The sequence below is a fragment of the Enterobacter sp. MGH 24 genome (genome assembly GCF_000493015.1).
Classification (GTDB): Bacteria; Pseudomonadota; Gammaproteobacteria; order Enterobacterales; family Enterobacteriaceae; genus Enterobacter.
The window spans coordinates 374,541-489,883 of record NZ_KI535657.1 but is presented as its reverse complement, the minus strand read 5'-3'; the positions used below and the strand labels follow the sequence as shown (position 1 = coordinate 489,883).

Sequence of the window (115,343 nt, the reverse complement as noted above, 5' to 3'; positions counted from 1 at the left end):
CGGGGCTTCAGGCCGGCAGTTACATGAGAAAACGCAGGTGAAACGTGAAAAAGAGTGTCATCCTCCCGCTTTACCAGGCACCGCACTTTGCGGAGCAGGTCACCGACTGGCTCTGGCAGGCCTTTGGCGAAGGGCTCCCTCGGGAATTTTTCCACAGCATCGTTGAGCACAGCCAGACGCCGGGAGCATTACCGCTGACCTTTATCGCCGTTGAGGACGAACAGCTTCTGGGTACGGTAGGGCTCTGGCGCTGCGATTTGATAACCCGTCAGGACCTCTTTCCGTGGCTGGCGGCGCTCTACGTCGACGACGCGGCGCGAGGTAAGGGGCTGGCAGGACGGTTACAGCAGCATGTTATTACCTGGGCGGCACAGGCGGGGTATGAAGAACTGCACCTCTGGTCTGCCTGCCGCGACTTTTACGAGCGTTACGGCTGGCAGTATATTGGTGATGGGCTGGAATACCCCAACACGCGGGTTCACCTCTACCGCTATTCGCTCTGCGCTTCCGCAAGTGAGGCAACGGAGTGACGGCGAACCAGCGTCGGGCTAAACAGATGCGTAATATCCGGCGGCTGGCGCTGTTCCGCCAGCGCTAACGCCAGCTCGGCAGCCTGCGTGGCCATGGTGATAATCGGGTAGCGCACGGTGGTCAGACGCGGGCGCACATAGCGAGAGACCAGCACGTCATCGAAGCCAATCAGCGAAATTTCTGCCGGTACCTCAATCCCGTTGTCGTTCAACACACCCATTGCCCCTGCGGCCATTGAGTCGTTATAGCTGGCAACCGCCGTGAAATTCCGTCCGCGACCCAGCAGCTCGGTCATGGCCTGCTCACCCCCGCTCTCATCCGGTTCACCGTAGGCCACCAGACGATCGTTACACGGCAGTCCGTTTTCGCGCAGGGCATCGTAGTAGCCCTGCAGGCGGTCTTCTGCATCAGAAATCGGATGATTTGAACAGAGATAGCCAATCCGGGTGTGGCCCTGCTGAATCAGATGACGGGTCGCAAGCCACGCGCCGTAGCGGTCGTCGAGCGCCACGCAGCGTTTTTCAAACCCGGGAATAATGCGGTTGATGATGACCATCCCGGGGATCTGCTTCATCAGATGGATCAGTTCGACATCCGGGATCATTTTGGCGTGAACCACCAGCGCCGCGCAGCGGTGGCGGATCAGCTGCTCGATGGCCTGGCGTTCTTTTTGTTCATTATGATAGCCATTGCCGATCAGCAAAAAATTGCCTGTCTGATAAGAAACCTGTTCAACGGCTTTCACCATCGCGCCGAAAAAGGGATCGGAGACATCGCCCACCACCAGACCAATGGTTTCTGTGGACTGCTGGGCGAGCGCGCGGGCATTGGCATTGGGATGATAGTTCAGGGATTCCATGGCGTTTTGTACCGCCTGGCGTGATGCGTCACTGGCTTTCGGTGAGTCGTTAATCACGCGGGAGACGGTTGCTACCGACACACCTGCCAGACGGGCCACATCCTTTATTGTCGCCATTCATTACCTTCTTATTGGGGGTAAGCGTTTACACACCAAATAGTGTTGCGGAAAAGCAGCGCGCATTCAAGGGGAGCGGATTTTCGCTCTCCACAAACGTGACGCAGCACAACCCTGGTAGTGTAATCGTTACACGCGCAGTCATGTCTGAAGAATGTCAATCTGAACCTTTGGTTACACTTTGCCTCAGGCTGTTGCGATTGTCCGATAGTAAGGGCGTTAAAGAGGTTGATACAGTTGTGATCCCAGAGGTATTGATTGGTGAGAATTCTTAGTACGGTTTCGTACTCATCTCTTGCACCAACCTGCGCGGATGCGCAGGTTTTTTTTCGCCTCTATTTTTGCTTGTCGCTCCCGTATCACTTCTCGTGTAATCTGCCACCATTTACTATCAACCCTTCATACTGGCTGGCAAAGGGAGTTGAGATGCTATTTGGGTTCTTCCGTACACTGTTCCGTATTCTCTTTCGCATCCGCGTGACTGGCGATGCCCAGGCGCTTCGCGGTGAACGCGTTTTAATCACTCCAAATCATGTTTCCTTTATCGACGGCATCCTGCTGGCGCTGTTTTTACCCGTGCGCCCGGTGTTTGCGGTCTATACCTCCATCAGCCAGCAGTGGTACATGCGCTGGCTCACGCCGCTGATTGATTTTGTGCCGCTCGACCCGACCAAGCCGATGATGATTAAGCATCTGGTACGTCTGGTTGAGCAGGGGCGTCCGGTGGTGATTTTCCCGGAAGGGCGTATTTCAGTGACCGGTTCGCTGATGAAAATCTACGACGGCGCGGGGTTTGTCGCGGCGAAGTCAAAAGCGACCGTGGTGCCGCTGCGCATTGAAGGCGCAGAGCTGACCCATTTCAGCCGCCTGAAGGGGCGGGTGAAGCAGCGTCTGTTCCCAAAAATCACGCTGCATATTCTGCCGCCAACGTCGCTACCGATGCCCGACGCACCGCGTGCCCGCGATCGCCGTAAAATCGCCGGGGAAATGCTGCACCAGATTATGATGGAAGCGCGCATGGCCGTGCGTCCGCGCGAAACGCTGTACGAATCCCTGCTTTCCGCGCAGCACCGCTATGGCGCGAAGAAAAACTGCATCGAAGACATCAACTTTACCCCGGATACCTATCGCAAACTGCTGACCAAGACCCTGTTTGTGGGCCGCATCCTTGAGAAGTACAGCAAGAAGGGCGAAAAGATTGGCCTGATGCTGCCTAACGCGGGCATCAGCGCCGCGGTGATTTTTGGTGCAGTTTCCCGGGGTCGTATTCCGGCAATGATGAACTACACGGCTGGAGTGAAAGGGCTGACCAGCGCCATCACCGCTGCCCAGATTAATACCGTCTTTACTTCTCGTCAGTTCCTGGACAAAGGCAAGCTCTGGCATCTTCCCGAGCAGCTCACCCAGGTGCGCTGGGTCTTCCTGGAGGACCTGAAAGCGGACGTGACCACCGGCGACAAGCTGTGGATTTTTGCTCACCTGGTGATGCCGCGTCTGGCGCAGGTTAAACAGCAGCCGGAAGATGACGCGATTATCCTCTTCACGTCGGGGTCAGAGGGCAACCCGAAAGGCGTTGTCCACAGCCACAAAAGCATTCTGGCGAACGTTGAGCAGATCAAAAGCATTGCTGACTTCACCGCGGATGACCGTTTTATGTCGGCGCTGCCGCTGTTCCACTCCTTTGGCCTGACGGTGGGGCTGTTTACGCCGCTGCTGACCGGCGCAGAAGTGTTCCTCTACCCAAGCCCGCTGCATTACCGCATCGTGCCTGAGCTGGTGTATGACCGTAACTGCACCGTTCTGTTCGGGACCTCAACCTTCCTGGGTAACTATGCGCGTTTTGCCAATCCGTATGACTTCTATCGCGTGCGCTACGTGGTGGCCGGTGCGGAAAAACTGCAGGAGAGCACGCGTCAGATCTGGCAGGACAAGTTTGGCCTGCGCATCCTCGAAGGCTATGGCGTTACCGAGTGTGCTCCCGTGGTCTCGATTAACGTTCCGATGGCGGCGAAACCGGGAACGGTGGGCCGAATTCTGCCGGGAATGGACGCGCGTCTGCTGGCCGTGCCGGGCATTGAGGATGGCGGCCGTCTGCAGCTGAAGGGGCCAAACGTGATGAACGGCTATCTGCGCGTGGAAAACCCGGGTGTGCTGGAAGCGCCGACGGCGGAAAACGTCAACGGTGAGGTTGAAACCGGCTGGTACGACACCGGTGATATTGTCCGTTTTGATGAACAAGGCTTTGTACAGATTCAGGGACGCGCGAAACGCTTCGCCAAAATCGCCGGTGAAATGGTCTCTCTGGAAATGGTCGAGCAGCTGGCGACGGCCGTCTCCGCGGATAAAATGCATGCGACGGTGGTGAAGAGTGATGCCAGCAAAGGCGAGGCGCTGGTGCTGTTCACGACCGACGCCGAGCTTAAGCGCGACAGGCTGCTGAGTCACGCGCGTGAACACGGTATTCCTGAACTGGCCGTGCCGCGCGATATTCGCTATCTGAAGCAGCTCCCGGTGCTGGGTAGCGGTAAGCCCGATTTCGTGACCCTGAAAGGCATGGTAGAAGAGGCGGAACAGCAAAATGCGTGAGTCAGTACACACTAACACATCGCTCAGGTCGAAAGGCATGATGGCCGTCATCGCCGCGCAGTTTCTCTCTGCGTTCGGTGATAACGCGCTGCTGTTTGCCACTCTGGCGCTGTTGAAAGCCGAGTTTTACCCCGACTGGAGCCAGCCGATCCTGCAGATGGTGTTTGTGGGCGCTTATATTATCTTTGCTCCGTTCGTCGGGCAGGTGGCGGACAGTTTCCCGAAAGGCCGGGTGATGATGTTTGCCAACGGTCTCAAGCTGCTGGGGGCCGCCAGTATTTGCTTTGGTTTCAATCCGTTTATTGGCTACACGCTGGTGGGCATTGGCGCCGCCGCCTACTCCCCGGCGAAGTATGGCATCCTCGGAGAGCTGACCACGGGCGATAAGCTGGTGAAAGCCAACGGTCTGATGGAGTCGTCAACCATTGCCGCTATCCTGCTCGGATCCGTCGCGGGCGGTGTGCTGGCCGACTGGCATGTCCTGGCGGCACTGGGCGTATGCGCGGTGGTGTATGGCGGGGCAGTTGTGGCGAACCTGTTTATTCCTAAGCTGCCTGTGGCTCGTCCGGGCCAGTCCTGGCGCTTTAAACCGATGACCGGCAGTTTCTTTACCGCCTGTCGCGTGCTGTGGCGTAACGGAGAAACGCGTTTCTCCCTGATGGGAACCAGTATGTTCTGGGGCGCGGGCGTCACGCTGCGCTTCCTGTTGGTGCTGTGGGTGCCGGTGGCGCTGGGCATTACGGACAACGCGACGCCGACCTATCTGAATGCGATGGTGGCCATCGGCATTGTGGTGGGGGCAGGCGCGGCGGCGAAGCTGGTGACGCTCGAGACGGTAGCACGCTGCATGCCCGCAGGCATCCTGATTGGCGTCGTGGTGCTGATTTTCTCGCTGCAACATGCGTTATTGCCTGCGTATGCTCTGCTCATCCTGATTGGTATTCTGGGCGGTTTCTTCGTAGTGCCGCTGAACGCGTTGCTGCAGGAACGTGGCAAGCAGACCGTCGGGGCGGGGAATGCTATCGCGGTACAAAACCTGGGTGAAAACCTGGCGATGCTGTTGATGCTGGGGCTCTACTCGCTGGCGGTAAAAGTGGGTGTGCCGGTAGTGGGGATTGGCGTCGGGTTTGGTGGGCTATTTGCGCTGGCGATTGCGGGTTTGTGGATCTGGCAGCGTCGGCGCTGATGTATATAGCCGGGTGGCGGCTTCGCCTTACCCGGCCTACGTTTGCGCACCTGTAGGCCCGGTAAGCGTAGCGCCACCGGGCAAAAGCATCAGGCTACGGCGCAGGATATGTATAAACCTGATGCACCGCTTCAATCTCCGCTAACACCTCTTCGCTCAGGTTGAGGTGGAAACTCTCAATATTGGTTTTCAACTGTTCCATGGTGGTCGCGCCCAGCAGGGTGCTGGCAACAAACGGCTGACGGCGCACGAAGGCCAGCGCCATCTGCGCAGGGTCAAGACCGTGACGCTTTGCAATATCCACGTAGGCTGCAACGGCTTTCTGCGTCTGCTCGCCGCTGTAGCGGGTAAAGCGGCTAAAGAGGGTGTTACGCGCTCCGGCCGGCTTCGCGCCGTTCAGGTATTTCCCCGTCAGCGTGCCAAAGCCGAGACAGGAATAGGCGAGCAGCTCCACTTCTTCATACTGTGTTACTTCTGCCAGGCCTACCTCATAGCTACGGTTAAGCAGGCTGTACGGATTCTGGATGGTGACGATACGCGGCAGATCGTGTTTATCTGCAAGGTGCAGATAACGCATTACGCCAAAGGCCGTTTCGTTGGAAACGCCAATGTAGCGGATTTTTCCCGCGCGCTGGCACTCAGTCAGCGCCTCCAGCGTTTCCAGCAGCGTTACGGCGGGGGCGCTCTCATTCCAGCTATAGCCGAGCTTACCAAAGCAGTTGGTTGGGCGCTGCGGCCAGTGCACCTGATACAGATCGAGATAGTCGGTTTGCAGGCGCTTCAGGCTGGCGTCCAGCGCGGCGCGGATATTCTTGCGATTGAGGATCTGATTTGGGCGGATCCCGGTATCGTTGTTGCGCGCAGGGCCACTGACTTTTGAGGCAATCACCAGCTTTTCACGGTTACCGCGTTTTGCCAGCCAGTTACCGACGTAGGTTTCGGTAAGTCCCTGCGTTTCCGGACGTGGCGGAACAGGGTACATCTCTGCGACATCAATCAGGTTAATGCCCTGGCTGACGGCGTAATCGAGTTGTGCATGGGCATCGGCTTCGCTGTTTTGTTCACCAAATGTCATCGTGCCCAACCCCAGTTGGCTTATTTCCAGAGCGCTGTGGGGGATACGGTGATAATGCATAGCCGGCTTCCTCAGTAGACTTATAGACCGCGTCAGGGCGTGCCCGACAAAGGAATATAAACATGGCAGAGGGGAAGCAAAAGGGGAAGAAAAAAATCAAAAAGGCCAGCAAGCGACTGACCTCTCTCTAATTATCGCTCGATAATTTGCGATACTTCGTCGCGATTGATCTGCATTTTATTGCCTTCCTGGTCGCGGTAGCTGACCAGACCGGTATCATCGTCGACTTCGGGTTTGCCGTCGGTCAGGATCATTCGACCATCTTTTGTCGCCATAACGTAATCGCTGCTACAGCCCGATACGGCAAACGCTAAACCGACTGCTGAAACTAACACTGCCCATTTTTTCATCGTTATCGTCCTCATCTGGCGCGTATCAAATCATAATCTAGTATTAACCCGATATGGCGGCTTGAGGAAGCGGTAAAATCTTAAAAAGCAGTCGATTATGTTTGAGAGCTCTCAAAATAAGTAAAAAACTATGTTTTTAACAGGAAATGACGTGCCAGAAGTGCGCCGGTGAAATTCTTTTTGAGATAAAAACCGCGCGGCAACGTCAGGATCGGCTCACCCTGCGCGCCGATTGCCTCGGTAAGCGCTTTGCTGTTGGCTGCTTTCGGGCGCAGCTGTAATACTTCTCCGTGTCGGGCGGTGATGCGCTCTACCTGCCCAAGCACAATCATGTCCATCAGTTCCTCCCAGTCCAGCCGCAGCTGATGCTCTTCGTCGTCGTTCGGGCTCCAGAGCAGCGGCGCGCCAACGCGACGCTCAGCCAGAGGGATCTGACGCTCACCTTCAACCGGTACCCACAGCACGCGCTTCAGCTTGTGGCGAACGTGGCTGGATTCCCACGTCACGCCGGTGTTACCAGTTAATGGCGCAACGCAGACGAAGGTGGTCTCCAGGGGCTTGCCCTGGCTGTCTATTGGGATGGTTTTTAATTCCACGCCAAGTGCTGCAAAATCCTGCTCGGGTTTGCTCCCTGCGCTGGCACCCAGCCAGAGTTCAAGCAGCATGCCGATCCAGCCTTTATCCCGCTTCAGATCCTTCGGGATCTGAAGCCCTGCCATTGCCGCCAGCTCGCCAAGCGAAAAGCCAGCCAGTCGCTGTGCCTGCTGTAGCAGCTGGCCCTCGCTGGACGGTGGTGAGAGCAAGGGTGTAAGCGGATGCATGAAGGTAACCTTTTGATTAAAAAACAAGCTAAGAAATTGTCCCCTGTGGATAGAGTTTAACTATTTCTGTACCAATATTCCATGTCTATGATTTATAGGTTTTTTTATTGGCTTGAAATCGTTTCACCTGAGGCATAAAACCGGTTGTTCAAATCTGGTCACTGACAATGAACAGGATCTTACACCATGTTATCCACAGAAAAATGGGATAACTGGGCATAACCCTGACTACTGTTTCAATTTACAGCCTTGACGTGCGATGAAAATCGAATTTTCAAACAAATTGTGACTAACTTATTGGCACAATCTGTGGATAAAACCGACGCTGTTCGATCTTTCATCAGCACGACGATCCCTGATGTGACGATCGTCACGCTATTCTGTTTTGTGTACATGAAAATGCATTTAACTATATGAAAATAAATATATTATTGAGTTAAGGTAAAAGTGAGAGCACGGCGGTGTTTTAGGTTGTTCATCGGTAATCAGACACTTCTTCACAACTATATCCACAGAAAAGGTGAATAAAATTCCCTTTGCTGACTCTCATCTGTTTATAACTCAGCACTTATTTGTGAGTTATTCAAATGTTATTAGGCTGTAGCCCTGTAAGAGAGTGGTTTACCGCCTCCCTGTAGTGTGAAACAATCATTCATATATAAGGTTTAGTTTGGGGTAGTCCGGTGATTGATGACGATGGCTACCGCCCGAACGTAGGAATAGTAATTTGTAATCGTCAGGGCCAGGTAATGTGGGCCCGGCGATATGGTCAGCACTCCTGGCAGTTCCCGCAAGGCGGGATCAATCCGGGAGAGTCCCCAGAACAAGCGATGTACCGGGAGCTTTTTGAAGAGGTCGGTTTAAGCCGGAAAGATGTTCGCATCCTGGCTTCGACCCGCAACTGGTTGCGTTACAAGTTACCGAAACGTTTGGTGCGTTGGGACACAAAGCCGGTTTGTATCGGCCAGAAACAGAAGTGGTTTCTGTTGCAGTTGGTGGGCAACGATTCAGACATCAATATGCAAACCAGCAGTACGCCGGAGTTCGATGGCTGGCGCTGGGTGAGCTATTGGTATCCTGTTCGTCAGGTCGTGTCATTTAAACGCGATGTTTACCGTAGGGTGATGAAAGAGTTTGCAAGTGTGGTAATGCAGCTTCAGGAGATCCCGCCTAAGCCGCAGAGCGCACCTGCCTGGCGACGAAAAAGAGGTTAAGCTACGCAAATCATGCTCACCCGCTTGCGAGAAATAGTCGAGAAGGTGGCCAGTGCTCCGCGTCTGAACGAGGCGCTGAATATTCTGGTCACTGACATCTGTCTTGCGATGGAGACCGAGGTCTGTTCGGTGTATCTGGCCGACCACGATCGGCGCTGCTATTACCTGATGGCGACCCGTGGTTTGAAAAAACCACGTGGACGCACCGTAACGCTGGCATTTGATGAAGGTATCGTCGGTCTGGTTGGCCGGCTGGCTGAACCTATCAACCTTGCTGATGCACAAAAACACCCCAGCTTTAAATACATCCCTTCCGTAAAAGAAGAGCGCTTCCGCGCTTTCCTTGGCGTGCCGATTATCCAGCGTCGCCAGCTGCTTGGCGTGCTGGTCGTCCAGCAGCGCGAGCTACGTCAGTACGATGAAAGCGAAGAGTCTTTCCTCGTCACGCTGGCCACGCAGATGGCGGCGATCCTCTCCCAGTCCCAGCTTGCCGCGCTCTTTGGTCAGTATCGCCATACGCGCATTCGTGCCCTTCCGGCCTCGCCAGGCGTGGCGATAGCGGAAGGCTGGATGGATGCCACCCTGCCGCTAATGGAGCAGGTTTACGAAGCCTCAACGCTTGATGAAGCGCTTGAGCGCGAGCGTCTTACCGCCGCGCTGGAAGAGGCGGCGAATGAATTTCGGCGTTACAGCAAGCGCTTTGCCGCAGGCGCGCAAAAAGAGACGGCAGCGATCTTTGACCTCTATTCGCACCTGCTCTCCGATGCGCGTCTGCGTCGCGAGCTTTTTGCGGAGGTGGATAAAGGCTCGGTCGCGGAGTGGGCGGTTAAGAAGGTCATCGAAAAATTTGCCGACCAATTTGCGGCACTAACCGACGGTTACCTGAAAGAGCGGGCTGGCGATCTCCGCGCCCTGGGTCAACGTCTGCTGTTCCATCTCGACGACACCATTCAGGGGCCGAATGCCTGGCCAAAACGGTTTGTTCTGGTCGCCGATGAACTCTCGGCAACGACGCTGGCTGAACTGCCCCAGGACAGGCTAGCCGGTGTGGTGGTGCGCGATGGTGCCGCCAACTCGCATGCCGCCATTATGGTGCGCGCGCTGGGTATCCCAACCGTTATGGGGGCCGATATCCAGCCCTCGGTGCTGCACCGCCGTACGCTGGTAGTTGACGGCTATCGCGGTGAGCTGCTGGTCGATCCTGAGCCGGTTCTGCTCCAGGAATACCAGCGTCTTATCAGCGAAGAGAATGAATTAAGCAAGCTGGCGGAAGATGACGTTAACCTGCCCGCACAGCTAAAGAGCGGAGAGCGGATCAAAGTCATGCTCAACGCCGGTTTAAGCCCTGAGCATGAAGAAAAGCTCGGCAGCCGCATCGACGGTATTGGTTTATACCGTACTGAAATCCCGTTCATGCTACAGAGCGGTTTCCCCTCCGAAGAGGAGCAGGTGGCGCAGTATCAGGGGATGCTGCAGATGTTTAACGACAAACCTGTCACCCTGCGAACCCTGGATGTCGGCGCGGATAAACAGCTGCCCTATATGCCGATCAGTGAAGAAAACCCGTGCCTGGGCTGGCGTGGGATCCGCATTACGCTCGATCAGCCGGAGATCTTCCTGATCCAGGTGCGTGCGATGCTGCGCGCCAACGCGGCGACGGGCAATCTCAGCATCTTACTGCCGATGGTCACCAGCATTGATGAGATCGACGAGTCCCGGAGACTGATCGAACGTGCAGGCCGTGAAGTAGAAGAGATGATCGGCTATGCGATCCCGAAACCGCGGATTGGGGTGATGCTTGAAGTGCCGTCTATGGTCTTTATGCTGCCGCAGCTGGCAAACCGTGTTGATTTTATCTCTGTCGGCACAAACGACCTGACGCAATACATCCTGGCCGTTGACCGTAACAACACCCGCGTGGCCAGTATCTACGATAGCCTGCACCCGGCAATCATTCGTGCGTTAGCGATGATCGCCCGCGAGGCTGAACAGTACGGCATTGATCTACGCCTGTGCGGTGAAATGGCCGGAGATTCAATGTGTGTTGCTATCCTGATTGGCCTTGGATACCGCCATCTGTCGATGAACGGTCGCGCGGTTGCCCGCGTGAAGTACCTGCTGCGACATATCGACATCAATGATGCCCGCGAGCTGGCTGAACGAAGCCTTGACGCGCAGCTTGCGGCTGAGGTTCGTCATCAGGTCGCGGCGTTTATGGAACGGCGCGGTATGGGTGGCCTGATCCGCGGCGGCCGCTAGTTCTCTCTGCCCTCTCCCTGTGGGTGAGGGCATCAGCGCACTCAAAACCCTATACACATCTTTTACATCTCTGGCGCATCCTCCGCGCCCGCCTTGTGCTATGATTCGCAACTTTGGAGCCTCTGCTTACGGCAGAATCGCATTTCTACCGCTGTCCACTTTCAGCGGAATAACAACATCTTGTGGTGACAGATGAACAGTGGTTATCTGCATTTTCCGGAATTTGATCCGGTCATTTTCTCAGTAGGGCCTGTTTCGCTTCACTGGTACGGTCTGATGTACCTGGTGGGCTTCATTTTTGCCATGTGGCTCGCTGGCCGTCGCGCCAGCCGTCCGGGCAGCGGCTGGACGAAAAACGAAGTTGAAAACCTGCTTTATGCGGGCTTCCTCGGCGTGTTCCTCGGTGGCCGTATTGGTTATGTGCTGTTCTATAACTTCCCGGTATTCCTGAACGATCCGCTCTATCTGTTCCGCGTCTGGGACGGCGGCATGTCCTTCCACGGCGGCCTGATTGGGGTGATCCTGGTAATGGTAATTTTTGCCAAACGGACTAAACGCAACTTCTTCCAGGTATCAGATTTCATCGCACCACTGATCCCGTTTGGTCTCGGCGCTGGCCGTCTGGGCAACTTTATCAACGGTGAGCTGTGGGGCCGCGTCGACCCGAGCGTGCCGTATACGATGCTCTTCCCGGGCTCCCGCGCAGAAGATATCGCGCTGCTGCCATCACATCCGGAGTGGCAGTCCATTTTCGATACCTACGGCGTGCTGCCGCGCCATATGTCTCAGCTGTACGAGCTGGCGCTGGAAGGCGTGGTGCTGTTTATCATCCTCAACCTGTTTATCCGCAAACCGCGTCCGATGGGCGCTGTCTCCGGCCTGTTCCTGATCGGCTACGGTGCATTCCGTATTATCGTCGAGTTCTTCCGTCAGCCAGACGCACAGTTTACCGGTGAGTGGGTACAGTACATCAGCATGGGGCAGATCCTCTCCATTCCGATGATTGTCGCGGGTGCCATTATGATGATTTGGGCGTATCGTCGTCGTCCACAGCAACAAATTTCCTGAGGAACCATGAAACAGTATCTTGAATTGATGAAAAAAGTGCTCGATGAGGGCACGCCGAAAAACGACCGCACCGGTACCGGTACGCTCTCCATTTTTGGCCACCAGATGCGCTTCAATCTGCAAGAAGGCTTCCCGCTGGTGACGACAAAGCGCTGCCACCTGCGCTCGATCATTCATGAACTGCTCTGGTTCCTGCAAGGCGATACCAACGTTGCGTATCTGCACGAAAATAACGTCTCAATCTGGGACGAGTGGGCAGATGAAAACGGCAACCTGGGTCCGGTTTACGGCAAGCAGTGGCGCGCCTGGCCAACGCCTGATGGTCACCATATTGACCAGATCACTACCGTGATGAACCAGCTGAAAAACGATCCGGACTCGCGCCGAATCATCGTTTCCGCCTGGAACGTCGGCGAGCTGGATAAAATGGCGCTGGCACCGTGCCACGCGTTCTTCCAGTTCTATGTGGCGGATGGCAAGCTTTCCTGTCAGCTCTACCAGCGCTCCTGTGACGTGTTCCTCGGTCTGCCGTTTAACATTGCCAGCTATGCGCTGTTAGTCCACATGATGGCGCAACAGTGTGACCTGGAAGTGGGTGATTTTGTCTGGACCGGTGGGGATACCCATCTTTACAGCAACCACATGGAACAGACGCATCTCCAGCTGACCCGCGAACCGCGTGCGCTGCCGAAGCTGATTATTAAACGCAAACCGGCATCAATCTTCGATTACCGCTTTGATGATTTCGAAATTGAGGGTTACGACCCGCATCCTGGCATCAAAGCGCCCGTCGCTATCTGATGCGATAAAGCGTGACACAACCGGTGCTCTTTAGCGCCGGTTTTTTTTGCCTTTATCCTGTTTCCCGAAGCGCTATCCAGAAAGTGTGCAACGCGCTGCAACTCTCCCAATTCTGCGGATAACGCCTCGTAAAATGAGGATCCGTCGCTCGTCATGTTCACGGCGCTTCGCCACACTCCCGGTATGAAAAAAGAGAACGGTTTTACGCTTATCGAAACGCTGATCGCGATTTCGCTTGTCGTTATCCTCAGCGCCTCAGGGCTGTACGGCTGGGACAGCTGGCAGCGACAGCAGCGGCTGTGGCAAACCGCCGGTCAGGTGCGCGATTACCTGCTGTTTCTGCGCAACCATGCCAACCGCTACAACCGCGACCATCAAATTACCCTTCTGCGGGTGGGAGGCCGGGACTGTCTGGTGAGCTCTGCCGTGCAGGGCTGTGAAAAGGGCAGTCCCTTTGTGATGATTCCGCTCTGGCCTGAGGTCGAGGTCAGTGAGGTCACGCCGTCGCTGACGTTCTTTGGATTAAGGGATACGGCATGGTCGGGGCGGATACGCGTTCAAAGCCGTGCAGGAGCATGGCTGATTATTGTCTCAAATGGAGGACGCATCAGGATGTGTAAAGTCTCGGAGGGAGGTTCATGTTGATGAGGCAGCGCGGTTTCTCACTGACTGAAGTTCTGATTGCCACGGCAATTAGCAGCCTTTTGCTGATAAGCGCATCGCGTTTTTTACCCGGCTTGCAGCGGGCCGTCTTACTGCAATCCGGCCAGAGGGAGCTGGAGGAAGAGGTCTGGCAACATCTGTTTTCCCTGGGCAAACAGCTTCAGCGCGCGGGGTACTGCGCGGGAAACTGTCAGGGACAGGCGCTGGTGATTGCCAGGCTTGGAGGCTGCGTCATTGTGCGGTGGGATGCCAACAGCAACGGCAGCTGGGATAGCAGCGCCTCGGAAAATGACAGCACCGGTTTTCGTCTGGAATCGGGCGCACTGGAAATCCAGCGTGGGGCGACGTCGTGTGAAGGAAAAGGATGGGAAAAGCTCACCGACCCGGACAGGCTTACGATCGCGCATTTTGTGGTGAAGAAAGTGGAACATGCCGGTTTTGCGCCAGAGGTGAATATTGAACTATCCGCGATGCGTAAAGGCGGACAGGGGGAGCCCTGGCAGGCGTTGTATACGGTCACGGGGTACAACCTGTGAACCGTCAACGCGGAATGTCTTCACTGGCGCTGGTTCTGCTTTTACTGGTGCTCGGTACCCTAATCCTCACGGGGCTCAATCAGCAGCTGACAACGTTTAGCGCGCTCGTTGGTGGCGAGAGCCGCTCGCTTCAGCAGCAGGCGACGGTACAGTCTGCGCTTGAGTGGGGACGGGTTCAGAGCTGGTCGTCAGAGCCACAGATACAGTGCAAAAAGGCATCGGCGTGGCGAGTGTGTTTGCGCCAGCTGAATGAGGCGCGTGTGCTGCTGATCGCCGGAGACAGCGGTCTGCTGCTCTGGCGCGCGGGAGAGATAGTCGACGGGAAAATTCGCTTTTCACCGCACGGCTGGAGTGATTTTTGCCCCCTTAAGGAGAGCGCGTTATGTCAGTTGCCGTGAGCAGAGAAAAAGGGTTTAGCATGGTGGAGGTCCTGCTGGCGATGATGCTGCTGGCGCTCGTCGTGACGGCCCTGTCGGGTTATCACCGGGCGCTGGCGGCACGGTTTACTCTCTTTAACCAGTATCGCCAGCTTTGGCACTATGCCTGGAATCAGTCTCAGCTCTCAACAAATGTTCTCCCCGAAGGCTGGCAGGCCAGTCGGGGGCAGACAACGCACGCAGGATGTGTCAGCATCACGGTTACACTTATTTCTCCTCTGGGGCGACGCGGTGAGATAACGCGTCTGCATTGCCCGGTTAGCCAGTAGTCGGGAGCGTCTATGTTAAGGGTCTACCACTCAAATCGTCTGGATGTGCTGGAAGCACTGATGGAATTTATCGTTGAGCGCGAGCGGCTTGACGATCCTTTTGAGCCCGAAATGGTGCTGGTGCAGAGCACCGGTATGGCACAGTGGCTGCAAATGTCGCTTTCCCGTAAATTTGGCATAGCCGCGAACATTGATTTCCCGCTGCCCGCGAGCTTTATCTGGGACATGTTCGTTCGCGTGTTGCCGGACATCCCGGAGCAGAGCGCTTTCAACAAGCAGAGCATGAGCTGGAAGCTGATGGCGCTTCTGCCGGACATGCTGCAGCGCGATGAATTCGCCATGCTGCGCCACTACCTCAATGACGATACCGATAAGCGCAAGCTGTTCCAACTGGCGTCGCGCACCGCCGATCTCTACGATCAATACCTTGTTTACCGTTCTGACTGGTTAATTCGTTGGGAAGCGGGCGAGTTGATTGAAGGGCTGCCTGAAGCGCAAATTTGGCAGGCACCGCTGTGGAAAGCGCTGGTAGAGCACACGGAGAAACTTGGCCAGCCTAAGTGGCACCGAGCCAATCTTTACGATCGGTTTATCTCAATACTTGAAAATGCGTCGGAGCGCCCGGCCCGACTGCCGTCACGCGTTTTTATCTGCGGGATATCCGCATTACCCCCCGTCTATCTGAAGGCGTTGCATGCGTTGGGTAAGCATATTGATATCCATATTTTGTTTACCAACCCCTGCCGACAGTATTGGGGGGATATCCTCGACGAACGTTGGCTAGCCCGGCTGGTTACCCGCCAAAGAAAGCGCCTTTTTGAAGAACGTGCCGTCCCGCTGTTTAAAGACGGCTCGACCGCCGGGCAGCTTTTTGATGAAGACGGTATCCAGAACCTGCCCAATCCGCTGCTTGCCTCATGGGGGAAGCTGGGGCGTGACTACATTCACATGCTTTCAGACATCACTTCATCAGGCGAAGGCGACGTGGATGCGTTTGTCGAGATTACCCCGGATAGCCTGCTTCACCATATTCAGCTGGATATTCTGGATCTGGAAAACCGCGCCGTGATGGGCGTGACGGCGAACGAGTTCGAACGCAGCGACAGCAAGCGGAAGCTGGACGCTGACGATCGCAGCATCACGATCCATGTTTGCCATAGCCCGCAGCGTGAGGTCGAAGTGCTTCACGACCAGCTGCTGGCGATGCTGCAGGACGATCCCGAACTGACGCCACGCGATATCGTGGTGATGGTGGCGGATATCGACAGCTACAGTCCCTTTATTCAGGCCGTCTTTGGCAGTGCGACGGGCGAGCGATACCTGCCTTACGCTATCTCTGACCGTCGTGCCCGCCAGTCGCATCCGGCACTGCAGGCCTTTATCACTCTGCTTTCACTGCCGGATAGCCGCTTTATCTCCGAAGATGTCCTGGCATTACTGGATGTTCCCGTACTGGCTGCACGCTTCAACATCAATGAAGAGGGGCTGCGCTACCTTCGCCAGTGGGTGAATGAGTCTGGCGTTCGGTGGGGGATCGATGACGATAACGTTCAGGAGTTTGAGCTTCCCCCAACCGGCCAGCACACGTGGCGATTTGGCCTGACGCGTATGCTGCTGGGCTACGCCATGGAGAGCAGCCAGGGCGAGTGGAACGAGGTGCTGCCTTACGATGAGTCCAGCGGGTTAATTGCTGAACTGGTGGGGCATTTAGCGTCACTTCTTATGCAGCTTAACCGCTGGCGACACGAGCTGCTGCAGCCGCGTCCGCTTGACGCATGGCTTCCGGTTTGCAGGGCGTTGCTTAATGATTTCTTCCTGCCAGACAGTGACACCGAAGCGGCGATGGCGCTGATTGAAACACAGTGGCAGGCTATCATCGACGAAGGCGTGAATTCCCACTATCAGGAGGCTATCCCGCTGTCGCTGCTGAGGGATGAGCTAACGCAGCGGCTCGATCAGGAGCGAATCAGCCAGCGTTTCCTGGCGGGCCCCATCAATATCTGCACCCTGATGCCAATGCGTTCTATCCCGTTTAAAGTGGTCTGTCTGCTTGGTATGAACGACGGCGTTTATCCGCGCGCGCTGGCGCCGCTGGGGTTCGATTTGATGAGCGCCAATACAAAGCGGGGCGATCGTAGCCGCCGTGATGACGACCGCTACCTCTTCCTTGAGGCGCTCATTTCTGCCCAGAATAAGCTTTATATCAGCTATATCGGCCGTTCCATTCAGGACAACAGCGAGCGTTTCCCTTCCGTTCTGGTGCAGGAGCTGGTGGACTATATCGGCCAGAGCCACTATCTGCCGGGGGATGAAGAGCGCAACTGCGATGAAACCGAGCAGAGGGTGAAAGCCCATATCACCTGTTTCCACAGCCGCATGCCGTTTGACCCGGTGAACTACACGGCCAGCGAGCGCCAGAGCTATGCTCAGGAGTGGCTACCGGCGGCGAAAAGGGAGGGGAATGCGCACACGGATTTCATTCAGACGCTTGACCCGCTGCCCATTAAAACCCTGACTTTTGAACAGCTTCAGCGGTTTTGGGCGCATCCGGTGCGGGCCTTCTTCCAGCAACGATTGCAGGTCAACTTCCGTTCTGAAGAGAGCGAAATTCCGGATGCAGAGCCTTTTACGCTGGAAGGGCTGGAGCGCTACCAGCTCAACCTCCAGCTGCTGAATGCGCTGGTTGACGAGGAAGATGCTGACAAACTTTACCGCCGCTACCGTGCTGCAGGGCAGTTGCCCTACGGGGCGTTCGGAGAAATTGTCTGGGAGGCGCAGTGTCAGGAGATGACCGCCCTCGCAGAGCGTGTGAGAGCGTGCCGGCAGCCGGGCAAAAGTATTGAAATCGATCTCAACTGCAATGGCGTAGAGCTCACGGGCTGGTTAACCCAGGTTCAGCCGGATGGATTGCTGCGCTGGCGGCCCTCTATGCTGAGCGTTTCACAGGGATTGCAACTCTGGCTGGAACATCTTGTCTACAGTGCGGGTGGTCATAAAGGTGAAAGCCGGATTTTCGTGCGCAAAGAGGGCGAATGGCGCTTCCCGCCGATGGAGTCTGAGCAGGCGTTACGGTATCTGTCTTTGTACATTGAGGGCTATCTTCAGGGAATGAATAAACCCCTTTTACTGCTGCCTGAAAGCGGTGGTGCGTGGATAAAAGCCTGTTATGACGCGCAAAATGATGCGATGTTAACGGATGAGGCTTCGCTGCAGAAAGCTCGCAGTAAATTTATGCAGGCCTACGAAGGTAACATGATGGTGCGTGGTGAAGGTGAAGATGTCTGGTATCAGCGCTTATGGCGAACCCTTGAGCCAGAGCACTTCGAGGCTATCACGGAAGAGGCGCAGCGCTACCTGCTGCCGTTGTTTAAATTTAATCAGTCCTGAGTGCTGTATAAAAATTGCGCAGCATGGGGTGTTCATTTATGATGCACTTCTTATCACGGACTGATGTACCCAATAAAGAGATGTTGGCGTGTCCAGCACGCAATGTGTTAATGATGTAGCCGTGATAAAGAGGTAGCACCTTGTTTAAAGCGTTTGTTTTGTTTTTCGCCCTCTGGGTACCCGTCACTCAGGCAGACTCCGGTTGGCAACCCGTTCAGGAAACGATTCGTAAAAGCGAAAAAGATACCCGTCAATATCAGGCTATTCGTCTTGATAACGGCATGACTGTGCTGCTGGTTTCCGATCCGCAGGCGGTGAAATCCCTTTCGGCATTAGTGGTGCCGGTTGGATCGCTGGAAGATCCTGACACTCATCCTGGGCTTGCACACTATCTGGAACATATGACGCTGATGGGGTCAAAAAAATACCCGCAGCCAGATAGCCTGTCCGAATTTCTGAAAATGCATGGCGGCAGCCACAATGCCAGCACGGCACCGTACCGCACGGCCTTTTATCTTGAAGTCGAAAATGATGCGCTGGAAGGCGCGGTCGATCGCCTTGCTGATTCCATCGCCGCCCCCTTGCTGGATAAAAAGTATGCCGATCGTGAACGCAATGCGGTGAATGCCGAGCTGACCATGGCCCGCACGCGAGACGGTATGCGCATGGCACAGGTCAGCGCTGAAACCATCAACCCTGCGCACCCGGGGTCGCGTTTCTCCGGCGGTAACCTGGAGACGTTAAGCGACAAACCGAACAGCCCGGTGCTTGATGCCCTGCACGCGTTTCGCGATAAATACTACTCCGCCAACCTGATGAAAGCGGTCATCTACAGCAATAAACCGTTGCCTGAACTGGCCGGCATGGCGGCTAAAACGTTTGGTCGGGTGCCGAATAAAAATATCGACCTGCCGCAGATAGACGTACCGGTGGTCACGGACGCGCAAAAAGGGATCGTTATCCACTACGTGCCGGCGCTGCCGCGCAAAGTGCTGCGCGTGGAGTTCCGCATTGATAACAACACCGCACAGTTTCGCAGTAAAACCGATGAGCTGGTGACCTACCTGATAGGTAACCGCAGCCCGGGCACGCTTTCTGACTGGCTGCAAAAACAGGGGCTGGTGGAAGGTATTCGCGCCGATTCCGATCCAGTTGTAAACGGCAATAGCGGCGTGCTGGCGATCTCCGCCACCCTGACCGACAAAGGGCTGGCAAACCGTGATGAAGTGGTGGCGGCGATCTTCAGCTACCTCTCTTTGCTGCGAGAGAAAGGCGTCGATAAGCGCTACTTTGATGAACTCGCCCACGTGCTGGATCTCGATTTCCGTTACCCGTCCATTACCCGCGACATGGATTACGTTGAGTGGCTGGCGGATACCATGATCCGCGTGCCGGTGGAACACACCCTCGACGCGGTCAATATTGCCGACCGGTATGACGCCGAGGCGGTAAAAGCCCGCCTGGCGATGATGACGCCGGAGAATGCCCGCATCTGGTACATCAGCCCGAATGAACCGCATAACAAGACGGCGTATTTTGTCGATGCCCCTTATCAGGTAGACAAAATCAGCGCGCAGACCTTCGCCGACTGGCAGAAGCAGGCCGGGGAGATTGTATTGAAGCTGCCGGAGCTGAACCCCTATATTCCGGATGACTTCTCGCTGATCAAAACGACTAAAGATTACCCGCACCCGGCGCTCATCATTGATGAGCCAACGCTGCGCGTGGTGTATACCCCAAGCCGCTATTTCGCAAGCGAGCCAAAGGCCGATGTCAGCGTGGTGCTGCGTAACCCGAAAGCGATGAACAGCGCTAAAAATCAGGTGATGTTCGCGCTTAATGACTATCTCGCCGGGATTGCGCTCGATCAGCTTAGCAACCAGGCGGCCGTGGGCGGCATCAGCTTCTCCACCAACGCCAACAACGGTTTGATGCTCAATGCAAACGGCTATACCCAGCGTTTGCCTCAGCTGTTCCAGGCTCTGCTCGAAGGGTATTTCAGCTACACGCCGACGGAAGAGCAGCTTGAGCAGGCCAAATCGTGGTATGCGCAGATGATGGATTCTGCGGAGAAGGGCAAAGCTTACGATCTGGCGCTTATGCCAGCGCAAATGCTGTCGCAAGTTCCTTATTTCCAGCGAGAAGACCGCCGCGCGCTGTTGCCTTCGATCACCTTAAAAGACGTGCTGGCTTACCGTGACGCGCTGAAAACCAACACGCGCCCGGAGTTCCTGATCGTCGGCAATATGAGTGAGGAACAGGCCAAAACGCTGGCGGAGAATGTACGTACTCAGCTCGGTTCGAAAGGCGACGAGTGGTGCCGCAACCAGGACGTGCTGGTTGAGAAAAAACAGAATGTGATTTTTGAAAAGGCGGGTAACAGCACGGACTCCGCGCTGGCCGCGGTATTTGTGCCAACGGGCTATGATGAATTCGCCAGCTCGGCGCAGAGTGCCGTGCTGGGGCAAATTATTCAGCCGTGGTTCTATAACCAGTTGCGTACAGAAGAGCAGCTTGGCTACGCGGTGTTTGCCTTCTCTATGAACGTAGGCCGACAGTGGGGGCTGGGTTTCCTGCTGCAAAGCAGCGATAAACAGCCGGCGTATCTCTGGCAGCGTTACCAGGCCTTCTTCCCGCAGGTGGAAGCAAAACTGCGCGCCATGAAGCCGGAAGAGTTTGCGCAAATCCAGCAGGCCGTCATCGCGCAGGTGATGCAGCCGCCGCAGACGCTCGGTGAAGAAGCCTCGCAGCTGAGCAAAGATTTCGATCGCGGTAATCTGAAATTTGATTCGCGTGATAAAGTAGTGGCCGAGATAAAACAGCTGACGCCGCAGAAGGTTGCCGACTTCTTCCACCAGGCGGTCATTAAGCCGCAGGGTATCACCATCCTGTCTCAGGTTTCCGGTAGCCAGAACGGGAAAACGGAGTACGTGAACCCGAAAGGCTGGAAAGTCTGGAAGAGCGTCAGCGCGCTGCAGCAATCTATGCCCTGGAGTAAGAAAGAATGACCGATACCGCTGAGTCCCTTGATCCCTTACGTTTACCTCTGCAGGGTGAGCGATTGATTGAAGCCTCAGCGGGAACGGGAAAAACCTTCACCATCGCCGCCCTCTATCTGCGTCTGCTTCTGGGGCTTGGCGGCAACGCCGCTTTTCCACGCCCTTTGAGCGTGGAAGAGCTGCTGGTGGTGACCTTCACCGAGGCTGCCACCGCTGAGCTGCGGGGCCGTATTCGTACCAATATCCACGAGCTGCGCATCGCCTGTCTGCGTCAGAGCACGGATAACCCTCTCTACGCGAGCCTTCTGGAAGAGATTGCCGATAAGCAACAGGCAGCCCAGTGGCTGCTCCTCGCCGAACGGCAGATGGATGAAGCGTCCGTCTTCACCATTCACGGTTTTTGCCAGCGCATGCTAAGCCTGAATGCGTTTGAATCCGGCATGCTGTTTGAACAGCAGCTTATTGAAGATGAATCCGTGCTTCGCTATCAGGCCTGCGCGGATTTCTGGCGTCGCCACTGTTACCCGTTACCGCGCGATATCGCCGAAGCGGTACATGCGTTGTGGAAGGGCCCGGAGGCGCTGCTTCGCGCTATCGATCGTTATCTGCAGGGGGAAGCGCCGGTCATTAAATTCCCGCCGCCTGCGGATGAAACGCTGGCCTCACGGCATGAAAAAATCATCGCGAAAATTGTCGACATCAAGCAAAAATGGATTGAGTCCGTTGGCGAGATTGAGGCAATTATCGAAAATTCCGGGATTGACCGACGCAAGTTTAACCGTGGCAATCAGGGTAAATGGATCGACAAGATCGGCGCCTGGGCGCAGGAAGAGACGCGAGGCTATCAGCTCCCGGACGCGCTGGAGAAATTTTCCCGGCGTTTCCTGGTTGAGCGGACCAAAGCCGACGGCATCGTGCCTGAGCATCCCCTGTTTGTGGCGATTGAAACCCTGCTGGCTGAGCCCTTAACGCTCAACGATCTGATGATCACTCGCGCGATGACGGAAATTCGCGACGCCGTCGCGCGTGAAAAACGCCGCCGGGGTGAGCTGGGGTTCGACGATATGCTGAGCCGCCTCGATGCGGCGCTGTGCAGTGAAAATGGCGAAGCGCTTGCCGCCGCGATTCGCACCCGCTTCCCGGTGGCGATGATTGACGAATTTCAGGATACCGACCCTCAACAATACCGCATTTTCCGGCGTATCTGGCGCCAGCAGCCCGGCACCGCGCTGTTGTTAATCGGCGATCCGAAACAGGCCATTTACGCCTTCCGCGGTGCGGATATTTTCACCTACATGAAAGCGCGCAGCGAGGTTGACGCGCACTACACGCTGGACACCAACTGGCGCTCCGCTCCCGGCATGGTGGAAAGCGTCAACGCGCTCTTCGGCCGCATGGATACGGCGTTTATGTTCCGGGAGATCCCGTTTCAGCCGGTAAAATTCGCCGAGAAAAATGCCTCGTTGCGCTTCGAGTTCAACGGCGAGACGCAGCCTGCCATGAAGTTCTGGCTGCTGGACGGGGAAGGCTACGGCGTTGCCGACTATCAAAATGCCATGGCCCAGCACTGTGCCGCGCAAATTCGTGACTGGCTCAGTGCCGGCGCGCACGGTAAGGCGCTGCTGTGGAAGGGGGATAAACCCACTCCCGTAAAGGCATCTGATATCACGGTGCTGGTGCGCAGCCGTCAGGAGGCCGCGCTCATCCGCGACGCCCTGACGCTACTGAATATTCCGTCCGTCTACCTCTCAAACCGCGACAGCGTCTTTGAAACGCTGGAAGCGCAGGAGATGCTATGGCTGCTGCAGGCCGTGCTGGCTCCGGAGCGGGAAAGCACGTTGCGCAGCGCGCTGGCCAGCGCAATGCTCGGGCTGAACGCGCGCGACATTGATGCGCTCAACAATGACGAAGCCGCATGGGATGCCGTGGTAGAAGAGTTTGTTCGCTACCGCGAAAAATGGCAGAAGCGTGGAGTCATGGCGATGGTGCGCGAGCTCATGGCTCAGCGCCACATTGCCGAGAATATGCTGGCGACAGCGGGCGGCGAGCGTCGGCTGACCGATATTTTACATATCAGCGAACTGCTGCAGGAAGCGGGTACGCAGCTGGAGAGCGAGCACGCTCTCGTGCGCTGGCTGGCGCAGCAGATTACCGACCCGAACAGTAATTCCTCCAGCCAGCAGATGCGCCTTGAGAGTGATAAACATCTGGTGCAGATTGTCACCATTCACAAATCGAAAGGCCTTGAGTATCCGCTGGTCTGGCTGCCGTTTATTGCCAATTACCGCGTCCAGGATCAGGCCTTTTACCACGATCGCGAATCTTTTGAGGCGGTGCTCGATCTCAGCAACGCGGAGTCCAGCGTTGAGCTGGCGGAGGCCGAACGTCTTGCGGAAGATTTACGCCTGCTCTACGTGGCGTTGACCCGTTCGATCTGGCACTGCAGCCTGGGCGTTGCGCCTCTGTTCCGTCGCCGTGGCGAAAAGACCGGGGAGAGCGATTTTCATCTGAGCGCGCTGGGGCGGCTTATTCAGCACGGCGAACCCAAAGACGCGGCGGGCCTGCGCCAGTGCATTGAATCACTTTGCACAGAGCATATTGCGCTGCATATTCCGTCGCAGCCCGACACTAGCCGCTGGCAGATGCCTGAGCTGCGTGAGCCAGCGCTCCATGCCCGCCAGGTTGTGCGTACCATTGCCGACGACTGGCGCGTCACCAGCTACTCCGGTTTACAGCAGCACGGGCAGAGTATTGCGCAGGATCTGATGCCAAAACTGGACGTGGATGCCGCAGGAGCCGGTAGCGTACCCGCTGAGCCGGTGCTCACGCCGCACCAGTTCCCGCGCGGCGCCTCCCCGGGCACGTTTTTGCACAGCCTCTTTGAAGAGCTGGATTTTACCCAGCCGGTTTCCGAAGAGTGGGTGCTAAAGATGTTACAGAGTGGCGGCTACGACGCTCAGTGGCAGCCGGTTCTGCGTGACTGGATCCACGCGGTTCTGCACGCGCCGCTCACAACGCAGGGGATCTCGCTGAGTCAGTTGACCGCCAAAGATAAGCAGGTGGAGATGGAGTTTTATCTCCCCATCGCCAGCCCGCTCAGAGCCGAGGCGCTTGATGCGCTGATCTGCGAGTACGATCCGTTATCCGCCGGGTGCCCGCCGCTGAACTTCCGCCAGGTGCAGGGGATGCTCAAAGGCTTTATCGACCTGGTTTTCCGTCATGAAGGGCGCTACTACCTGCTGGATTACAAATCGAACTGGCTGGGTGAAAGCAGCGAAGCCTACACGCAAGACGCGATGGCCTCTGCCATGCAAATGCATCGCTACGATCTGCAGTATCAGCTTTACACCCTGGCGCTGCACCGTTACCTGCGTCATCGCATGGCCGATTACCGCTACGACGCGCATTTTGGCGGCGTCATTTACCTGTTCCTGCGCGGAGTGGATGCTAACGATCCGCGTTCCGGCGTCTTTAGTACACGTCCGGCTGCGGAACTGATTGAAAAAATGGATAACCTGTTTGCTGCAAGCACGGAGGAGGTGGCATGACGATGCAGGCGCTACTGCTGGACGCGGTTGAACAACGATTACTGCGCCACCTGGATGTGCAGTTCGCCATGATGGTGGCAGGTGAGGAGCCTGCGGTCATGCTTGCCGCCGCCATTCTGAGCAAAGACGCGGGGGAGGGGCACGTGTGTCTGCCGCTGTCGCGTCTGGCGGTGGATGAGAAGATGCCTCCGGCTTTACAGGCGTGTTTCGCGCTGCTGGGTGACGCAGTGGACTGGCAGGCGATATTACTCGGCTCGCCTGCCGTAAGCGGCGCCGATACCGGGACACCGATGATCCTTGTCGGCGAGCGTTTGTATCTCAACAGGCTGTGGCGTAACGAACTGACGGTAGCGCGCTTCTTCAGCGAGACCAACGCGCCGCTTCCCTGCGATGAAGCACAGCTCCGGCAAACGCTCGATACGCTGTTTACCTCTGACGACGCGACAGACTGGCAGAAGGTGGCGGCAGCCGTGGCCTTAACGCGACGGATTTCGGTGATTTCTGGCGGCCCGGGTACCGGGAAAACGACCACCGTGGCAAAACTGCTTGCCGCGCTGATTCAGCTATCGGGTGAGCAAAAGTGCCGTATTCGCCTTGCGGCCCCCACCGGCAAAGCGGCGGCACGTCTGACGGAGTCGTTAGGCGGCGCGCTGCAAAAGCTGCCGCTAACCGGGGATCAGCTTGCGCTTTTCCCCAATGAAGCCAGCACGCTGCACCGTTTGCTTGGCGCACAGCCGGGTAGCCAGCGTCTGCGCTATCATGCCGGTAACCCACTGCACCTTGATGTTCTGGTGGTGGATGAAGCGTCGATGATTGACCTGACGATGATGTCGCGTTTGATCGATGCGCTCCCGCCGCACGCGCGGGTTATTTTCCTGGGCGATCGCGACCAGCTTGCCTCCGTTGAGGCGGGGGCCGTATTGGGGGATATCTGCACCTATGCCAGCCTGGGATACACCGCTGAACGCGCGCAGGAGCTGGCCCGTCTCACCGGATGTTCGCTCACGTCAGAAAACCATTCGCTTGCGGGGGCGCTGCGCGACAGCCTGTGTCTGCTGCAAAAAAGCTACCGTTTCGGCAGCGACTCCGGCATCGGCCAGCTTGCGGCAGCGGTGAACCGGGGCGACCGGCGCACCACCACTGCGGTATTTGACGGAACCTATACGGATATTGAGAAAAAATCGCTGCAAAGCGGGGAAGAGTATCAGGCGATGCTTGATGACGCCCTGCAGGGGTACCAGCACTTTCTGACGGGCGTACAACAGCAAAGTACGCCGGAGCAGGTCATTGCCGCGTTTGGCGAATACCAGTTGCTCTGTGCGTTGAGGGAAGGCCCCTTTGGCGTCCGGGGTCTTAACGACAGGCTGGAGCAGCTGCTGGCGCAAAAACGCAAAATTAACCGTACCCCGCACTCGCGCTGGTATGAGGGGCGACCGGTGATGATCTCCCGCAACGACAGCGCGCTGGGGTTGTTTAACGGGGACATCGGGATTGCGCTCGACTGCGGTCAGGGCCTGCGCGTCTGGTTCCAGATGCCGGACGGGAGCGTGAAGTCCTTCCAGCCCAGCCGTTTGCCCGAGCATGAAACCGCCTGGGCGATGACGGTGCATAAATCCCAGGGATCCGAGTTTAACCATGCGGCGCTGATCCTGCCCACGCAGCTTTCACCCGTCATTACCCGCGAGCTGATCTATACCGCCATTACGCGCGCGCGTCAGCGCCTGTCGCTGTATGCCGATGAACGGGTGCTGGTGCAGGCGATCGCCACCCGAACGGAACGTCGAAGCGGGCTGAGCGCAATATTTGAGTCCCTCTGAACGAAAGCCCTCGCCGGACGGTGAGGGCGTCGTATCATCCCAGATCGGCCATCAGCACTTTTGAACGACGCTGATAGTTGTACATCTCTTTCTTCGTTTCCGGCAGGGAATCGATATCCACCGGCGTGAAGCCGCGCTCCTGGAACCAGTGAATGCTGCGCGTCGTCAGGACGAACAGCTTGCTCAGCCCCATCTGGCGCGCCTGTGCCGCCACGCGCTCAAGCAGCATTTCCCCACGTGAAGAGCTGCGGTAGTCCGGGTGCACCGCCACGCAGGCCATTTCACCAATCTTCTCTTCCGGGAACGGATAGAGCGCGGCGCAGGCGATGGTCAGGTTATCGCGCTGGATAATGGTGAATTTATCGATCTCCATCTCCAGCTGTTCGCGTGAGCGACGCACCAGAATACCCTGCTGTTCCAGCGGGCGGATCAGCTCCAGAATGCCGCCGATGTCGTTAATGGTGGCGCGGCGGATCTGCTCCGCACTCTCCATTACAATCTGGGTACCAATACCGTCGCGGGAGAACAGCTCCTGCAGCAGGGCCCCGTCTTCCTGATAGCTGATCAGGTGGCTGCGGCGCACGCCGCTGCGGCAGGCCTTCACTGCGCCGCGCAGGAAGCGGACGGTGCCGGAGTGGTAATCGCCTTCGGCTTCCAGCGCCTCCACGCGTGCCTGGGCTTCATTCGGGAAAAGTTCCGGCACTATTACCCCTTCATCGTTCACGACACCCTGGGAGGAGCAAAACCCAATCATTTTTTCCGCCTTCAGCTTGATTGCCAGCTGCGTGGCAATCTCTTCTGAGGTCAGGTTAAAGCTTTCACCGGTTACGGAGACCGCCACCGGGCCCATCAGCACGATGGCACCGCTGTCCAGCTGGCGGTGAATGGCTTCTTCATCAATACGACGAATGCGACCGCTGTGGCAGTAATCCACGCCATCGTCCACGCCGAGCGGCTGGGCAATGATAAAGTTGCCGCTCACGACGTTGATATGCGCGCCCTGCAGCGGCGTATTGTTCAGGCTCATCGACAGGCGAGCGGTAATATCCAGCTGCAGCAGACCCGCCGCCTGTTTCACCAGCTCAAGGGTTTTGGCATCGGTAACGCGGGTATGTTTGTGGTAAATCGGCTCGTGGTGGTGAGCGGCCAGGTTGGCGTCGATCTGCGGACGCGCGCCATACACCACCACCAGGCGGATCCCGAGGCTGTGCAGCAGGCCAATGTCATTGACGATGCTGGAAAAATTTTCATGCTCAATGGCTTCGCCGCCAAGCATGATGACAAACGTTTTTCCCCGATGGGCGTTGATATAGGGAACAGAATGGCGGAATCCCTGGACCAGTTCGGTTCTACGTTCCTTCACCATGGCACAACCCTTAATGAATGTTTATTCGTAATTTCTGTATTTTTATTCGATTGTGGCCGCGTGTGCAAGCGCAAATTTTCCGCGACCCACAGAAAATGATAAGTAATCCGTGCGTTAGCGTATGATTGTTTACCCTTTTATAGATGACAGTTTATGCGTCATTCGTTAAAGTTTTCGGTCAATCTGGACATTTTGTATATCAGTCAGTGTTCTTGCTCGGGAGAAGCATGTCGGGATCCAATTCAGCAATAAGCCGCCGCCGTTTGTTAAAAGGGGCCGGGGCAATGTGGTTGCTTAGCGTCAGTCAGGTCGGTCTTGCCGCCACGAGTCAGGTGGTGGCGGTGCGCGTCTGGCCGTCGTCGACCTATACGCGCGTGACGGTCGAATCCAATCGCGTGCTGAAATATAAGCAATTTGCCCTCAGCAACCCTGAACGCGTGGTAGTGGATCTTGAAGGCGTTAACCTCAACTCCGTGCTGAAGGGTATGGCGGCGCAGATCCGCGGCGACGATCCGTTTATTAAATCGGCGCGCGTCGGGCAGTTTGATCCGCAAACCGTGCGCATGGTGTTTGAACTGAAGCAGAACGTTAAGCCGCAGCTGTTTGCTCTGGCGCCTGTCGCGACGTTCAAAGAGCGCCTGGTGATGGATCTCTACCCGGCCAATGCGACGGATATTCAGGATCCGCTGCTTGCGCTGCTGGAGGATTACAACAAGGGCGATCTGCAGAGTCAGGTTCCACCTGCGCAAAGCGGCCCGCAGCCGGGCAAAGCAGGGCGCGATCGTCCGATTGTGATCATGCTCGATCCTGGACACGGCGGCGAAGACTCCGGCGCGGTGGGGAAATACCATACGCGTGAAAAAGACGTGGTGCTGCAAATTGCCCGTCGCCTGAAAGCGTTGATTGATAAAGAAGGCAATATGCGCGCCTATATGACGCGCAATGAAGACGTCTTTATTCCGCTTAAGGTCCGGGTGGCGAAAGCGCAGAAGCAGCGCGCCGATTTGTTCGTGTCGATCCATGCGGATGCGTTTACCAGCCGCCAGCCAAGCGGCTCGTCGGTGTTCGCGCTCTCAACCAAAGGCGCGACCAGTACCGCAGCAAGATTCCTGGCTGACAGCCAGAACGCCTCTGACCTGATTGGTGGCGTGAGCAAAAGCGGCGACCGCTACGTCGATCACACTATGTTCGATATGGTGCAGTCGCTGACCATTAACGACAGCCTGAAGTTTGGTAAAGCGGTGCTGGCCAAGCTGGGCAATATTAATAAGCTGCATAAAAACAGCGTTGAACAGGCCGGGTTTGCGGTACTCAAGGCACCGGACATCCCGTCCATTCTGGTAGAAACCGCGTTTATCAGTAACGTTGAAGAGGAGCGTAAGCTCAAGACGGCAAAATTCCAGCAGGAGGTTGCGGAGTCGATTCTGGCGGGGATACGGGCGTATTTCTCTGACGGGGCGACGCTGGCGCGACGCGGGTAAATCTTTCAGCCGGGTAAACGCCCGGCAAATTCACAAACGACAGATACAAAAAAACACCCTTGAGGGTGTTTATTGTTTTAGAAGTGTTGGTTGCGGGGGCCGGATTTGAACCGACGACCTTCGGGTTATGAGCCCGACGAGCTACCAGGCTGCTCCACCCCGCGTCCGTGGATGCGCACTATACTCGGATAGGTTTGTGATGCAACCCCTTTTTCACATAAATCATGATTTTGTATGCAAATTGAACGACATGGCTTTGTTTGGACTATTTTTTGCGCAAAATTTGCCAAAGGGCATGCGATCGCATTTCATTAGCCCTGGCGGTTTGTTATCTTCATCACGCGGAAATGGGCAACTTAAAGACGAGATATAATGAAAGGACGTTGGGCGAAGTATCTGATGGCGGGCGCAATGGTAGCGATTCTTGCGGCCTGTTCTTCCAAACCGACCGATCGCGGTCAACAGTATAAAGACGGGAAGTTATCCCAGCCTTTCTCTTTAGTTAATCAGCCTGATGCTGTCGGCGCACCGATTAATGCCGGTGATTTCTCCGAGCAGGTCTACCAGATCCGCAACGCGTCGCCGCGTCTGTATAGCTCACAGAACAGTGTTTATAGCGCGGTCCAGGATTGGCTGAAAGCAGGCGGCGATACGCGCAATATGCGCCAGTTTGGTATCGACGCCTGGCAGATGGAAGGGGCCGATAACTACGGCAACGTCCAGTTTACCGGCTATTACACCCCGGTTATCCAGGCACGCCACTCTCGTCAGGGCGAGTTCCAGTATCCTATCTACCGTATGCCGCCAAAACGCGGTCGTCTGCCGTCTCGCGCTGAGATCTACGCCGGTGCGCTGAGCGAAAACTACGTTCTGGCCTACAGTAACTCCCTGATGGATAACTTCATCATGGACGTTCAGGGCAGCGGCTACATTGATTTTGGCGACGGGTCGCCGCTTAACTTCTTCAGCTATTCGGGTAAAAACGGCCACGCCTATCGCAGCATCGGTAAGGTGCTGATCGACCGCGGCGAAGTGAAGAAAGAAGACATGTCGATGCAGGCGATCCGCGAGTGGGGTGAGAAACACAGCGAAGCCGAGGTGCGTGAGCTGCTGGAGCAGAACCCGTCGTTCGTCTTCTTCAAACCGCAAAACTTCGCGCCGGTGAAAGGGGCGAGTGCAGTTCCGCTGATAGGCCGCGCGTCGGTTGCATCGGATCGTTCGATTATTCCTGCAGGCACCACGCTGCTGGCTGAGGTTCCCCTGCTGGACAACAACGGCAAGTTCAACGGCCAGTATGAGCTGCGTCTGATGGTGGCGCTGGACGTCGGCGGGGCGATTAAGGGCCAGCACTTCGACATCTATCAGGGGATTGGCCCTGACGCAGGCCATCGCGCGGGCTGGTATAACCACTACGGACGCGTGTGGGTACTGAAGGCGGCGCCGGGTGCTGGAAACGTATTCAGCGGCTGATTGTGGTATTCTGAGCGCAATACGGATTACTGTTCAGGGTGAGGCAAACCTCACCCTTTTTACATCTGAGGTTTTATGTCTGTGGTAATCAGCGACGCCTGGCGCCAGCGTTTTGGCGGTACGGCACGTTTATATGGTGAAAAAGCCCTGCAGCTGTTTGCGGATGCGCATGTCTGCGTCGTGGGCATTGGTGGTGTGGGGTCGTGGGCGGCAGAAGCGCTGGCGAGAACCGGTATTGGCGCAATCACGCTGATTGACATGGATGACGTTTGCGTCACCAATACCAACCGTCAAATTCACGCCCTTCGCGATAGCGTCGGCCTGGCGAAGTCTGAGGTCATGGCGGAGCGTATCCGTTTGATCAACCCGGAGTGCCGCGTGACGGTGATCGACGACTTTGTGACGGCAGATAACGTCGCGGAGTACATGAGCAAAGGCTATAGCTATGTGATTGACGCCATCGACAGCGTGCGGCCAAAAGCGGCGTTAATCGCTTACTGCCGTCGCTACAAGGTGCCGCTGGTCACGACGGGCGGTGCGGGCGGGCAAATCGATCCGACGCAGATCCAGGTGGCCGATCTGGCGAAAACCATTCAGGATCCGCTGGCTGCCAAGCTGCGTGAACGCCTGAAGAGCGACTTTAACGTGGTTAAGAACAGCAAAGGCAAGCTGGGCGTCGACTGCGTGTTCTCGACCGAAGCGCTGGTCTACCCGCAGGCGGATGGGTCAGTCTGCGCAATGAAGAGTACGGCGGAAGGGCCAAAGAGAATGGATTGCGCCTCCGGGTTTGGTGCGGCCACGATGGTGACCGCCTCCTTCGGCTTTGTGGCGGTGTCTCACGCCCTCAGGAAAATGATGGCCAAGGCGGAACGTCAGGCCTGAGCCTGACGTGCGGCATCCAGGACCGCGTCGCTGAGCGCGATCAACCCCTGACCGCGCGAGGCGCTGAGCTGCGCGCGCAGTCCAAGCTCATCAAATAACGCCAGCGGCGAATGTGCCAGCAATTCCGCCGCGCTTTTCCCTTCCACAGCGGTCAACAATACGGCCAGCAGGCCCCTGACGATGCGGCCTTCGCTGTCGCCGAAGAAGTGCAGCTTCTCGCCGGAGACGCTCACGCCCAGCCAGACGCGGTTTTCACAGCCTGCGATCTCTTTCGCCTGCGCTTTGAGATCGTCTGAAAGCGCAGGGAGCTGTTTACCCAGCAGGATCAGCTGACGATATTTATCCTCCCACTGCTGGAGCGGGGCGAAGGTCTGTTTTAAGGTCTCTTCTGTGATGACCGTGCCAAACGGATGTCCGGCTAAAGCAGCGCTAGTCATTAGTCCACCAGTATTTCAAGGGCGCGGTCAACGGCGCTAACCAGCGCGTCGACATCGCTTTGGGTATTATACGGCGCAAACGAGGCGCGCAGGGTTCCGCTTACGCCCAGCGCCGCCAGCAGCGGCTGGGCGCAGTGCTGTCCGGCACGCAGGGCAATGCCATACCCGGCCAGCAGCGTCACCATGTCGCTATGATGAACGCCCGCAAAATCAAAGGCGAGCAGGCTGGAATCCTGAACGCGGAACGAACGGAAACCCGGGCGCTTTTTCAGTTCTTCCTCGGCCAGCGTCGCCAGCCCCCGGCTCCAGCTTTCAGCCTGGACAATGTCGGTTTCCGCCAGCCACTCCAGCGCCGCGCTTAAGCCAATCACCCCCGCCACGTTCGGCGTACCGGCCTCCAGACGATAGGGAACGTCCTGAGTTTTGAAGCCATCGAACGACACTTCGGTAATCATTTTGCCGCCACCGAGCCACGGCGTCATTTTTGCCAGCAGTTCAGGCTTACCGTACAACGCCCCAATACCCGTTGGCCCGTAGAGCTTATGTCCTGAGAAGGCATAGAAGTCGATATCAAGCGCCTGCACATCAGCGGGGAAGTGCACCACACCCTGCGCGCCGTCGACCATCACCACCATCCCGCTGGCATGGGCGATGCGAATGGCCTGAGCCAGGTCCGGACAACCTCCCGTGACGTTCGACATCTGTCCGAGCGCCAGAATGCGGCTGCGGGGAGTCATCAGCTCGGGGAGACGGGCCACGTCGGGCAGAAGGTCCGCACCCAGTGGGAGTTTAACCACGCGTGCACCCGTTTGCTCGGCCACCATCAGCCATGGCACCAGGTTGGCATGATGTTCCGCTTCGCTGACGACGATCTCATCGCCCGGCTGAAGCAGCGGGCGCGCGTAGCACTGGGCCACCATATTGATGGCCTCTGTTGTGCCGCGCGTCCAGACGATGTTTTTCCCGCTTTCGGCATTGATCAGGCGCGCGACCTGATCGCGTGCGGCTTCGTAGCGCGCGGTTAATCGCTGCGCTTCGGCAAACTGGCTGCGATGTACGTTCCCGGCGCTCAGGCTGTAGAACTGCCGCGTGGCTTCAATCACCGCCTGTGGCTTAAGGGCGGTGGCGGCGCTATCCAGGTAAATACCGGCATCGGCCAGGGCCGGAAACTGTGCGCGGAACTGCGCAGGACTGAAAGCGTTCATGGGATTCCTCATTTCAATATAGCGATCGTCGCGCAATTTCAGCGGCAGGGCAAGGAGGTTGATATCTATCAGAATTGTCTGCTTATCCTTACGGCCTCAAAAAAGCAGGTTATGCTAAATAGTGTTAGGCGGATGTTTTAGCCTGTTATAAATCGAGGTTTGAATAGCATTAATTGCTAAAGGAGAATAATCATGAATAAGACAGCTGCAATCATTTCTGCCTGTGCGTTTACTTTTGCCCTGAGCGCCTGTTCTGGTAATAACTACGTGATGCACACCAACGATGGTCGTTCTATCGTTTCGGAAGGGAAACCGACTACCGATAATGATACCGGGATGATTTCGTACAAAGATGCTAACGGGAACAAGCAGCAGATCAACCGCACGGACGTGAAAGAGATGAAAGAGATCGAGCATTAACGGATCGCAGGCGAAAAAAAAGCACCGCAAATTGGCGGTGCTACATTAATCACTATGGACAGACAGGGTAAATGTACAGGAAGTGAAAAATTGGTAGCGTTGCTACCGTGGTCTGAATCGCAGACCAATTGCAAACACAACAACACAACATCACAACCGTAAGCCAAAAGCCCTTCAGAACACGCATTCCGAAAAAAGCTCTTCGTTCCGGCTCAGGAAGTGCCGCCACTATAGGTATTTGCTGGTAGTTCCTCAACGGACAAATTATAATGGCTCAGATAAAAAAAACTAATAGGTTAAACGTTGTTTCCTGTTTGTTAAAATCCGTTAACATCTAAGCCAGATAACCATGTCAAAGCGATTGCCACCCCTCAATGCATTACGTGTTTTTGATGCAGCAGCACGTCACCTGAGCTTTACCCGCGCAGCAGATGAGCTTTTTGTGACACAGGCCGCAGTAAGTCACCAAATCAAGTCTCTGGAGGATTTTCTGGGCCTTAAGCTGTTTCGTCGACGCAACCGTTCGTTGCTGTTGACCGAAGAGGGGCAGAGCTATTTTCAGGATATTAAAGAGATTTTTTCCCAGCTTACGGAAGCCACGCGTAAGCTGCAGGCTCGCAGTGCAAAAGGTGCCCTGACTGTTAGTTTATTGCCCAGTTTTGCCATTCATTGGCTGGTGCCCAGACTCTCAAGCTTTAACTTAGCTTATCCGGGGATCGACGTTCGAATCCAGGCGGTAGATCGTCAGGAGGACAAACTGGCCGATGACGTCGATGTCGCCATTTTTTATGGTCGCGGTAACTGGCCGGGCTTGCGTGTTGAGAAATTATACGCAGAATATCTCCTGCCGGTCTGTTCTCCCCTGCTGTTAACAGGTGAAAAGGCGCTGAAGTCACCCGCTGACCTGGCTCAGCATACGCTTTTACATGATGCCTCTCGCCGCGACTGGCAAACTTATACCCGTCAATTAGGTCTTACACATATAAACGTGCAGCAGGGACCCATCTTTAGCCACAGTGCGATGGTGTTACAGGCTGCCATTCACGGACAGGGCGTGGCGTTGGCGAACAACGTCATGGCGCAGTCCGAAATTGAGGCAGGCCGCCTGGTTTGCCCTTTTAATGATGTACTGGTCAGCAAGAATGCGTTTTATCTGGTTTGTCATGACAGTCAGGCAGAACTGGGTAAAATAGCCGCCTTCCGGCAGTGGATACTGGCGAAAGCGGCAACCGAGCAAGAAAAATTCCGCTTCAGGTATGAGCAATAACGTTTGTGTGCCGGGCACGCATTAATTCAGGACTTAAACATGACCAGCCGATTCATGCTGATTTTTGCCGCGGTGAGTGGCTTTATTTTTGTTGCACTGGGCGCCTTTGGCGCACATGTATTAAGCAAGTCTTTGGGCGCAGTAGAGATGGGCTGGATCCAGACCGGCCTTGAATATCAGGCGTTCCACACGCTGGCTATTTTTGGGCTGGCGGTGGCGATGCAGCGTCGTATCAGTATCTGGTTTTACTGGAGCAGCGTGTTTATGGCGCTGGGTACCGTGTTGTTCAGCGGTAGCCTGTACTGCCTTGCGCTCTCACATCTGCGCCTGTGGGCGTTCGTTACACCTGTCGGCGGCTTCAGCTTCCTGGCGGGTTGGGTATTAATGTTTATCGGAGCTATCCGTCTGAAACGCAAGGGCGTTGTTCATGAATAAGGTTGTTTTATATTGTCGCCCGGGGTTTGAGAAAGAGTGTGCCGCGGAAATTACCGATAAAGCGGCGAAGCGCGAAGTCTTCGGCTTTGCCCGCGTAAAAGAGAACGCGGGCTATGTGGTATTCGAGTGCTATCAGCCTGAAGACGCAGACAAGCTGGCGCGCGAGCTGCCGTTCAGCTCGCTGATCTTCGCTCGCCAGATGTTTGTTGCGGGTGAGCTGCTGAAGGATCTTCCGCCGGAAGACCGCATCACGCCAATTGTCGGCATGCTGCAGGGCGTGGTTGAAAAGGGCGGTGATCTGCGCGTTGAAGTGGCGGATACCAACGAAAGTAAAGAGCTGATGAAGTTCTGCCGTAAGTTCACCGTGCCGCTGCGTGCGGCGCTGCGTGATGCGGGCGTGCTGACGAACTACGAAACGCCAAAGCGTCCGGTGGTGCATATCTTCTTTATCGCACCGGGCTGCTGCTATACGGGCTATTCGTACACTACCAACAACTCTCCCTTCTTTATGGGCATCCCGCGTTTACGCTTTCCATCCGATGCGCCAAGCCGTTCCACGCTCAAGCTGGAAGAGGCGTTCCACGTCTTTATCCCGGCGGATGAGTGGGATGAGCGTCTGGCAAACGGCATGTACGCCGTCGACCTTGGCGCGTGCCCGGGCGGCTGGACCTATCAGCTGGTGAAACGCAATATGTGGGTATCGTCCGTTGATAACGGCCCAATGGCGCAAAGCCTGATGGACACCGGGCAGGTCACCTGGCTGCGTGAAGACGGTTTCCGCTATCGCCCTAACCGTAACAACATCTCATGGATGGTGTGCGATATGGTTGAGAAGCCGGCAAAAGTGGCCGCGCTGATGGCCTCCTGGCTGGTGAACGGCTGGTGTCGTGAGACCATTTTCAACCTCAAGCTGCCGATGAAAAAGCGCTATGAGGAAGTGTCGCAGAATCTGGCGTACATTCAGGAGCAGATGGATGAACACGGTATTAACGTGGAGATCCAGGCGCGTCAGCTGTATCACGACCGTGAAGAGGTGACGGTGCATATTCGTCGCTGGTGGGCTGCGGTCGGCGGACGTCGCGACGAGCGATAGTGCGTGCTTTGTTTTGCCCGGTGGCGCTGCGCTTACCGGGCCTACAAAACCGTGTAGTGGTTTTAACGTTGTAAACGCAACTGCTGTAAATTCCCGTCCAGCTGTAAATCCGTCTGTAGCGTTGCGATTTCCCGGCAGATAAACGCCATCTCTTTATGCGCCTCCAGCTTCTTGCGCCACTTTTCTGGCACCTCATCCAGACGCGCGTAAATCCCTTCCAGACTCTTAAAATCGGTCAGCAGCTGTGCGGCGCTCTTCGGCCCAATACCGGCGACACCCGGAACCTTAGAACTGCTGATGCCTGCCAGCCCCCAGTAATCCGGCAGTTGCTCAGGCGAGACGCCGAACTCGCTGGCAATAAACGGCGCGTCCAGCCAGCGTTTTTGAAAATAGTCGCGAATGCGGATGGTCGGCGAGAGCAGCTGGCAGTAGCCTTTGTCAGTTGAAACGATAGTGGCCTGATGCCCGGCGCTTGCCACCTTTACGGCCAGAGTGGCCGCGAGATCGTCGGCTTCATTTCCCTGTGCACCCCAGCAGGGGACGCCCCGCTGTTCAAATGCAGCGCGCAGCATGGGCAATTCAGCGTGGAGATCGTCCGGCATCGGTGCGCGTCCGGCTTTGTAGTCCGGCAGACGCTGGTGTCGCCAGCCCGTGTTGCGGGCTTCGTCATCAAATACCGCGACCGCGTGGGTCGGCTCACTGTGGCGGATAAGCTGTTCCAGCGCGTGCAGGCAGGTGTCTTTACAAGGCGTCCCCTGTACCGCATGGATACGGCGGATCAGGTTAAGAGCATCGACGATAAGTAAATGAACGGCCACAGATAATCTCCCTTCTATCTCATGCGTGAAGGGTAACACTGTCAGCAGCGTGAAACTATGAATGGTGGGGAAAACAGGAAGAAGCCTCGCAAAACGAGGCTTCCTGAGGGGCTTAATCGCAGGTCACGATCTTCATCGCCAGGCCGCCGCGAGAGGTTTCGCGGTATTTGGCGTTCATATCTTTACCGGTTTCGTACATGGTTTCGATAACCTTATCGAGACAGACGCGCGGCTCGCTGGTGCGGCGCAGCGCCATACGTGCCGCGTTCACCGCCTTCACGGAGGCAATCGCGTTACGCTCGATGCACGGCACCTGTACCTGCCCGGCAACCGGGTCACAGGTCAGCCCCAGGTTATGTTCCATGCCGATTTCCGCAGCAATGCACACCTGTGTTGGGCTTGCACCCAGCAGTTCGGCCAGACCCGCCGCCGCCATGGAACACGCCACGCCGACTTCACCCTGACAGCCCACTTCTGCCCCGGAAATGGACGCGTTCATCTTATACAGCGAACCAATCGCACTGGCGACCAGCAGGTAGCGGGCCAGTGAGTTCGCGTTCACTTCACGAATAAACTTGTCGTAGTACGCCAGCACCGCCGGAACGATACCGCAGGCACCGTTAGTCGGCGCGGTGACCACACGGCCCCCCGCGGCATTCTCTTCGTTTACCGCCAGTGCGAACATGTTGATCCAGTCTACGACGGCCATCGGGTCCGTTGTCGTTTTGTCGGTGCTCACCAGCATACGGCGCAGCGCTGCAGCACGACGCGGCACGCGAAGCTTGCCCGGCAGAACGCCTTCGGTGGTGATCCCGCGCTCAATACCGCCGCGCATCACTTCCCAGACGTTAGTGAAGTGCTGTTCGAGCTCTTCTTTGCTGTGAAGTGCCAGTTCGTTTTTCATCATCAGGCCGGAGAGGGAAAGGCCCGTCTCCTGGCAGTGACGCTGAAGATCCGCCGCCGTTTTGTACGGATACGGCACCTCGACGGAAGCGTTATCGGTTTGACCAAAGTGGTCTTCGTCGACGATAAAACCGCCGCCGATAGAGTAATACGTCTGGCTGTAAACCGCTTTGTCGCCGGCCAGCGCGGTAATGCGCATGCCGTTTTCGTGCAGCGACAGGTTGTCCGCATGGAAATTCATGCAGTGGTCAACCGGGAATTCAACCTCATGCTCACCGTTCGCCAGCAGCAGGCGACCGTGGGTGTTCACATCCTGGATGAAGCCAGGGATCGCATCAATATCAACGGTATCCGGCAGATTTCCCGCCAGGCCCATGATAATGGCGATATCGGTATGGTGGCCTTTCCCGGTCAGGGAAAGCGAGCCGTATACATCGACAACCACGCGGGTAATGTCATGCAAGATGCCGCGTGCAATCAAGTCATCCGTGAACTGCTTACCGGCTTTCATTGGTCCGACGGTGTGAGAGCTGGAAGGACCAATACCGATTTTGAAGATATCGAATACGCTAATCATGATGCGTCCATTGCTTTCAGTCAGAGAGGGAGGAGTGCGCCGTCCGGGGACGGCGCAGGAGGTATTAGCTGAACAGCGAGTAGAAAATCGCGGAGATGGCAATCAGGCCCATAATCACAACGAACACGTTGCTGATATGGCCGCTGTATTTACGCATCGCAGGGACTTTCTGAATCGCGTACATCGGCATCAGGAACAGAATCATCGCGATAACCGGGCCGCCCAGGGTTTCAATCATGCCCAGGATGCTTGGGTTCAGGGTCGCTACCGCCCAGGTGGTGAGCAGCATGAACAGTGCAGTGATTTTGTTCAGCTTGTTGATTTCAATACTCTTGCCTTTACCGCGCAGAGATTTAATCACCATACCGTTGAAACCTTCACGTGCGCCGAGGTAGTGGCCCAGGAAGGATTTGGTGATGGCGATAATCGCGATGATAGGTGCCATCCACGCAATAACCGGTGCGTTAAAGTGGTTCGCCAGGTAGGACAGAATAGAGATGTTCTGCTCTTTCGCTGCCGCCAGATCCGCCGGAGAGAGGCTCAGTACGCAGCTGAAGACGAAGAACATAACGGTCAGTACCATCATGATGTGAGCGCGTGCCAGGATGCTGGAGCACTTCTTCTCTGCGCCATTACCGTACTCTTCACGTTTCGCCACAGCGAAAGAGGAGATGATTGGGGAGTGGTTGAAAGAGAACACCATCACCGGAATCGCCAGCCAGAGAGTCATCAGCAGGCCGTTACCGGTTGCCGATGCGCTGCTCAGGGACAGGGTTTCCAGTGCTGCACCGTTCCACTGCGGGATCAGGTAGCAAGCCAGTACCATCAGAGCAATAACGAACGGGAAGACCAGTACGCTCATTGCTTTCACAATCATCTGCTCACCGAAGCGCACGATGGTCATCATGCCCACAATCAGGATCAGAGACAGAATCGCACGCGGAGGCGGCGTCATGTGCAGCTGGTGCGCCATGAAGCTTTCTACGGTGTTAGTGATCGCCACGCTGTAAACCAGCAGGATTGGGTAAATCGCGAAGAAGTAGAGCAGGGTAATCAGTTTACCTGCGCCAATGCCGAAATGCTCTTCAACCACTTCAGTGATATCTTCGCCCGGATTTTTACCGGACAGCACGAAGCGGGTCAGACCGCGGTGTGCAAAGAAGGTCATCGGGAAAGCGATGATAGCCATAATGATCAGCGGGATCAGACCGCCGACGCCTGCGTTGATAGGAAGGAACAGTACACCAGCGCCGATTGCTGTGCCGTAAAGGCCAAGCATCCACATGGTATCCGTTTTGCGCCAACCACTTCGGGATTCAATCGAAGCAACGGTGCTGGTTTGAGTGGTTTCCATCTATATCTCCTGGAGGAAGCGAATTGTCAGGTTTTTTAGTCAAATCCGATGAAAAAGTGCCTGACGGTAATATGAAATTCGTTCAGTGACGGTTTTTTAATAATTTTCACCCGTAACTATTGGCGGGCGGAAAGATACATTCTAGTTATGAATCTATCAGTGATCGTGATCTCAAATGCAATAATCCACTTATGATGTGGGCATCTTTAGACCATTTATCTGTTAAAAAAACATCAAAGAGAATTTACGGGCGCGAAGGCTACCACCAACGACATGGGAGCTAAAAGAGCGGTCCGCGAGATAGGTGTCTTTCGCTGTAAAGAAATGGGTTTTTAGGATTTTCTGGCGGGTAATTTAGATTAAGGCTGATAACTCACGGTTGTAAAAAGGAGGTAATCGTTTGCGTTTGTAGGGAATTTGTAAAAGATATAAGTGATGCCTATGAATTGCTTCGGTAAAAAAAAAACCGGGACGCGCGAGAGGGCGACCCGGTTTAGAGGAGATGCTGCTAAGCGTTAGGTGCAGATTTCATAGCAAGGAATGTAGGCGGAGCCTGGCAGCTTCATGCGGTGCTGAGCGACGAAGCCCTGCAGCATGTCGTCCATACGGCGCATCATCTCAGGGTCGCCGTGGATCTTGTACGGACCGTACTGTTCAATGGCGCGGATGCCCATCTCTTTAACGTTGCCCGCCACAATCCCGGAGAAGGCACGACGCAGATCGGCAGCCAGGATTTCCACCGGCTGGTCCGGGTAGAGTTTCAGGTTCGCCATATTTTCATGCGTTGGTTCGAACGGGATCTGCAGGTCCGGTGCAATCCGGATGGACCAGTTAAAGCTGTACGCATCGCCGGTATCGCGACGGTTCTCTTTCACCAGCGGCATCGCTTTCTTCATCTGGCGCGCCACTTCTGCGGCATCGTCAATGATGATGCGATAGTGACGACGCGCGGATTCACCCAGCGTGTGCACGATAAACTCGTCCAGCACGCGGAAGTAGTCGGCGCTCTCTTTTGGCCCGGTCAGGATCAGCGGCAGAACCTGATCTTTGTTGGCCGGGTTCATCAGAATACCCAGCAGATAAAGCAGCTCTTCCGCTGTCCCCACGCCGCCCGGGAAGATGATAATGCCGTGGGCGATACGGACAAACGCCTCAAGACGTTTCTCGATATCCGGCATGATAATCAGCTCGTTAACCAACGGGTTAGGTGGCTCAGCGGCGATGATGGACGGCTCGGTCATGCCAATAAACCGCCCCTCTTTATAACGCTGTTGCGCATGCCCGACCGCCGCGCCTTTCATAGGCGCTTCCATCGCACCCGGACCGCAGCCGGTACAGATGTTCAGCTCGCGCAGGCCAAGCTGGGTGCCCACCCGACGCGCATAAAGGTATTCGGTTTCGTTAATGGAGTGACCGCCCCAGCAAACGACCATGTTCGGTGCTTCGCCAACGTGCAGGGCGCGGGCGTTACGCAAAATGGAGAACACCAGGTTGGTGATATGGACCGAGCTTTCCAGGTCGAGGTGCTGGAAACGGCCTGCGTTGTGGATCTGCCCGTTAACAAACAGGATGTCACGCAGCACGGCAAACAGGTTAGCCTGAAGTGAACGAATGATACGCCCGTCGACAAAGGCCTCTTCCGGCGGGTTGATGACTTCAAGCTTCACGCCACGCTCGCGGCGCAGCACGTTGATATCAAAACTTTCGAAACGGGACAGCAGTTCTTTACTGTTATCTGTCAGGCTTCCGGAGTTCAGTACGGCAAGTGAACAGTTACGAAACAGTTGATAAAGATCGCTGCTGGCCGTGCGCTTAAGCATGTCCACTTCCAGCTGCGACAACATATCCATTGAGCCAAGCGGGCTAATATGTGTAATCAAGTGAGCTCCTTACGGGACGATTATCGTCTTTCCCTGTTGATTACAATAGCCCTGGCGCGTGACGTTTCACAACCTAAAGCGCGGAAGATACCGCGCATATTGTGAAAATATTTATATTATTGACGCACCAGCCGTCCCGTCGCAGGCACAAAATCGGTGTTGGTGCGCCACGGGTTAATGTCCAGACCGCCTCGGCGGGTGTAGCGCGCATAAACGCTCAGTTTTTCTGGCTGACAGAAACGCTGAATATCGCTAAAGATACGCTCCACGCACTGTTCGTGGAATTCGTTGTGATGGCGGAACGACACCAGGTAGCGCAGCAATTTTTCCCGGTCAATTTTCGGGCCGCGATACTGGATCTGCACCGAGCCCCAGTCCGGCTGGTGGGTGATCAGGCAGTTGGATTTCAGCAGATGGCTGACCAGCGTCTCTTCGACCACCTTTCCGCTCGCCGCGTTTTCGAGGTAATCGGCGCTGAATTCATAATTATCTACCTCAATATCCAGATCGTCGATGCACGTCCCGTTGAAGTGGGCGACTGGCTGTCCTTCCAGCTCGTGCAGGCGATACAGTGAAACGCTTACCTTTCCCTGCGCGCAGGCGCTTAAATCACGTTCCAGGGTGTGCTGAACGTCGTCCCAGCTGTTGAATTTTGTCTGGTTAAAACTGTTGAGATAGAGCTTAAAGCTTTTGGACTCGACGAGATTAATGCTGGCGTAATCCAGCTCAACGTGGCCCACCGCCACCTGCGGCAGACCGCGTGCGTTGAGCCAGGAGAGTTCGTACAGCGTCCAGATATCACCGCCGACAAACGGCAGCGCGTCCGCATGCAGACCCAGAGGATCGCGATTCAGGCTGCGCGGCACGCCCTGCAGCAGGCTTGCATCGTAGGTATCGCGGTAATCGGTCGATTTACCCAGCGTTAAGCCGGTTAACGCCTGATGATTTTCGTAAGACATGTTTCATAGCCACTTTACAGGTACACTTATGGGCTGAGTTTATCCTGTCTGACAAGAAGAGAGAAATCGGTGGACATCGAAACTGCAAATGCCCTCACTACCTTCACGACCCGCTATTGCGACGCATGGCATGAAAAGCAGGGCTCGTGGCCGCAAAGTGCCGATTTATATGGCGTACCATCTCCGTGTATTGTCTCTTCGCTCGACGATTACGTTATCTGGCAGCCTAAGCCCAATACCGGCGAGCAAAATGTAAACGCGGTTGAACGGGCAATGGATATTGTGGTACAACCAGCGGTTCATGCGTTTTATACCACGCAGTTCGCAGGGGACATGTCTGCGCGCTTTGCTGATATTACGCTGACGCTGTTGCAGACCTGGAGCGAAGACGATCTGCAGCGTGTTCAGGAAAACCTGATTGGTCATCTGGTCACGCAAAAACGCCTTAAGCTTTCTCCGACGCTCTTTATTGCCACGCTGGACAGCGAACTGGATGTGTTATCCGTCTGTAACCTGTCAGGTGAAGTGATTAAAGAGACTATCGGTACCCGCAATCGCGAGACTCTCGCCCCCTCTCTTGCGGATTTCCTCACCCGACTTGAGCCACTTCTGTAATCCATGATGCCATAGCGCGTGTGAGAGATCTCTTACAAGGTTTGTGAGAGATCGCTGGAACATTCAGTATTACCTCATTTAATTCAGATTAATATTAGTCTATTTTTCAACGGATTACTGATTTGTTGCATCGTTTTTAGGGATTTCTTACGGCTTACAACCCTGTAAGGGTGGGTTGTAAGACGAAGCGGAATAGCGGATTCTATCTCCGTCGACAGGACGCCGACACGAGAAACGAACATCAGGATGATGGCGTTTCTCACTCAGGACTCGTCAGGATGACGCTGCAGGAAGGCTTCAGGATGAAGCGAAGTGGAGCACGCAGGATGCGTAAGGGACACCTCCAGGAAGGAGAAAGAGAGCCGGTCAGGATGGTCGGTGGGTCAGGAAGGCCAGGACGTTTCAGGATGAAACAAACACGTCATGAAGATGTGTGCAGGATGCAACGGTTTACGGATGACCAGGCCTTCGGGCTTCAGGAAAAGTTGTCACGGATGAGCAGGGAGCACGAATTGTAGCTGGAATGCTGCGGAACGAACCGGGAGCACTGTTTTTACAGTGCTCCCTTTTTTTATTTCTGCCCTCCGCAATGCTATGCTGCGCGCCGTTCACTTTTTCAGTTGAGGTTACTATGACGCAACACGATAGCGTTCGTGCTCAGTTGCACGCCATCGAAGCCCTTTTGCGCCAACATCAGCTGTGGCAGGAGACCGCGCCGCAGCCAGAAGCGTTCGCGAGCACCCAGCCCTTCTGCCTGGATACGCTGGCCCCGTTTGAGTGGCTGCAGTGGGTGTTAATTCCGCGCATGCATGCCCTGCTTGAGGGCGGTCATCCGCTGCCGCAGGCGTTTGCTGTCTCCCCCTACTATGAAATGGCGCTTGAGGCGACGCACCCTGCGCGCGACGTGGTGCTGGTCGAACTGGAAAAACTGGATGCCCTGTTTGCCGGTGAAGATGCATGACGCTTGAGATCGTCTATCAGGACGAATGGCTGGTGGCGGTGAACAAACCGTCAGGCTGGCTGGTGCACCGCAGCTGGCTCGATCGCGACGAGAAAGTGGTGGTGATGCAAACGGTGCGTGACCAGATTGGTCAGCATGTTTTTACCGCCCATCGTCTCGACAGACCGACCTCCGGCGTGCTGCTGATGGGGCTTTCCAGCGAGGCGGGACGTCTGCTGTCACAGCAGTTCGAACAGCACCAGATCCAGAAACGCTACCATGCGATCGTCCGGGGCTGGCTGACCGAGTCCGCCACGCTGGACTACCCGCTGGTGGAAGAGTTGGACAAAATCGCCGATAAATTTGCCCGCGATGACAAAGGTCCGCAGCCCGCAGTAACGGATTATCGCGGCATGGCGACGACCGAGATGCCGGTGGCAACCAGCAAATTTCCGACCACACGATACAGCCTGGTTGAGCTTCTGCCTAAAACCGGGCGTAAGCACCAGCTGCGGCGCCATCTTGCGCACCTGCGCCACCCGATTATTGGCGACAGCAAACACGGTGATTTGCGCCAGAACCGCAGCGCGGCCGAACACTTTGGCTGCCATCGTCTGATGCTGCACGCCAGCGAGCTGAGCCTGACGCACCCATTTACCGGCGAACCGCTGACTATCCGTGCGGGGCTGGACGACGTCTGGATGCAGGCACTGTCACAGTTTGGCTGGCTGGGACAACTCCCCGAAAATGAAAGGGTTGAGTTTGTATCGGGCAACGTTCAGGATGAACGGTAAACGCATTCATTATGGGAAAATATCATGGCTGAAGTAGGCATTTTTGTCGGAACAATGTACGGCAACTCGCTGCTGGTTGCGGAAGAGGCTGAGGCAATACTCGCCAGCCAGGGCCACAAAGCCACGGTCTATGAAGACCCGGAACTGGCAGACTGGGAAAAGTATAAAGATAAATACATTCTGGTGGTGACCTCCACGACCGGGCAGGGCGATCTGCCCGACAGCATCGTGCCGCTGTTCCAGGGCATTAAAGACCAGCTTGGCTATCAGCCGGACGTACACTACGGCATCATTGCCCTGGGCGACAGCTCCTACGCTAACTTCTGCGGCGGCGGCAAGCAGTTCGATGCACTCCTGCAGGAACAGAGCGCCCAGCGCGTCGGCGAGATGCTGCTGATTGATGCCGGGGAGCACCCGGAGCCAGAAAGCGAATCAAACCCGTGGGTGGAGAACTGGGCAACTCTCCTTAAATAGTTATGGAGGCCGGGTAAGGCTTAGCCGCCACCCGGCAACGAAGCCGCAGCAAATCCTCAATTCCGTGAACCACCTTCCACTCCCCTGGGCTTATGCCATAAACAACCTCTAATACACTCTTCAATACTGTGTTTCTGCACGGTGAGAGAACGTGTCACTCCTTCATATACTTTCCCGGTCACTATAAAACGGCGTCAGGCCGTACCAAAACGACAAAACACAAATCTCATTCTGATTACCCTACCGGTGCTGTACAGAATGAACCAGGCGAAAGCTATGTTTCAGGAGTGCAACAATGAGTACATTAAGCCACGCAGCGAGCGGCGCTGAAAAGCGCACCAATGCCCGCTACTGGATAGTGGTGATGCTGTTTATCGTCACGTCCTTTAACTATGGTGACCGCGCCACGCTGTCGATTGCCGGTTCGGAAATGGCAAAAGATATCGGCCTTGATCCCGTGGGCATGGGTTACGTTTTCTCCGCATTCTCATGGGCCTACGTCATCGGGCAAATTCCTGGCGGCTGGCTGCTGGACCGTTTTGGATCTAAACGCGTCTATTTCTGGTCCATCTTTATCTGGTCGATGTTTACCCTGCTGCAGGGTTTCGTCGATATCTTCAGCGGCTTCGGCATTATCGTGGCGCTCTTCACGCTGCGCTTCCTGGTGGGCTTAGCGGAAGCGCCTTCCTTCCCGGGGAACAGCCGCATTGTCGCTGCCTGGTTTCCGGCGCAGGAGAGGGGAACGGCGGTAGCGATCTTCAACTCCGCACAGTACTTCGCAACGGTGATCTTCGCGCCAATCATGGGCTGGTTGACGCATGAGGTGGGCTGGTCACACGTCTTCTTCTTCATGGGCGGGCTTGGGATCGTCATCAGCTTCGTCTGGCTGAAAGTGATCCACGAACCCAACCAGCATCCTGGCGTGAACAAAAAAGAGCTGGAGTACATCGCGGAAGGCGGAGCGCTGATCAATATGGATCAGAAATCCGCAAAAGCAAAAGTCCCGTTTAGCCAGAAATGGGCGCAGATCAAGCAGCTCGTCGGCTCGCGCATGATGATCGGCATCTATCTGGGTCAGTACTGTATTAACGCCTTAACCTACTTTTTCATCACCTGGTTTCCGGTATACCTGGTGCAGGCACGCGGCATGTCGATTCTGAAAGCGGGATTTGTCGCGTCGGTTCCGGCAATCTGCGGTTTTGTCGGCGGCGTACTCGGCGGGGTGATTTCCGACTGGCTGATGCGCCGCACGGGGTCCCTGAATATCGCGCGTAAAACGCCGATTGTGCTCGGCATGCTGCTCTCTATGACTATGGTGTTCTGTAACTACGTCAGCGCCGAATGGATGATTATCGGCTTTATGGCGATGGCCTTCTTCGGCAAAGGCATTGGCGCGCTGGGTTGGGCGGTGATGGCGGACACGGCACCGAAGGAGATCAGCGGCCTGAGCGGCGGTCTCTTCAACATGTTCGGCAACATCTCCGGGATTGTGACGCCAATCGCTATCGGCTACATCGTCGGCACGACTGGATCTTTCAACGGGGCGCTGATCTACGTGGGGGTGCATGCGCTGGTGGCGGTGCTGAGTTACCTGGTGCTGGTAGGAGATATCAAACGCGTCGAACTTAAACCTGTAGCGGAGCGTGGATGATGACAACGCAATCGAGTCCAACCGTCACGGAGATGAAGGTCATCCCGGTGGCCGGGCAGGACAGCATGCTGCTCAATATTGGCGGCGCGCATAACGCCTGGTTTACCCGTAATATCGTCGTGCTGAAAGACAGCGCAGGGAATACCGGCGTGGGCGAGGCCCCTGGCGGAGAGGTGATTTACCAGACGCTGGTCGATGCCATTCCGCAGGTCGTTGGCCAGGAGGTCGCCCGTCTGAACAAGGTTGTTCAGCGGGTGCATAAGGGCAATCAGTCGGCGGACTTTGATACGTTCGGTAAAGGTGCCTGGACGTTTGAACTGCGCGTCAATGCGGTCGCCGCCCTGGAGGCCGCTCTGCTCGACTTACTGGGTAAGGCGCTCAATGTTCCGGTTTGCGAGCTGCTGGGGCCCGGCAAACAGCGCGATGCGGTTACCGTGCTGGGCTATCTGTTCTACGTTGGCGATCGCAATAAGACCGATCTCCCTTATCTGGCTCGATCCGCGGGCGATCACGACTGGTATCAGCTGCGCCACCAGGAAGCGCTCTCCAGCGACGCGGTGGTACGGCTGGCCGAGGCGGCGCAGGATCGCTACGGCTTTAAGGATTTCAAGCTAAAGGGCGGCGTGCTGCCCGGCGAGCAGGAGATTGAAACGGTCCGGGCGCTGAAAAAACGCTTCCCGGATGCGCGGATCACCGTCGATCCCAACGGCGCGTGGCTGCTGGATGAAGCGATTAGCCTGTGCAAAGGGCTGGGAGATGTCCTGACCTACGCGGAAGACCCCTGCGGCGCGGAGCAGGGCTTCTCGGGCCGCGAAGTGATGGCCGAATTCCGTCGTGCCACCGGCCTGCCGGTGGCGACCAATATGATCGCCACCAACTGGCGTGAAATGGGGCACGCGGTGATGCTGAACGCCGTCGACATTCCGCTGGCGGATCCGCACTTCTGGACGCTTTCAGGCGCAGTGCGCGTGGCGCAGCTGTGCGACGACTGGGGGCTGACCTGGGGCTGCCACTCGAACAATCACTTTGATATTTCGCTGGCGATGTTTACCCACGTTGGCGCGGCGGCACCGGGTAACCCGACCGCCATCGACACCCACTGGATTTGGCAGGAAGGGGAAGCCCGCCTGACGAAAAATCCGCTGGAAATCATCAACGGCAAGATTGCCGTACCGGATGCGCCGGGCCTGGGCGTGGAGATTGACTGGGATCAGATCCATAAAGCCCATGAGGCGTATAAAAAGCTACCGGGCGGCGCGCGTAACGACGCGGGCCCGATGCAGTATCTGATCCCCGGCTGGACATTTGACCGTAAGCGCCCTGTTTTCGGACGTCACTGATAAAAGGATTGAACGATGAGTACTTTTTCTACCCCTGTAGTCACCGCCATGCAGATCGTTCCGGTTGCGGGCCATGACAGCATGTTGATGAACCTGAGCGGCGCGCATGCGCCATTCTTTACCCGCAACATTGTCATCATCAAAGACAATTCCGGCCATACCGGCGTGGGCGAAATTCCGGGCGGGGAGAAGATCCGCCAAACGCTGGAAGATGCCATTCCGCTGGTGGTGGGCAAAACGCTGGGTGAGTACAAAAACGTCCTCAACACCGTGCGCAACACCTTTGCCGATCGCGATGCCGGAGGGCGTGGCCTGCAGACCTTCGATCTGCGCACCACCATCCACGTGGTGACCGGGATTGAATCCGCCATGCTGGATCTGCTGGGTCAGCATCTGGGCGTCAACGTTGCGTCGCTGCTGGGCGAGGGCCAGCAGCGCAGCGAAGTGGAAATGCTGGGCTATCTGTTCTTTGTTGGCGACCGCAGGCTGACGCCACTGCCTTATCAGAGCCAGCCGGATGAACAATGCGACTGGTACCGACTCCGCCATGACGAGGCGATGACCCCGGATGCGGTGGTGCGCCTGGCGGAAGCCGCTTATGAAAAATATGGCTTCAATGATTTCAAACTGAAGGGCGGCGTGCTGGCCGGTGAGGAAGAGGCGGAAGCCGTCACCGCGCTGGCAAAACGTTTCCCGCAGGCGCGCGTGACGCTGGATCCTAACGGCGCATGGTCGCTTAATGAGGCCATTGCGATCGGGAAACAGCTGAAAGGCGTGCTGGCATATGCGGAGGATCCGTGTGGGGCTGAGCAAGGCTTCTCGGGCCGTGAAGTCATGGCGGAATTTCGCCGCGCGACGGGGCTGCCGACCGCGACCAATATGATTGCCACCGACTGGCGTCAGATGGGACACACCCTGTCATTGCAGTCTGTCGATATTCCGCTGGCTGACCCGCACTTCTGGACGATGCAGGGGTCGGTGCGCGTGGCGCAAATGTGCCACGAGTTTGGCCTGACCTGGGGCTCGCACTCTAACAACCACTTCGACGTGTCGCTGGCGATGTTCACGCACGTTGCCGCCGCCGCGCCGGGCACGATTACCGCTATCGACACGCACTGGATCTGGCAGGAAGGTAACCAGCGTCTGACTAAGCAGCCGTTTGAGATCAAAGGTGGCATGGTGCAGGTGCCTTCAACGCCGGGACTGGGGGTTGAGCTGGATATGGACCAGGTCATGAAGGCTCACGAGCTGTATCAAAAACACGGTCTGGGCGCGCGCGACGACGCGATGGCGATGCAGTATCTGATCCCGGACTGGACATTCGACAATAAACGCCCGTGCATGGTACGATAAACGCATTGGGACCGCTCCCATGAGCGGTCTTTTACGTGGTGTATGCTTAACGTAACGACTATGCGTAAGGATGGCTTATGAAAATTGTTATCGCACCGGACTCGTATAAGGAAAGTTTGAGTGCGCTTGAGGTTGCGACAGCGATAGAACGTGGTTTTCGCGAGATCTTCCCCGAGGCGGTTTACGTCAAACTGCCGGTCGCGGACGGTGGCGAAGGGACGGTTGAGGCGATGATCGCGGCAACGCAGGGACGCATTGTGCATGTTCCGGTGACCGGCCCGCTGGGTGAGTGCGTGGAAGGGTTTTATGGCTTATCCGGTGACGAGCAGAGTGCCTTTATTGAAATGGCGGCGGCAAGCGGCCTGGAGCTGGTCGTCCCTTCGCAGCGTAATCCCCTGAAAACCACCTCCTGGGGTACGGGCGAACTGATTCGTCACGCGCTGGATGCCGGCGTTAAGCATATCATTATTGGCATTGGCGGCAGCGCCACCAATGACGGCGGCGCAGGCATGGTGCAGGCGCTGGGGGCGAAGCTGCTGGACGACAGCGAACAGCCTCTTGGGCAGGGCGGGGGCGAGCTGGGAAAACTCGCGCGTATCGACCTGAGCGGGCTGGACAGACGTCTGGCGGAGTGCCGGATAGAGGTCGCCTGTGATGTGACGAATCCGCTCACCGGAAAGGATGGCGCGTCAGCCGTATTTGGCCCGCAAAAGGGGGCCACTCCCGAGATGATCGTTACCCTGGACAACGCGCTGGCACAGTATGCGAGAGTCATTGCCCGGGATCTGGATATCGATGTGCTAAACCTTGCTGGCGGCGGCGCGGCGGGTGGCATGGGGGCCGCCCTGTACGCCTTTTGCGGCGCGCAGCTGCGCCAGGGCATTGAGATCGTGACCGATGCGCTACACCTGGCTGACCAGGTGGCCGATGCGGATCTGGTGATCACGGGAGAGGGCCGCATCGACAGCCAGACGATCCACGGCAAAGTCCCGGTGGGGGTGGCGAAGGTGGCGAAACGCTTTAACAAACCCGTTATCGGCATTGCAGGAAGCCTGACGGCGGACGTTGGCGTGGTACACGATCACGGCATTGATGCGGTGTTTAGCGTGATCTACACCATCTGCTCACTGGAAGACGCGCTGGAAAATGCCAGCGAGAACGTCAGGATGGCCGCAAGGAATATCGCGGCGGTGCTGAAGGTGGGGCAGGCATTTTAGCTGTGATTGCCGGGTGGCGGCTTCGCCTTACCCGGCCTACGTCAGAGCACCTGTAGGCCCGGTAAGCGTAGCGCCACCGGGCTTTTACCTCAGTTCCCCAGCACCTTCATCGCTTCCCGCGTCACGTTATCCATTTCATCCAGCAGCTCCAGGAACTCCGGTTCAAGCTCTGATTCCGGCGTACCGGCACGCAGTTGCTGCTCCAGCAGCTGGCAAAGATTTTTTAGCCGCGGCACGCCGCTGTACCCGCAGCTGCCGTGCAGCTTGTGGATTGCTTCCAGCAGATCTTCCGGGTTTTCACCCACCAGTTGCTCTTCCACCTTATTGCGAATTTCCGGCAGAAACGCGACCAGCATCTGCAGCATTTCGCGGGCCAAATCGGGTTTACCTGCCGCCTGGCGCAGGGCAAGCTGCCAGTCAAAGGTCGCGTTCTGGTTGACGCTGATTTCAACTGGCTCGCTGGAAACCGTGTACGTCCCGCCAATATGACCCGGCTTATAGCGTAACAGCAGGTTATGAAGTTTCTCTTCATCGATGGGCTTTGCCAGATAATCATTCATTCCGGCGCTCAGCAGCTTCTCTTTCTGACCGGCCATCGCGTGCGCGGTGACCGCAATGACCGGCGTTTGCTGCTGATGCGGCAGCTGGTGGATCAGCTCGCAGGCCCGAATGCCATCCATGCCCGGCATCTGAATATCCATCAGGATTAAATCGAACTGCATCTGCTTAGCCTGTTCAACCGCCTGCGCGCCGCTGGTGCACAGCTCAACGTGCTGAACCTGGTCTTCAAGCAATGCGCCAATGAGCTTCAGGTTGGCCGGATTATCATCCACTGCCATGACGCTCATCGGCAATTTTTGCTCATCGTCAACCAGCGGGAGGGCATGCTGGCTAAGACGGCAATACTCCGTGAGCGCGGGCAGCAGGCGGGTCGCGGTAAGCGGTTTCAGCAGACACGCGGCTGCCCCGTCATTTTTCAACTCTTCTGCATTGAGCTGGGCATGGCAGGGCAGCGCCAGCAGCAGGTAGTCGGTCATCGACGCGGCTTTCGCCAGCCGCTCCTGCTGCATGGTCAGTTCGCCGGTGAAGGTGACCGGGATCCCCATCAGCAGAATGTCGTAGTGCTCAACGGCAAGCGCCGAGAAGGTTGGGCTATAGACCACCTCCAGCGGCGTGGTGCTTAAAATATCGAGCGCGCACTGCGCGGCCGCCGCGTTAGGTTCGACGTAGGCCAGACGCTTGCCTTTCAGGCAGTCCGTCACCGGGCCATCGGTCAGGACATTCGGATTGAGGTCCAGATTAATGTGGAACCAGAAGGTTGAACCGCGGTTTGGCTGGCTGTGGAATGAGATATCGCCGCCCATCTCGTTCACCAGGCGCTGGGTGATCACCAGCCCCAGACCGGTACCGCCATGACGGCGGGAGATACTGGCGTCCGCCTGACGGAACGCCTGGAACAGACGCGACTGGTCGCGCTCCGGAATACCGATACCGGTATCGCGGATCTGGACTTCAATCTGAACCTTATTGCTGCTGATCGAGCGTTTCTCTACCAGGATGTCGATATTACCGCTTTCGGTGAACTTAATGGCATTCCCGACAAGGTTGGTAATGACCTGCTGCAGGCGCAGCGGATCGCCAATAACGTTATCCGGCACGTCGTTTTTAATGTTGAGCGTCAGCTCAAGGCCTTTGTCGTGCGACGAGTGCGCGAGCAGCGTCACCACTTCATCGAGCGTACTGCGCAGCGGGAAGGGAATACTCTCCAGGATCAGCTTGCCCGCTTCCAGCTTGGAGAAGTCCAGCACGTCGTTAATGATCGCCAGCAGGTTGTTGGCCGAGCGTTCAATGGTGTGCAGGTGATCGCGCTGAGTCGGGTTGAGTTCGCTTTTCAGGGTCAGGCGGGTGAAGCCGATCACGCCGTTGAGCGGCGTACGCAGCTCGTGCGACATATTGGCCAGGAATTCCGACTTAATACGTGCCGCTTCCTGAGCGCGCTTTTTCGCCAGATCCAGCTCAACGTTCTGAATCTCCATCTGCTCCAGCGTTTCGCGCAGGTCGGACGTCGCCTGGTCAACGTTGTGCTGCATCTCTTCGTGATACGCCGCCAGCGACATGGCCATCGAGTTGATGCCGTTCTTCAGCATATCCAGCTCGCCCAGCATAAACCCTTCCACCCGGCTGTCGAGCTGTCCCCGGCGGATGCGGTCAACCGTGTTAACCATGTTGCGGATGGGGCCCGTCACGTCGCGCATCAGGCGCCAGCCGAAGATCAGCGCAATGCCGATGCAGAACAGCATCATCACGCCAGAGATGAAGATTTCTTTATACTGCTGTAGCCGGACCGACTTGAGATCCAGCTCCAGCGCCACGTATCCCAGCATATTGTTGCTGGATTTGGCGTCGGATTGCGCAGACTCATCGGGTGAATAGCTTTCCGATACGATCGGCGTGCGCAGGATCATGATATCGCCGCGCCGCAATACGGTGAGGTGGCGCGGGAACGGCGTACCGTCCGGGATCTTCAGTGCCGCCGGATCGAGATGAAAATTCGAGGTCACAAACAGGCGGTTATGTTCGTCGTAAACGGAAATGGCGCGTACGATGTCCGAGTGGCGGCGGTGGAGTACGCTGATTAACTGACCAATGGATTCGCGGTTTTGCAGGTTCATGCCGTACTCGCTGGAAACGGCAAGCGGTTCGATAATGCTGGCACCTGCATCCTCCAGCTGCCGCTGCAAATCGTTATAGCGGTGCACCACAAAGAAGATACTCAGCAGCAAACCGATGAGAACGGTGGGGGCGAGGATCAAAATCATCATGCGCGCGCGCAGGCTGTAGTTGGTCATGGCGTTCCGTTATGGGACAATTAAGATAATTATGTTTATGTGAGAAAAATCTCGGCGATGGCGCAATTCTACTCTGCAAAGCGACGCGTGACGACGCGTGAAATCATAACCGTTGAAGCCACGGACCTCGATCCGTTTGGTCAGGGAGTGGCACGTCACAATGGTAAGACTCTGTTTATAACAGGTTTACTGCCAACAGAACGAGCAGAAATTACGCTGACGGAAGATAAACGCCAGTTCGCGCGCGGACAGGTTAAGCGCCGCCTCAATGATAGCCCGGAGCGCGTGAAGCACCGCTGCCCACATTTTGGCGTTTGCGGGGGCTGCCAGCAACAGCACGCGAGCACAGAATTACAGCAAAAAAGCAAAAGCCGCGCGCTGGCGCGTCAGCTTAAGCACGACGTTAACGAAATTCTCGCCGATGAGCCCTGGGGCTACCGCCGGCGCGCCCGGCTGAGCCTCAGCTATCAGCCAAAAACGGCGCAGCTGGAGATGGGGTTTCGCAAGGCCGGTTCCAGCGACATTGTCGATGTGCAGCAGTGCCCCATTTTGGTGCCCCATCTTGAGGCATTGCTTCCGGAAGTGCGCACCTGTCTCTCCGGGCTGGACGGCGTTCGCTATCTCGGGCATGTCGAACTGGTCATGGCAAACAATGGACCGCTGATGGTCCTGCGCCATACCGCGCCGTTGTCGAAAAAAGATCGCGAAAAACTGGAACGCTTTTCGCATTCCCACGACCTGGCGCTTTTTCTTGCACCACAAAGCGAGATACTTGAGCAGGTTACCGGTGAGGCGCCCTGGTATGCGTCAAACGGGCTACGCTTAACGTTCAGCCCGCGGGATTTCATTCAGGTGAATGATGGCGTAAACCAGCAGATGGTTGAGAAAGCGCTGGCGTGGCTGGACGTTCAGAAAAGCGATCGGGTGCTCGATCTGTTCTGCGGAATGGGCAACTTCACGCTGCCGCTGGCGCGAAAAGCGGCCAGCGTCGTCGGCGTGGAAGGCGTTGAGGCGCTGGTGGCGAAAGGGCAGGAGAATGCTCAGCAGAACGGCTTGCAAAATGTGACATTCTTTCATCAAAATCTTGAGGAAGATGTCACCCAACAGCCGTGGGCAAAACAGGGCTTTGATAAAATTTTGCTCGACCCGGCGCGTGCCGGTGCCCCGGGCGTGATGGCACATATTATTAAACTCGCGCCGAAGCGTGTGGTCTATGTTTCCTGTAACCCGGCAACGCTTGCCCGGGACAGTGAGGCATTAATCAGCGCGGGTTACCAGATTCAGCGTCTGGCAATGCTGGACATGTTCCCGCACACTGGTCATCTGGAATCGATGGTGTTGTTCGAGCACATCTAATTTGTTTGGCTTGTCGACTTCGACAGGCCCTGGTCCCTAAAGGAGAGGACAATGGTTGCGGTAAGAAGTGCACATCTCAATAAAGCTGGGGAATTTGACCCACAAAAATGGATCGCAAGTCTGGGAATTTCCAGCCAGCAGTCGTGTGAACGCTTAACCGAAACCTGGGCCTATTGTCTGCGCACCACGCAGGGGCATCCCGACGCCGATCTTCTCCTGTGGCGCGGCGTGGAGATGGTTGAAATCTTATCCATGCTGAACATGGATATTGAAACGCTGCAGGCCGCACTTCTGTTTCCCCTCGCGGATGCGGACGTGGTCAGCGAAGACGTGCTGCGCGACAGCGTCGGGAAATCCGTCGTCGCGCTGATCCACGGCGTGCGCGATATGGCGGCCATTCGCCAGCTGAAGGCCGCGCACACCGATTCCGTCTCCTCTGAACAGGTCGATAACGTTCGCCGGATGCTGCTGGCCATGGTGGATGATTTTCGCTGCGTAGTCATCAAGCTTGCCGAGCGTATTGCCCACCTGCGTGAGGTGAAGGATGCGCCGGAAGACGAGCGCGTGCTGGCGGCCAAAGAGTGTACAAATATCTACGCGCCGCTGGCGAACCGCTTAGGGATTGGTCAGCTGAAATGGGAGCTGGAAGATTACTGCTTCCGCTATCTGCACCCGGCGGAATATAAACGTATTGCCAAACTCCTGCACGAGCGCCGTATCGACCGCGAGCACTATATCGAGGAATTTGTCGGCGGGCTGCGCCAGGCGATGAAAGAAGAGAACGTGCGCGCCGAAGTCTACGGCCGGCCTAAGCATATCTACAGCATCTGGCGCAAAATGCAGAAGAAACACCTCGCCTTTGACGAGCTGTTTGACGTGCGCGCCGTGCGTATCGTGGCGGAGCGTCTGCAGGACTGCTACGCCGCGCTGGGGATAGTACACACTCACTTCCGTCATCTGCCCGATGAGTTTGATGACTATGTCGCCAATCCCAAACCGAACGGCTATCAGTCTATCCATACCGTGGTGCTTGGCCCTGGCGGCAAAACGGTCGAGATTCAGATCCGCACCAAACAGATGCACGAAGACGCCGAGCTGGGCGTGGCCGCGCACTGGAAATACAAAGAAGGCACGTCCGGCGGAGCGCGTTCTGGCCACGAAGACCGCATTGCCTGGCTGCGCAAGCTGATTGCGTGGCAGGAAGAGATGGCCGACTCCGGCGAGATGCTCGACGAAGTGCGCAGCCAGGTCTTTGATGACCGCGTCTATGTCTTTACCCCGAAAGGGGACGTTGTCGACCTGCCTGCGGGCTCCACGCCGCTCGATTTTGCCTACCACATCCACAGCGATGTGGGACACCGCTGCATTGGGGCGAAAATCGGCGGACGTATCGTACCGTTCACCTATCAGCTGCAGATGGGTGACCAGATTGAAATCATTACCCAGAAGCAGCCCAACCCGAGCCGCGACTGGCTTAACCCTAACCTGGGTTACGTCACCACCAGCCGCGGGCGCTCGAAAATTCACGCCTGGTTCCGTAAACAGGACCGTGATAAGAACATCCTTGCCGGTCGCCAGATCCTTGACGACGAGCTGGAGCATATCGGGATAAGCCTGAAAGAGGCGGAGAAATTCCTGCTGCCGCGCTACAACTTCAACGAGCTCGACGAGCTGTTAGCGGCCATTGGTGGCGGTGATATCCGTCTGAATCAGATGGTGAACTTCCTGCAGGCGCAGTTCAATAAGCCAAGCGCGGCAGAGCAGGACGCGGCGGCGCTGAAGCAGCTGCAGCAGAAAACCTACGCCCCGCAGCAGCGTAGCAAAGACAACGGCCGCGTGGTGGTCGAGGGCGTGGGTAATCTGATGCATCACATTGCCCGCTGCTGCCAGCCTATTCCAGGCGACGATATCGTCGGCTTTATCACCCAGGGACGCGGGATTTCGATCCACCGTTCCGACTGCGACCAGCTTGCCGAGCTGCAGTCGCATGCGCCGGAGCGCATCGTGGAAGCGGTCTGGGGTGAGAGCTATTCCGCTGGCTACTCGCTGGTGGTGCGCGTCACCGCCAACGACCGCAGCGGCCTGCTGCGCGACATCACGACCATTCTCGCCAATGAGAAGGTCAACGTGCTGGGCGTTGCCAGCCGCAGCGATACCCGCGAGCAGCTTGCCACCATCGATATGACTATCGAAATCTACAACCTGCAGGTGCTGGGCCGCGTGCTCGGCAAGCTGAACCAGGTGCCGGATGTGATTGACGCGCGTCGTCTGCACGGCGGTTAAACACACTCTTCTGTAGGCCGGGTAAGGCATCGCCGCCACCCGGCTTGTTTTTTTAATGGAAAACACTATGACTCAAATCGACCGCCTGCTCGGCATCATGAAACGCCTGCGCGACCCGGAAAACGGCTGTCCGTGGGACAAAGAGCAGACTTTCGCCACCATCGCCCCGTACACCCTTGAAGAGACCTATGAAGTGCTGGACGCCATTTCCCGCGAAGATTTTGACGACCTGCGCGGCGAGCTGGGCGATCTGCTGTTCCAGGTGGTGTTCTACGCGCAAATGGCGCAGGAAGAAGGGCGCTTTAACTTTGACGATATCTGCGCTGCTATAAGCGACAAGCTGGAGCGCCGTCATCCCCATATCTTTGGCGATGCCACCGCAGGGAACAGCGCCGAGGTGCTGGCTCGCTGGGAGCAGATCAAAAGCGCTGAGCGGGCGGAAAAATCCCAGCATTCTGCGCTGGATGATATTCCGCTGAGCCTGCCCGCGCTGATGCGCGCGCATAAAATCCAGAAACGCTGCTCCGCCGTGGGGTTTGACTGGACCTCCCTCGGCCCTGTGCTGGATAAAGTGCACGAAGAGATTGACGAAGTCATGCACGAAGCGCAGCAGGCGGTGGTGGATGAAGCAAAGCTTGAGGAGGAGATGGGCGACCTGCTGTTCGCAACCGTCAACCTTTCTCGCCATCTGGGTGTAAAAGCGGAAACCGCCCTGCAAAAAGCCAACCTAAAATTCGAACGACGCTTTCGCGAAGTTGAGCGGATTGTCGCCTCGCGAGGCCTGGAAATGAGCGGAATTGACCTCGAGGCAATGGAAGAAGTCTGGCAGGAAGTAAAGCGCCAGGAATCTGATCTCTAACGAGATTTTGCGATCAAGCGCAATTTGTGTGATTTTTTAAATGACAAGCGCTTGATTTGCGTCAAAAACATTTACCCAAAAGGGGCTATTTTCTCACTCCTTATGTTTGTCATGGCCTGGAATGGAGACGGAGAATGAAAGTTTGTGGCGCTCGCCGTGTTCGGGTATACTACTTTCCCGTCCTGGTTATTCCATCGTTTCACCCTAACTTCTCAGGTTCAGCATGACAACGAACTATATTTTTGTGACCGGCGGGGTCGTATCCTCTCTGGGTAAAGGCATTGCCGCAGCCTCCCTCGCAGCCATTCTTGAAGCCCGTGGCCTCAATGTGACCATGATGAAACTGGATCCGTACATCAACGTCGATCCGGGCACCATGAGCCCAATCCAACACGGGGAAGTGTTCGTTACTGAAGACGGCGCTGAAACCGATCTGGATCTTGGCCACTACGAGCGTTTCATCCGCACCAAAATGACCCGTCGTAACAACTTCACGACTGGCCGCATCTACTCCGACGTTCTGCGTAAAGAGCGACGTGGTGACTACCTGGGTGCAACCGTTCAGGTTATCCCGCACATCACTAACGCAATCAAAGAACGCATTGTTGCGGGTGGCGAAGGTCACGACGTGGTGCTGGTTGAAATCGGCGGTACCGTGGGTGATATCGAATCCTTGCCATTCCTGGAAGCGATTCGTCAGCTGGCGGTCGATATTGGCCGTGAACACGCGCTGTTCATGCACCTGACCCTGGTGCCATACATGGCCGCCGCAGGTGAGGTGAAAACCAAGCCGACTCAGCACTCTGTGAAAGAGCTGCTCTCCATTGGTATTCAGCCAGATATCCTGGTTTGCCGCTCCGATCGTGCGGTTCCGGCGAACGAACGTGCGAAAATTGCATTGTTCTGTAACGTGCCTGAAAAAGCCGTTATTTCAATGAAAGATGTCGATTCCATTTATAAAATCCCGGGCCTGTTGAAATCGCAGGGCCTGGACGATTATATTTGTAAACGATTCAGCTTGAACTGTCCGGAAGCTAACCTGTCTGAATGGGAACAGGTTATTTATGAAGAAGCCAACCCGGCAGGCGAAGTGACTATCGGTATGGTCGGCAAGTACATTGAACTGCCGGATGCCTATAAGTCAGTGATCGAAGCGCTGAAACACGGTGGTCTGAAGAACCGTGTCTCCGTGAACATCAAGCTGATTGATTCGCAGGATGTTGAAACGCGTGGCGTTGAAATCCTGAAAGATCTGGATGCTATCCTTATCCCTGGCGGCTTTGGCTACCGTGGTGTAGAAGGCAAGATCGCCACCGCGCGCTATGCGCGTGAAAACAATATTCCATACCTCGGCATCTGTCTGGGTATGCAGGTTGCGCTGATCGAATTTGCGCGCAACGTAGCGGGAATGGAAAACGCGAACTCTACGGAATTTGTGCCAGACTGTAAGTACCCTGTTGTGGCGCTTATCACTGAATGGCGTGACGAAGAAGGTAACGTCGAAGTCCGTACCGAGAAGAGCGATCTGGGTGGCACCATGCGTCTTGGCGCACAGGCCTGCCAGCTGTCTGACGATAGCGTGGTTCGCAAGCTGTACGGCGAGCCGGTCATCACCGAGCGCCATCGTCACCGCTATGAAGTCAACAACATGTTGTTGAAACCTATTGAAGCCGCGGGCCTGCGTGTTGCGGGCCGCTCCGGGGATGATCAGTTAGTCGAGATCATTGAAGTGCCAAACCATCCTTGGTTTGTCGCCTGCCAGTTCCACCCGGAATTTACTTCAACGCCACGTGACGGGCATCCGCTGTTTGCAGGCTTCGTGAAGGCCGCCAGCGACTACCAGAAGCGTCAGGCGAAGTAAAAAAAGTTAGAACGGCAACGCGTACCTTTGGTACGCGTTGTTTGTCTGGAGTTTTAGTTTAACTTGTACTGAGGAAAATCTAATGTCCAAAATCGTTAAAGTCATCGGTCGTGAAATCATCGACTCCCGTGGTAACCCGACCGTTGAAGCCGAAGTTCACCTGGAAGGTGGTTTCGTTGGTATGGCTGCTGCTCCATCAGGTGCTTCTACTGGTTCTCGCGAAGCGCTGGAACTGCGCGATGGCGACAAATCCCGCTTCCTGGGCAAAGGCGTACTGAAAGCGGTTGGCGCTGTAAACGGTCCGATTGCTCAGGCAATCCTTGGCAAAGACGCCAAAGACCAGGCTGGCATCGACAAGATCATGATCGATCTGGACGGTACTGAAAACAAATCTAACTTCGGTGCGAACGCAATCCTGGCTGTTTCCCTGGCGAACGCCAAAGCGGCTGCTGCTGCGAAAGGTATGCCACTGTTCGAGCACATCGCTGAACTGAACGGCACCCCAGGCAAATACTCCATGCCTGTACCAATGATGAACATCATCAACGGTGGTGAGCACGCAGACAACAACGTTGATATTCAGGAATTCATGATTCAGCCAGTTGGCGCGAAATCCCTGAAAGAAGCGGTACGTATGGGTTCTGAAGTGTTCCACAACCTGGCTAAAGTTCTGAAAGCTAAAGGTATGAACACGGCTGTTGGTGACGAAGGTGGCTATGCGCCAAACCTGGGTTCTAACGCAGAAGCACTGGCTGTTATCGCAGAAGCAGTAAAAGCGGCTGGCTACGAGCTGGGCAAAGACATCACCCTGGCGATGGACTGTGCAGCATCTGAATTCTACAAAGACGGTAAATACGTTCTGGCTGGCGAAGGCAACAAAGCGTTCACCTCCGAAGAGTTCACTCACTTCCTGGAAGACCTGACCAAACAGTACCCAATCGTGTCTATCGAAGACGGTCTGGACGAGTCTGACTGGGCTGGCTTCGCATACCAGACTAAAGTACTGGGCGACAAAATCCAGCTGGTTGGTGACGACCTGTTCGTAACCAACACCAAGATCCTGAAAGAAGGCATCGAGAAAGGCATCGTTAACTCCATCCTGATCAAATTCAACCAGATCGGTTCTCTGACCGAAACTCTGGCTGCGATCAAAATGGCGAAAGACGCTGGCTACACCGCTGTTATCTCTCACCGTTCTGGCGAAACTGAAGACGCTACCATTGCCGACCTGGCTGTGGGTACCGCTGCAGGCCAGATCAAAACCGGTTCTATGAGCCGTTCTGACCGTGTTGCTAAATACAACCAGCTGATTCGTATCGAAGAAGCGCTGGGCGAAAAAGCACCATACAACGGTCTGAAAGAGATCAAAGGCCAGGCATAATTGCTTAAGCCTTAAATGAAAATGCCAGTCGAATGACTGGCATTTTTTTTGGCTATTTAAAATCGACCGCCATTTGCTCCGGAATGGTCAGCCCCTGGGTGGTCTGCACGCAGCGGGCGATGTAATCCGTAAACCGGGGCGGCTTCGGCATTCCCATGCTCAGCAGCTTATCGTTGCTGAAGCGCACGTTAAGCGTGGCAAATGCACCGTATAAACGCATGGCTTTCAGCATCAGACGTTCGTTGCACGGGCCAAAAATATGTTTTAACTCTCGGCGCATTCTGACCAGCGTTTCGTAGCTGACCTGCGCATATTTATCTCCGACGGGGGCTTTCTCGAGCGCCTGCGCCATTGCCCGATCGATATCCGCAAAGCGAACGCTGTTCTCTTCTCCCGCAGAAATGTGTACCACTTCCCCCGAACGAGCGTTGCTGTTGAGCAGCATTAACAGCGCGTCGGCGCAATAATCCACCGGAACAACGTCGATTCGGTCTTCCATTGAACACATAAACTTCTGCAGCATTAGGCCCATGCTAAAGACCCAGAAAATGCTGCTCGACGGCGTGCAGCCGTGGCGGGTATGGCCGACGACGATGGACGGACGGGCGATGAGCAGCGGCAGGTTCGGGCACTCCTGGCGCATCAGCTGTTCGATGGTTGACTTCGAAAACGTGTATTCCACCAGGTGTTCAGCATTCTCTCTGAATTCAGCGCTTTCGGCGACCAGTGAATCCTGCTCCGGCGTGCATGACATCGCGGTGCCGACGTGGAGGAAACGCTGTAGTCCTGCGACCTGCTCCATACGGCGCGCCAGCGCGAGCGTACCTTCAACGTTGACCTTCCAGATCAGCGGGTTATTACCAAATGAGGCGACAGCCGCACAGTTAACGACATGCGTGACCCGATCCAGACGGGGATCGTTCAGAAAGGCCTCTGGCTGGCTGAGGTCGCCAGTCAGGATATTATCCACGCTCAGGGAGGCCAGTTTGTCCTCAGGAACATTGAACTTGCGCATGTTCTCCAGTACGCGCTCCAGCCCGCTCTGCGGATCGCCGGCGCGCGCAAGCAAAAGGAGTTCTACGGATTGATCGTTGGTCAGGATTTTTTCAAGAACTGCACCGCCCAGAAATCCGGTCACGCCTGTAATCAATAGCATCTTCATTAATACCGTCTCATTATGATTGATGAGGCGGATTGTAGGCGCGCAAAAGTAAACGGCATTTAAATAATAAAACGCCGAAATCAGTGGCGTCTTAAGCTTATTTTAAGGAAAGGAAATCGGGTGGAGATATTCGACATTAGTAGAAGGGTAAAGATTCATTATATAAAAATATAAATTTCAACTAATTGAATTTTATGGTTTTTGTGGAGGCGCCGTCAAATGATGAACTTAATTCAAAATGTAATAAATATAATAATTTGTTACACCAAGCATTTACCAAATAAATGATTTAAACACCACTTAACTAAAATTTTTCGCAGGCCGATTTATTTAGCCTGCGAATGTTTTTCAGAGCAAAAGGGGAAGCGTGGCGCTGGCCGTTTGCTGGCTAACGTCACCGTAACGGCCGTCCAGCGCAATCATGGACGTGGTCAGCAGCTCGACCAGCAGCATCACCCCAACCTTAGCATTGAGCGCGCCTGCGCTAAGGGGTCCCTCTGGTTTGGCGGCCACCAGCTGCATGTCGCTCAGGGACGCCAGCGGGCTGCGGGGCGTATTGCTGAGTGCCAGCACCTTAACGCCGCGCTTGCGGGCAAGCTTCACCACGTGGAGTAAATCCCGCGTTGAACCCGAGCTGGAGATGGCCACAACCAGCGTCTCTTTCGAAAGCGTTGTCGCATTCATGGCCGCGCGGTGCATATCGCTAAACAGCTGTGCGGGTTTGCCCAGCCGCAGCAGCTTGTAATGCAGGTACTCCCCGAGGATCGCGCTGGCCGCGACGCCATAAATCTGTACGGATTGCGCCTGGTGCAACGCCAGCGCCGCTTTTTCAAGCAGCGCGCGGTCGAGGAGTCGGGCGGTATCCTGCAAAGCCTGCACCGACTCATTCACGACGTTATCAATCTCATCCCCCGCCTGACGCGCGGGCTGGCCCTGCTGAATATCCAGCGCAAGCGCCATTTTAAATTCGTTATAGCCCTTGCAGCCCAGCGTCCGGCAAAGACGCGTGACGCTGGCCTCGCTGGTGTAGCTCTCGCGCGCCAGTTCAGTAATCGTCAGGTAGAGCACCCGGCCAGGATCGCTGAGGACAAACTCGCCGAGTTTTTGTTGCGTTGGGCTGTACCCGGAAGCCTCCTGGCGGAGCTTCAGCAGCAGATTTTCATGGTCCGACATGCCACGTCCTTAATGTGTTTCGCTGCGACTAGTGTGGCGGAAAGGAGGGGAAAGATGCCAGTCATTTTGAAAAAGTATGATCGGCCTCCTGGTTTTTGATGATAATTTTCACTTAATAATTGTTATGTGGTAAAAATTTTCATCACTTAATGGGGAGATGAAAAAATGATGCAAATGTTCAGTGGCGCTTCTTCGGGGGGATGGTTTGAAAAAGCGCAGCGCTTTGGTAAATCCTTTATGTTGCCCATTGCCGTGTTGCCCGCGGCGGGTCTGCTGCTGGGGATAGGCGGCGCGTTATCGAATCCCAATACGCTGACGGCTTATCCGTTTTTAGATGTGGGCTGGCTGCAGGCCATTTTCACCATCATGAGCAGCGCCGGTTCAATTGTGTTTGCGAACCTCTCGGTGCTGTTTGCGGTTGGGGTGGCCGTCGGGTTGGCAAAAAGCGATAAGGGCACGGCCGGGCTGGCGGCGCTGCTCGCGTTTCTGGTGATGAATGCCACCATCAACGCGCTGCTGATCCTCACCGGCAAACTGGCGCACGAGAACCCGGGCGCTGTCGGGCAGGGCATGACGCTGGGGATTCAGACGCTGGAAACCGGGGTGTTTGGCGGCGTGGTGATTGGGCTGGTGACCTGCACGCTCCATCATCGGTTTAATAAAATTGCGCTTCCGCAGTTCCTCGGGTTCTTTGGCGGCTCGCGCTTTGTCCCCATTATCAGCTCGCTGGCGGCGATACTCGTCGGCGCGCTCATGACCGTGATCTGGCCGCATTTCCAGAAGCTGATTTTTGGTCTCGGCGGGCTGGTGGATGCCACCGGTTATCTGGGCACCCTGCTGTACGGCTTCATCTTACGCATGCTGGGCCCGTTTGGTTTGCACCACATCTTCTACCTGCCGTTCTGGACCACCGCGCTCGGCGGCAGTGAGATTGTTAACGGTCACCTCGTTGAGGGCACACAGCGGATCTTCTTCGCCCAGTTGGCCGACCCGAACACGCAGCATTTCTATGAGGGCACGTCGCGCTTCATGTCCGGGCGCTTTATTACGATGATGTTTGGCCTGCTCGGCGCGTGTCTGGCGATGTACCACACGGCAAAACCGGAGAATAAAAAGCGCGTTGCCGGGCTGCTGCTCTCTGCGGCGTTAACCTCGTTCCTGACCGGGATTACAGAGCCCATCGAGTTCTCCTTCCTGTTTATTGCGCCGGTGCTTTACGTCATTCATGCGCTGTTTGACGGGCTGGCGTTCATGCTCGCACACATGCTGCATATCACTATCGGGCAAACCTTCTCCGGCGGTTTTATCGACTTCGTGCTGTTCGGCATTTTGCAGGGGGAGGCCAAAACCCACTGGATGTTCGTTCCGCTGGTCGGCGTGCCGTGGTTCTTCCTTTACTACTTCACCTTCCGCTACCTGATTAACCGCTTTGATTTTGCCACGCCGGGTCGGGAAAAGGAGGCGATGGTCAATGAAGTGGCCTTCTCACAGAGCGAGCGCGCCGTTGCGGTGATCGCCGGATTAGGCGGAAAAGAGAATCTGGAAGAGGTGGACTGCTGCGCCACGCGTCTTCGCGTCACGGTGAAGGACGGCAGCAAAGTGAATGACGCGGCGCTGAAAGCCACCGGCGCGCGCGGCGTTATCGTGCGCGGTAACGGTGTTCAGGTCATTTATGGCCCGCACGTCACGATTATCAAAAACGAAGTGGAAGAGATCTTATCGTAATGAAAACTGTACTGGATAACCTGAAGGGAAAACTGGTCGTCTCCTGTCAGGCGCTGGAAAACGAACCGTTACATAGCCCGTTTATTATGTCGAGAATGGCGCTGGCGGCGGCACAGGGCGGGGCTACCGCCATTCGTGCCAACAGCGTGGTGGATATCGAGGCCATTAAGCAGCAGGTCTCTTTGCCGGTCATCGGCATCATCAAACGGGATTACCCGGAAAGCGAGGTGTTTATCACCGCCACGATGAAAGAGGTAGATGAGCTCATGGCCGTCTCGCCGGAAATCATTGCGCTTGATGCGACGGCGCGGGAGCGTCCCGGCGGAGAATCTCTGGAAACGCTGGTCACGCGCATCCGATCGCGCTATCCCTCGGTCCTGCTGATGGCGGATATCTCCACCGTGGATGAAGCCGTGACGGCGCAGGCGCTTGGCTTTGACTGTGTCGGCACGACGCTTTACGGCTATACGGCGGAAACGGCGGGCCATTCGCTTCCGGAGAATGACTGCGCGTTCCTGAAGGCCGTGCTGGCTGCCGTGAGGATTCCCGTGGTTGCCGAAGGCAACGTGGATACGCCTGAACGCGCGGCCAGATGCCTGGCGCTGGGTGCGCATACGGTCGTTGTCGGCGGCGCGATCACCCGTCCACAGCAAATTACCGAGCGTTTTATGGCGGCGATTGGCGCGCAAAGCACCGATGGAGCATGACCATCCGGCGGGGATCTGCGATACTTATCGTTTATCCCCTTTACTGAGATGACTATGCAGTACCCGATTAACGAGATGTTCCAGACCCTGCAAGGCGAGGGTTACTTTACCGGCGTTCCCGCTATTTTCATTCGTTTACAGGGATGCCCGGTTGGCTGTGCCTGGTGTGATACCAAACATACGTGGGATAAGCTCGCAGATCGGGAAGTGTCGCTGTTTAGCATTCTGGCGAAAACCAAAGAGAGCGATAAGTGGGGCGCGGGCAGTTCTGAAGATCTGCTGGCCATTATTGGTCGTCAGGGCTGGACGGCGCGCCACGTGGTGATCACCGGCGGTGAACCCTGCATCCACGATCTGACGCCGCTGACCGAGCTGCTCGAAAAGAACGGCTACAGCTGCCAGATTGAAACCAGCGGCACCCATGAAGTGCGCTGCTCACACACCACCTGGGTGACGGTATCGCCAAAAGTGAATATGCGCGGCGGATATGACGTGCTGTCTCAGGCGCTGGAACGCGCGGATGAGATCAAGCACCCGGTAGGGCGCGTGCGTGATATCGAAGCGCTGGATGAACTGCTGGCCACGCTGACGGATGAAAAGCAGCGCGTCATTGCGCTACAGCCGATCAGCCAGAAAGACGACGCCACGCGCCTGTGCATTGAAACCTGTATTGCGCGCAACTGGCGCCTGTCGATGCAGACGCACAAGTACCTGAATATTGCCTAAAAATAAGCCCGGTGGCGCTAGCGCTTACCGGGCCTACGGTTCGAGGCTTTTGAAGGCCGGGTAAGGCGAAGCCGCCACCCGGCAAGCATCACTCTCCGCGATACACGCAGCCTGCCGTGCAGGTCTCTTTGATCATCACCGCGCTCAGCAGCGGCACCAGCGGCTTCATCTGATCCCAAATCCATTTCGCCAGCACTTCGCTGGTCGGGTTTTCAAGGCCCGGGATATCATTCAGGTAGTAGTGATCCAGACGATCGTAGGTCGGCTTAAACGCCGCCTTCAGCTCGGCAAAATCCATGATCCAACCGGTATGCGGATCAACTTCACCGGTGATCTCAAGACGCACCATGAACGAATGCCCGTGCAGACGGCCGCATTTATGCCCTTCAGGGACATGCGGAAGGTGGTGGGCGGCTTCGAAGGTGAAATCTTTAAACAGTGTGGTGGACATGATCGCTCTCAGTAATGCGGAAAAAACCGCCGCATAGTACCGGAAAGCACAATTTTTAGCATTAACTAAAACGGCTCTGAAGCCTGGCGTCTCGTTAACAGGCGTTTTTTGGGGTTTTTATCTATAATTTTCAGGTGGTTAATTAATCGGTTTTATCGCTAAGTATGACAACTAAAACAGGTTAGTCCATTTGGTTATTTATTATTTCCATCCCTTCTTTAATTGTTATTATCCTCGCCGTTAACCTTATCTTCAGTTTGGATTTATTCGCTTAAAGTCCGCTTGGCTACTGGAACATAACGACGCATGACAACACAGGCCCCACCTTCAAATTTGCTTCCCCTGAACCCGGAGCAACTGGCGCGCCTTCAGGCTGCCACCTCTGATTTTTCTCCCACTCAGCTTGCCTGGGTCTCCGGTTATTTCTGGGGAATGCTCAATCAGCAGCCTGGCGCTGTGGCGGGGGCACCGGCAACGGCCGTTGAAATCCCGGCCATTACCCTGATTTCCGCCTCGCAGACGGGCAATGCCCGCCGCGTGGCTGAGGCGCTGCGTGACGACCTGCTGGCCGCCAAACTGAACGTGAACCTGGTCAACGCCGGGGATTATAAATTTAAGCAAATCGCGTCAGAAAAACTGCTGGTGGTTGTCGCCTCTACCCAGGGTGAAGGTGAACCTGCTGAAGAAGCGGTGGCGCTGCATAAGTTCCTGTTCTCGAAAAAAGCGCCGAAGCTGGATGGCACGGCGTTTGCGGTCTTTGGCCTGGGCGATACCTCCTACGAATTTTTCTGCCAGTCCGGTAAAGACTTCGACGGCAGGCTGGCGGAGCTGGGCGCGGAGCGCCTGCTGGACCGCGTTGACGCGGATGTTGAATACCAGACCGCCGCCGCCGAATGGCGTGCCCGCATCGTTGAAGTGCTGAAAGCGCGCGTGCCGAAAGAGACGTCGGCGCAGGCCGCTTTCACCGCAACGGGTGCCGTTAACGACATCCACACCAGTCCGTACACCAAAGAGGCGCCGCTCACGGCGAGCCTGTCGGTGAACCAGAAAATTACCGGACGCGACTCTGAAAAAGATGTGCGCCATATCGAAATCGATCTCGGTGATTCTGGCCTGCGCTATCAGCCGGGCGATGCGCTCGGTATCTGGTATCAGAACGATCCAGCGCTGGTGAAAGAGCTGGTTGAGCTGCTGTGGCTGAAGGGTGACGAGCCTGTCACCGTTGACGGCAAAACCCAGCCGCTTTCTGAGGCGCTCCAGTGGCATTTCGAACTGACGGTGAATACCCCGAATATCGTCGAAAATTATGCCACCTTAACGCGCAGCGAATCCCTGCTGCCGCTGGTGGGCGACAAAGCGAAACTGCAGCATTATGCCGCGACGACGCCAATCGTCGATATGGTGCGTTTCTCTCCGGCTCAGCTGGATGCCGATGCGCTGATTGGCCTGCTGCGTCCGCTGACGCCGCGCCTGTACTCCATCGCCTCTTCGCAGGCTGAAGTGGAGAGCGAAGTGCATGTTACCGTCGGGGTGGTGCGCTACGACATCGAAGGCCGCGCCCGCGCGGGTGGGGCATCTGGTTTCCTGGCCGATCGCGTGGAAGAAGAGGGCGAAGTGCGCGTCTTTATCGAGCACAACGACAACTTCCGCCTGCCGACGAACCCGGAAACCCCGGTCATCATGATTGGCCCGGGCACCGGCATTGCGCCGTTCCGCGCCTTTATGCAGCAGCGCGCGGCAGATGAAGCGCCGGGTAAAAACTGGCTGTTCTTCGGCAACCCGCACTTTACCGAAGATTTCCTGTATCAGGTTGAGTGGCAGCGCTATGTGAAAGAAGGCGTACTGACCCGCATCGATCTGGCCTGGTCCCGCGACCAGAAAGAAAAAGTCTACGTACAAGACAAACTGCGCGAACAGGGCGCAGAGCTGTGGCGCTGGATCAATGACGGTGCCCACATTTATGTCTGCGGCGACGCCAATCGCATGGCGAAAGACGTTGAGCAGGCACTGCTGGAAGTGATTGCCGAATTCGGCGGTATGGATGCCGAAACGGCGGATGAATTTTTAAGTGAGCTGCGCGTTGAGCGCCGTTATCAGCGAGATGTCTACTAATGAGCGAAAAACATCCAGGGCCACTGGTGGTCGAAGGTAAACTGACAGACGCCGAGCGCATGAAGCTGGAAAGCAACTATCTGCGCGGCACCATTGCTGAAGATCTGAATGACGGTCTCACCGGCGGTTTCAAAGGCGACAACTTCCTGCTGATCCGCTTCCACGGTATGTACCAGCAGGACGATCGCGACATCCGCGCCGAGCGTGCAGAACAGAAGCTGGAGCCGCGTCATGCGATGCTGCTGCGCTGCCGTCTGCCGGGCGGGGTGATCACCACCAAACAGTGGCAGGCGATCGACAAGTTTGCCGGTGAAAACACCATTTATGGCAGCATCCGTCTGACCAACCGCCAGACCTTCCAGTTCCACGGTATTCTGAAGAAGAACGTGAAGCCGGTGCATCAGATGCTGCACTCGGTCGGGCTGGACGCGCTGGCGACCGCCAACGACATGAACCGTAACGTGCTTTGCACCTCGAACCCGTATGAGTCCGAGCTGCACGCTGAAGCCTATGAGTGGGCGAAGAAGATCTCTGAGCACCTGCTGCCGCGCACGCGCGCCTATGCGGAGATCTGGCTCGATCAGGAAAAAGTCGCGACCACGGATGAAGAACCGATCCTCGGCCAGACCTATCTGCCGCGCAAGTTTAAAACCACGGTCGTGATCCCGCCGCAGAACGATATCGACCTGCACGCCAACGACATGAACTTCGTGGCGATTGCCGAAAACGGCAAGCTGGTCGGCTTTAACCTGCTGGTGGGCGGCGGCCTGTCCATTGAGCACGGTAACAAGAAAACCTACGCCCGCACCGCGAGCGAGTTCGGCTTCCTGCCGCTGGAGCACACGCTGGCCGTGGCGGAAGCGGTAGTGACCACCCAGCGCGACTGGGGCAACCGTACCGACCGTAAAAACGCGAAAACCAAATACACCCTGGAGCGCGTGGGCGTGGAGACGTTCAAAGAGGAAGTGGAGCGTCGTGCGGGCATCAAGTTTGAGCCGATCCGCCCTTACGAATTCACCGGTCGCGGCGATCGCATTGGCTGGGTGAAGGGTATCGATAATAAATGGCACCTGACGCTGTTTATTGAAAACGGCCGTATTCTGGATTATCCGGGCCGTCCGCTGAAAACCGGTCTGCTGGAAATTGCTAAGATCCATAAAGGCGAGTTCCGCATTACCGCTAACCAGAATCTCATTATTGCCGGCGTGCCGGAGAGCCAGAAGGCGAAGATCGAGAAGCTGGCGCGCGATCATGGGTTGATGAATGCGGTGAAGCCGCAGCGTGAAAACTCGATGGCCTGCGTGTCGTTCCCGACCTGCCCGCTGGCGATGGCCGAAGCGGAACGTTTCCTGCCGTCATTCACTGACAAGGTAGAAGCGATTCTGGAAAAACACGGTATTCCGGACGAGCATATTGTTATGCGCGTCACCGGCTGCCCGAACGGCTGCGGTCGCGCGATGCTGGCCGAGCTGGGTCTGGTGGGGAAAGCGCCGGGTCGTTACAACGTGCACCTTGGCGGCAACCGTATGGGGACCCGCATTCCGCGTATGTACCGTGAAAATATTACGGAACCGGAAATTCTTGATTCCATCGACGAGCTTGTCGGGCGCTGGGCGAAAGAGCGCGAAGCGGGTGAAGGCTTCGGCGACTTTACGGTGCGTGCGGGCATCATTCGCCCGGTGCTCGATCCCGCAAGGGATTTCTGGGAGTAACCCATCCTTTGCCCGGTGGCGCTTCGCTTACCGGGCCTACGGGTTTTGTAGGCCGGGCAAACGCAGTGCCGCCCGGCGAAACAGGCAAACGAGGTTCTTATGTCCGTACTCGATCTAAACGCGCTTAACGCATTGCCAAAAGTCGAACGCATTCTGGCACTCGCAGAAACTAACGCCCAACTGGAAAAGCTGGACGCCGAAGGGCGCGTGGCGTGGGCGCTGGAAAACCTGCCGGGAGACTATGTGCTGTCGTCGAGCTTTGGTATTCAGGCGGCGGTCAGCCTGCATCTGGTGAATCAGATCCGTCCGGACATTCCGGTGATCCTCACCGATACCGGCTACCTGTTCCCGGAGACCTACCAGTTTATTGACGAGCTGACGGACAAGCTCAAGCTGAACCTCAAGGTTTACCGCGCGACGGAAAGCGCGGCCTGGCAGGAGGCGCGCTACGGCAAGCTGTGGGAACAGGGCGTTGAGGGCATTGAGAAATACAATGAGATCAACAAAGTTGAGCCAATGAACAGGGCGCTGAAAGAGCTTAATGCGCAGACGTGGTTTGCGGGGCTACGCCGCGAGCAGTCCGGCAGCCGTGCAACCTTGCCGGTGCTGGCGGTCCAGCGCGGGGTGTTTAAAGTGCTGCCGATTATCGACTGGGATAACCGGACGGTGTATCAGTATCTGCAAAAGCACGGGCTGAAATACCATCCGCTGTGGGACCAGGGCTATCTGTCGGTGGGCGACACCCACACCACGCGCAAATGGGAACCGGGAATGGCGGAAGAAGAGACGCGATTCTTTGGGCTGAAGCGCGAGTGCGGGCTGCACGAAGGATAATGTCATTTCGCCCGGTGGCGCTGCGCTTACCGGGCCTACAAAGGCTCGATCGATACGTAGGCCCGGTAAGGCGTAGCCGCCACCGGGCTTAACAACCTCAGGCTTTCCCCGCTTTCGCCAGCTCCTTCACCAGCGGCAGCATCACCTTCACCACATCACGACTGCGGTGCTCAATCCGCTGCGGCAGCGCGCTATCAATATGCTGCTGATTATCCAGCATTACGTTGTGCCAGCTCGTCCCGTCCGGGAAAGCTTTCGATTTGGCCCGCTGCTGATAGCCATCTTTCTTGCCCAGTGCCCAGTTTGTCGCTTCCACGTACAGCACCGGAATGCCCGCCTTATCGAACACTTCCCCGTCGTTGCAGCAGCCCGTTCCTCGCGGGTAATCCGGGTTACCGCCGGGGTTGCTGGTGGCATACACCCCATGGCTGCGGGCAATCGCCAGCGCCCGGTCGCGCGTCAGTTTCCGCACGGTACCCGGCGTACTCTGCCCGCTGTTGAAATAAAGCTTATCGCCGACGATCAGATTATCAAGGTTGATCACCAGCAGCGTATTTTTCTTCTCCTCAGCGCTCATGCGTTTAAGGAGATTCTCAGCGCCGAGTTTGCCCTCTTCCTCACCGCTGGTGGCCACGAAACGAATACCATACTGGGTTGGAATATCTTTCATCCGCTCGGCCAGTTCGAGCATCACGCCCAGTCCCGCTGCGTTGTCGTCCATACCCTGCAGCGTCAGCCCGCCGAGGTTGTTATCCGTGTCGGCATCACTCATCGGGGCGTAGGTATCGAGGTGCGCCATAATAATAATCTGTTCAGCCGCGCTACCTTCATGCGCCGCGATAACCGTACTGCCGGTCACGTTATGCCAGTTTTTCGTTTTATTTCGTGAGGTATAGACGTAGCGGCTGTGAAATGACCGAATATCGCTCTGGTAGCCCATGTCGGCAAACTGCTGGCGAAGATAGTCCGCGGAGAGCATTTCCGCAGGCGAACCGGTCATACGGCCAGGGAAGACGGTGGCAATATGCCGCGCCTGCATAGTGGCGATTTCACCATAAGGTTGGTTTTTTGCCTGGGCAGGAAGAACAAAGCAAACGCCGAGCGCCAGGGCAGCAATACGGTGGCGCGTTGCGGAAAACATAGTGAGTCCTTAAAAACTGAGCAAAATAATAACCCGCTTAGTATGAAACTGTGATCGTCCATACACAATTTGAATTGCTCTTAAATGCCCGAAATTTCGCGTGTTAAGCACTTTTTGGTATTAGCTTTTTCATGGCGTTATTCCATTGAGTAACTACTCATTCCAATTCGTAATTTCATTCGGTCTAAGCCGCCCCCTATAGTCCCTTTATTCCTCGTTGTTAGTGAGTTGTTGCTTGTGGACTATCTGCCCTTATTTGCCGCGATAAAAGAGAAGCCGGTGCTGGTTGTAGGCACGGGTGAAATTGCCGATCGCAAAATCGCGTTTCTGAAGCGCGCAGGGGCGCAGGTGCGGGTAGTGGCAGAAGCGGATTTTGACGAATCACACATCGACAGCGTCGTGCTGGTGATTGCGGCGACCAAAGATCGCGACCTGAACCGGCGGATTTCCGACGCCGCTCAGGCCCGTTACCGCCTGGTGAATGTGGTGGACGACCAGCCATTATGCTCGTTTATCTTCCCGTCGATCGTTGACCGCTCGCCGCTGCTGGTGGCGATCTCCTCCGGCGGTACCGCGCCGGTGCTGGCGCGCGTGCTGCGTGAAAAAATCGAAGCGCTGCTGCCGACCAGCCTCGGACGCATGGCGGAAAAAGCCAGCTTCTGGCGTAACCACCTGAAAACGCGGCTGACCAGCGTGACGGAACGCCGTCGCTTCTGGGAACGCGTGTTTCGCGGCCGCTTTGCCAGCCTGATGCATGCCGGTAATGAGACGGCGGCGCAGAAAATCCTCGAGGATGAACTGGATAACCCGGGCAGCACGGGCGGGGAGATCATTCTGGTGGGGGCAGGGCCGGGCGATGCCGGGCTTCTGACGCTACGCGGCCTGCAGGTGCTGCAGGACGCGGACGTGGTGTTTTACGACCATCTGGTCACCGACGGCGTGCGTGAGCTGATCCGTCGCGACGCGGAGCAAATCTGCGTCGGCAAACGGGCTGGCGAGCATTCGGTGCCCCAGCACGATACCAACCAGATGCTGGTTGACGCCGCCAAAGCGGGTAAAACCGTGGTGCGCCTGAAGGGGGGAGACCCGTTTATCTTTGGTCGCGGCGGTGAAGAGCTGCAGGCGGCGGCCGAAGCGGGCGTACCGTTCCAGGTGGTGCCCGGCATCACGGCGGCCTCTGCGGTAACGGCATACGCCGGTATCCCGCTCACCCACCGCGATTACGCCCAGAGCGTGACCTTCGTGACCGGCCACTACAAGGCCGACAGCACGCCGTTCGACTGGTCGCATCTCGCCCAGAGCCGCCAGACGCTGGCGATTTACATGGGCACGATGAAGGCGGCGGACATCAGCGAACAGCTTATTCAGCACGGTCGCGAGGCGACGACGCCCGTTGCCGTCATTTCTCGCGGCACGCGCGTCGATCAGCACGTTGCGACGGGCACGCTGGAACACCTTGCAACCCTGGCGAAAGACGCCCCGATGCCCGCCCTGATCGTGGTGGGAGAAGTGGTGCAGCTGCACAGCACGCTCGCCTGGTTCCAACACACAACCGATACAGAAGGCTTTGGTTCTTCTGTCGTAAATTTGGCTTAAGGAACGGTTATGGACCAAAAACGTCTTACACACCTGCGGCAGCTCGAAGCGGAGAGTATCCATATCATCCGCGAAGTGGCCGCCGAGTTTTCTAACCCGGTGATGATGTACTCCATCGGTAAAGATTCCAGCGTCATGCTGCATCTGGCGCGTAAAGCGTTTTATCCGGGCACGCTGCCGTTCCCGCTGCTGCACGTGGATACCGGCTGGAAATTCCGTGAAATGTACGAGTTCCGCGACCGTACCGCGAAAGCCTACGGCTGCGAGCTGCTGGTGCACAAAAACCCGGAAGGGGTGGCGATGGGCATTAACCCGTTCGTGCACGGTAGCGCCAAGCACACCGATATCATGAAAACCGAAGGGCTGAAGCAGGCGCTGAATAAATACGGTTTTGACGCGGCCTTCGGCGGCGCGCGCCGTGACGAAGAGAAATCCCGCGCCAAAGAGCGTATCTACTCCTTCCGCGACCGCTTCCACCGCTGGGACCCCAAAAACCAGCGCCCGGAGCTGTGGCACAACTACAACGGTCAGATTAATAAAGGCGAAAGCATTCGCGTCTTCCCGCTCTCCAACTGGACCGAGCTGGATATCTGGCAGTACATCTATCTCGAAAACATCGAAATCGTTCCGCTGTATCTGGCCGCCGAGCGCCCGGTGCTGGAGCGCGACGGCATGCTGATGATGATCGACGACGATCGCATCGACCTGCAGCCGGGCGAAGTGATCAAAAAACAGATGGTGCGTTTCCGTACCCTCGGCTGCTGGCCGCTGACCGGCGCGGTGGAATCCAGCGCGCAGACGCTGCCGGAGATCATCGAAGAGATGCTGGTGTCCACCACCAGCGAGCGACAGGGGCGCGTGATTGACCGCGACCAGGCAGGCTCCATGGAGCTGAAGAAACGTCAGGGTTATTTCTAAGGAGCCGCCATGAATACCACTATTGCTCAACAAATTGCCAACGAAGGCGGCGTGGAAGCGTATCTGCACGCGCAACAACATAAAAGCCTGCTGCGTTTTCTGACTTGCGGCAGCGTGGATGACGGGAAAAGTACCCTGATTGGCCGCCTGCTGCACGATACGCGCCAGATTTATGAAGATCAGCTCTCTTCCCTGCATAACGACAGTAAACGTCACGGCACCCAGGGCGAAAAACTCGACCTGGCCCTGCTGGTGGACGGCCTGCAGGCGGAGCGCGAGCAGGGCATCACCATCGACGTGGCCTACCGCTACTTCTCTACCGAGAAGCGCAAATTTATTATTGCCGACACCCCGGGGCACGAGCAGTACACCCGTAACATGGCGACCGGCGCCTCCACCTGTGACCTGGCGATCCTGCTGATGGACGCGCGTAAAGGCGTGCTGGATCAGACCCGTCGCCACAGCTTTATCTCGACGCTGCTGGGGATCAAACACCTGGTGGTGGCGGTTAACAAGATGGATCTGGTGAGCTTCAGCGAAGAGACGTTCGAGGAGATCCGCCAGAGCTACCTGACCTTTGCCGAACAGCTGCCCGGCAACCTGGATATTCGCTTTGTACCGCTCTCGGCGCTGGAAGGGGATAACGTCGCCTCCCAGAGCGCGAACATGCCGTGGTACAGCGGCCCGACGCTGCTGGAGGTGCTGGAAACGGTTGAAATCCAGCGCGTGGTCGACACCCAGCCGATGCGCTTCCCGGTGCAGTACGTGAACCGTCCAAACCTCGATTTCCGCGGCTTCTCTGGCACCCTCGCTTCAGGCTCCGTCAAGGTCGGACAGCGCGTCAAGGTGCTGCCATCCGGCGTGGAATCGACTATCGCCCGTATCGTCACCTTCGACGGTGACCTGCAGGACGCGGGCGCCGGTGAAGCGGTAACGCTGGTGCTGAAAGACGAAATTGATATCAGCCGGGGCGATCTGCTGGTCGACGCGCAGGAAACGCTGGCGGCAGTGCAGGGCGCGTCCGTGGACGTGGTATGGATGGCGGAACAGCCCCTGACCGCTGGCCAGAGCTATGACATCAAAATTGCCGGTAAGAAAACCCGCGCCCGCGTGGACGGTATTCAGTACCAGGTGGATATCAACAACCTCACCCAGCGTGACGTCACCGAGCTGCCGCTGAACGGCATTGGTCTGGTCGATCTGACCTTCGACGAACCGCTGGTGCTGGATCCGTATCAGCAAAACCCGGTCACGGGAGGGCTGATTTTTATCGACAGGCTGACCAACGTGACCGTCGGAGCCGGTATGGTACGCGAACCGATTAAACAGGCTGCCGCGACGTCTGAATTCAGCGCCTTCGAGCTGGAACTGAACGCGCTGGTGCGTAAACACTTCCCGCACTGGGGCGCACGCGATCTGCTGGGAGGCAAGTAATGGCTGCCCATGATGAGAACGTCGTCTGGCATCCTCATCCGGTCACCGTCGCCCAGCGCGAACGGCTCCACGGTCACCGTGGGGTTGTGCTGTGGTTTACCGGGCTGTCCGGCTCGGGGAAATCAACGGTGGCGGGCGCGCTGGAAGAGGCGCTGTATCAGCAGGGCGTAAGCACATACCTGCTGGATGGCGACAACGTGCGTCACGGCCTGTGCAGCGATTTAGGGTTTAGCGACGATGACCGCAAAGAGAACATCCGCCGGGTGGGCGAGGTCGCCAGCCTGATGGCTGACGCCGGGCTGGTGGTGCTGACCGCGTTTATCTCTCCGCACCGCGCCGAGCGCCAGATGGTGCGCGAACGCGTGGGTCAGGATCGCTTTATCGAGGTGTTTGTCGATACGCCGCTGGAGATTTGCGAAGCGCGCGACCCGAAAGGGCTGTACAAGAAAGCCCGGGCCGGAGAACTGCGCAACTTCACCGGAATTGACGCGGTATACGAAGCGCCTGAATCGCCTGAGATTCACCTGGAAGGTCAACAATTGGTAACAAATTTAGTAAGCCAATTATTAGACCTGCTCAGACGGGACGATATTATCAGATCCTGAGACGGTATCGTTCGGGAGCTGTCTTCCCGAACGATGAGTCACGGTCACAGGATTAGCTATGCGCAACAGTGAACATTACATCACCACCACCGGGTCGGAGCCGCTCGCGACCGACGACGAAACGACCTGGTCATTTCCTGGGGCCATCATTGGCTTCGTCTCATGGCTGCTGGCGCTTGGCATTCCGTTTCTCCTCTACGGCGGCAACACGCTGTTCTTCTTTCTCTACACCTGGCCTTTCTTCCTGGCGTTGATGCCCGTTGCGGTTGTCGTCGGCATTGCGCTGCACTCGCTGCTCAATGGTAAGCTCCTCTACAGCACCGTGGTCACGATTGTGACGGTGGTTCTGATGTTTGGTCTGTTATTTTTGTGGCTCATGGGCTAACTTCAGCCATAATTCAAACCGTAACCAACTGTGTAACGATATTGTGCAGGACGATTCTGCGGAAAAAATGTGGTACATTTGCCCGCGATGTTGCGGCATCTCTGTTACCCCGGCGTAGTGCTCTGGGGAAGTCTTGGGATGATGATGCCGTTTTTCAGGGGGCAGGATGGGTAAACTAACGCTGCTGTTGCTGGCTTTGCTAATCTGGCTGCAATATTCGCTGTGGTTCGGTAAGAACGGACTGCACGACTATAGCCGGGTGAGCGATGACGTCGCGGCTCAGCAGGCAACAAACGCCAAACTTAAGGCGCGAAACGATCAACTCTTTGCTGAAATTGATGACCTCAATGGCGGGCAAGAGGCGATTGAGGAACGCGCACGCAATGAACTCAGTATGACAAAGCCGGGCGAAACCTTTTATCGTCTGGTTCCGGATGCGTCTAAACGCAATCAGGGCTCAGCACAAAACAATCGATAATCAGGCCCAGGATTACGACATGGCAGCAACTTTTTCGGACGTATGTGCCGTGGTGCCGGCCGCAGGTTTTGGCCGGCGCATGCAGACAGAATGTCCCAAGCAGTACCTCTCTATTGGCGATAAAACGATCCTCGAGCACGCTGTGGCAGCGCTTCTGGCGCACCCGCGGGTGACGCGAGCGATCATCGCTATCAGCCCTGGCGATGCGCGCTTCGCGCAGCTGCCGCTGGCAAATCATCCACAGATTACTGTCGTAGACGGTGGCGCCGAGCGCGCCGATTCCGTGCTGGCGGGCATTCAGGCCGCCGGAAACGCGCCGTGGGTACTGGTGCATGACGCGGCGCGTCCGTGTCTGCATCAGGACGATCTTGCGCGCCTGCTGGCCCTGAGCGAAACAAGCAAGGTTGGCGGGATTCTGGCCGCGCCCGTGCGCGACACCATGAAGCGCGCCGAGCCGGGCAAACAGGCTATCGCCCACACCGTCGATCGCGTCGATTTATGGCACGCGCTGACGCCACAATTTTTCCCCCGCGAATTACTCCACGACTGCTTAACGCGTGCGCTTAAAGAAGGTGCGACCATCACGGACGAAGCCTCTGCGCTGGAATATTGCGGTTTCCACCCTGAGCTTGTTGAAGGACGCGCTGATAATATAAAAGTGACGCGCCCTGAAGATTTACAGCTCGCGGAATTCTATCTTACCCGTTCGACCCATCAGGAGAAGGCATAATGCGAATTGGACACGGTTTTGATGTACACGCCTTTGGCGGAGAAGGCCCAATTATCATTGGCGGCGTGCGCATTCCTTATGAAAAAGGACTGCTGGCGCATTCTGATGGCGACGTGGCGCTGCATGCGCTGACCGACGCGCTGCTCGGCGCTGCCGCGCTGGGTGATATCGGCAAGCTGTTTCCGGACACCGACCCGGCGTTTAAAGGGGCGGACAGCCGCGAGCTGCTGCGCGAAGCGTGGCGCCGCATTCAGGCGAAAGGCTATACCCTTGGCAACGTCGACGTGACGATTATTGCTCAGGCCCCGAAAATGCTGCCGCACATTCCGCAGATGCGCGTCTTTATTGCAGAAGATCTGGGCTGCCATATGGACGACGTGAACGTCAAAGCGACGACGACCGAGAAGCTGGGCTTTACCGGGCGCGGCGAAGGGATTGCCTGTGAAGCCGTGGCGCTGCTGGTGAAGGCGAGCAAATGACAGACTTCGACAACCTGACATACCTGCACGGTAAACCGCAGGGGAGCGGAGTGCTGAAAGCCAGCCCGGAAGATTTCCTCGTGGTGGAGGATCTGGGCTTTGAGCCGGATGGCGAAGGCGAACATATCCTGGTGCGTATTCTGAAAAATGGCTGCAATACCCGCTTTGTGGCCGACGCGCTGGCAAAATTCCTCAAAATTCACGCCCGCGAAGTGAGCTTTGCCGGGCAGAAAGATAAACACGCCGTCACCGAGCAGTGGCTCTGTGCGCGCGTTCCAGGCAATACGATGCCTGATTTAAGCAAATTTGAGCTTGAAGGCTGTAAGGTACTGGAGTTCGCCCGCCACAAGCGCAAGCTGCGTCTGGGCGCGTTGAAGGGGAACGACTTTACGCTGGTGCTGCGTGAAGTGTCGCACCGCGAAGACGTTGAAAAACGTCTGAACGCGATTAATGAACGCGGTGTACCGAACTACTTTGGCGCACAGCGCTTTGGCATTGGCGGCAGCAACCTGCAGGGTGCGCTGCGCTGGGCACAAAGCGATGCCCCGGTGCGTGACAGGAATAAACGCAGTTTTTGGTTGTCGGCGGCCCGCAGCGCGTTGTTTAATCAGATTGTGAGCGAAAGGCTGAAAAAACCGGACGCGAATCAAGTTGTTGTTGGCGATGCGCTACAATTAGCGGGACGCGGAAGCTGGTTTGTGGCAACGGCCGAAGAAATGGCCGATGTGCAATCGCGCGTGGACGCAAAATCGCTGATGATTACCGCCGCGCTGCCCGGTACGGGCGACTGGGGAACGCAGGGCGACGCGCTGGCCGCCGAGCAGTCAGCCGTAGCGGATGCGCCAGAATTGCAAACCTTGCTGGTGCGGGAAAAAGTCGAGGCGGCACGCCGCGCGATGCTGCTCTATCCGCAGCAGTTAAGCTGGAACTGGTGGGATGACGTGACCGTCGAGTTACGCTTCTGGCTACCGGCAGGTAGCTTTGCCACCAGTGTTGTCAGGGAACTTATCAACACCTCGGGTGATTATGCGAATATTGCTGAGTAACGATGACGGTATCCACGCGCCAGGCATTCAGACCCTGGCGAAACACCTCCGCGAATTTGCGGATGTGCAGGTCGTGGCGCCCGATCGTAACCGCAGTGGAGCGTCTAACTCTCTGACGCTGGAGTCGTCGCTTCGCACTTTTACCTTTGAAAATGGCGATATTGCCGTGCAGATGGGCACGCCAACCGACTGCGTTTTTCTGGGCGTGAACGCGCTGATGCGGCCGCGTCCGGATATCGTCGTCTCCGGCATTAACGCCGGTCCTAATCTCGGCGATGACGTGATTTACTCCGGTACCGTGGCGGCCGCAATGGAAGGGCGCCATCTGGGGTTCCCGGCGCTGGCGGTCTCGCTAAATGGCCACACGCACTACGACACCGCCGCCGCGGTAACCTGTTCGATCCTGCGGGCGCTCGGCCGCGAGCCGTTGCGTACCGGGCGCATCCTCAACATCAACGTGCCGGATCTTCCTCTTGATGAAATTAAAGGCATTCGCGTCACCCGTTGCGGAAGCCGACACCCTGCCGATCAGGTGATCCCGCAGCAGGATCCTCGCGGCAACACGCTTTACTGGATTGGCCCTCCCGGCGATAAGTGCGATGCGGGTCCGGATACCGACTTTGCCGCCGTGGAGGAAGGCTATGTTTCGGTTACCCCGCTGCACGTAGATTTAACCGCGTATAGCGCGCATGATGTGGTGTCGGGCTGGCTGGATCGCGCAGGAGTGAACGCGCAATGGTAAACAAACGTGTACAAACTCTTCTGGAACAACTCCGCGCACAGGGGATCCGCGACGAGCACGTGCTTGAAGCGCTTGCTCAGGTTCCGCGTGAGAAATTTGTAGACGAGGCGTTTGAACACAAAGCGTGGGAAAACGTAGCGCTGCCTATCGGGCAGGGTCAGACGATTTCGCAGCCTTACATGGTGGCGCGCATGACGGAGCTGCTGGAGCTGACGCCCGACTCCCGCGTGCTGGAGATTGGCACCGGGTCGGGGTATCAGACCGCGATCCTGGCCCATCTGGTTCACCATGTCTGCTCCGTTGAGCGGATTAAAGGTTTACAGTGGCAGGCGCGTCGTCGCCTGAAACAACTTGATTTACATAATGTTTCGACACGACATGGTGATGGATGGCAGGGTTGGAAGGCGCGCGCCCCGTTTGACGCAATCATCGTGACGGCGGCCCCGCCTGAAATTCCTGCAGCCCTGCTGTCGCAGCTGGATGAGGGGGGCATTCTTGTTCTGCCTGTCGGGGACGAGCAGCAGCTTTTGAAGCGCGTTCGTCGGCGCGGCGGCGAGTTTATTATCGACACCGTGGAAGCCGTGCGCTTTGTGCCTCTGGTGAAGGGGGAGTTGGCCTGAGACTCGGAATTATCCAGGGTTATTAGGGCAAATTCAGCGTATGGTGTGGCGCGAAAGATTCGTGTCATCACGGTAAATTTTAAGTCACTGGTAGTTAACACATTCCTGGGGGATAAATGAGCGCGGGAAGCCCTAAATTCACCATCAGCCGTGTTGCGGCATTATCACTGGTTTCGCTCTGGCTGGCAGGCTGTACAAGTTCTAACAATGCGCCTGCGCCCGTCAGTTCCGTCGGCGGAAACAGCGGCTCCGGTAACACGTCCAGCGGAATGTTAATCACGCCGCCGCCTAAAATGGGAACTGCTGCGCAGCAGCAAATACCACAAATTCAGCCTGTGCAACATCCTGTTACACAGCCAATGCAGGTTCAGCCAGTCGAACAGCCTGTTCAGACTCAAAATGGCCGCATAGTCTATAACCGTCAGTATGGGAACATTCCGAAAGGCAGCTATACCGGCGGCAGCACCTATACCGTGAAGCGTGGCGATACGCTGTTCTATATTGCGTGGATCACCGGGAACGATTTCCGTGACCTCGCGCAGCGCAATAACGTCCAGGCCCCGTATGGTCTGGAAGTCGGGCAAACGCTCCAGGTGGGCAACGCGACGGGTACGCCGCTTACGCCTGGCAACACGGTTTCAGCGGCCGATGTGACGGCTCAAAATAACAGCGTGAAGCCTGCACAAAAATCCACCACGGTGGTTGCTTCACAACCTGTAATTACGTATTCTGAGGATTCAGGTGATCAGACTGCTAACAAAATGTTGCCGAATAATAAAGGGACTGCGACTGCTGTCACAGCACCGGTTACGGCACCTGTGGTTAGCTCTACTGAACCGACTGCCAGCAGTATGACCTCCAGTTCGCCAATTTCTGCATGGCGCTGGCCAACTGACGGCAAGGTTATCGAAAACTTCTCTTCCTCCGAAGGCGGAAATAAAGGGATCGATATCGCAGGGAGTAAAGGACAGGCTATCACCGCGACCGCAGATGGGCGCGTTGTGTATGCCGGTAACGCTCTGCGCGGTTACGGTAATCTTATTATCATCAAGCATAACGATGATTACCTGAGTGCCTACGCCCATAACGACACAATGCTGGTCCGGGAACAACAAGAAGTTAAGGCGGGGCAAAAAATCGCTACCATGGGTAGCACCGGAACCAGTTCTACACGCTTGCATTTTGAAATTCGTTACAAGGGGAAATCCGTAAACCCGCTGCAGTATTTGCCGCAGCGATAATTTGACGGGGCATGCCAGCCAGGGTGTCTCGTTCAGGGATCACGGGTAGGAGCCACCTTATGAGTCAGAATACGCTGAAAGTTCATGATTTAAATGAAGACGCGGAATTTGATGAGAACGGAGTAGAGGCTTTTGACGAAAAAGCCTTAGTAGAAGAGGAACCCAGTGATAACGATTTGGCTGAAGAAGAGCTGTTATCGCAGGGCGCCACACAGCGTGTACTGGACGCGACTCAGCTTTACCTTGGGGAGATTGGTTACTCCCCACTGCTAACGGCCGAAGAAGAAGTCTATTTCGCACGTCGTGCTTTGCGTGGTGATGTTGCCTCGCGTCGTCGCATGATTGAAAGTAACCTGCGACTGGTCGTGAAAATTGCCCGCCGTTACGGCAATCGTGGTCTGGCTCTGCTGGATCTGATTGAAGAGGGCAACTTAGGTCTCATCCGCGCAGTTGAGAAGTTTGACCCGGAACGCGGGTTCCGTTTCTCAACCTACGCGACCTGGTGGATTCGTCAGACCATCGAACGGGCTATTATGAACCAAACCCGTACGATCCGCCTGCCGATTCACATCGTCAAAGAGTTGAACGTTTATCTGCGCACCGCGCGTGAGTTGTCCCATAAACTGGACCACGAGCCAAGCGCAGAAGAGATTGCCGAACAACTCGATAAACCGGTTGATGACGTAAGCCGTATGCTGCGTCTCAACGAGCGCATTACCTCCGTTGACACCCCGCTGGGTGGCGACTCCGAAAAAGCGCTGCTGGACATCCTGGCCGATGAAAAAGACAACGGTCCGGAAGACACCACGCAGGACGATGACATGAAACAGAGCATCGTTAAATGGCTGTTCGAACTGAACGCCAAACAGCGTGAAGTGCTGGCACGTCGTTTCGGTTTACTGGGGTATGAAGCTGCGACACTGGAAGACGTCGGCCGTGAAATTGGCCTGACCCGTGAACGTGTTCGTCAGATTCAGGTTGAAGGTCTGCGCCGCCTGCGTGAAATTCTGCAGGGGCAAGGTCTGAATATCGAAGCGCTGTTCCGCGAATAAGCAACCTTTCGTCAAAAAAAGGCCCGTCGTGAGACGGGCCTTTTTCTTTTGTGCTACGGCTGCGCCGTTTCGTGCAGCAGGCGCCACACTATCCGATCGCCTTCCTGATTGAGCACCGCGGTTGACCAGCGCACGTTGATGGGCAGGTCTGGCCGGGTTTGCGTCTCCCGGTAGTGGAGCACCGCGCCACGATCCCATTGCTGGATCGTGGATAATTCGTCAACGACGATCTTCAGCCCAGGACGGCTTCCGCGCTGTTTTTCCAGAAAACTGACCAGACCGGCATAGTCGATATGAACGCCACCCGGCGGGATCATCAGAAAATCCGGATGGAAACGGGCGTGCAGGGCGTCGGAATCACCTTCACCTTTGCCTAACCACTCTTCAAGCGCAATATGGAGGTCGATAATGTCGTGTTCGAAAGGCGTCATGAATTCTCCTGTCGCAGCTGGGTGAGCACCTGCGTGTTGTTAAGACGAAAAACGTACAGTGCAGGCAGCAAGGTCATGCCTGCGGCAAAAATAAACATCCCGTGCCAGGCGGCGAGCGGTGGCAGCCAGGCCTGCGTCAGGTTTAGCGTCTGTGCCAGCAGCAGGGCACCGGCAAAAAAGCTCAGCTGACGATTAAGATTCCACAGCGCGCTGGCATCCGGCATCTCTTCCCGGCGCGTCGTGAGAAAAGCGCTGCTCTGAGCCGTACTGCTGCACAGGCTTCCCCCCGCGCCCATCAGGGTAAACGCAACGGCAGGTAGCAGCGTAGCCGAACTGACGTTAATCAAAAGCAGAATACCCGTCGCCTGCAGCAGGCAGCCGATGACGATCAGCGGTCGGGGGCCGATACGGTTAAAATAGCGTCCCGTTGCCGTGATGGCGATAAACGATGCCACAGACCACGGCAGCATGAGCATCCCCGTTGCGGCTGGGCTCATGTTCGCCATGTGCTGAAGATAAAACATGACCGTGACGTTCACCCCAATAAATACGCCGGGAACGCATAAATAAACAAGCATCGAAAAACGCAAAAGCGGGTCCGCAAGCAGCGACAGGTTTAACAGTCTGGCCGCGTTCATCGCAGGCATTTCGTGTTTAAGCCACAGGCAGGCTAAAACAATGGTCACGATAGCGACCGGTAGCGTGGCGAAAAATATCCATCGCCAGCTTAACGTCTGCACCAGCAGTCCCCCGATAGCCGGGGAGCATGCCGGAGCAAGCAGCGCGACCAGCATCACCGCCGAGGAGAGTCTGGCGCGCTCGTGAGGCTGAAACTGTTGCCAGGTCAGCGCCTGTCCGACGGGGATCAGTAAGCCTCCTCCCACGCCCTGGAGTACTCGCCAGGCGATCAGACATTCAAGCGTTGCAGACAGGCCCGCCGCTGCGGAGGCTGCGCTGAACAGAAAAAGCGAGAGCAGGATGACGCGCTTTGGCCCGATGCGGCGCGTCAGCACGCTGCTGAACGGGATCACCAGCGTCAGGCCGGCAATGTACCCGTTACTGACCCAGGCAAGGGCTGAAGGCGTGGTGTTAAACGCGTGGGCCATTGCCGGGAAGGCGACGCTGGCGATAAACATGTTGATCAAATCAAGAAAAAAGCCCAGCAGATAAACAACGGCAACTTTGCTGCGATACGTCATGGTGGATCCTCCGGTGAGGTGGCGTATCGTATCTATCCAGGAAGCACGGATAAACCTGACAAAGCGCGATATACTGTCAAAAAAATTTTGACAGTAAAAGGCGTGGTAATGATCAACTTACAGCGAGCGCAGATGTTTGTCGCGGTGGCCGATACCGGCAGTTTCACTGCCGCAGCCGAGGCAATGGGGCTGACAAAAGCCGTGGTCAGCTTCAATATTCGCCAGCTTGAGGATGAACTGGGCGTTACGCTGCTGCTGCGCTCCACCCGCCGCCTGACGTTAACCGAGGCGGGCGCGCTTTTTCATCAACGCAGCGTGGCGCTTCTGAAGGATGCGGAACGGCTGCAGGATGATGTCCGCGCGAATCATGCGGGGCTCACTGGTGAACTGCGGATCACGACGACGCCCGAGTATGGCTCACAGGTGGTGGTGCCGCTGCTGGCCAGGTTTAGCCAGCAGCACCCGGATCTTCGCGTGCGGCATGTTTCGTCGTCCCTGCATGCCGACCTTATCTCGGAGCGCTTTGACGTGGCCATCCGACTGGGAACGCTTGCCGATTCGCGCAACCACGCCGCGCTGATTTCGCACTTCTCTATTCTCCCCGTCGCGACGCCCGGGTGGCTCGTTAACCATCCGATCGAAACGCTTGCGCAGCTGGCCGACGCGGACTGGATCATTCACGAGCGTCTGGCCTCGCCGCTGCGCTGGCAGGTGAAGGATGCCCGCGGTGCGCCCGAAACGCTGGAGATAAAAAAAGCGCCGCGCCTGTTTGCCGACAGCGCTCAGGCCCTTATGGCTTTTGCGCTCGCAGGCGGAGGCGTGGCGTTACTGCCGGAATGGCTGGCGCGCGATGCGCTTGATGCGGGAAAACTGGTCCCGGTTTTACCGGAGTATACCTTTGCGCAGCAGGGTATCTATGCGGTGTATCCCGATGCCCGGCATGTGTCAGCGAAAGTGCGCACCTTTATTGATTTTATGCGCACCTGCGTGAATTAATCGTGCATCATCTTTTTGATGAGCGCCGAGAACTGCTCCCGCTCGGCCTTGTTAAGACGTCCTAAAAACGCCTCATCCACCTCGTTGCCAACCGGTTTACAGCCTGCAAGCAGGGCTTCACCTTCTGGCGTCAGGAAGACAAACCGGCGGCGCTTATCGGCAGGATCGTGCTCGCGTTTGACCAGCCCGCGCGCCTCCATGCGGCTGAGCATCTCCGCCAGGGTCGCTTTCGTGCTGACCGCCACTTCGGTCAATGCCACCTGTTCAATACCCGGATGCTCGGCAATGGAGCGCATCACCGCATACTGTGGCTTGGTCAGTTCCGGTAAGGCATGCTGCCACTGCGCAGTATGCTGTTGAAAAAGCTGACGTAACAGGTGGAACGCCTCTTGTCTTAGTTCCATGAACACTCCGACGGAAAAAATCTCCCTCTATGATAGCCGCTATTGCTCTCAATTTTAACGCGGCATTTTTTAGCCATTCGTGTGATCGTATGCGAACAATCTTGTCAGAAAAATAATCCTGGAGTAGTTTATTCATAATGTTCGTGTACGAACAAATGATTGAGGTGATGAATGAGATTGATAGTAGGAATGACGGGAGCAACGGGCGCGCCGCTGGGCGTGGCGTTACTGCAGGCGCTGCGGGAAATGCCGGAGGTGGAGACGCATCTGGTGATGTCGAAGTGGGCAAAAACCACCATTGAGCTGGAAACGCCTTACACCGCGCAGGACGTTGCGGCGCTGGCTGACGTTGTCCACAGTCCGGCTGACCAGGCCGCCACCATCTCCTCCGGCTCGTTTCGCACCGACGGCATGATCGTCATTCCCTGCAGCATGAAAACGCTCGCCGGGATCCGCGCAGGTTACGCCGAAGGGCTGGTGGGACGTGCGGCGGACGTGGTGCTGAAAGAGGGGCGCAAGCTGGTGTTGGTTCCCCGTGAAACGCCGCTCAGCACCATTCATCTTGAGAACATGCTCGCACTTTCCCGCATGGGCGTAGCGATGGTGCCGCCCATGCCTGCCTATTACAACCACCCGCAAACCGCCGATGACATTACCCAGCATATTGTGACCCGCGTGCTCGACCAGTTCGGTCTGGAGCATAAAAAGGCGCGCCGCTGGAACGGGCTGCGGGAGGCGAAACATTTTTCACAGGAGAATAAAGATGGCATTTGATGATTTGAGAAGCTTCCTGCAGGCGCTCGATGAGCAAGGGCAACTGCTGAAAATTGAGGAAGAGGTAAACGCCGAGCCCGATCTGGCGGCGGCAGCCAACGCGACCGGCCGCATTGGCGACGGCGCGCCCGCGCTGTGGTTCGACAATATTCGTGGCTTTACCGATGCCCGCGTGGTGATGAACACCATCGGCTCCTGGCAAAACCACGCTATTTCGATGGGGCTGCCTGCGAACACCCCGGTAAAAAAACAGATCGACGAATTTATCCGCCGCTGGGATAAATTCCCCGTCACCCCGGAGCGCCGCGCTAACCCGGCCTGGGCGCAGAATACGGTGGACGGTGAAGACATTAACCTGTTCGATATCCTGCCGCTGTTTCGCCTGAACGACGGTGACGGCGGTTTTTATCTCGATAAAGCGTGCGTTGTCTCGCGCGATCCGCTCGACCCGGACCACTTCGGCAAGCAGAATGTCGGGATCTACCGCATGGAAGTGAAGGGCAAGCGCAAGCTCGGCCTCCAGCCTGTTCCGATGCACGATATCGCCCTGCATCTGCACAAAGCGGAAGAGCGCGGTGAAGACCTGCCGATTGCGATTACCCTCGGCAACGACCCGATCATCACCCTGATGGGCGCCACGCCGCTGAAATACGATCAATCCGAGTATGAAATGGCCGGTGCGCTGCGTGAAAGCCCGTACCCGATTGCCACCGCGCCGCTGACCGGATTCGATGTACCCTGGGGGTCTGAAGTGATCCTGGAAGGGGTGATTGAGGGCCGTAAGCGTGAAATCGAAGGGCCGTTCGGCGAGTTTACCGGACACTATTCCGGCGGCCGCAACATGACGGTGGTCCGTATCGACAAAGTCTCTTACCGCACCAAACCGATTTTCGAATCCCTCTACCTTGGCATGCCGTGGACCGAGATTGACTACCTGATGGGACCGGCCACCTGCGTACCGCTCTATCAGCAGCTTAAAGCGGAATTCCCGGAAGTGCAGGCGGTGAACGCGATGTACACCCACGGTCTGCTGGCGATTATCTCCACCAAAAAACGCTACGGCGGTTTTGCCCGTGCGGTCGGTTTACGTGCCATGACCACGCCACACGGTCTGGGCTACGTGAAGATGGTGATCATGGTGGATGAGGATGTCGATCCGTTCAACCTCCCGCAGGTGATGTGGGCGCTGTCGTCGAAAGTGAACCCGGCGGGGGATCTGGTGCAGCTGCCGAACATGTCGGTCCTCGAGCTTGACCCTGGCTCCAGCCCGGCGGGCATTACCGACAAGCTGATTATCGATGCCACCACGCCCGTCGCGCCGGACACCCGTGGCCACTACAGCCAGCCGGTACAGGATCTCCCTGAAACCAAAGCCTGGGCTGAAAAATTGACCGCGATGCTGGCAGCACGCCAATAAGGAGGAAAAGATGATTTGTCCACGTTGTGCCGATGAGCATATTGAAGTGATGGCGACATCACCGGTGAAAGGTGTCTGGACCGTTTTCCAGTGCCAGCATTGCTTGTATACCTGGCGCGATACTGAGCCGCTGCGCCGTACCAGCCGTGAACATTACCCGGAAGCGTTTCGCATGACGCAGAAGGATATTGACGAGGCACCGCAGGTGCCGACGATCCCGCCGCTGTTGTAAAAAAAAGCCCGGAGGCGTCTTCGCCTTACCGGGCGATAATATCGTGCGGTCTGTTGCCCGGTGGCGCTGAGCTTACCGGGCCTACGGTTTTGTAGGTCGGGTAAGGCGAAGCCGCCACCCGACAAAACAGACCGCAGAAAACTAAACCAGACTCTTCAACCGATAAATCCACTCCAGCGCCTGACGCGGCGTCAGTGAATCCGGGTCGAGATTCTCCAGCGCTTCCACCGCAGGCGACGTCTCTTCCGCAGGCACCAGCAGTGACATCTGCGTGCCATCGATCTGCGTCGCCGCCGCATTCGGTGACAGGCTTTCCAGTTCACGCAGTTTCTGACGAGCGCGCTTAATCACCTCTTTCGGTACCCCTGCCAGCGCCGCGACGGCCAGACCATAGCTCTTGCTCGCCGCGCCATCCTGCACTGTGTGCATGAAGGCAATCGTATCGCCGTGCTCCAGCGCATCCAGATGAACGTTCGCAACCCCTTCCATTTTCTCCGGCAGCTGCGTCAGTTCGAAATAGTGGGTGGCGAACAGCGTCATGGCCTTGATTTTATTCGCGAGGCTTTCCGCACAGGCCCATGCCAGCGACAGGCCATCATAGGTTGAGGTTCCGCGTCCGACCTCGTCCATCAGCACCAGGCTGTGCTCCGTCGCGTTATGCAGAATGTTTGCCGTTTCGGTCATCTCGACCATGAAGGTTGAGCGACCGCTCGCCAGATCGTCCGCCGCCCCGACGCGGGTAAAGATGCGGTCGATGGGGCCAATCTCCACGTTTTGCGCCGGAACGTAGCTGCCGATATAGGCGAGCAGGGCGATCAGCGCCGTCTGACGCATATAGGTACTCTTACCGCCCATGTTCGGACCGGTAATGATCAGCATTCTTCTCTGCGGTGACAGGCTCAGCGGGTTGGCGATGAACGGTTCATTTAGCACCTGCTCTACCACCGGGTGACGGCCTTCAGTGATACGAATGCCGGGTTTGTCGGTAAAGGTCGGGCAGGTATAGTTCAGCGTTTCAGCGCGCTCGGCCAGATTCACCAGCACGTCCAGCTCCGCCAGCGCGCTGGCGCTCTGCTGCAGGTCGCCCAGGTGCGGCATCAGCATGTCAAACAGCTCGTCATACAGCTGTTTTTCCAGCGCCAGCGCCTTGCCTTTCGAGGTGAGGACTTTGTCTTCGTACTCTTTCAGTTCAGGAATGATGTAGCGTTCGGCGTTTTTCAACGTCTGGCGACGCACGTAGTGAATCGGCGCCAGGTGGCTCTGACCGCGGCTAATTTGAATGTAGTAACCGTGTACCGCGTTATACCCCACTTTCAGGGTGTCGAGCCCAAGACGCTCGCGCTCGCGGATTTCCAGCTTGTCGAGGTAGTCCGTCGCACCGTCGGCCAGCGCGCGCCATTCGTCCAGCTCCTCGTTGTAGCCTGGGGCAATCACGCCGCCATCACGCACCAGAACCGGAGGCGCATCGATAATGGCGCGCTCAAGCAGTTCGCGAAGCTCGGTAAATTCGCCCATGGTTTCGCGGAGTTTCTGTACCGGCGCGCTGTCAACGTCACTCAGCTGCGCGCGCAGTTCCGGCAGCTGCTGGAAAGCATGACGCATCCGCGCGAGGTCGCGCGGTCGTGCTGTTCGCAGTGCCAGACGCGCAAGGATACGCTCCAGATCGCCCACCTGGCGCAGAACCGGCTGCAGCTCGGTGTAGCGATCCTGCAGCGCGGCAATCGTCTGCTGTCGGCAAACCAGCGTATCAGTATCGCGGATCGGCATATGCAGCCAGCGTTTCAGCATGCGGCTGCCCATTGGCGTCACCGTACTGTCGAGGACCGACGCGAGCGTATTTTCTACGCCACCCGCCAGGTTCTGCGTGATCTCCAGATTACGGCGCGTGGCGGCATCCATGATGATGCTGTCCTGCTGGCGCTCCATGGTGATAGAGCGGATATGCGGCAGGGCGGTGCGCTGGGTATCTTTCACGTACTGCAGGAGACACCCGGCCGCACACAGCCCGCGCGGTGCGTTTTCAACGCCAAAGCCAATCAGATCGCGGGTGCCAAACTGCAGATTCAGCTGCTGGCGCGCGGTATCAATTTCGAATTCCCACAGCGGACGACGGCGCAGCCCGCGACGGCCTTCAATCAGCGCCATTTCGGCGAAATCTTCGGCATACAGCAATTCTGCCGGGTTGGTGCGCTGCAGCTCGGCTGCCATCGTTTCACGGTCAGCCGGTTCACTCAGGCGAAAACGTCCGGAGCTGATATCCAGCGTCGCGTAGCCAAACCCTTTACCGTCCTGCCACAGCGCTGCCAGCAGGTTATCCTGGCGTTCCTGTAACAGGGCTTCATCACTGATGGTGCCAGGCGTGACGATGCGCACGACTTTGCGTTCCACCGGGCCTTTTGAGGTCGCCGGATCGCCGATCTGTTCGCAGATGGCAACGGACTCGCCCTGATTCACCAGCTTCGCCAGGTAGTTTTCTACCGCGTGGTGCGGGATACCTGCCATAGGAATGGGCTCGCCTGCCGATGCGCCACGTTTGGTCAGCGAGATGTCGAGCAGCTGCGATGCACGCTTAGCATCGTCATAAAACAGCTCGTAAAAATCGCCCATACGGTAAAACAGCAGGATTTCCGGATGCTGTGCTTTCAGCTTCAGATACTGCTGCATCATCGGCGTATGTGCGTCGAAATTGTCGATTGTGCTCATGGAGTTATGATGTCCATTTCTTTGAAAATAAACCGTTTTGATGGGCTTAATGGCCGTTTGTTCCTTCTATTGTCGCATGAAAAAAAGGTCCGGCGCAGAAAAATGTCGTGGCTTTACGAGGCATCTTCCGCCATTAATTCGATGACAATTTTTCCATGCTCCACGCCCACCCTGACTCGGGAATGGGTCGTAAACCCGGCCTTTTCAAGCCAGTCACCTTTTAAGCTCAGCGCCGCATGCACGCTGTAGCGCTTCGGTATCTTGGTATTACGGTCTTCATGGCGCTTTCTAAAATATCCCACTTTCAAATGGCGATAGGGTTTGCCGATCGTGAGCTCTTGCATAGGGTCTCCAGACAACACAGACAAAGGTCATTTCTGATGCCTGTATAAAATACCAGTGATTGTTAGCCGGTGCAGGGCTAAAACTGGAATCAGCCTTCAGGAAACGAAATGCAACCGCTGAAATCCAGCGTCGAAAGATGTATTATTGATGCACTTTATTATTCGGTAATCCGCTATGTCCGGTAAACGCATCTCACGAGAAAAAGAGACCATCGCGAAAATGATCGCGTTGTATGAAAAGCAGTGTCCGCAGGCATCTCAGGAGGAAGGGCACTATCAGGCGCTCAACGCGTATGCCGATAAGCGCCTGGACAAATGCGTTTTCGGTGAGGAAAAGCCTGCCTGCAAGCAGTGCCCCGTACACTGTTACCAGCCTGCCAGACGTGAAGAGATGAAGCAGGTTATGCGCTGGGCAGGCCCGCGTATGTTATGGCGTCACCCCATCCTGACCGTTCGTCATCTGATGGATGACCGTCGTCCCGTGCCGGAACTGCCGGAGAAATACCGTCCGAAAAAAGAGGTTCCCACCAAAGGCGGTATAGAGCTACCGCCAGGCGAAACCGATTAAACCAGGCTCTCTTTATCAATCCCGAGTCGCTTCATGCGCGACAGCAGGGTGGTGCGTTTTAACCCCAGTCGCTGGGCGGCACCTTTTGGTCCGGCGACCACGCCGTTGGTCTCTTTCAGCACGCGCATAATGAGCTGATATTCATCTTCTCCCTCTTTCGCTGTCTCGGCGGCGGGCGCGGTCGCGTCAGGAAGCGTAACCTCAGGCAGAGAGAGTTGCAGCACGTTACCGCGCGTCAGCAGCACCGCGCGTTCGATGACGTTTTCCAGCTCGCGCACGTTGCCGGGCCATTCCATCGATGAAAGGGTACGCAACGTCTCGGCGGGAATACTGTCGATGTTTCGCCCCATCCGGCGCGCGATCTTCGCGGTAAAGGCTTTGACCAGCAGGGGGATATCTTCCGGGCGTTCGCGCAGCGGCGGCAGGAAGATCGGAAAGACGTTCAGACGATAGTAAAGGTCGCTGCGAAACTCGCGGTCGGCGACCATTTTTTTCAGGTCGCGGTTGGTCGCGGCAATCAGCCGCACGTCGGTCTGGATAAGCTTGTTGCTGCCAAGGCGCTCAAACTCCTGCTCCTGCAGGACGCGCAGCAGTTTCGGCTGTAGCTCCAGCGGCATATCGCCCACTTCGTCGAGGAACAGCGAGCTTTTGTCCGCCAGCTCAAAACGGCCCAGCCGCTGGCTGCTGGCCCCGGTGAATGCGCCGCGCTCGTGGCCGAACAGATCGCTTTCCAGCAGTCCCGCAGGCATCGCGGCGCAGTTCATCTTCACCATCCGTCGGCTGTTGCGGTTGCTCAGGTTGTGGATTGCGCGGGCGATCAGCTCTTTGCCCGTGCCGGTTTCGCCCAGAATCAGTACCGTGCTGTCGCTTTGCGCCACCATCTCAACCTGCTTAAGCACGCTGTACATGGCGTCGCTGCGCCCGATGATTTCACCAAACTCGCTGTCCACGTTGTTGAGCTGTTCGGTCAGGGCCAGGTTCTCATCCACCAGCCGCTCTTTCAGACGATGAATTTCCTGATAGGCGAGGGCGTTATCCAGCGCGATGGAGATACGCTCGGCAATCTGGCGCAGCAGCTTCAGGTTGGCGGTGGTAAACACGCCTTCCTCGCACTGCGCCAGCTTCAGCACGCCCAGCATGGTGTTGCCGGACATCAGCGGCAGCAGGCACAGGGTCTGAATTTTATTGCCCCAGGTGTTGAACAGCATCCGCTCGTACGGCGCGACCGGGTCCTGCTCGTTCAGGTTGAGCAGGAGGATCTCTTTGCTTTTGAAAACCCGCTCAGAAAGGGTGCCCGCTTCGTCTACCTCGCTCTGCTCGTGCGCCGGGTTGGCTTCATCGAGATAATGCGTGGAGTAGATGTTCAGCTTGCCCTTGCGATGGCCGCGCAGCGCAATGCTGATGGCGTCGATTTTGAAATAGTGGTGGATCTCTTTCGAGACTTCGCTGACCAGCTCGTCCATGTCCAGGCGGGAGAGCACGGCGTTGGTGATAGCGACCAGAATGCGGAAGTTGTCGCGCTCGCGGCTCAGCAGGTCGTAATCGACGTTATTGGTGACGCGGCTTTGGATCTGCTCCGCGACGACGGCCACAATCTGGGTAAAGGTGTGCAGGCGCTCGTATTCCGCCTCGCGCCAGGGCTGGTCGTTCGTGCGGATAAACTCGCAGCCGCCAAAAATCTGGCCCTCTGCCGCCAGCGGCAGCATGCAATAATGACCGAAAGGCTGATAGAGGTCACTCTCCGCCAGCTTCGGCCACGCCTGGCGAAACTCCGCAAAGCTGCAGTGCAGCACTTCAGGCCGGGAGAGTATGCGGCGCACCGGACCATGCGCCAGATACGTTTCGTCTTCGTATTCAAACGTTTTGCCATTATCACGCGTCGAGTAGTAGCTCGCGCGGTGCGTTCCGCTATGCCAGAGCACAATCGCGGCGCTGTCCGCCAGCGCCGATTGCCTGACCAGCCGCGTCAGGGCATCGCTCAGCGCGCCGAGGTCGGGCTGCTGTAAAAGTGTGCGCGTGATGTCAAACAGGCCCTGCTGTCCAAGATCGCTCATCGGTGTATACGGCATAGTGCTTTCCAGTAGAAACGAGCAAAAAATCCATGCTGACCGCTTGTGGCGCGGCCTAGCAAATACGGGGTAAGGGTTCCGCGTGCGGCAGATCCAGCGTGCGCTTCACGCCATACAGCCCGGTCAGGCGCACCCCTTTGCGCTCAACCACTTCACCAATCATTGCAGCCTCTTTTCCTGACGGATGAGCCCGCAGCTGTTCAAGAACGGCTTCCGCGGCCGCGCGTTCAACGCCAATCACCAGCTTGCCTTCGTTGGCGAAGTTGAGCGGGTCAAGGCCAAGCAGTTCGCAAAGCCCGCGAACGGCGGGCTTAACGGGCAGGCTGCGCTCGGTGAGTTCAATCCCGTACCCGCAGCTTGCTGCAAATTCATGAACCACGGCGTTCACGCCGCCTCGCGTGGCGTCCCGCAGAGCTTTGACGCCGGGAATACCCCGCAGCCTCTGAATCAGCGGGGTGAGCACCGCGCAGTCGCTGCGCAGTTCGCCGTCCAGCCCCAGGCCTTCGCGCAGGTTAAGGATGGTCGCCCCGTGGCAGCCCAGCGTTCCGGTCACGATCAGTACGTCGCCCACGCTAAGCTGCTGTGCCGCCCAGTGAATATCGGCGGGGATCGCCCCCATGCCGGCGGTGTTGATAAACAGCTTGTCGGCCGCGCCGCGCTGCACCACTTTGGTGTCGCCGGTGACGATCGCTATCCCCGCCTCGCGCGCGGTCTGCGCCATGCTGTTGACCACTGTCATGAGCGTCTCCATCGGTAATCCCTCTTCGAGGATAAACCCGCAGGAGAGGTAGCGCGGAATAGCGCCGCTGACCGCCACGTCGTTGGCCGTGCCGCAGACGGCGAGCTTGCCGATATCGCCGCCGGGGAAGAACAGCGGGTCAATCACGTAGCTGTCGGTGGAGAACGCCAGCCTGTCGCCCTGGGCGGTGAGGGTCGCGAGGTCAATGCGCGCCTGGTCTTCCTGTTCGGCGAGCCAGGGGTTGTTGAAGGCTTCCATAAACAGCCGGTTAATCAGCTGCTGCATCGCCTGTCCGCCGCTTCCGTGCGCCATTTCAACCGTATTCATGCGTCACTCTCCTGGTTGCGATACTGATACCACGCGGCACACGCCCCTTCGGAGGAGACCATCAGCGCGCCAAACGCCGTTTGCGGGTTACAGGTATTGCCAAATAACGGACACTGATGCGGTTTGCATTTGCCGGTGAGCACCTCGCCACAGCGTGCCCGGGGATCGTCGCAAACCTGCTGCGGCTGCGGGCGGAAATGCGCTTCGGCGTCGAACGCGCGATAGGCTGGCGCCAGGCGCACGCCGGATTCAGCAATCAGCCCCAGGCCGCGCCATTCGCTGTCGCCCTCAACGCTAAACACGTCGGCTATCGCCTGCTGCGCTCGTTCATTTCCCGCATCCGGCACCACGCGGCGGTACTGATTTTCCACGGTACTCAGGGCCGCTATTTTCTGCTCAACCAGCATGGTGACACCTTGCAGTAGATCAAGTGGTTCGAAACCAGCCACCACTAACGGACGATTGTACTGTTCAGCGATAAAACCGTAGGCGTCTGTGCCAATCACCATGCTGACGTGGCCCGGTGCCAGAAAGGCGTCAATGCCGTTGCCTGGCTCTTCCAGCAGGCTGCGCAGGGTGGGGATGAGCGTAATGTGCTGGCAGAAGAAGAAAAAATTCTCGACGCCGCGCGCTTTCGCCTGCTGCAGCGTGATGGCGGTGGCGGGCATGGTGGTTTCAAACCCCAGGCCAAAAAACACCACCTTGCGCGCGGGGTTATCCGCTGCCAGCGTCAGGGCATCCATCGGCGAATAGACGATCCGGATGTCTGCGCCGCGCGCTTTCGCCTGCAGCAGCGAACCATTTTTCCCCGGCACGCGCATCGCGTCGCCAAAGGTGCAGAAAATGACGTCGGGCTGGCTGGCAATCTCAATACAGCTGTCGATGCGCCCCATCGGCAGAACGCAGACCGGGCAGCCGGGGCCGTGGATAAACTCGATGTTCTCCGGGAGCAGCTGGTCGAGGCCAAATTTGAAGATGGCGTGCGTGTGCCCGCCGCACACCTCCATGATCCGCAGCGGTCTTTCTGTCGTGTAGTCCAGCAGCGCCGCGCGCGTTTTCAGGTGTCCGATAAGCTGCAGCACCTGCTCCGGGGCGCGGTATTCATCAACGTAACGCATGTGCTATCGCTCCTCGCCGTACAGCAGCGCGCCCACGTCAGGCTCCACGTCGAACATGTTTTGCAACGCATCCAGCGTGTCGCGGGCTTCCGCTTCGTTAATCACGCTCATGGCGAACCCCACGTGGACCAGCACCCACTGGCCGAGACGCGAGGCGCCCGTTTCATCGCTGCTGCCCACCAGCGTCAGGTCCACGTCGCGCAGGATGCCGCAGACCTCCACTTTGGCCTGATTACCGTCGATGGCGTGAATTTGTCCAGGTACGCCTATGCACATCGTTCGTTCTCCAGCCACTCTAGCCAGCCGTCCATGCCGTCGCCGCGCGTGGCGGAGACCAGCAGGATCTCAATCTCCGGGTTCACTTCACGGGCATATGCCAGGCACTTATCCACGTCGAAGTTCAGGTATGGCAGCAGGTCGACTTTGTTCAGCAGCATGAGGGAGGCGGCGGCAAACATATGCGGATACTTCAGCGGCTTGTCTTCGCCTTCGGTCACCGAAAGCACCGCGACTTTATGCCGTTCACCCAGGTCAAAGCTTGCCGGGCAGACCAGGTTGCCGACGTTTTCAATAAACAGAATGCCGTTATCCGCCAGCGGCAGGCGCGGGGCGGCGTCGGCAATCATCTGCGCATCCAGGTGGCAGCCTTTGCCGGTATTAACCTGAATCGCCGGGGTGCCGGTTTCGCGAATGCGCGCCGCGTCGTTAACGGTCTGCTGGTCGCCTTCTATCACCGCGCAGGGGACGCGCCCGTTCAGGCGCTTGAGCGTTTCGGTCAGCAGCGTGGTTTTGCCGGAGCCGGGGCTGGAGACCAGGTTCAGCACCAGCTGTTTGCGGGCGGCAAAGCGGGCGCGGTTGCGGGCGGCGAGCTGGTTATTTTTGTCCAGCACGTTGATTTCCACCTCCAGCATCTGGCGCTGGCTGATGCCCGGCGCGTGGGTCCCCGCTTCGCCGTGGCCGTAGTGCAGGTCGCCAGCGTCGGAGCGCTGCGGGGCGAAGGTAATGCCGGTCAGCGCCGCCGCAGGACGCGGGGCAGGGGAAAAGGGCGCGGAGCGAAACGCGGAATGGGGACGGTGTTCATCCCCTTCTATATACAGGTTGCCTTCGGCGCAACCGCAGGTGCTACACATACTTTACTCCTTCTCGATTTCGAGGCGTTGGATCTGCATGCCGTCGTCCGCCACGATGCGAAGACCGGTGCCCTGGCACTGCGGACAGCGCTGAACCTTCGATGACAGCAGGGTGACGTACTGCTGACACTGCCCGCACCAGCACTCCGCCTGCTGCTCTTCGATATGGAGTTCGCAGCCTTCCGCCAGCGTGCCGCGACACACCAGCTCAAAACAGAAATGCAGGGCGCTGGTCTCGACGCAGGAAAACGCCCCGACCTTCAGCCAGACGCCGGTGACGCGCTTCGCGTGGTTTTGCACTGCCTGCTGTTCGATAAGCTCCAGAGCCCGCTGGCAGAGGGTGATTTCGTGCATGACGCCTCCTCAATGAATTGCGCCATTGAATGCAATAACGGTGCCAGCTTGATTTTTGTTAGGGCGTGACGATGTCAACGCTGTCGAAATGACACGTCGACACCGCGGCGTTGACAGCAGCTTTGCGATTAAATCTCTTTAAAATCATAAATATAAAAACTGGCATGGAATCTGCTTAACAGCCGCTATCTCCATTACACGGATACCTTCTATGACTATTTGGGAAATCAGCGAAAAAGCGGATTACATCGCGCAGCGTCATCAGCAGCTGCAGGACCAGTGGCACCTCTACTGCAACTCTCTGGTTCAGGGCATAACCCTCTCGAAAGCGCGTCTTCACCACGCGATGAGCTGCGCGGCGCAGGGCGATATGCGCTTCGTCCTGTTCGGCCATTTCATCATCAACGTTACCCTGGCGGATAACTTCAACAGCCACACCATTGAGTACCACCTCGAGACAAAAGACGGGGAAAAACAGTGTATTGCGAAGGCGCAGCTGATGGCCGACGGCATGGTGGACGGCCACGTCAGCAACCGCGATCGCCAGCAGGTGCTGGAGCACTATCTGGAAAAAATCGCGCCGGTCTATAACGGCCTGTACGCCGCCGTTGAGCACGATCTCCCGGTCAACCTGAAGCAGCTGATGGACGGAAATGCCTCAGCGAACGTGGCCTGACTCCTGCGTGTCGAGAAGTGTCGACAAGACAGTTTTTCGTCAAAAATGACTATCACCAGAGGATAACCCGGTGAACCGTTTTGTAATTGCTGACTCGACGGTCTGTATTGGCTGTCGAACCTGTGAGGCGGCGTGTTCGGAAACGCATCGCCTGCATGGGCTGCAGTCCATGCCGCGCCTGCACGTCATGCGTAATGAAAAAGAGTCTGCCCCGCAGCTCTGCCATCACTGTGAAGACGCCCCCTGCGCGGGCGTCTGCCCTGTGAATGCCATCACCCGCGTGGATGGCGCTGTCCAGCTGAACGAAAGCCTGTGCGTAAGCTGCAAGCTGTGCGGCATTGCCTGCCCGTTCGGCGCGATTGAATTTTCCGGCAGCCGTCCGCTGCATATTCCGGCGAACGCCAACTCGCCAAAAGCCCCGCCCGCGCCACCGGCGCCTGCACGCGTAAGCACGCTGCTGGACTGGGTGCCCGGCATCCGCGCCGTTGCGGTGAAATGCGACCTGTGCAGCTTCGATGAGCAGGGCCCGGCATGCGTGCGCACCTGTCCGACTAAGGCGTTGATTCTGGTTAACATTCGCGACATCGCCCGTACCAGCAAGCGTAAACGCGAGCTGACCATCAACAGTGATTTTGGCGATCTTTCTCTTCTACAGGCGCTTAACGAGGGGGCGAAATGAACGCGGCGATGATGATTACCAGCGCGGTAGCCTGTTTTGCTGGCGCCGCTGTTCTGGCGCTGATCTTCTCATTCCATAAAACCCTGAGCGGCGCGATCGCCGGGCTCGGCGGGGCGGTCGCTAGCCTGATGACGCTGGCGGCAGGCGGCGTTGTCCTGCTCGGCGGCCAGTCCGCTGAGAGCGTGATGCCGCTGATTCGCCACACCGTTGAGATCACGCCCCTGAACGCCATCTGGCTGGTGACGTTTGGCCTGTGCGGGCTGTTTATCAGCCTGTTCAATATCGACTGGCACCGCCATCCGCACGCCAGGGCTAACGGCCTGCTGGTTAACCTGCTGATGGCGGCGGCGGTCTGCACCGTTATCGCCAGCAACCTCGGCGCGCTGGTGGTGATGGCGGAAATCATGGCGCTGTGCGGCGTGTTCCTGACGGGCTGCAGCGCCTCCGGCAAGCTGTGGTTTGCGCTGGGACGACTCGGAACGCTGCTGCTGACGCTGGCCTGCTGGCTGGTGTGGCAACGCTTTGGCACGCTGGACTTCGCTGCGCTCAACGGGCATCCGCTGGGGAACGACGTCTGGCTGCTGAGCGTGCTCGGCTTTGGTCTGCTCGCTGGCATCATCCCGCTGCACGGCTGGGTGCCGCAGGCGCATGCGAATGCCTCCGCGCCCGCCGCCGCGCTGTTTTCTGTGGTGGTGATGAAAGTGGGGCTGTTCGGGATTCTGGCGATTACGCTGACCGGCGGACAACCGCCTCTGTGGTGGGGCGTCGTGCTGCTGGTCGCCGGAATGATTACCGCGTTCGTCGGCGGCCTGTACGCGCTGATGGAGCACAATATTCAGCGTCTTCTGGCGTACCACACGCTGGAAAACATCGGCATCATCCTGCTCGGTATCGGCGCGGGCGTGACCGGGCTGGCGCTCAACCAGCCGGCGCTGATTGCGGCCGGGTTTATCGGCGGTCTGTATCACCTCGTCAACCACAGCCTGTTTAAGAGCACCCTGTTCCTCGGCGCGGGCAGCGTCTGGTTCCGCACCGGTCATCGGGATATCGAAAAGCTGGGCGGGATTGGCAAAAAGATGCCCGTCATTTCACTCGCCATGCTGGTGGGTCTGATGGCAATGGCCGCGCTGCCGCCGCTGAACGGCTTTGCCGGGGAGTGGGTGATCTACCAGTCCTTCTTCGCGCTCGGCCAGAGCGACGCATTTATTGCACGCCTGCTCGGCCCACTGCTGGCGGTCGGGCTGGCGATTACCGGAGCGCTGGCGGTGATGTGTATGGCGAAAGTCTACGGCGTGACCTTCCTCGGCGCGCCGCGCACCCGCGAAGCGGAAAACGCCTGCTGCGCACCGTTGTTGATGGGCGCGAGCGTGGTCGCGCTGGCGCTGTGCTGCATCGCGGGCGGCGTCGCCGCGCCGTGGCTGCTGCCGCTGCTGGGCAACGCCATTCCGCTGCCGCTGACCGTGGCGAATACCACCGTCTCTCAGCCCATGATCGCGCTGCTGCTGATTGGCGCACCGCTGCTGCCGCTCGTACTGATGCTGTTCTTCAAGCGCGACCGGCTCGCCTCCCGCTCGCGCGGTGCGGCGTGGGCCTGCGGCTACGAACACGAACAGTCGATGGTCATCACCGCCCACGGTTTCGCCATGCCGGTGAAGGAGAACTTCGCCGCCGTGCTGAAGCTGCGCCACTGGTTGAACCCGGTGGGCTGGGTACCCGGCTGGCAGAGTGCCGCCGCGCCCGCGCTGTTCCGCCGTCTGGCGGTCATCGAGCTGGCGGTGCTGGTGGTCATTGTGATTTCACGAGGAGCCTGACATGAGTCTGTTACTGGCAATTCTTCAGGCGCTGGTGCTGTTCGCCGCTGCGCCGCTGTTGTCGGGCATCACGCGCGTGGCGCGCGCCCGGATGCACAACCGTCGCGGGCCCGGGGTGCTCCAGGAGTACCGCGATCTCTTTAAACTGCTCTCCCGTCAGAGCGTCGCGCCGGACGCCGCAGGCTGGGTCTTCCGCCTGACGCCGTTCGTGATGGTGGGCGTCATGCTGACCATCGCCACCGCGCTGCCGGTGGTGACGGTGGCGTCGCCGCTGCCGGCGCTCGGCGATCTGATTACGCTGATTTACCTCTTCGCTATCGCGCGCTTCTTCTTTGCGATTGCGGGCCTGGACACCGGAAGCCCGTTTACCGGCATCGGCGCAAGCCGCGAGGCGATGCTCGGCGTGCTGGTGGAGCCGATCCTGCTGCTGGGGCTGTGGGTCGCCGCGCAGGTGGCGGGTTCCACCCACATCAGCTTTATCACCCACACCGTTTACCACTGGCCGGTGGCGCGCTCGATCCCACTGGTGCTGGCGCTCTGCGCCTGCGCGTTCGCTACGTTTATTGAGATGGGCAAACTGCCGTTCGACCTCGCGGAAGCCGAGCAGGAGCTGCAGGAAGGGCCGCTTACCGAATACAGCGGCTACGGCTTCGCGGTGCTGAAGTGGGGCATCAGCCTCAAACAGCTGGTGGTGCTGCAGATGTTTGTCGGCGTCTTCTTCCCGTGGGGGCAAATGACGCACTTCTCCGCAGGCGGTCTGGTGCTGGCCGTGGTGATTGCCGCCCTCAAGCTGCTGGTCGGCGTGCTGGTAATTGCCCTGTTTGAAAACAGCATGGCGCGCCTGCGTTTTGTCGAAACGTCTCGCATCACCTGGGCCGGTTTTGGTTTTGCATTTTTAGCGTTCGTCTCCTTGCTGGTGGCGTGATTAAAGAGAGTATTTATGTCTGAAGAAAAGAAAGGTCAGCAGTATCTCGCCGCGTTGCATCAGGCTTTCCCCGGCGTGGTGCTGGAGGAGTCCTGGCAAACCAAAGACCAGATAACCGTCACCGTAAAGGTGAACTACCTGCCGGAAGTGGTGGAGTTTCTCTACTACCAGCAGGGCGGCTGGCTGTCGGTGCTGTTCGGCAACGACGAGCGTCAGCTGTGTGGCAACTATGCGGTGTACTACGTGATGTCGATGGAGCAGGGGGAGAAGTGCTGGCTCACCGTGCGCGTAGAGGTCGATCCGGCTAAACCGGAATACCCCTCCGTCACGCCGCGCGTGCCTGCCGCCGTCTGGGGCGAGCGCGAAGTGCGTGACATGTATGGTCTGGTGCCGGTTGGCCTGCCTGACGAGCGTCGCCTGGTGCTGCCGGACGACTGGCCGGACGAACTCTATCCGCTGCGCAAGGACAGCATGGACTACCGCCAGCGCCCGGCCCCGACCACCGACAGCGAAACCTACGAGTTCATCAACGAGCTGGGCAGCAAGAAGAACAACGTGGTGCCGATCGGCCCGCTGCACGTCACCTCCGACGAACCGGGCCACTTCCGCCTGTTCGTCGACGGCGAGAACATCATCGACGCCGACTACCGCCTGTTCTACGTCCACCGCGGCATGGAAAAGCTGGCGGAAACCCGCATGGGCTACAACGAAGTGACGTTCCTCTCTGACCGCGTGTGCGGCATCTGCGGCTTCGCCCACAGCACCGCCTACACCACCTCGGTGGAGAACGGCATGGGGATCGTGGTGCCCGAACGCGCGCAGATGATCCGCGCCATTCTGCTGGAGGTGGAGCGCCTGCACTCTCACCTGCTGAACCTCGGCCTGGCCTGCCACTTCGTCGGCTTTGACTCCGGGTTTATGCAGTTCTTCCGCGTGCGCGAGGCGTCGATGAAGATGGCGGAGATCCTCACCGGGGCGCGTAAAACCTACGGCCTGAACCTGATCGGCGGGATCCGCCGCGACCTGCTGAAGGACGACATGATCCAGACCCGCCAGCTGGCGCAGCAGATGCGCCGCGACGTGCAGGAGCTGGTGGACATGCTGCTCAGCACGCCAAACATCGAGCAGCGCACCGTCGGCATCGGTCGCCTTGACCCGGAGATCGCCCGCGACTTCAGCAACGTCGGCCCGATGGTGCGCGCCAGCGGCCACGCCCGCGACACCCGCGCCGATCACCCGTTCGTCGGCTACGGCCTGCTGCCGATGACCGTACACAGCGAGCAGGGCTGCGACGTCATCTCGCGCCTCAAGGTGCGCATCAACGAGGTGTTTACCGCCCTGAATATGATCGACTTCGGCCTCGATAACCTGCCGGGCGGTCCGCTGATGGTGGAAGGCTTCACCTACATTCCGAACCGCTTTGCCCTCGGCTTTGCCGAAGCGCCGCGCGGGGACGACATCCACTGGAGCATGACCGGCGACAACCAGAAGCTCTACCGCTGGCGCTGCCGTGCGGCCACCTACGCCAACTGGCCAACCCTGCGCTATATGCTGCGCGGCAACACGGTTTCCGATGCGCCGCTGATCATCGGCAGCCTCGACCCGTGCTACTCCTGCACCGACCGCATGACCGTCGTGGACGTGCGCAAGAAGAAAAGCCAGGTGGTGCCGTACAAAGAGCTTGAGCGCTACAGCATCGAGCGTAAGAACTCGCCGCTGAAATAAGGACTCGCCATGTTTACCTTTATCAAAAAAGTGATCAAAACCGGCACCCAGACCAGCAGCTATCCGCTGGAGCCGATGCCGGTCGACAAAAACTTTCGCGGCAAGCCGGAGCATAATCCGCAGCAGTGCATCGGCTGCGCGGCCTGCGTCAACGCCTGCCCGTCTAACGCCTTAACGGTCGAAACGGATCTCAAAACCGGCGAGCTGGCCTGGCAGTTTAACCTCGGGCGCTGCATCTTCTGCGGCCGCTGCGAGGAGGTCTGCCCGACGGTCGCCATTCGCTTGTCGCAGGAGTACGAGCTGGCGGTGTGGAAGAAAGAAGACTTTCTGCAGCAGTCGCGCTTTGATCTGTGCAGCTGCCGCGTCTGCAGGCGCCCGTTCGCCGTGCAGAAAGAGATCGACTACGCCATCGCGCTGTTGCAGCACAACGGCGACGCCCGCGCGGAGCATCACCGCGAAGGCTTTGAAACCTGCCCGGAGTGCAAGCGTCAGAAGTGCCTGCTGCCGTCCGACCGCATTGATATCACCCGCCATATGAGAGAGGCCAGTTGATGGACAATTTACTCGGCCCGCGCGACGCAAACGGCATTCCGGTGCCGATGACGGTGGACGAATCCATCGCCAGCATGAAGGCGTCGCTGCTGAAAAAAATCAAACGCTCGGCCTACGTCTACCGCGTGGACTGCGGCGGCTGCAACGGCTGCGAGATCGAGATCTTCGCTACGCTGTCGCCGCTGTTTGACGCCGAACGCTTCGGCATCAAGGTGGTGCCGTCCCCGCGTCATGCGGACATTCTGCTGTTCACTGGGGCCGTCACCCGCGCCATGCGCTCCCCCGCGCTGCGCGCCTGGCAGTCCGCGCCGGACCCGAAAATCTGTATCTCGTACGGGGCCTGCGGCAACAGCGGCGGCATCTTCCACGACCTCTACTGCGTCTGGGGCGGCACCGACAAAATCGTGCCGGTGGACGTCTACATTCCGGGCTGCCCGCCGACGCCTGCCGCGACGCTGTACGGCTTTGCCATGGCGCTCGGCCTGCTGGAACAGAAAATCCACGCGCGCGAGCCGGGCGAGCTGGACAGCCAGCCCGCGGCCATCCTGCACCCGGATATGGTGCAGCCGCTGCGGGTCAAGGTCGACCGCACGGCGCGGAAACTGGCGGGCTATCGCTACGGGCGTCAGATTGCCGACGATTATCTGCGCCTGCTGAGCCAGGGCGAACATCAGGTGGCGCGCTGGCTGGAGGCGGAAAACGATCCGCGACTCAATGAGATCGTGGCGAACCTGAACAGCATCGTGGATGAGGCGCGTATCCGATGAGTGAAACGGTGGTGTTCAGCCAGCTGAGCCGTAAGTTTATTGATGAGAACGATGCCACGCCGGATGCGGCGCAGCAGGTGGTCTATTACAGCCTGGCGATTGGGCATCACCTCGGGGTGATTGACTGCCTGGAGGCGGCGCTGAGCTGCCCGTGGCCCGAGTATCTGGCGTGGATCGCCACGCTGGAGGAGGGCAGCACGGCGCGGCGCAAGATGGAGGGCGTGCCGAAGTACGGCGAGATCGTTATCGACGCCAACCACATTGCGATGCTTGCCAACGCCTTTGACGCGGCGCTCGGCAGGCAAACCCCCGAGCAGCAGGCGTGGAGCAAAACGCTGCTCAGCATGCTGCACGATATTCATCAGGAGAGCGCCATCTACCTGATGGTGAGGAGATTATGTGACTGACGTTTTACTGTGTGTCGGCAACAGCATGATGGGCGACGACGGCGCGGGCCCGCTGCTGGCGGAGATGTGCGCCGCGAACCCGCAGGGCAGCTGGGTGGTTATCGACGGCGGCAGCGCGCCGGAAAATGACGTGGTCGCCATCCGCGAACTGCACCCGGACAGGCTGTTAATCGTCGATGCCACCGATATGGGGCTTAATCCCGGTGAGATCCGCCTGATTGATCCGGACGACATCGCCGAGATGTTTATGATGACCACCCACAATATGCCGCTGAACTACCTGGTCGATCAGATTAAAGACGACGTGGGCGAGGTGCTGTTTTTGGGCATTCAGCCGGACATCGTCGGGTTTTATTACCCCATGACGCAGCCGGTGAAAGAGGCGGTGGACGTGGTCTATTCACGGCTGGCCGGATGGGTTGGGGACGGGGGATTTTCCCGGCTCTGAACAGCGCCCGGTGGCGCTACGCTTACCGGGCCTACGGTTTTGTAGGCCGGGTAAGGCGAAGCCGCCACCCGGCAAAACAGGCTACTCGAGATCCGCCCCATTACTCGCAATCACCTTCTTGTACCACCAGAACGATTTCTTGCGCTTGCGGTCCAGCGTGCCGTTTCCGGCGTCATCGCGGTCAACGTACACAAACCCGTAGCGTTTGCTCATTTCACCCGTTGAGGCCGACACCAGGTCGATACAGCCCCAGGTGGTGTAGCCCATCAGCGGCACGCCGTCCTCAATCGCGTCGCCCATCGCGCGGATGTGCTCCCGCAGGTAGCTGATGCGGTAGTCGTCGTTGATCTCGCCGTTTTCATCAATCACGTCTTTCGCCCCGAGCCCGTTCTCCACCAGGAACAGCGGCTTTTGGTAGCGGTCGTACATCATGTTCATGGTGATGCGCAGGCCGAGCGGGTCAATGCCCCAGCCCCATTCGCTCACCTGAATATGTGGATTACGCAGGGACTTCACGATGTTCGCCGCGCTGGTGTTGCCCGCGTTCATGTCCGCCGACGCGCAGCGTGAGGCGTAATAGCTGAACGAAACAAAGTCGACGGTGTTTTTCAGCAGGTCGTCGTCGCCCGGGTCTTTCACAATCACCACGCCTTTTTCGCGGAACACGCGGGCGGAGTAGGCCGGGTAGCTGCCGCGCGCCTGCACGTCGATAAAGAACAGGTTCTCGCGGTCTTTCTCCAGCGCCATCCACACGTCTTCCGGCTTGCAGGAATACGGGTAGAAATTCCCGCCCGCCAGCATGCAGCCCACCTGGTTTTCCGGGTTCACCTCGTGGGCAATTTTGGTTGCCAGCGCGCTCGCCACCAGCTCGTGGTGCGCGGCCTGGTACTTCACCTGGTCCTCGTTTTCACCTTCCTCAAACACCAGCCCCGCGCCGGAGAACGGGCTGTGCAGCATGATGTTGATTTCGTTGAAGGTCAGCCAGTATTTCACCAGCCCGTTAAACTCTTCGAAGCAGGTGCGGGCGTAGCGGGCGAAGAAATCGACCATCTTACGGTTGCGCCAGGAGCCGTACTCCGTCACCAGGTGCATCGGCACGTCGAAGTGGCAGAGCGTCACCAGCGGCTCGATATTGTATTTTTTGCACTCTTCAAACACCGCGCGGTAGAAGGCAATACCCTCTTTGTTCGGCAGCGGCTCGTCGCCGTTCGGGTAGAGGCGGCTCCAGGCAATCGAGGTGCGGAACACCGTAAAGCCCATCTCCGCCATCAGGGCGATGTCCTCTTTATAGCGATGGTAAAAATCAATCGCCTCGTGGCTCGGGTAGAACTCGTCGTCACGCAGCGAAAAACGCTTTTCCTTACCGAGCTTCACCGCCAGGCGGTTCGCGCCGTGGGGGATCATATCGACCGTCGTCAGTCCCTTGCCGCCTTCACGGTACGCACCTTCGCTCTGGTTGGCGGCAAGCGCGCCGCCCCATAAAAATCCTTGTGGAAAAACAGACATTCTTACCTCGCTTTCAATTTATGCTTTTGCTGCGTTGTTCTGTACTGGTGCGGTCTGCAGGGCGCGCGCTTTTTCGGCCTCGTCTTCGACAGGGATATCCTCAAACCCTAAAAGCAGGGTCAGAACAAACGACAGCACCACTGCCAGCCCCATCACGCCGAACACCCAGACGATGGTCATCGGGTTGGCCGGATCGAAGAACTGCACGCTGGTGAACAGCCCCGGTGCCGCCATCGAGTGGCTGGCAAGACCGGCCATGCCGGCCACCGCGCCGCAGATAAAGCCGCTGATCAGGCTCGCAATCAGCGGACGCTTCAGGCGTACCGCCACGCCATACAGGGCCGGTTCAGAGATCCCTGCCATGATGGCCGAGGCCGCCGCGGCCAGCGCCGTCTGGCGCAGCTCCGGGTTTTTCGTTTTCCACGCCACAGCCAGCGACGAGCCGCCGAGCGACAGGTTGGCGCCGATTTCCGACGGCATCACCATCCCTTCTTTGCCCGTTTCGGCAATCGTCTGAATGATGGTCGGCGTAAAGACGCGGTGCATCCCGGTCATCACCAGCAGCGGCCAGAGCGCGCCCATGATGGCGACGGAGAGCCAGCCCAGGTAGCCGTGAATGGTGTAGACCAGCGCGGAGATGGCGCTACCGATCCAGATCCCCAGCGGGCCAATCAGCACGATGGCGAGCGGGGCGGCAATCAGCACGATCAGCATCGGCTTGAGGAAGTTTTTCGTCACCGCCGGGGTAATGCGATCCACCCAGCGCTCGATGTACGACAGGCACCAGGTCATGACCAGCGCGGGGATGACGGTATAGGTGTATTTCACCGCCGTCACCGGAATAAAGGCGAACTCAACGTGCTCGCCCTGCGCGGCTTTCGCCATCAGCTCGATAAAGCTCGGGTGCACCAGCACGCCCGCGATGGCTATCGCCAGCGACATGTTGGTTTTGAATTTCACCGCCGCAGAGGCTGCCACCATCAGCGGCAGGAAGAAGAACGCGCCGTCGCCGATGACGGTCAAAATGGTGAGCGTCGGCGCGCCTTTTGGCAGCACGCCGGTCATCTCGAGGATCATCGCCAGCAGCTTGACCATCGAACCGCCGATGATCGCCGGGATCAGCGGGGACATGGTGCCGATCAGCGCGTCGAGGATCCCGGCGCCAATGCGGCGCAACGTCATCTTCTGCGGACCTTCCGGTACGGCGGGCTGCAGGTCCGTGGGCAGCAGGCTCACCACTTCGCGGTACGCCTGTGAAACCGTGTTGCCAATAATGACCTGGCACTGGTTGTCGTTGCGCACCACGCCGAGGACGCCGCTGATGCCTTTCAGGCGTGCAGCGTCGGTCAGGCTTTCGTCTTTCAGTACGAAACGCAGACGCGTCATGCAGTGGGTGACGGCGACGATGTTCTCTTTGCCGCCCAGCGCGCTGATAACGTCGTTCGCCAGCGCAGCGTAATTTTTGGCCATCGGATGTGATCCTGTTATTGTTGTGAGACATGTAGGAAACCGGTTCCACATAATCATCATGAGTTTCTGTGAATGAAACAAGATCGCTTTTTGACCATTTTTTCGTTTCGTGATGCAGATCGCAATGGGGTATCGAAAGCGTGATTTCACCGCTGCGACAATTTTTTTGCAGTGCAGTACACTGCGCTCCATCAGATTCAGACGGAATAATAATATGACCACGATGCTTGAAGTGGCGAAGCGGGCAGGCGTTTCGAAAGCCACGGTGTCCCGGGTGCTGTCGGGAAATGGCTACGTCAGCCAGGAGACCAAAGACCGGGTGTTTCAGGCCATTGAAGAGAGCGGCTATCGCCCGAATTTACTGGCGCGCAATCTGGCAACCAAACGTACCCAGACGCTCGGGCTGGTGGTGACAAACACGTTGTATCACGGCGTTTACTTTAGCGAACTGCTGTTTCACGCCGCGCGTATGACGGAAGAAAAGGGGCGGCAGCTGATCCTCGCGGACGGCAAGCACAGCGCGGATGAAGAGCGCGAGGCGATCCAGTACCTGCTCGACATGCGCTGCGACGCGGTGATCATCTATCCGCGTTTCCTGAGCGTGGAAGAGATGGATGAGATCGTCGAGAAGTGCGAGCAGCCCATAATGGTGCTCAACCGCCGCCTGCGGAAAAACAGCAGCCACAGCGTCTGGTCCGATCATAAAGCCTCCAGCCAGGACGCGGTGTCGCAGCTGATTGCGAAAGGGCACCGGGAGATTGCGTTTATCACCGGCTCGCTGGATTCCCCTACCGGGGTTGAGCGTCTCTCCGGCTACCGGGACGCGCTGGCGCAGCACGGTATTCCGCTGCGCGAGGGGCTGATTGCGCAGGGGAAGTGGAACCCCGCCAGCGGCGCGGCGGCGGTGACCGAACTGCTTGCGCGCGGTGAGCGCTTTACGGCGCTGGTGGCGAGTAATGACGACATGGCAATCGGCGCGATGAAGCAGCTGCACGACAGCGGCGTTGCCACCCCTGACGCGGTGTCGGTGATCGGTTTCGACGACGTGGCCATCGCGCCCTACATCGTGCCGTCGCTTTCCAGCGTGCGTATTCCGGTGACGGAGATGATCAAAGAAACCATCAGCCGCCTGATCTTCATGCTCGACGGCGGTGAGTTTAAATATCAGCAAACCTTCTCCGGCGAGCTGGTGCTTCGCGACTCCGTTATTGACGGCCCGCACCGCTGATGTCGACAGCTGTCATCGTCATAAGTGACGATGACAGCACCACCTTGATGTTTAAATTCATTTAAAATCAATGCGTTAATTATTGGCACGGTTTATGAATATCTCCGCGCATAACTGTAATGCTGGAGAAGCAGATGAACCGTTTTATTATGGCCGATGCCAGTAAGTGTATTGGCTGCCGTACCTGTGAAGTGGCGTGCGTGGTTTCCCATCAGGCGGAGCAGGACTGTGCGTCGCTCACCCCTGACACCTTCCTGCCGCGTATCCACGTCATCAAAGGCGTGAATATTTCCACCGCCGCCATCTGTCGCCAGTGCGAAGACGCACCGTGCGCGAACGTCTGCCCGAACGGGGCGATTAAACGCGAGAAAGGCTTTGTGCACGTCATGCAGGAGCGCTGCATTGGCTGCAAAACCTGCGTGGTCGCCTGCCCGTACGGCGCGATGGAGGTGGTTGTTCGTCCGGTGGTACGCAACAGCGGCATGGGGCTGAGCGTACGTGCGGAGAAAGCCGAAGCCAATAAATGCGATCTTTGCTATCACCGCGAAGCCGGTCCGGCCTGCATGGAAGCCTGCCCGACGCACGCGCTTGTCTGCGTGGATCGCGACAAGCTTGAGCAGATGAGCGCCGAAAAGCGCCGTCGAGCGGCGTTCGACACGTCGTCATCACTGCTGTTCTGATCCGCCATGAGCAGTAACGGCGTACAGCTGCGCGTGCGCGGCAAGGTGCAGGGCGTGGGGTTTCGGCCCTTCGTCTGGCAGCTGGCGCAGGCGCTTCAGTTGACCGGTGACGTCTGCAATGACGGGAAGGGCGTGCTGGTGCGCCTCGCGGGTAATGGGGGGGCCTTTACCGCGAGGCTGCATCAGGACTGCCCACCGCTGGCACGCATTGACCACGTTGAAACGCAGCCGTTTACCTGGGCACAGGTGCCGGAGGACTTTACCATCCGCCACAGCGCGGGCGGGGCGATGGACACCCAGATAGTGCCCGATGCCGCGACCTGTCCGGCGTGTCTGGCTGAAATGCGCGACCCCGGCGAGCGCCGCTATCGCTACCCTTTTATCAACTGCACCCACTGCGGGCCGCGGTTTACCATTATTCGCGCCATGCCCTATGACCGTCCTGCCACGTCAATGGCGCCATTCCCGCTCTGCGTGCAGTGTGAGACGGAGTACCGCAATCCTGCCGACCGACGTTTTCACGCCCAGCCGGTAGCCTGCCCGGACTGCGGGCCCGCGCTGGAATGGCGCGCGGGCGACATCACCGCAGACCGTGAGCCTGCGCTGAGCGCGGCGGTGGCGATGCTGAAAAGCGGCGGCATAGTCGCGGTTAAAGGGCTGGGCGGCTTTCACCTCGTCTGCGATGCGCGTAATCCGCTGGCGGTCGCGACGCTTCGGGCACGCAAGCAGCGTCCCGCTAAGCCGCTGGCGGTGATGATCCCAAATGCGGACGGCGTGCCGGAGGCGATTCAGACGCTGCTCGGCTCACCCGCTGCACCCATCGTGCTCACGCCAAAAGCCTGGCTGCCTGACTTCCCTGAGGCTATCGCGCCGGGTCTGGATAGCGTGGGCATCATGCTGCCCGCTAACCCGCTGCAGCATCTTCTGATGATGGACTACCAGCGCCCGCTGGTGATGACCTCCGGCAACCTCAGCGGCAGACCGCCTGCCATCACCAACCGGCAGGCACTGGATGAGCTCAGCGGTATCGCGGACGGCTTCCTGCTGCACAATCGCGATATTCTTCAACGGATGGACGATTCGGTGATGGATCGGGACGGCGCGATGCTTCGCCGCGCGCGCGGTTTTGTGCCCGATGCCATTACGTTGCCCGCGGGCTTTGAGAATATCCCCGCCATGTTATGCACCGGCGCGGAGATGAAAAACACCTTCTGCCTGGTGCGTGGCAGCCAGGCGGTGCTGAGCCAGCATTTTGGTGATCTCGGTGACGAGGGTTCCGAAGCGCAGTGGCGCGGCGCGCTCTCGACGATGCAGGACATCTACGCCTTCCAGCCGGAGCGCGTGGTGTGCGACGCCCATCCGGGGTACCGGGTGCGCCAGTGGGCGCAGGCGCAGGGGCTGCCCGTTGAAACCGTGCTGCATCATCACGCCCACGCGGCGGCATGCCTCGCGGAAAACGGCTGGCCGCGGGAGGGCGGAGACGTTATCGCCCTGACGCTGGACGGGATCGGCATGGGCGATAACGGCGCGCTGTGGGGCGGGGAGTGCCTGCGGGTGAACTATCTCGCATGCGAGCGTCTGGGCGGACTGCCTGCCGTTGCGCTGCCGGGCGGCGATCTGGCGGCGCGGCAGCCGTGGCGCAATCTGCTCGCCCACTGCCTGGCGTTTGTCCCTGACTGGCAGCAGTACCCGGAAACGCGCGCGGTTCAGCGTCAAAACTGGCCGCTGCTGGCAACGGCGATCCGGCGCGGCATCAACGCGCCGCAGGCCTCGTCCTGTGGTCGCCTGTTTGATGCGGTCGCCTGTGCGCTGGGTATTGAAACCCAATCCTGGGAAGGTGAAGCGGCCTGCCGGCTGGAAGCGCTGGCCTCGCAGTGCGCGGGCGTCGACCATCCGGTGACGCTGTCTGTCGACAACCTCGCGCTTTTCTGGCAGCAGTGGCTGGCCTGGCAGGCGGATCCCTGCGAGCGCGCGTGGGCGTTTCACGACGCGCTGGCAAAAGGGCTGGCGGAACTCGCCGCGCGCCATGCCCGACGCCTGTCGCTGTCGACAATCTGTCTCAGCGGCGGCGTGCTGCACAACCGTCTGCTGCGCGCGCGCCTGCGTCATTATCTTTCTGACTTTATGCTTCTTTTTCCTTCGCGCCTGCCCGCAGGTGACGGAGCGATCTCCTTCGGGCAGGCGGTGGTCGCCGCCGCCCGGTCATGTTCACAAAGGACTTAAAATGTTACGACTCTTACGCAATGAACCTCGCGCCGCGCTTCTGCTGCTGGCTCTGGTAATGGCCAACCTGCTGGCCTGGGGATGGGCATGGCACGCATTTAGCGGCAGCACGGCGCTGATGGCCGCCAGCCTGCTGGCGTGGTGCTACGGGCTGCGTCACGCGGTGGACGCTGACCACATCGCGGCCATTGATACCGTGACGCGTAAGATGATGCAGCAGGGCAAACGCCCGTCCGGCGTAGGGGCGTGGTTCTCGCTCGGGCACTCCA

103 protein-coding genes and 1 tRNA gene (1 of these 104 only partly in view) are annotated in these 115,343 nt (G+C 57.5%); 72 read left to right on the top strand and 32 right to left on the bottom strand.

The genetic code is table 11. The annotated features are described in order from the left end of the window. Positions 1-44 precede the first annotated feature (44 nt). The gene (locus tag L370_RS19440) at positions 45-530 is read left to right on the top strand and encodes a GNAT family N-acetyltransferase (protein WP_023333277.1); all 486 of its coding nucleotides are present in this window, start codon (positions 45-47) and stop codon (positions 528-530) included. Here the strand turns inward: L370_RS19440 and galR are convergent. Continuing rightward, positions 491-1,507, bottom strand: coding sequence for an HTH-type transcriptional regulator GalR (gene galR / locus L370_RS19445; RefSeq protein ID WP_023333276.1), 1,017 nt, complete (start codon positions 1,505-1,507; stop codon positions 491-493). The genes L370_RS19440 and galR overlap by 40 nt on opposite strands. 426 nt (positions 1,508-1,933) lie before the next feature. On the opposite strand from galR, the gene aas reads away from it, so the two are divergent. Together aas and lplT are read left to right on the top strand one after the other, a co-directional pair. Further along, complete coding sequence (gene aas, locus L370_RS19450) at positions 1,934-4,093, top strand: bifunctional acyl-ACP--phospholipid O-acyltransferase/long-chain-fatty-acid--ACP ligase (protein WP_023333275.1); 2,160 nt, start codon at positions 1,934-1,936, stop codon at positions 4,091-4,093. After that, a complete protein-coding gene (gene lplT, locus L370_RS19455; RefSeq protein ID WP_023333274.1) occupies positions 4,086-5,279 on the top strand; it encodes a lysophospholipid transporter LplT in 1,194 nt (397 codons plus the stop codon). Before aas ends, lplT begins: the two co-directional genes overlap by 8 nt. Before the next feature lie 94 nt (positions 5,280-5,373). On the opposite strand, the gene L370_RS19460 is transcribed toward lplT, so the two are convergent. The 3 genes from L370_RS19460 to mutH form a co-directional block, all read right to left on the bottom strand. After that, positions 5,374-6,414, bottom strand: coding sequence for an NADP(H)-dependent aldo-keto reductase (locus L370_RS19460; RefSeq protein WP_023333273.1), 1,041 nt, complete (start codon positions 6,412-6,414; stop codon positions 5,374-5,376). A 131-nt stretch (positions 6,415-6,545) separates the two neighbouring features. Then, positions 6,546-6,764: a YgdI/YgdR family lipoprotein gene (locus tag L370_RS19465; RefSeq protein WP_008499668.1), complete on the bottom strand. Its 219-nt coding sequence runs from the start codon at positions 6,762-6,764 to the stop codon at positions 6,546-6,548. Between the two features lie 128 nt (positions 6,765-6,892). After that, positions 6,893-7,585 carry a DNA mismatch repair endonuclease MutH gene (gene mutH / locus L370_RS19470; protein ID WP_023333272.1) on the bottom strand — a complete coding sequence of 231 codons (693 nt, stop codon included), beginning with the start codon at positions 7,583-7,585 and terminating at the stop codon, positions 6,893-6,895. Between the two features lie 683 nt (positions 7,586-8,268). On the opposite strand from mutH, the gene rppH reads away from it, so the two are divergent. From rppH to recD, 12 genes are all read left to right on the top strand, one after another. Next, positions 8,269-8,799, top strand: coding sequence for an RNA pyrophosphohydrolase (gene rppH, locus L370_RS19475; RefSeq protein ID WP_013098553.1), 531 nt, complete (start codon positions 8,269-8,271; stop codon positions 8,797-8,799). Positions 8,800-8,811: 12 nt separating this feature from the next. Beyond that, entirely contained in the window at positions 8,812-11,058 is a 2,247-nt protein-coding gene (ptsP, locus tag L370_RS19480) for a phosphoenolpyruvate--protein phosphotransferase (RefSeq protein WP_023309047.1), read from the top strand. Between the two features lie 192 nt (positions 11,059-11,250). Beyond that, positions 11,251-12,126 (top strand): prolipoprotein diacylglyceryl transferase, encoded by an 876-nt coding sequence (gene lgt, locus L370_RS19485; RefSeq protein ID WP_023309046.1) that lies wholly within the window; start codon positions 11,251-11,253, stop codon positions 12,124-12,126. 6 nt (positions 12,127-12,132) lie between these two features. Continuing rightward, positions 12,133-12,927, top strand: a complete 795-nt coding sequence (gene thyA, locus L370_RS19490) for a thymidylate synthase (RefSeq protein WP_023333271.1) — start codon at positions 12,133-12,135, stop codon at positions 12,925-12,927. Between the two features lie 183 nt (positions 12,928-13,110). Next, positions 13,111-13,572: a prepilin peptidase-dependent protein gene (locus tag L370_RS19495; protein ID WP_032666661.1), complete on the top strand. Its 462-nt coding sequence runs from the start codon at positions 13,111-13,113 to the stop codon at positions 13,570-13,572. Beyond that, the gene (locus L370_RS19500; RefSeq protein ID WP_023333269.1) at positions 13,566-14,126 is read left to right on the top strand and encodes a prepilin peptidase-dependent protein; all 561 of its coding nucleotides are present in this window, start codon (positions 13,566-13,568) and stop codon (positions 14,124-14,126) included. Before L370_RS19495 ends, L370_RS19500 begins: the two co-directional genes overlap by 7 nt. Then, positions 14,123-14,524 (top strand): DUF2509 family protein, encoded by a 402-nt coding sequence (locus L370_RS19505; protein WP_032666517.1) that lies wholly within the window; start codon positions 14,123-14,125, stop codon positions 14,522-14,524. The genes L370_RS19500 and L370_RS19505 overlap by 4 nt, the downstream gene beginning before the upstream one ends. Continuing rightward, positions 14,509-14,832 carry a prepilin-type N-terminal cleavage/methylation domain-containing protein gene (locus tag L370_RS19510; RefSeq protein WP_023333267.1) on the top strand — a complete coding sequence of 108 codons (324 nt, stop codon included), beginning with the start codon at positions 14,509-14,511 and terminating at the stop codon, positions 14,830-14,832. Before L370_RS19505 ends, L370_RS19510 begins: the two co-directional genes overlap by 16 nt. Before the next feature lie 12 nt (positions 14,833-14,844). Next, entirely contained in the window at positions 14,845-18,219 is a 3,375-nt protein-coding gene (gene recC, locus L370_RS19515; RefSeq protein WP_023333266.1) for an exodeoxyribonuclease V subunit gamma, read from the top strand. A gap of 140 nt (positions 18,220-18,359) precedes the next feature. Beyond that, a complete protein-coding gene (ptrA, locus tag L370_RS19520; protein WP_023333265.1) occupies positions 18,360-21,227 on the top strand; it encodes a pitrilysin in 2,868 nt (955 codons plus the stop codon). Continuing rightward, positions 21,224-24,766 (top strand): exodeoxyribonuclease V subunit beta, encoded by a 3,543-nt coding sequence (recB, locus tag L370_RS19525; protein ID WP_023333264.1) that lies wholly within the window; start codon positions 21,224-21,226, stop codon positions 24,764-24,766. The genes ptrA and recB overlap by 4 nt, the downstream gene beginning before the upstream one ends. Continuing rightward, on the top strand, positions 24,763-26,583 hold the full coding sequence (recD, locus tag L370_RS19530; protein WP_023333263.1) for an exodeoxyribonuclease V subunit alpha: 1,821 nt from the start codon (positions 24,763-24,765) through the stop codon (positions 26,581-26,583). Before recB ends, recD begins: the two co-directional genes overlap by 4 nt. A 34-nt stretch (positions 26,584-26,617) precedes the next feature. Here the strand turns inward: recD and argA are convergent, their stop codons facing one another. Beyond that, positions 26,618-27,949 (bottom strand): amino-acid N-acetyltransferase, encoded by a 1,332-nt coding sequence (argA, locus tag L370_RS19535; protein ID WP_014885072.1) that lies wholly within the window; start codon positions 27,947-27,949, stop codon positions 26,618-26,620. 227 nt (positions 27,950-28,176) lie between these two features. Between argA and amiC the strand changes: the two genes are divergently transcribed. Then, the gene (amiC, locus tag L370_RS19540) at positions 28,177-29,430 is read left to right on the top strand and encodes an N-acetylmuramoyl-L-alanine amidase AmiC (RefSeq protein ID WP_032666515.1); all 1,254 of its coding nucleotides are present in this window, start codon (positions 28,177-28,179) and stop codon (positions 29,428-29,430) included. 87 nt (positions 29,431-29,517) lie between these two features. Here the strand turns inward: amiC and L370_RS19545 are convergent. Then, positions 29,518-29,594: transfer RNA gene (locus tag L370_RS19545), tRNA-Met, on the bottom strand. Positions 29,595-29,802: 208 nt separating this feature from the next. On the opposite strand from L370_RS19545, the gene mltA reads away from it, so the two are divergent. Both mltA and tcdA read left to right on the top strand, forming a co-directional pair. Then, complete coding sequence (gene mltA, locus L370_RS19550) at positions 29,803-30,900, top strand: murein transglycosylase A (protein ID WP_023333261.1); 1,098 nt, start codon at positions 29,803-29,805, stop codon at positions 30,898-30,900. A 75-nt stretch (positions 30,901-30,975) separates the two neighbouring features. After that, positions 30,976-31,782, top strand: coding sequence for a tRNA cyclic N6-threonylcarbamoyladenosine(37) synthase TcdA (gene tcdA, locus L370_RS19555; protein ID WP_023333260.1), 807 nt, complete (start codon positions 30,976-30,978; stop codon positions 31,780-31,782). On the opposite strand, the gene csdE is transcribed toward tcdA, so the two are convergent. Both csdE and csdA read right to left on the bottom strand, forming a co-directional pair. Then, the gene (gene csdE, locus L370_RS19560) at positions 31,773-32,219 is read right to left on the bottom strand and encodes a cysteine desulfurase sulfur acceptor subunit CsdE (protein WP_023333259.1); all 447 of its coding nucleotides are present in this window, start codon (positions 32,217-32,219) and stop codon (positions 31,773-31,775) included. The two genes, tcdA and csdE, sit on opposite strands and share 10 nt — an antisense overlap. Continuing rightward, complete coding sequence (gene csdA, locus L370_RS19565; protein WP_023333258.1) at positions 32,219-33,424, bottom strand: cysteine desulfurase CsdA; 1,206 nt, start codon at positions 33,422-33,424, stop codon at positions 32,219-32,221. The genes csdE and csdA overlap by 1 nt, the downstream gene beginning before the upstream one ends. 192 nt (positions 33,425-33,616) lie before the next feature. Here csdA and L370_RS19570 point away from each other — a divergent pair, with 192 nt between their 5' ends. From L370_RS19570 to rlmM, 4 genes are all read left to right on the top strand, one after another. Further along, the gene (locus tag L370_RS19570) at positions 33,617-33,844 is read left to right on the top strand and encodes a YgdI/YgdR family lipoprotein (protein ID WP_008499648.1); all 228 of its coding nucleotides are present in this window, start codon (positions 33,617-33,619) and stop codon (positions 33,842-33,844) included. A 349-nt stretch (positions 33,845-34,193) separates the two neighbouring features. After that, positions 34,194-35,111: a glycine cleavage system transcriptional regulator GcvA gene (gcvA, locus tag L370_RS19575; RefSeq protein WP_032666514.1), complete on the top strand. Its 918-nt coding sequence runs from the start codon at positions 34,194-34,196 to the stop codon at positions 35,109-35,111. A gap of 39 nt (positions 35,112-35,150) precedes the next feature. Continuing rightward, positions 35,151-35,546: a DUF423 domain-containing protein gene (locus tag L370_RS19580; RefSeq protein ID WP_023309031.1), complete on the top strand. Its 396-nt coding sequence runs from the start codon at positions 35,151-35,153 to the stop codon at positions 35,544-35,546. After that, on the top strand, positions 35,539-36,639 hold the full coding sequence (gene rlmM, locus L370_RS19585; RefSeq protein ID WP_023309030.1) for a 23S rRNA (cytidine(2498)-2'-O)-methyltransferase RlmM: 1,101 nt from the start codon (positions 35,539-35,541) through the stop codon (positions 36,637-36,639). Before L370_RS19580 ends, rlmM begins: the two co-directional genes overlap by 8 nt. A gap of 62 nt (positions 36,640-36,701) precedes the next feature. On the opposite strand, the gene xni is transcribed toward rlmM, so the two are convergent. The 5 genes from xni to queF form a co-directional block, all read right to left on the bottom strand. Next, on the bottom strand, positions 36,702-37,457 hold the full coding sequence (gene xni / locus L370_RS19590) for a flap endonuclease Xni (RefSeq protein WP_023333256.1): 756 nt from the start codon (positions 37,455-37,457) through the stop codon (positions 36,702-36,704). A 112-nt stretch (positions 37,458-37,569) separates the two neighbouring features. Beyond that, positions 37,570-38,937, bottom strand: coding sequence for an L-serine ammonia-lyase II (sdaB, locus tag L370_RS19595; RefSeq protein ID WP_023333255.1), 1,368 nt, complete (start codon positions 38,935-38,937; stop codon positions 37,570-37,572). Positions 38,938-39,001: 64 nt separating this feature from the next. After that, entirely contained in the window at positions 39,002-40,291 is a 1,290-nt protein-coding gene (locus L370_RS19600; RefSeq protein WP_023333254.1) for an HAAAP family serine/threonine permease, read from the bottom strand. 515 nt (positions 40,292-40,806) lie between these two features. Further along, positions 40,807-42,171 (bottom strand): nucleotide 5'-monophosphate nucleosidase PpnN, encoded by a 1,365-nt coding sequence (gene ppnN, locus L370_RS19605; RefSeq protein ID WP_023333253.1) that lies wholly within the window; start codon positions 42,169-42,171, stop codon positions 40,807-40,809. Positions 42,172-42,287: 116 nt separating this feature from the next. Beyond that, a complete protein-coding gene (gene queF / locus L370_RS19610; protein ID WP_023333252.1) occupies positions 42,288-43,130 on the bottom strand; it encodes an NADPH-dependent 7-cyano-7-deazaguanine reductase QueF in 843 nt (280 codons plus the stop codon). Between the two features lie 69 nt (positions 43,131-43,199). Between queF and syd the strand changes: the two genes are divergently transcribed. From syd to L370_RS19650, 8 genes are all read left to right on the top strand, one after another. After that, positions 43,200-43,745, top strand: a complete 546-nt coding sequence (gene syd, locus L370_RS19615) for a SecY-interacting protein (protein ID WP_023333251.1) — start codon at positions 43,200-43,202, stop codon at positions 43,743-43,745. Between the two features lie 631 nt (positions 43,746-44,376). Continuing rightward, entirely contained in the window at positions 44,377-44,706 is a 330-nt protein-coding gene (locus L370_RS19620; protein ID WP_023333250.1) for a YqcC family protein, read from the top strand. Then, entirely contained in the window at positions 44,703-45,479 is a 777-nt protein-coding gene (gene truC / locus L370_RS19625; RefSeq protein WP_023333249.1) for a tRNA pseudouridine(65) synthase TruC, read from the top strand. The genes L370_RS19620 and truC overlap by 4 nt, the downstream gene beginning before the upstream one ends. Before the next feature lie 24 nt (positions 45,480-45,503). Continuing rightward, positions 45,504-45,953 (top strand): flavodoxin, encoded by a 450-nt coding sequence (locus L370_RS19630; RefSeq protein ID WP_023333248.1) that lies wholly within the window; start codon positions 45,504-45,506, stop codon positions 45,951-45,953. A 295-nt stretch (positions 45,954-46,248) separates the two neighbouring features. Beyond that, positions 46,249-47,604 (top strand): galactarate/glucarate/glycerate transporter GudP, encoded by a 1,356-nt coding sequence (gene gudP / locus L370_RS19635; RefSeq protein ID WP_023333247.1) that lies wholly within the window; start codon positions 46,249-46,251, stop codon positions 47,602-47,604. Beyond that, positions 47,604-48,944 carry an enolase C-terminal domain-like protein gene (locus L370_RS19640; protein WP_023333246.1) on the top strand — a complete coding sequence of 447 codons (1,341 nt, stop codon included), beginning with the start codon at positions 47,604-47,606 and terminating at the stop codon, positions 48,942-48,944. Before gudP ends, L370_RS19640 begins: the two co-directional genes overlap by 1 nt. A gap of 15 nt (positions 48,945-48,959) precedes the next feature. After that, the gene (gene gudD / locus L370_RS19645) at positions 48,960-50,297 is read left to right on the top strand and encodes a glucarate dehydratase (RefSeq protein WP_023333245.1); all 1,338 of its coding nucleotides are present in this window, start codon (positions 48,960-48,962) and stop codon (positions 50,295-50,297) included. Between the two features lie 77 nt (positions 50,298-50,374). Next, positions 50,375-51,514 (top strand): glycerate kinase, encoded by a 1,140-nt coding sequence (locus tag L370_RS19650; RefSeq protein ID WP_023333244.1) that lies wholly within the window; start codon positions 50,375-50,377, stop codon positions 51,512-51,514. A gap of 89 nt (positions 51,515-51,603) precedes the next feature. On the opposite strand, the gene barA is transcribed toward L370_RS19650, so the two are convergent. After that, the gene (gene barA, locus L370_RS19655; RefSeq protein WP_023333243.1) at positions 51,604-54,363 is read right to left on the bottom strand and encodes a two-component sensor histidine kinase BarA; all 2,760 of its coding nucleotides are present in this window, start codon (positions 54,361-54,363) and stop codon (positions 51,604-51,606) included. 57 nt (positions 54,364-54,420) lie between these two features. Between barA and rlmD the strand changes: the two genes are divergently transcribed. The 5 genes from rlmD (at position 54,421) to eno (ending at position 62,103) form a co-directional block, all read left to right on the top strand. Further along, positions 54,421-55,719 (top strand): 23S rRNA (uracil(1939)-C(5))-methyltransferase RlmD, encoded by a 1,299-nt coding sequence (rlmD, locus tag L370_RS19660; RefSeq protein WP_023333242.1) that lies wholly within the window; start codon positions 54,421-54,423, stop codon positions 55,717-55,719. Positions 55,720-55,770: 51 nt separating this feature from the next. Beyond that, positions 55,771-58,002, top strand: a complete 2,232-nt coding sequence (gene relA / locus L370_RS19665; protein WP_023309015.1) for a GTP diphosphokinase — start codon at positions 55,771-55,773, stop codon at positions 58,000-58,002. A 67-nt stretch (positions 58,003-58,069) separates the two neighbouring features. Further along, the gene (mazG, locus tag L370_RS19670) at positions 58,070-58,861 is read left to right on the top strand and encodes a nucleoside triphosphate pyrophosphohydrolase (RefSeq protein ID WP_023333241.1); all 792 of its coding nucleotides are present in this window, start codon (positions 58,070-58,072) and stop codon (positions 58,859-58,861) included. Between the two features lie 223 nt (positions 58,862-59,084). Continuing rightward, the gene (gene pyrG / locus L370_RS19675) at positions 59,085-60,722 is read left to right on the top strand and encodes a glutamine hydrolyzing CTP synthase (protein WP_023309013.1); all 1,638 of its coding nucleotides are present in this window, start codon (positions 59,085-59,087) and stop codon (positions 60,720-60,722) included. A gap of 82 nt (positions 60,723-60,804) precedes the next feature. Next, positions 60,805-62,103 carry a phosphopyruvate hydratase gene (eno, locus tag L370_RS19680; RefSeq protein WP_023309012.1) on the top strand — a complete coding sequence of 433 codons (1,299 nt, stop codon included), beginning with the start codon at positions 60,805-60,807 and terminating at the stop codon, positions 62,101-62,103. 52 nt (positions 62,104-62,155) lie between these two features. Here eno and L370_RS19685 read toward each other — a convergent pair whose 3' ends face one another. Together L370_RS19685 and L370_RS19690 are read right to left on the bottom strand one after the other, a co-directional pair. After that, on the bottom strand, positions 62,156-63,265 hold the full coding sequence (locus L370_RS19685; RefSeq protein WP_023333240.1) for an SDR family oxidoreductase: 1,110 nt from the start codon (positions 63,263-63,265) through the stop codon (positions 62,156-62,158). Between the two features lie 348 nt (positions 63,266-63,613). After that, positions 63,614-64,438: a MurR/RpiR family transcriptional regulator gene (locus tag L370_RS19690; RefSeq protein ID WP_023333239.1), complete on the bottom strand. Its 825-nt coding sequence runs from the start codon at positions 64,436-64,438 to the stop codon at positions 63,614-63,616. 165 nt (positions 64,439-64,603) lie between these two features. Between L370_RS19690 and L370_RS19695 the strand changes: the two genes are divergently transcribed. From L370_RS19695 to queE, 3 genes are read left to right on the top strand one after another with little or no spacing between them, the layout of a single operon-like run. Then, positions 64,604-66,163 (top strand): PTS transporter subunit EIIC, encoded by a 1,560-nt coding sequence (locus L370_RS19695; RefSeq protein ID WP_023333238.1) that lies wholly within the window; start codon positions 64,604-64,606, stop codon positions 66,161-66,163. Beyond that, positions 66,163-66,870, top strand: a complete 708-nt coding sequence (locus tag L370_RS19700) for an N-acetylmannosamine-6-phosphate 2-epimerase (protein WP_023333237.1) — start codon at positions 66,163-66,165, stop codon at positions 66,868-66,870. Before L370_RS19695 ends, L370_RS19700 begins: the two co-directional genes overlap by 1 nt. Before the next feature lie 54 nt (positions 66,871-66,924). After that, positions 66,925-67,596 carry a 7-carboxy-7-deazaguanine synthase QueE gene (queE, locus tag L370_RS19705; protein WP_023333236.1) on the top strand — a complete coding sequence of 224 codons (672 nt, stop codon included), beginning with the start codon at positions 66,925-66,927 and terminating at the stop codon, positions 67,594-67,596. A gap of 88 nt (positions 67,597-67,684) precedes the next feature. Here the strand turns inward: queE and queD are convergent, their stop codons facing one another. After that, a complete protein-coding gene (queD, locus tag L370_RS19710; protein ID WP_010434567.1) occupies positions 67,685-68,047 on the bottom strand; it encodes a 6-carboxytetrahydropterin synthase QueD in 363 nt (120 codons plus the stop codon). A 306-nt stretch (positions 68,048-68,353) separates the two neighbouring features. Between queD and cysJ the strand changes: the two genes are divergently transcribed. From cysJ to cysH, 3 genes are all read left to right on the top strand, one after another. Then, positions 68,354-70,159, top strand: a complete 1,806-nt coding sequence (gene cysJ / locus L370_RS19715) for an NADPH-dependent assimilatory sulfite reductase flavoprotein subunit (protein WP_023333235.1) — start codon at positions 68,354-68,356, stop codon at positions 70,157-70,159. Continuing rightward, a complete protein-coding gene (gene cysI, locus L370_RS19720) occupies positions 70,159-71,871 on the top strand; it encodes an assimilatory sulfite reductase (NADPH) hemoprotein subunit (RefSeq protein ID WP_023333234.1) in 1,713 nt (570 codons plus the stop codon). Before cysJ ends, cysI begins: the two co-directional genes overlap by 1 nt. A 99-nt stretch (positions 71,872-71,970) precedes the next feature. Next, the gene (cysH, locus tag L370_RS19725; protein WP_023333233.1) at positions 71,971-72,705 is read left to right on the top strand and encodes a phosphoadenosine phosphosulfate reductase; all 735 of its coding nucleotides are present in this window, start codon (positions 71,971-71,973) and stop codon (positions 72,703-72,705) included. Between the two features lie 97 nt (positions 72,706-72,802). On the opposite strand, the gene L370_RS19730 is transcribed toward cysH, so the two are convergent. Continuing rightward, positions 72,803-73,846: an aminopeptidase gene (locus L370_RS19730; protein WP_023333232.1), complete on the bottom strand. Its 1,044-nt coding sequence runs from the start codon at positions 73,844-73,846 to the stop codon at positions 72,803-72,805. 237 nt (positions 73,847-74,083) lie between these two features. Between L370_RS19730 and cysG the strand changes: the two genes are divergently transcribed. The 11 genes from cysG to L370_RS19785 all read left to right on the top strand — a co-directional run bounded on the left by cysG (position 74,084) and on the right by L370_RS19785 (position 82,879). Next, a complete protein-coding gene (cysG, locus tag L370_RS19735; RefSeq protein WP_023333231.1) occupies positions 74,084-75,442 on the top strand; it encodes a siroheme synthase CysG in 1,359 nt (452 codons plus the stop codon). Positions 75,443-75,451: 9 nt separating this feature from the next. Beyond that, a complete protein-coding gene (cysD, locus tag L370_RS19740) occupies positions 75,452-76,360 on the top strand; it encodes a sulfate adenylyltransferase subunit CysD (protein ID WP_006811770.1) in 909 nt (302 codons plus the stop codon). Between the two features lie 9 nt (positions 76,361-76,369). After that, complete coding sequence (gene cysN / locus L370_RS19745; RefSeq protein ID WP_023333230.1) at positions 76,370-77,794, top strand: sulfate adenylyltransferase subunit CysN; 1,425 nt, start codon at positions 76,370-76,372, stop codon at positions 77,792-77,794. Continuing rightward, the gene (gene cysC, locus L370_RS19750; RefSeq protein ID WP_023333229.1) at positions 77,794-78,399 is read left to right on the top strand and encodes an adenylyl-sulfate kinase; all 606 of its coding nucleotides are present in this window, start codon (positions 77,794-77,796) and stop codon (positions 78,397-78,399) included. Before cysN ends, cysC begins: the two co-directional genes overlap by 1 nt. Positions 78,400-78,457: 58 nt before the next feature. Then, the gene (locus tag L370_RS19755; RefSeq protein WP_023333228.1) at positions 78,458-78,784 is read left to right on the top strand and encodes a DUF3561 family protein; all 327 of its coding nucleotides are present in this window, start codon (positions 78,458-78,460) and stop codon (positions 78,782-78,784) included. A gap of 166 nt (positions 78,785-78,950) precedes the next feature. Beyond that, positions 78,951-79,262 (top strand): cell division protein FtsB, encoded by a 312-nt coding sequence (gene ftsB, locus L370_RS19760; protein WP_008499609.1) that lies wholly within the window; start codon positions 78,951-78,953, stop codon positions 79,260-79,262. A gap of 19 nt (positions 79,263-79,281) precedes the next feature. After that, positions 79,282-79,992 (top strand): 2-C-methyl-D-erythritol 4-phosphate cytidylyltransferase, encoded by a 711-nt coding sequence (gene ispD, locus L370_RS19765; protein WP_023333227.1) that lies wholly within the window; start codon positions 79,282-79,284, stop codon positions 79,990-79,992. Continuing rightward, positions 79,992-80,471 (top strand): 2-C-methyl-D-erythritol 2,4-cyclodiphosphate synthase, encoded by a 480-nt coding sequence (ispF, locus tag L370_RS19770; RefSeq protein ID WP_008499607.1) that lies wholly within the window; start codon positions 79,992-79,994, stop codon positions 80,469-80,471. The genes ispD and ispF overlap by 1 nt, the downstream gene beginning before the upstream one ends. Then, on the top strand, positions 80,468-81,517 hold the full coding sequence (truD, locus tag L370_RS19775; protein ID WP_023333226.1) for a tRNA pseudouridine(13) synthase TruD: 1,050 nt from the start codon (positions 80,468-80,470) through the stop codon (positions 81,515-81,517). Before ispF ends, truD begins: the two co-directional genes overlap by 4 nt. Beyond that, entirely contained in the window at positions 81,498-82,259 is a 762-nt protein-coding gene (gene surE / locus L370_RS19780; protein WP_023333225.1) for a 5'/3'-nucleotidase SurE, read from the top strand. The genes truD and surE overlap by 20 nt, the downstream gene beginning before the upstream one ends. Then, positions 82,253-82,879, top strand: coding sequence for a protein-L-isoaspartate(D-aspartate) O-methyltransferase (locus tag L370_RS19785; protein ID WP_023333224.1), 627 nt, complete (start codon positions 82,253-82,255; stop codon positions 82,877-82,879). The genes surE and L370_RS19785 overlap by 7 nt, the downstream gene beginning before the upstream one ends. Positions 82,880-82,973: 94 nt before the next feature. On the opposite strand, the gene L370_RS23775 is transcribed toward L370_RS19785, so the two are convergent. Continuing rightward, positions 82,974-83,105, bottom strand: a complete 132-nt coding sequence (locus tag L370_RS23775) for a peptidase (RefSeq protein WP_369751013.1) — start codon at positions 83,103-83,105, stop codon at positions 82,974-82,976. Between L370_RS23775 and nlpD the strand changes: the two genes are divergently transcribed. Further along, positions 83,047-84,120, top strand: coding sequence for a murein hydrolase activator NlpD (gene nlpD / locus L370_RS19790; RefSeq protein WP_369796158.1), 1,074 nt, complete (start codon positions 83,047-83,049; stop codon positions 84,118-84,120). The two genes, L370_RS23775 and nlpD, sit on opposite strands and share 59 nt — an antisense overlap. A gap of 59 nt (positions 84,121-84,179) precedes the next feature. Continuing rightward, entirely contained in the window at positions 84,180-85,172 is a 993-nt protein-coding gene (gene rpoS / locus L370_RS19795; protein ID WP_008499600.1) for an RNA polymerase sigma factor RpoS, read from the top strand. Between the two features lie 53 nt (positions 85,173-85,225). Here rpoS and L370_RS19800 read toward each other — a convergent pair whose 3' ends face one another. Both L370_RS19800 and L370_RS19805 read right to left on the bottom strand, forming a co-directional pair. Then, entirely contained in the window at positions 85,226-85,603 is a 378-nt protein-coding gene (locus L370_RS19800; protein WP_023333222.1) for a DUF4440 domain-containing protein, read from the bottom strand. Beyond that, positions 85,600-86,802 carry an MFS transporter gene (locus L370_RS19805; RefSeq protein ID WP_023333221.1) on the bottom strand — a complete coding sequence of 401 codons (1,203 nt, stop codon included), beginning with the start codon at positions 86,800-86,802 and terminating at the stop codon, positions 85,600-85,602. The genes L370_RS19800 and L370_RS19805 overlap by 4 nt, the downstream gene beginning before the upstream one ends. A 108-nt stretch (positions 86,803-86,910) precedes the next feature. Between L370_RS19805 and L370_RS19810 the strand changes: the two genes are divergently transcribed. Then, positions 86,911-87,798 carry a LysR family transcriptional regulator gene (locus L370_RS19810; protein WP_023333220.1) on the top strand — a complete coding sequence of 296 codons (888 nt, stop codon included), beginning with the start codon at positions 86,911-86,913 and terminating at the stop codon, positions 87,796-87,798. On the opposite strand, the gene L370_RS19815 is transcribed toward L370_RS19810, so the two are convergent. After that, positions 87,795-88,202, bottom strand: a complete 408-nt coding sequence (locus L370_RS19815) for a MarR family winged helix-turn-helix transcriptional regulator (protein ID WP_023308984.1) — start codon at positions 88,200-88,202, stop codon at positions 87,795-87,797. The two genes, L370_RS19810 and L370_RS19815, sit on opposite strands and share 4 nt — an antisense overlap. 171 nt (positions 88,203-88,373) lie before the next feature. On the opposite strand from L370_RS19815, the gene L370_RS19820 reads away from it, so the two are divergent. Genes L370_RS19820 through L370_RS19830 form a run of 3 tightly spaced genes read left to right on the top strand, consistent with a single transcriptional unit; the run spans position 88,374 to position 90,625 of the window. Continuing rightward, complete coding sequence (locus L370_RS19820) at positions 88,374-88,976, top strand: non-oxidative hydroxyarylic acid decarboxylases subunit B (protein ID WP_008499595.1); 603 nt, start codon at positions 88,374-88,376, stop codon at positions 88,974-88,976. After that, the gene (locus L370_RS19825) at positions 88,966-90,393 is read left to right on the top strand and encodes a non-oxidative hydroxyarylic acid decarboxylases subunit C (RefSeq protein WP_023308982.1); all 1,428 of its coding nucleotides are present in this window, start codon (positions 88,966-88,968) and stop codon (positions 90,391-90,393) included. The genes L370_RS19820 and L370_RS19825 overlap by 11 nt, the downstream gene beginning before the upstream one ends. 10 nt (positions 90,394-90,403) lie before the next feature. Continuing rightward, complete coding sequence (locus L370_RS19830; RefSeq protein ID WP_023333219.1) at positions 90,404-90,625, top strand: non-oxidative hydroxyarylic acid decarboxylases subunit D; 222 nt, start codon at positions 90,404-90,406, stop codon at positions 90,623-90,625. A 141-nt stretch (positions 90,626-90,766) separates the two neighbouring features. On the opposite strand, the gene mutS is transcribed toward L370_RS19830, so the two are convergent. Both mutS and L370_RS19840 read right to left on the bottom strand, forming a co-directional pair. Next, positions 90,767-93,328, bottom strand: coding sequence for a DNA mismatch repair protein MutS (gene mutS, locus L370_RS19835; protein ID WP_023333218.1), 2,562 nt, complete (start codon positions 93,326-93,328; stop codon positions 90,767-90,769). 113 nt (positions 93,329-93,441) lie between these two features. Then, positions 93,442-93,672: a SymE family type I addiction module toxin gene (locus L370_RS19840; RefSeq protein WP_023333217.1), complete on the bottom strand. Its 231-nt coding sequence runs from the start codon at positions 93,670-93,672 to the stop codon at positions 93,442-93,444. Positions 93,673-93,847: 175 nt separating this feature from the next. Between L370_RS19840 and L370_RS19845 the strand changes: the two genes are divergently transcribed. Next, the gene (locus L370_RS19845) at positions 93,848-94,240 is read left to right on the top strand and encodes a nitrous oxide-stimulated promoter family protein (protein ID WP_023333216.1); all 393 of its coding nucleotides are present in this window, start codon (positions 93,848-93,850) and stop codon (positions 94,238-94,240) included. Here L370_RS19845 and flhA read toward each other — a convergent pair. Genes flhA through hypA form a run of 6 tightly spaced genes read right to left on the bottom strand, consistent with a single transcriptional unit; the run spans position 94,237 to position 99,977 of the window. Continuing rightward, positions 94,237-96,309 (bottom strand): formate hydrogenlyase transcriptional activator FlhA, encoded by a 2,073-nt coding sequence (gene flhA, locus L370_RS19850; protein ID WP_023333215.1) that lies wholly within the window; start codon positions 96,307-96,309, stop codon positions 94,237-94,239. The two genes, L370_RS19845 and flhA, sit on opposite strands and share 4 nt — an antisense overlap. Positions 96,310-96,364: 55 nt before the next feature. Then, positions 96,365-97,375, bottom strand: a complete 1,011-nt coding sequence (hypE, locus tag L370_RS19855; RefSeq protein WP_023333214.1) for a hydrogenase expression/formation protein HypE — start codon at positions 97,373-97,375, stop codon at positions 96,365-96,367. Then, positions 97,372-98,493 carry a hydrogenase formation protein HypD gene (gene hypD / locus L370_RS19860; protein WP_023333213.1) on the bottom strand — a complete coding sequence of 374 codons (1,122 nt, stop codon included), beginning with the start codon at positions 98,491-98,493 and terminating at the stop codon, positions 97,372-97,374. The genes hypE and hypD overlap by 4 nt, the downstream gene beginning before the upstream one ends. A 3-nt stretch (positions 98,494-98,496) precedes the next feature. Beyond that, on the bottom strand, positions 98,497-98,769 hold the full coding sequence (locus L370_RS19865; protein WP_023333212.1) for a HypC/HybG/HupF family hydrogenase formation chaperone: 273 nt from the start codon (positions 98,767-98,769) through the stop codon (positions 98,497-98,499). Further along, positions 98,760-99,623, bottom strand: a complete 864-nt coding sequence (hypB, locus tag L370_RS19870; protein WP_023333211.1) for a hydrogenase nickel incorporation protein HypB — start codon at positions 99,621-99,623, stop codon at positions 98,760-98,762. The genes L370_RS19865 and hypB overlap by 10 nt, the downstream gene beginning before the upstream one ends. Positions 99,624-99,626: 3 nt before the next feature. Then, complete coding sequence (gene hypA / locus L370_RS19875) at positions 99,627-99,977, bottom strand: hydrogenase maturation nickel metallochaperone HypA (RefSeq protein WP_023333210.1); 351 nt, start codon at positions 99,975-99,977, stop codon at positions 99,627-99,629. 211 nt (positions 99,978-100,188) lie between these two features. Here hypA and hycA point away from each other — a divergent pair, with 211 nt between their 5' ends. The 9 genes from hycA (at position 100,189) to hycI (ending at position 107,967) form a co-directional block, all read left to right on the top strand. Further along, complete coding sequence (gene hycA / locus L370_RS19880) at positions 100,189-100,653, top strand: formate hydrogenlyase regulator HycA (protein ID WP_023333209.1); 465 nt, start codon at positions 100,189-100,191, stop codon at positions 100,651-100,653. 70 nt (positions 100,654-100,723) lie between these two features. Beyond that, positions 100,724-101,332, top strand: coding sequence for a 4Fe-4S dicluster domain-containing protein (locus L370_RS19885; RefSeq protein ID WP_023308971.1), 609 nt, complete (start codon positions 100,724-100,726; stop codon positions 101,330-101,332). Beyond that, positions 101,329-103,143 (top strand): formate hydrogenlyase subunit 3, encoded by a 1,815-nt coding sequence (gene hycC, locus L370_RS19890; RefSeq protein ID WP_023333208.1) that lies wholly within the window; start codon positions 101,329-101,331, stop codon positions 103,141-103,143. The genes L370_RS19885 and hycC overlap by 4 nt, the downstream gene beginning before the upstream one ends. Before the next feature lies 1 nt (position 103,144). Beyond that, complete coding sequence (locus L370_RS19895; RefSeq protein ID WP_023333207.1) at positions 103,145-104,068, top strand: respiratory chain complex I subunit 1 family protein; 924 nt, start codon at positions 103,145-103,147, stop codon at positions 104,066-104,068. A 15-nt stretch (positions 104,069-104,083) separates the two neighbouring features. After that, positions 104,084-105,793 (top strand): formate hydrogenlyase subunit HycE, encoded by a 1,710-nt coding sequence (gene hycE / locus L370_RS19900; RefSeq protein ID WP_023333206.1) that lies wholly within the window; start codon positions 104,084-104,086, stop codon positions 105,791-105,793. 9 nt (positions 105,794-105,802) lie between these two features. Further along, a complete protein-coding gene (locus L370_RS19905) occupies positions 105,803-106,345 on the top strand; it encodes a formate hydrogenlyase complex iron-sulfur subunit (RefSeq protein ID WP_023333205.1) in 543 nt (180 codons plus the stop codon). Continuing rightward, positions 106,345-107,112 carry an NADH-quinone oxidoreductase subunit B family protein gene (locus L370_RS19910; protein WP_023333204.1) on the top strand — a complete coding sequence of 256 codons (768 nt, stop codon included), beginning with the start codon at positions 106,345-106,347 and terminating at the stop codon, positions 107,110-107,112. Before L370_RS19905 ends, L370_RS19910 begins: the two co-directional genes overlap by 1 nt. After that, positions 107,109-107,519 carry a formate hydrogenlyase maturation HycH family protein gene (locus tag L370_RS19915; protein ID WP_023333203.1) on the top strand — a complete coding sequence of 137 codons (411 nt, stop codon included), beginning with the start codon at positions 107,109-107,111 and terminating at the stop codon, positions 107,517-107,519. The genes L370_RS19910 and L370_RS19915 overlap by 4 nt, the downstream gene beginning before the upstream one ends. After that, complete coding sequence (gene hycI, locus L370_RS19920) at positions 107,512-107,967, top strand: hydrogenase maturation peptidase HycI (RefSeq protein ID WP_023333202.1); 456 nt, start codon at positions 107,512-107,514, stop codon at positions 107,965-107,967. Before L370_RS19915 ends, hycI begins: the two co-directional genes overlap by 8 nt. A gap of 81 nt (positions 107,968-108,048) precedes the next feature. Here the strand turns inward: hycI and L370_RS19925 are convergent, their stop codons facing one another. Together L370_RS19925 and ascF are read right to left on the bottom strand one after the other, a co-directional pair. Next, positions 108,049-109,473 (bottom strand): 6-phospho-beta-glucosidase, encoded by a 1,425-nt coding sequence (locus L370_RS19925; RefSeq protein WP_023333201.1) that lies wholly within the window; start codon positions 109,471-109,473, stop codon positions 108,049-108,051. An 18-nt stretch (positions 109,474-109,491) separates the two neighbouring features. Further along, a complete protein-coding gene (gene ascF / locus L370_RS19930) occupies positions 109,492-110,943 on the bottom strand; it encodes a PTS cellobiose/arbutin/salicin transporter subunit IIBC (protein WP_023333200.1) in 1,452 nt (483 codons plus the stop codon). A 214-nt stretch (positions 110,944-111,157) separates the two neighbouring features. On the opposite strand from ascF, the gene L370_RS19935 reads away from it, so the two are divergent. The 4 genes from L370_RS19935 to L370_RS19950 form a co-directional block, all read left to right on the top strand. After that, entirely contained in the window at positions 111,158-112,171 is a 1,014-nt protein-coding gene (locus L370_RS19935; RefSeq protein ID WP_023333199.1) for a LacI family DNA-binding transcriptional regulator, read from the top strand. A gap of 134 nt (positions 112,172-112,305) precedes the next feature. Then, on the top strand, positions 112,306-112,851 hold the full coding sequence (hydN, locus tag L370_RS19940) for an electron transport protein HydN (RefSeq protein WP_008499565.1): 546 nt from the start codon (positions 112,306-112,308) through the stop codon (positions 112,849-112,851). Positions 112,852-112,857: 6 nt separating this feature from the next. Continuing rightward, positions 112,858-115,074, top strand: coding sequence for a carbamoyltransferase HypF (gene hypF / locus L370_RS19945; protein ID WP_023333198.1), 2,217 nt, complete (start codon positions 112,858-112,860; stop codon positions 115,072-115,074). Between the two features lies 1 nt (position 115,075). Further along, on the top strand, positions 115,076-115,343 hold the beginning of the coding sequence (locus tag L370_RS19950; RefSeq protein WP_023333197.1) for a HoxN/HupN/NixA family nickel/cobalt transporter. 755 nt of this gene lie beyond the right edge of the window; the window shows 268 of its 1,023 coding nt (coding positions 1-268); it begins with the start codon at positions 115,076-115,078; the stop codon falls past the right edge of the window.

Excerpts from the sequence above, each read along its gene's own strand:
- L370_RS19580 (WP_023309031.1), top strand. The coding sequence starts at position 35,151 with ATGACCAGCCGATTCATGCTGATTTTTGCCGCGGTGAGTGGCTTTATT.
- ftsB (WP_008499609.1), top strand. The coding sequence starts at position 78,951 with ATGGGTAAACTAACGCTGCTGTTGCTGGCTTTGCTAATCTGGCTGCAA.
- thyA (WP_023333271.1), top strand. The coding sequence starts at position 12,133 with ATGAAACAGTATCTTGAATTGATGAAAAAAGTGCTCGATGAGGGCACG.
- sdaB (WP_023333255.1), bottom strand. The coding sequence starts at position 38,937 with ATGATTAGCGTATTCGATATCTTCAAAATCGGTATTGGTCCTTCCAGC.
- L370_RS19910 (WP_023333204.1), top strand. The coding sequence starts at position 106,345 with ATGGACAATTTACTCGGCCCGCGCGACGCAAACGGCATTCCGGTGCCG.
- mutH (WP_023333272.1), bottom strand. The coding sequence starts at position 7,585 with ATGCATCCGCTTACACCCTTGCTCTCACCACCGTCCAGCGAGGGCCAG.
- L370_RS19895 (WP_023333207.1), top strand. The coding sequence starts at position 103,145 with ATGAGTCTGTTACTGGCAATTCTTCAGGCGCTGGTGCTGTTCGCCGCT.
- L370_RS19730 (WP_023333232.1), bottom strand. The coding sequence starts at position 73,846 with ATGTTTTCCGCAACGCGCCACCGTATTGCTGCCCTGGCGCTCGGCGTT.
- flhA (WP_023333215.1), bottom strand. The coding sequence starts at position 96,309 with ATGCCGTATACACCGATGAGCGATCTTGGACAGCAGGGCCTGTTTGAC.
- rlmM (WP_023309030.1), top strand. The coding sequence starts at position 35,539 with ATGAATAAGGTTGTTTTATATTGTCGCCCGGGGTTTGAGAAAGAGTGT.
- L370_RS19500 (WP_023333269.1), top strand. The coding sequence starts at position 13,566 with ATGTTGATGAGGCAGCGCGGTTTCTCACTGACTGAAGTTCTGATTGCC.
- cysH (WP_023333233.1), top strand. The coding sequence starts at position 71,971 with ATGTCCGTACTCGATCTAAACGCGCTTAACGCATTGCCAAAAGTCGAA.
- L370_RS19685 (WP_023333240.1), bottom strand. The coding sequence starts at position 63,265 with ATGAAGATGCTATTGATTACAGGCGTGACCGGATTTCTGGGCGGTGCA.
- amiC (WP_032666515.1), top strand. The coding sequence starts at position 28,177 with ATGTCGGGATCCAATTCAGCAATAAGCCGCCGCCGTTTGTTAAAAGGG.
- hycE (WP_023333206.1), top strand. The coding sequence starts at position 104,084 with ATGTCTGAAGAAAAGAAAGGTCAGCAGTATCTCGCCGCGTTGCATCAG.
- queF (WP_023333252.1), bottom strand. The coding sequence starts at position 43,130 with ATGTCTTACGAAAATCATCAGGCGTTAACCGGCTTAACGCTGGGTAAA.
- relA (WP_023309015.1), top strand. The coding sequence starts at position 55,771 with ATGGTTGCGGTAAGAAGTGCACATCTCAATAAAGCTGGGGAATTTGAC.
- hypF (WP_023333198.1), top strand. The coding sequence starts at position 112,858 with ATGAGCAGTAACGGCGTACAGCTGCGCGTGCGCGGCAAGGTGCAGGGC.
- lgt (WP_023309046.1), top strand. The coding sequence starts at position 11,251 with ATGAACAGTGGTTATCTGCATTTTCCGGAATTTGATCCGGTCATTTTC.
- argA (WP_014885072.1), bottom strand. The coding sequence starts at position 27,949 with ATGGTGAAGGAACGTAGAACCGAACTGGTCCAGGGATTCCGCCATTCT.
- cysD (WP_006811770.1), top strand. The coding sequence starts at position 75,452 with ATGGACCAAAAACGTCTTACACACCTGCGGCAGCTCGAAGCGGAGAGT.
- gudP (WP_023333247.1), top strand. The coding sequence starts at position 46,249 with ATGAGTACATTAAGCCACGCAGCGAGCGGCGCTGAAAAGCGCACCAAT.
- pyrG (WP_023309013.1), top strand. The coding sequence starts at position 59,085 with ATGACAACGAACTATATTTTTGTGACCGGCGGGGTCGTATCCTCTCTG.
- hypE (WP_023333214.1), bottom strand. The coding sequence starts at position 97,375 with ATGAATACGGTTGAAATGGCGCACGGAAGCGGCGGACAGGCGATGCAG.
- mltA (WP_023333261.1), top strand. The coding sequence starts at position 29,803 with ATGAAAGGACGTTGGGCGAAGTATCTGATGGCGGGCGCAATGGTAGCG.
- barA (WP_023333243.1), bottom strand. The coding sequence starts at position 54,363 with ATGACCAACTACAGCCTGCGCGCGCGCATGATGATTTTGATCCTCGCC.
- hypB (WP_023333211.1), bottom strand. The coding sequence starts at position 99,623 with ATGTGTAGCACCTGCGGTTGCGCCGAAGGCAACCTGTATATAGAAGGG.
- L370_RS19830 (WP_023333219.1), top strand. The coding sequence starts at position 90,404 with ATGATTTGTCCACGTTGTGCCGATGAGCATATTGAAGTGATGGCGACA.
- L370_RS19905 (WP_023333205.1), top strand. The coding sequence starts at position 105,803 with ATGTTTACCTTTATCAAAAAAGTGATCAAAACCGGCACCCAGACCAGC.
- L370_RS19805 (WP_023333221.1), bottom strand. The coding sequence starts at position 86,802 with ATGACGTATCGCAGCAAAGTTGCCGTTGTTTATCTGCTGGGCTTTTTT.
- L370_RS19825 (WP_023308982.1), top strand. The coding sequence starts at position 88,966 with ATGGCATTTGATGATTTGAGAAGCTTCCTGCAGGCGCTCGATGAGCAA.
- L370_RS19640 (WP_023333246.1), top strand. The coding sequence starts at position 47,604 with ATGACAACGCAATCGAGTCCAACCGTCACGGAGATGAAGGTCATCCCG.
- L370_RS19460 (WP_023333273.1), bottom strand. The coding sequence starts at position 6,414 with ATGCATTATCACCGTATCCCCCACAGCGCTCTGGAAATAAGCCAACTG.
- recC (WP_023333266.1), top strand. The coding sequence starts at position 14,845 with ATGTTAAGGGTCTACCACTCAAATCGTCTGGATGTGCTGGAAGCACTG.
- L370_RS19650 (WP_023333244.1), top strand. The coding sequence starts at position 50,375 with ATGAAAATTGTTATCGCACCGGACTCGTATAAGGAAAGTTTGAGTGCG.
- eno (WP_023309012.1), top strand. The coding sequence starts at position 60,805 with ATGTCCAAAATCGTTAAAGTCATCGGTCGTGAAATCATCGACTCCCGT.
- rlmD (WP_023333242.1), top strand. The coding sequence starts at position 54,421 with ATGGCGCAATTCTACTCTGCAAAGCGACGCGTGACGACGCGTGAAATC.
- L370_RS19935 (WP_023333199.1), top strand. The coding sequence starts at position 111,158 with ATGACCACGATGCTTGAAGTGGCGAAGCGGGCAGGCGTTTCGAAAGCC.
- lplT (WP_023333274.1), top strand. The coding sequence starts at position 4,086 with ATGCGTGAGTCAGTACACACTAACACATCGCTCAGGTCGAAAGGCATG.
- ispF (WP_008499607.1), top strand. The coding sequence starts at position 79,992 with ATGCGAATTGGACACGGTTTTGATGTACACGCCTTTGGCGGAGAAGGC.
- L370_RS19810 (WP_023333220.1), top strand. The coding sequence starts at position 86,911 with ATGATCAACTTACAGCGAGCGCAGATGTTTGTCGCGGTGGCCGATACC.
- L370_RS19840 (WP_023333217.1), bottom strand. The coding sequence starts at position 93,672 with ATGCAAGAGCTCACGATCGGCAAACCCTATCGCCATTTGAAAGTGGGA.
- L370_RS19925 (WP_023333201.1), bottom strand. The coding sequence starts at position 109,473 with ATGTCTGTTTTTCCACAAGGATTTTTATGGGGCGGCGCGCTTGCCGCC.
- ispD (WP_023333227.1), top strand. The coding sequence starts at position 79,282 with ATGGCAGCAACTTTTTCGGACGTATGTGCCGTGGTGCCGGCCGCAGGT.
- aas (WP_023333275.1), top strand. The coding sequence starts at position 1,934 with ATGCTATTTGGGTTCTTCCGTACACTGTTCCGTATTCTCTTTCGCATC.
- L370_RS19820 (WP_008499595.1), top strand. The coding sequence starts at position 88,374 with ATGAGATTGATAGTAGGAATGACGGGAGCAACGGGCGCGCCGCTGGGC.
- L370_RS19495 (WP_032666661.1), top strand. The coding sequence starts at position 13,111 with ATGAAAAAAGAGAACGGTTTTACGCTTATCGAAACGCTGATCGCGATT.
- L370_RS19785 (WP_023333224.1), top strand. The coding sequence starts at position 82,253 with ATGGTAAACAAACGTGTACAAACTCTTCTGGAACAACTCCGCGCACAG.
- L370_RS19630 (WP_023333248.1), top strand. The coding sequence starts at position 45,504 with ATGGCTGAAGTAGGCATTTTTGTCGGAACAATGTACGGCAACTCGCTG.
- L370_RS19865 (WP_023333212.1), bottom strand. The coding sequence starts at position 98,769 with ATGTGCATAGGCGTACCTGGACAAATTCACGCCATCGACGGTAATCAG.
- surE (WP_023333225.1), top strand. The coding sequence starts at position 81,498 with ATGCGAATATTGCTGAGTAACGATGACGGTATCCACGCGCCAGGCATT.
- ascF (WP_023333200.1), bottom strand. The coding sequence starts at position 110,943 with ATGGCCAAAAATTACGCTGCGCTGGCGAACGACGTTATCAGCGCGCTG.
- rpoS (WP_008499600.1), top strand. The coding sequence starts at position 84,180 with ATGAGTCAGAATACGCTGAAAGTTCATGATTTAAATGAAGACGCGGAA.
- hycC (WP_023333208.1), top strand. The coding sequence starts at position 101,329 with ATGAACGCGGCGATGATGATTACCAGCGCGGTAGCCTGTTTTGCTGGC.
- truC (WP_023333249.1), top strand. The coding sequence starts at position 44,703 with ATGACGCTTGAGATCGTCTATCAGGACGAATGGCTGGTGGCGGTGAAC.
- csdE (WP_023333259.1), bottom strand. The coding sequence starts at position 32,219 with ATGACTAGCGCTGCTTTAGCCGGACATCCGTTTGGCACGGTCATCACA.
- galR (WP_023333276.1), bottom strand. The coding sequence starts at position 1,507 with ATGGCGACAATAAAGGATGTGGCCCGTCTGGCAGGTGTGTCGGTAGCA.
- tcdA (WP_023333260.1), top strand. The coding sequence starts at position 30,976 with ATGTCTGTGGTAATCAGCGACGCCTGGCGCCAGCGTTTTGGCGGTACG.
- L370_RS19845 (WP_023333216.1), top strand. The coding sequence starts at position 93,848 with ATGTCCGGTAAACGCATCTCACGAGAAAAAGAGACCATCGCGAAAATG.
- truD (WP_023333226.1), top strand. The coding sequence starts at position 80,468 with ATGACAGACTTCGACAACCTGACATACCTGCACGGTAAACCGCAGGGG.
- queE (WP_023333236.1), top strand. The coding sequence starts at position 66,925 with ATGCAGTACCCGATTAACGAGATGTTCCAGACCCTGCAAGGCGAGGGT.
- L370_RS19600 (WP_023333254.1), bottom strand. The coding sequence starts at position 40,291 with ATGGAAACCACTCAAACCAGCACCGTTGCTTCGATTGAATCCCGAAGT.
- recB (WP_023333264.1), top strand. The coding sequence starts at position 21,224 with ATGACCGATACCGCTGAGTCCCTTGATCCCTTACGTTTACCTCTGCAG.
- cysI (WP_023333234.1), top strand. The coding sequence starts at position 70,159 with ATGAGCGAAAAACATCCAGGGCCACTGGTGGTCGAAGGTAAACTGACA.
- L370_RS19755 (WP_023333228.1), top strand. The coding sequence starts at position 78,458 with ATGCGCAACAGTGAACATTACATCACCACCACCGGGTCGGAGCCGCTC.
- hypD (WP_023333213.1), bottom strand. The coding sequence starts at position 98,493 with ATGCGTTACGTTGATGAATACCGCGCCCCGGAGCAGGTGCTGCAGCTT.
- L370_RS19690 (WP_023333239.1), bottom strand. The coding sequence starts at position 64,438 with ATGTCGGACCATGAAAATCTGCTGCTGAAGCTCCGCCAGGAGGCTTCC.
- L370_RS19620 (WP_023333250.1), top strand. The coding sequence starts at position 44,377 with ATGACGCAACACGATAGCGTTCGTGCTCAGTTGCACGCCATCGAAGCC.
- L370_RS19570 (WP_008499648.1), top strand. The coding sequence starts at position 33,617 with ATGAATAAGACAGCTGCAATCATTTCTGCCTGTGCGTTTACTTTTGCC.
- mazG (WP_023333241.1), top strand. The coding sequence starts at position 58,070 with ATGACTCAAATCGACCGCCTGCTCGGCATCATGAAACGCCTGCGCGAC.
- cysJ (WP_023333235.1), top strand. The coding sequence starts at position 68,354 with ATGACAACACAGGCCCCACCTTCAAATTTGCTTCCCCTGAACCCGGAG.
- hydN (WP_008499565.1), top strand. The coding sequence starts at position 112,306 with ATGAACCGTTTTATTATGGCCGATGCCAGTAAGTGTATTGGCTGCCGT.
- hycA (WP_023333209.1), top strand. The coding sequence starts at position 100,189 with ATGACTATTTGGGAAATCAGCGAAAAAGCGGATTACATCGCGCAGCGT.
- ptsP (WP_023309047.1), top strand. The coding sequence starts at position 8,812 with ATGCTCACCCGCTTGCGAGAAATAGTCGAGAAGGTGGCCAGTGCTCCG.
- hypA (WP_023333210.1), bottom strand. The coding sequence starts at position 99,977 with ATGCACGAAATCACCCTCTGCCAGCGGGCTCTGGAGCTTATCGAACAG.
- L370_RS19700 (WP_023333237.1), top strand. The coding sequence starts at position 66,163 with ATGAAAACTGTACTGGATAACCTGAAGGGAAAACTGGTCGTCTCCTGT.
- L370_RS19465 (WP_008499668.1), bottom strand. The coding sequence starts at position 6,764 with ATGAAAAAATGGGCAGTGTTAGTTTCAGCAGTCGGTTTAGCGTTTGCC.
- L370_RS19695 (WP_023333238.1), top strand. The coding sequence starts at position 64,604 with ATGATGCAAATGTTCAGTGGCGCTTCTTCGGGGGGATGGTTTGAAAAA.
- L370_RS19800 (WP_023333222.1), bottom strand. The coding sequence starts at position 85,603 with ATGACGCCTTTCGAACACGACATTATCGACCTCCATATTGCGCTTGAA.
- cysN (WP_023333230.1), top strand. The coding sequence starts at position 76,370 with ATGAATACCACTATTGCTCAACAAATTGCCAACGAAGGCGGCGTGGAA.
- recD (WP_023333263.1), top strand. The coding sequence starts at position 24,763 with ATGACGATGCAGGCGCTACTGCTGGACGCGGTTGAACAACGATTACTG.
- mutS (WP_023333218.1), bottom strand. The coding sequence starts at position 93,328 with ATGAGCACAATCGACAATTTCGACGCACATACGCCGATGATGCAGCAG.
- L370_RS19510 (WP_023333267.1), top strand. The coding sequence starts at position 14,509 with ATGTCAGTTGCCGTGAGCAGAGAAAAAGGGTTTAGCATGGTGGAGGTC.
- gudD (WP_023333245.1), top strand. The coding sequence starts at position 48,960 with ATGAGTACTTTTTCTACCCCTGTAGTCACCGCCATGCAGATCGTTCCG.
- gcvA (WP_032666514.1), top strand. The coding sequence starts at position 34,194 with ATGTCAAAGCGATTGCCACCCCTCAATGCATTACGTGTTTTTGATGCA.
- L370_RS19815 (WP_023308984.1), bottom strand. The coding sequence starts at position 88,202 with ATGGAACTAAGACAAGAGGCGTTCCACCTGTTACGTCAGCTTTTTCAA.
- cysC (WP_023333229.1), top strand. The coding sequence starts at position 77,794 with ATGGCTGCCCATGATGAGAACGTCGTCTGGCATCCTCATCCGGTCACC.
- csdA (WP_023333258.1), bottom strand. The coding sequence starts at position 33,424 with ATGAACGCTTTCAGTCCTGCGCAGTTCCGCGCACAGTTTCCGGCCCTG.
- L370_RS19915 (WP_023333203.1), top strand. The coding sequence starts at position 107,109 with ATGAGTGAAACGGTGGTGTTCAGCCAGCTGAGCCGTAAGTTTATTGAT.
- queD (WP_010434567.1), bottom strand. The coding sequence starts at position 68,047 with ATGTCCACCACACTGTTTAAAGATTTCACCTTCGAAGCCGCCCACCAC.